Here is a 102,995-nt window from a genome sequence, read left to right on the forward strand (position 1 = left end):
CGCTTGGGGGGCGCGCAGCGCCGGCCGTGGGTCCCTCCTATGGACTACCGGGACAACCGCCTGGCAACCCGAAAAGGGGGTCCCTATTGCACGCCGATATGGGGTCCCGGTTCGACGCCTATTTACAACGGCGGCGGCGCTGCTCGCGTAGCAATCGGTCAGCTTGGGAACCGCACCGTTCGTGTCCGACCGCATATAGGATGCGACAGTGTAATTTTCGACATCGGGGCTGAGGTCCGCAACCATGCTGAAGCGCGCGGCAACATAATCGGTGTCGGCGAAATCGCGCGGACCGACATCGGTGATGTTGCGCAGATACCCCTCACGGGTCTGGCGATCGACGCCGACGCGTATGCGCAGGCTATCCAGCACGGGCACGTTGAGTACGGCCTGGATACGCCGCATGTCATGATTGCCGGCCGACGCCTCGACATAGCCTTCCAGCTTGCCGGTGGGGCGCTTGGGCACCAGCACGACTGCGCCACCCGTGGTGTTGCGACCGAACAGCGTGCCCTGCGGCCCCTTGAGAACCTGAACATTCTGAAGGTCGAACAGATTGCCCGGCCCTGCGCCATCGCCGGACGCGGCAAGCGGGGAGGAGCGGGGCACGACGGCATCCGCGAAATAGACGCCGACCGACGTGGTGGTACGCGCTTCCTGCGTAAAGCCACGGATCGCGAAAGAGGCGAAGTCTGCGCCGTTGCGGGTGTTGGCGGTCAGCGAGGGTGTGTAGGTCGCCAGATCCTTCGCGGAAAAGACGTTCTGCCGGTCCAGCGTCTCCTGATTGAAGACCGTGATGGAGACGGGAACGTCCTGCAACCGCTCCTCGATGCGGCGCGCGGTCACAACGATATCGCTGCTGTTGGTTCCGTCCTGTTGCGCATCCTGTGCGAGGGCGGGCATGGCCATGCCGGTTGCCAGAATACTGGTTGTCAAAAGACGAAAAACGGACGCTCTCATTCAAATCCTCCCCATTGGCCTTTGAGGCCTAAACAGGAGTCTCTTTTGAGGTATTATAGTTTTCTGGTCAAATATATTATCGCATTAAAGTCCCTATATTAAATGCTGTCGCTTGACTGGATAGGGTGTGGTTGGGGCAACGAAAAGGGCGGGGAATGGCCATCGCCAATCCCCGTTTCCTCTCGTTCCCAGCCGGAAGGCGAAGGCTCGCCCCGCGTACAGCCCGTTAGGCGAGGCCGAATTTCGCCTTGTCGATCTGCGGTTTGCCGAGGTCGCCGACGTCGAACGCTGCGGCGCGGGCGCGAATGAAATCGTCCGGTGCAGCGGCCATTTCCTTGTAGGAATCAAAGCCTTCTGGGTGAGTGAGCACCAGAATGCGCCCCTCATTCATCCCGTCGGCCAGCGCGCCCGCCGCTTCGTCCTGCGACTTGAGCCACAAATGGCTGCCTGGGCCACGCATCGGCATCTCGCCAGAAAAGCTCTTCATGCTGCCGATGGAGGTGGTCATCACCGGGCCGGGGACGAGGCAACTCACTTTCACCCCCTTGGGCTGGAGATAGATGGCCAGATTTTCCGACAGGTTCAGGATCGCGGCTTTCGATGCAGCATAGGGGAGCCTGTTTGCGGCAAAGGGATAGAGGCCCGCAAAGGAGGCGGTGTTGACGATATGGCCATGACCGCGCGCGATCATCCGGGGCAGGAACACCTCCATCGCGCGCACGATGCCGAACAGGTTGCAGTCGAACATGCGCTGCCATTCGGCGAGGGGGAAATCCTCAGGGTTGCCATTGTGCAGCAGGCCGGCATTGTTCATAACGATGTCCATTTCGCCCAGTGCTGCCTCGGCCTCTGCCGATGCCGCTGCGAGGGATGCGGAATCCATCACGTCGACGCGCACGCCCACGGCCTTGCCACCGCGATCCACGATGGCCTGCGCCGTTTCCTTTGCACCATCCGCATTGATGTCCGCGACCGCAATGGCCGCGCCGCGCCGCGCAAATTCAAAGGCGATGGCCCGACCGATATTTTGGCCGCCACCAAAGATGATCGCATTCTTGCCGTCGAAAGGGGCCTGCGGGTTGCTGCCCGGTGCGCCCTGATCCATCTCTGCCATAGTGCCTCTCCCTTTTTCGTCTTCAAATGCCCATGTCGGTGAGCAGGGCCGATGCAGCCTCTATCCCGCGCCGCAGTTCGTCTTCGTCGCAATCGGCGGAGAAGTCGGCGGCGACCACTTCCAGATCGAACACGCCCGTATAGCCTGCGTCCAGCACATCCTGCATCATGCGTCGGAGGGGCAGTTCGCCCTGGCCGATATGCGCGCGTCCGCCGGGTGCGGGGCGACCCTGCCCACCGATGACCACATCGTCGATCTGCATAAGGGAGACATGGCGCATGGCCCGCGCGATCGTTTCCCGAAAATCCCGTTCCATCCACACATTGGCGAAATCGACGACCAGCTTGATTCCGGTCCGCTCCGCCACGTCGATGGCATCGCGCAGCGTGTTGATGAAGGATGCACTGGTCCGCAGTGAAGGCTCGATGGAGGCGAGGACGCCTTTCTGCCGGCCATAGGCGACAGTGGGTGCAATGGCCTTGGCCAGTCGGTTGAAGTCCTCCTGCCAGCTTATGGTCGTGGTGCGGCCCGGCGTGAAATAGATGCTGTGTCCGCCGCACGATGCGACCAGATCGATGGCCTCGCGGTGGGCGACGTGCGTCCTTTCCCAACTGGCCGGGGCGTTGAGGTCGAAACTTTCCGTGATGAGGGTGCTGACGGCGATGCCCGCGTCGCCCAGTCGCGCGATGCATCGGGCTGGCTCATGAGCGATCTTGGTAATGAGCAGGCCCGCATGGCGCACGCCCATATCCGTCCACAGCGCCAGATCGCGGTCGAACGACCAGCGGAAACTGCACATGGCATCGACGGAGAGGCGGGGGTGGGTCACGCTGCATCCCCCAGAACCGCGCGGAGCCGACGGATTTCGCTCTCGATCCAGCGCACTTCACTGAAATTCTCGCGACCGGAGGCTACCAGTATCGCCTGTTGCGCGCCAAGTTGCACTCGCAAAGCATCGGTCGCATTTTTATCCACGCTCAACGCGGCTTCGGTGAGGTGCAGCGCCTGCAAGGGACGCCCGGCGTCCAGATGGGCCTGTGCGCGTGCGATCACCGGCGCGGTTCCACCCGCCAGTTCGACCAGATCGGGGGATACGGCCTGCGGTGGCACATTGTAGAGTTCGGTCGTGGATTCATATCGGAACCAGCCGAGATGCTCTTCCCAGATGGCGCGGACCAGCCAGGGCAGTTTGCCATGTCCCTGCGGAATGTCGAGTTCGGGGGGCAGGGTGATGCTGCCCATCAAGGTCCACAGGTCCAGCCCGGCGTTCATGCCCTCGAACGTCCTGTCCTTGATATATTGGGCGGCGTCGCGAATCTGGGTCAGGCGGCGCGCGATTTCCGCTTCGCCCCGAATGGCGTCGCCATGACCGGTCACGAGCATTTCCGGCTTCAGGTCGATGACGCGCTGCACACCCTCGATAAAGGAGCGGGCGGAGCGGATCTTGTCGCCGCGGACCGTGTAGAGATTGGGCACATGGCCGAACAGCGGTCCGGTCAGGTTGCCGGTGAAGACGACATGTTCGTCCGGCATCCACACCACCAGCGCGTCCAGCGTCTCACCACCCGGCACCGCATAAAGTTCGAAGCGGCGACCGCCGACCTCGAAGCGGTGGCTGTCATGGAAGCTGGTGGTGACGACGGGTTCGGGGCGTTTGGTCAACTCCCGTTTCTGGTCCCCGCTCCACAGGCGGCGTGAGCGGCGCGTCATGGTCGGGCCGAGGCCCCCGTCATCGCGGAAATAGCCACGCACATGGGCGAAGTTCGCCTGCGCTATGGTCTCGACGTCGGGCGCATTAAAGTCGGTCCAGCCGCCGATATGATCCTCATGACTTTGCGTGAAGACGATCTTGGCCACGCGATTGCCGCTGACCGCCGCGAACCGGCGAAGATTTTCCTCGGCGTTGAAGATCATGCCGGTGTTGATCTGCACATCGCCATCGGCTGTCACCACCCGATAGAGGTTGGAGATGTCCTTCGACATCCAGATGCCATGGCCGAGGTCGACGGCGTCCTGCCGCCCTTCACCCGCGCCGATGATAAGCGCGTTTTCGGGCTGTTTCACATCGCTCATGCCGCAACCTCCAGTTTCACCGGGAATATATCCGTATAGAAGCGGAAGCGTTCGCGAAGAGCGGCACGGTCGAGGTTGAAGTCGCCCGCCAGATCATAGACCACCCGGCCATCCTTGCCGCGCGGATGGGTGTCCATATAATGCTGCATGTCGGCGATGCTCTGCGGCGAGGAGGGCAGGCCCGCCGCCTCCAGCACGCGCTGTGCCGATCCAATGTCGTCGGCCATGATGTCCTGGAACATCAGGTCGATGCGACGATCCGCCGGGATCACGTCCATATCGCGCATATAGGCGCGCAGCATCCGTTCGATCCGGTCCACCCAATAGGTGACATGCGCCTGGATGTCCGGCGTCTTCTGGTTGGCGAGGACGGACAGGCCGCGCATCGTCAGGATCGACTGGAGCAGAGCCAGCGGGTCGCGGTGCGTCTGGATGAAGATCGCGTCCGGGTACACGGTGTTCAGCGCGGGCAATTGCTCGCTATGCTGGTTGCCCTTCATGATCCAGCGGCGATCGCTGGGGAACTGATGGGCGACGGCCTTCAGCATCGTCTTGCCATAGCGATAATGCGGGGTCTGGTCGTGGCTCAGATAATAGTCGCGCCAGCCGGGCACCTCCGCCATCCACTCCCATTGATAGGTGGCGAAGTCGGGCATTTGCAGTTCATTCTCGCCGCAAGCATGGTCTGGCGAATGTTCGTGCATCGCGGCCATCAGCGGATTGGCCTTCATCCGGTCCCAATGGGCGGAGGAGCGGAGCCAGCGCGGGTCTTTGCCGTCCGGTCCCGCTCGCTCGCCCGGTGTTGGCACGGCTTCGGACCCCAGATAGACGGGCAGGTAGCGCAGGCGCCGGTCGGCCGCGATGAGGTTTTCCAGATGGGTGGTGCCCGAACGGGGCAGGCCGACGATGATAATCGGCCGGTCGATGACAATATCCTCGACCGCCGGGTTGGCCGCCAGATAGTCCCGGTTGCGCAGTCGGTTTGACGCCGCCTTCACGCAGAATCCGACGAAGGTCTTCTTGGCCGCCTTCCACAGATTGCCGTCGCGCTCGACCTCGCCCAGCAGCAACCCAAGCCGTTCCATAAAGTCCATCGGGCCAAAATCGGACAGGCCCGTTGCCGCGCGCGCTGCGGTGAGGACGCCCTCGACGGACATGTCCAGCACGTCCGCTTCGCCCGCTTCCAGAGCCAGACGGCGCTCTTCGGGAAGGGTGGGATCCTTGAAGCCATCGACTTTATAGACCTTGGACTGCGCGGCCTGGGTTGTCTGCGTTGCCATATCCTGCGCTCCCTTAACCGCGACGCGCCGTCGCGATGTTGACCTTGCCCGCGTTGGCCATCCAGCCACCGTCGATCTTCACGAGGTCGCCGGTGTGGTAGGAGGACATGTCGCTCATGAAATAGATGCCGATGCCTTCGAAATCCTCGGCTGTACCGAACCGCTGCATCGGGTCTCGCTCACGCACCTGCTTGCCCAGCACGGAGTCCGGGCCGCCATCGACCACGGTATCGCTGATCGTATAGCCGGGGCAGACAGTGTTGGCGCGAATCCCGTAGCGGCCCATGTCGACCGCGATGCCGCGCGCCAGCGACGCCATGGCGCCTTTTGCGCTGTTGTAATGCTGCATACCGATGGAGCCGGTGACGGCCGACAGGCTGGCGCAGAACAGGATCGAGCCGCCCGGATCGCCCGCATCATGACGATCCTTCATATGGCGCGCACCCTCGCGCGCAGCATAGAAGGCACCATGCTGATTGATGGCGAGCAGGCCATGATAATCCTCGCTCGTCATGTTAATAAAGGAGCCTGAATGGCGCATCACGCCTGCGTTGCAGATAACGCCATCGACGCGGCCCATCTTCTCCACCGCTTCCTTCATGCCGGCGATGACGGCCTGTTCGTCGGAAACATCGACGGCCTGCGCCAGGACCTTGACCCCGAAAGCACGGATTTCTTCCGCGGCGGCTTCGTTCTTCTCGGCCCGACGGCCCCAGATCACGATGTCCCCGCCCGCTTTCGCGATGCCGCGTGCAAAGCCGAGGCCAATTCCGGAATTGCCGCCGGTGATGACGACGACCTTGCCCTTCATATCCCATGGCATATGTGCCATCCGAATCCTCTCCTTCTAAATATGACCCTCTATATGTATTAAATGGAAAAATTATCAATATTTTTCTAATTAAAGGTCTCTCTGTTGGTGCGGCCATATCAGGTGGTGCGGGGCATGTCGGCCTGGATGGCGCGGCGCGGGAGCAAGGCACTGGACGATGGCGTTCGCCTGTGCTTTCAGCGGTGCATGACAAAAGAACCCAGTGAGCCAGCGGTTAATCTCGCGGTTGCCGAACTGCGTAACCTTGTGCTGGATGCGGACCCCGGCGCGTTCATGGGGAGCGAGGATAGCCTGCGCGCGCAACTGGGCTGTTCGCGCAACACCTTGCGCCAGGCGGCGCGGCTGCTCGAACGGGATGGATTCATTCTGGTCCGCCGGGGCATCAACGGTGGCTATTTCGGTGCGCGCCCCACGGTGGCGACGGTGGAAAATTTCGTCAGCGCCTATCTCGAAACGCTGCAAATGGACCCGGAGGATGTGACGGTGGTGGCGTCCGTCCTGTGGGTGGAGGTTCTCCGCAAGGCGACGACACGGCATAGCGAGTCCTCGCGCGATTTCGCCGCGAAATATCTCGCCAAACTCAAGAAGATCAAGCCGACGGCGACATTCGCCGAAGTGCGGAATTTCGAGCAGGAAACGCGCGCCGCCATCTTCCAGCTTGCGCAATGCGCCTATGTCGAATTCATCTTCAACATCAACACGGCCTTCTCGACACGCGGCTTTCCGCGGCGGGAGAATGTGGACGACACGCCCGAACATCTCGCCTTCGTGCGGGCATGGCGCGATGCAAAGATCATGGAACTGACCGCCATTGCGGAAGGCGACGTCGGGCTGGGCGTTATGGCAGCTCGGCACATCCGCAACATCTGGCACAAGCGGCTCTGGCATTTCCGGGAGGGCAACGAGGGATAGCCCTCTTTGCCTGTGGATCATCCCGGCAGGATTCTACCGACTTTCGCATTGGCCAATGGCAAAGTCCCCCAGATCGCACGGTATCACGCAGTTTTGCCGAAAGGCCACCACCGGCGCCGGCGCGCCTACGCGGTTGTGGCGAGGGACCGGGACGCCAGCGCGCGCAAGTCCGCCGTCTTTATCTTGGCGCTACCGGTCATGGATAGGTCATCCTGTGTGAAGAACAGCACTCGGCGGGGCACCTTGTAGCTGGCGAGCCATTGCTTTGCGAAGCCCTGCACTGCCGCTTCGTCCAGTTTCGCATCGTCCTGCGGCACGATGCAGGACACCACCAGTTCGCCCAGCAGGTCGTCGGGCACGCCAACTGTCTGCGCAATTTTGACGCCGGGACAGGTGCGCAGGACATCGTCGATCTCGATGGGGGAGACATTGGCGCCACCGGTCTTGATGATGTCGTTGAGTCGCCCTTCCCAGAACAGCCGCCCGTTCGCGTCGAGATAACCGCCGTCGCCGGTCCGGAAATAGCCGTCCTCATCCAGCGATTCGTCCAGCGGTATGCCGATATAGCCCAACATCAGCGTCGGCCCCTTGATCGCCAGTTCGCCGCGTTCGCCCAGCGGCATCGCCGTACCGGTCAGAGGATCGACGATCTTGAGGATATTGCCGGGCAGGGGCACGCCATGGCTCGCCCCGCCGACCTCGCGCGATGTGTTGGCCGGATAGGCCGTGCTGAGCGTGAACGTCTCGGTATTGCCATAGCAATGGCGCGGTTCGATCCATTGGGTATGGATCGTCGGCTGCGCGGTGAGCGGGGATTCCGTATCGACATGGCGCATGGCGGAGAGGTCAGCGGCCTGCCAGTTGGGCGCCTCCTGCAACTGTGCCCATTGGTGGGGCCAGGCGAAGAGGAAACTGGCCTTCTCCCGTTCCATCAGGTCGATGGCCTCCGCAGGCTGGAATATGCGCTGGAGGATCAACGAACCGCCGCTGGCCAGCGTTGCACCGACAGCCATCGCGAAGTTCCCCGACCAGAAAAAGCCGTTCGCGGTCCATGTCCGCACGCCATCGTCCAGACCCTGCTGCGGCCCCATGCGCCACATCTGGAGGGTGACACCGCGATGCGCGGAGAGGATGCCCTTGGGCTTGCCGGTGGACCCGGACGAGAAGAACAGCACGCCCGGATCGGCGGGCGTGACCGTCGCAGCGTGGGCGGTGACGCGCTCGATGGGAATCTCCGCACCGGAGGCAAGAAAATCGGCCCAGCCCCGGACCGCGCCGATCGCTTCCCCCTCTATCGCGGCGATATGGCGCAGGAAGGGAAAACGGTCCGATACCAATGCGCCCGGCGATGCGGTGTAGATCGCCGGTTCGATGCCGATCAGCATCCGGGCGAAATCCTTCCTGAGCACATGGCGCTCGATCAGAAGGATGGAGCAGGCCGAACTGGCGACCAGATGCTCCAGCTCGGCGGGCGTCGAGAAGGTGCTGAGCGTCGCCGCCACGCCGCCCGCCAGCGCCGTGCCGAACGTCGCGGACAGGAATTCCGCCCGGTTGGTCATCAATATGCCGACCCGCTCACCCTTGCCCAGCCCATGGGCGATAAGCGCCTTTGCGACGTCGGCCGACCGCTCCCACAGCTCGGCGTAGGACCAGCGTACCGCATGGCCTCCGCTGTCATATTCGACCAGCGCCTCGCGATCCGCGTAACGCTCCGTGACCTGCCGAAGGAACCCGGAGAGGGTGAGCTCGCCCAGCCCCGTCTCCTCCGACAGGGGAAGGCCGCGCGAAATGGAGACCGACGGGTCCGCAATGAAGTGATGCGCTGTCATCAATAGGGCAGTTCGACTTCGTTGACGGAGGTGACAATGGTCTTGCCATCCTGGTTGGTCATGCGGACGTTGATGCGGACCAGCGGCACGCCCCATTCCGATTTCTCGATCTTCTCGATCACCTCACCCTCGATGTAGGTCACGTCGCCCTCGAACGCGGGGCCGCGAAATTCCGATTTGGCATGACGGACAAGACCGTCATGACCCGCCCAGAAAGCCAGATAGTCGGTGTTCCACGCCGCCATGGTCGCGCCATAGCCATAGGCGCGGTGCATGCCGATCTCGCTCGCTTTCGTATCGTCGATATGGCCGCGCGATGGACCGACATAGAGACCGTCCCGCAGCCGGGGGTCGATCATCGCGCCTTCCTCGTCAAAGCTGAATCCTTCGATCCAGCCCATGTCCTGATTGACCCAGCAGTCTTTCACCCCCTCGACCGTCTTCCAGTAGAAGCTGCCCCAGATGTTGAAGATGAAGGCGCGATATTCGGTCGTGAAGCTGGCGATGCTGTGCGGGCCGACGACGCGGCGGGGCAGCTTGTCGCCAACCTGCACTTCCTCGAAATGGGGTGATTTGCCCTCGCGGTTGGACAGGAACCAGTCGCGGCGGACCTGCTCTATCTCTATCAGTTCTGCGTTGGTCCAATGTTTCAGCGCACCGGCTGTCGTCTGGTACATGCCGCGCTTCTCCGCCTCCTTGGCGAGGTAGCGGATGCAGGTGGGCGTGGAGCGAGCGATCAGGTCGCCACGCTGGTTGCGATGGATGGTGTCGCCGCGCTGGAACAGGGTCGGCCCGGCAAAACGGGTGTCGGCGACCTTATATCCGGTAAAGATGCGTTCCTGGAACAACTGGTCGCCGGGGCGGACATGGGTGCCGTACCACCACCATTCCTCGCCGCCGAAGATCATGTGCTGCCCGTCGATCCGCCCCACGCAGGCCTGATTATTGCCATGGCCGTAATCGAGTGCGACTGCGAAGGACTGGGGTGCGATGATGTCGCCGAACTTGGTGTTCTGCGCGAACCTCTGGTCCCAGTGCAGCGGGTTCACATAGTCGAGCGCCATGACCCAGCGCCGAATGTCCGTCTTGTTGCAAGGCTCCCACAACTGGCCGCCGCCGACCTGCTGGCCCACGCGCCATTCAATGTCGCTGAGATCGAGTGTGAGGCTTTCGTTGGTGGGATGGTCTGCCATGGTCATCGCTCTCCGGCCTGTTGTCGCGGCGCGTACGCTGCGTTGCTGCCCTTATCTGGGCATGGGGCTGGCCGGAGGGCTTGATGATTCCAGACAAAACGCTGGACAGGGGGAGTGATTATCGGCCGCGCCGATCCAGCGCGCGCTCATAGGCGGTCAGTAGGCGGCCGAAATGGGCATCCTCGCTGAAGCGGGTGGTGACGTCGGCATGGGCGGCGGCACCCAGCTTGCGACACAGTGCAGGATCATCCCACAGCCGTCGCATCTGCTGCGCCAGATCGGTTGGATTGCCGGGTTCGAAATGCAGGCCGGTCACGCCTTCTCGCACAGTGTCGCGCAGCGCGCCGATGCGGGAGGCGATGACGGGAACGCCATGCGCCATCGCTTCCGCTGCGACGATAGCGAAGGTTTCGAACCAGAGGCTCGGCACGACCAGTGCGAGGGCGCCGAGATAGACTTCCGCCAGCGCATCGGGGCCGCTGGTGATGGTGGTGGGCACGCCGCGCGCCAGCAGGGGCGCGGGATCGCTGCCCGCCGGTCCCGCAACATGGATGGGAAGGTTGGCGATGCGCGCCGCCTCCAGCAGGATATCGAGGCCTTTCTCAGGCACGAACCGCCCGGCAAAGGCGATGTAGCGTCCCTGCGCCGGGTCTACCGGCAGCGACGATGCGTGAATGGCACATTCATTGACGTTGATCCGGTCGGGAGCGATCCCCGCGCGCTCTTGCAACCATGTCGCGCTGAAATCGGTCAGCACGATGAACTGGTCGACATGGCGGCGGTAGAAGTCGCGCCATCCCGCGACGGCATGACGCAGGGCGAAGGCGGCGCTTTCCGCATAGCTGTTGCGGCAATCGTTGAGGATCGCCTGATGCGCGCCATGATCGGGGCATCGGGTGCAGACGCCTGTACCGTCATGATGGGTCGCGATGGGGCAGGTGATGCGAAAATCATAGCAGCTGTGGACGACCGGGACGCCTGCCTGCGCGCAGACCTCGAACAACCAGGGGCTGATGAGCGGATAAAGTTCGTGGGTGTGGACGATGTCGGGTCTGTCCGCCGCCATGCGCGCGGCAAAGTCGCGCAACGCGCCTGGCGCATAGAGTCCGTTGGCCAGCGCTGACAGCTTGCCGCCGATGCCGGTTCCCAGCGTTCGGCTGTCCCGTTCGAAACAATCTATAGTGAGGCCCCGTCGTCGCGACAGCGCGATGGTGGCGTCCCACGCATTGTCCGCTCCGCCGCCGCCCCGATGCCGGTTGTAGACATGGAGAATCTTCATGCCGCCGATATGGTCCGGTCGGAGGTAGTCTCTGCGAACCGTTCGGGATGATAAGTTTCGCCGATCAGGTGCGCGTCGGGTGGTTTTCCCGCTGCCTTCAGATCTATGAGGCGCCGGAATAACTGCGCATAACCATCGACCACGGCATCCCAGCGAAAGGTAGCGGCGGCATGAGCGTGCGCCCTTTTGCCCAGCGCGATTCGCCGGGCGGCGTCCGCGTCGAGATCGCGCAGGATAGCGGCGAGGTGGCCGGGCGCCTTGTGGAAATAGGGATTATCCTCACCCACATTTTCCCGGTGGAACACCATGTTGATCGGCACTACCGGGGCACCCCAGTGCATGGCGCGCAGCAGGCTGGGGTTGGTGCCGCCCACTTCATGCCCATGCAGATAGGCTGCGCAATGGCGATAGAGGGCGTTGAGTTCCGCGGATGCGAACACACCGCCGACGCAGCGCACCTTCCCGTCATTTTCCGCTGCGATGGCGCGGGCATAGTCGCTCTGATAGGGGACGGACCCGACGACGATCAGCGGCTTCTCCACGCCGGACGCCCGATATTCGCGGATGATATGGTCGACGTTATTCTCCGGCTCCAACCGGGCGACGACGAGATAATAATTGCCGGGGGTGACGCCATGTCTGGCGAGCGCAGCGACGTCCGGTTCGTCCCCGACTTCGCCCGAATAGGGAATATAGGTGGAGTCCGCCTGATATTCGTCACGGTAATAGCGTTGCATGGCGCGCGAGTCCGTCACCAGCCATGTCGCCAGCCGGGCGCTCACCCATTCCGACCATTTATAATAGCGTTGCTGGAGCGGCGACCATTTACGCCGCTGCCATCCCAGTCCGTCCGTGTGGATGACGACGGGGATACCGCGAAGCCGAAAGGGCAGGACGAAGGGGCCGTTTCCCGGATCGACAACAAAGGCAAGGTCGAAATCGCGCAGGGTCGCATCGACTACGGCTAGGTTGCTGTGCACGATGCTCTCGAAACTCTTGCCGCCGGGCGCAGGCAGGTAGCGACAGGTCACGCCCTTATATTGCGGCGGATGCTCCGCATAATATTGGTTCCGGCAATAGACGGTGACGTCCATACCATGGTCGCACACCAGCCCGACGGCCAGTTCCTCGACCAATGTGCTGAACCCGCTGTAGCGCGCAGGGATACCTCGATCACCGATCAGGGCGATGCGGAGCGGGCGTTGCGGGAGGGAGGGTGCGCGATCAGCCATGGGGCTTGAACCCCAGCCAGACGTCCTGCGTCATGCCTGCATTAGCTCCGGCACGGACCTGCTCCACCCGTTCGAAACCGGCGAGCAAGGTGCCGCGTACATAGTCGGCGTGGTGGATGGCGAAATACCATTTCTTGCCCTCTTCGAACCGCTTTTGCGTCACCAGGTCACCCCGCTCATAGGAGAGCAGCTCGCTCTTCTGGGTGAGGAGATAGCGGCAATGCTCGCCATGGGTGGTGGCGATCATCAGGCCGCCGGGTTTCAGCACGCGGTGGAGTTCCTGCGTCCAGGCGGCGTGCATATCCTCCGACAAGTGTGTGAAGACGGAGAAATTATAGGTCGCGTCGAAGCTGTTGTCCGGGAACGGCAGCGGCGGGGCGAGTCCGTTGAGGGCGAAGTCGATACCGGGCAGATGCTCCCGGCACCAGTCGATGGTCGCCGGATTATAGTCGGTGCCCACGACATGGGCTGAGCGGTCGGCGAGCAGGCCGGGCATGTGCCGGATCAGGCGACCGGGGCCGCAACCCCATTCCAGCACGCGAAAATTGGATGCAACTGGCCGATGCTGCCGGATCAGTTCTGCGAACAGCCGGGCATGGCGGATGCCAAGGTCATGATAATCGACCCAGTCGACCTTGTTATAGGCATCAAAGGCGAGGTTGGCGGGTGGCACCGCGAAATCGGGATGGCGCGCGCGAAAGGCTCGGTTGCCGCGCGCTGTTCGCGCCGTCTTGCGCAGGAAGGTCATACGGTCGAGCACCGGCAACAGGCCGAGCGACCGGGTGGCGCTGATGATGTGATATTTCATGTCTGCCGCCTTCTGTGGAGGGTGGAATGGTGTCAGCGTTGGAACAAGCGCAAGGCAAAGGCCCGGTCCTGCTCCACGATGGCGATGAGGGGGAATGGGGCATCCGGCTGGGTCAGGCGGAAGCGGTTGGCACGGTCCCGCACCAGATCGAGGGTCACCGCTGCCATGACGCCCGCGCCCAGCCCGACGATGATCGCCGCGATGAGCAACAGCTTCGTCTGCGGTGCGATGGGCTTGTCGGGGAGGGATGCCCCCTCCACCACCTGAATGGCGGACGGGGCTGATTGGGCGGTGGCGGCGGTCACCGCCGCCGTCATCAGCTTGTCCTGAAGCGCCAGATAGGTTTTCTCCAGCGCGTCGTGCGCCCGGCCCAGATCGTGGCTTTCCTTCATCTTCTGCGGGATGCGGTCGATTTCCTGCCGCTTGGCGCTGACGTCGGCGGAGAGGGTGGCGAGGCCAGCCCTGTCGCCCGCCAGCTTGGCCTCCAGCGTCGCCTTTGCCGCGCGCAGGGCATCATAGCCGCTGTTGCGGGCAATGCTGGTCTGCTGCACGCCCTGCGGCGCCTGCCCGGCCAGTTGTTTACCGATGGCCGCGATCTGATCGTCCATGTCGCGTATATCGGGCGAGTCAGGGCGGTAGCGGACCAGCATGGCGTCACGCGCAGCGACCAGTTTCGCCTGATCCTGCTTCAGCCTGGCGACGACCGGATTGTCCTGCACCAGCCGGGATGCGACGATATCGCGCGCCTCATGGGCCAGTTGGCCGGTGACGGTGGCAAGCTGGCGCTGCGTTTCCGCGATGGCGGTGCGCTTGGCGTCCAGTTCCCCCTGTTGGCCCAGGAACTGGCCGATCTCGACCTTGTCCTTCTCGAACATCAGCAGCATGTCATTTTGCGTATAATAACGCTGCATGCGCTGTTCGAGGGCGCGCAGGTCGTCTCGCGCCCGGTTGGCCTCCGCCCCGACATAACCCGGGCGCAGGCCGATCTGGGCTGGGAACCGACGATCCGGCTGCGGGAGGGACTTGCACGGACCATCCTCTATTTCGAGGGATTGCTGAAGGAGAAGGAAAGCCACCGCCTGCGGGGCAGGGCCGGAATCCCGTCGGCAGTGCTCGGCAATATCATCCTGCCCGCGTCGCAGCAGGGGGCATCGCCGGGGGCATGGACGCCCTGACCGCCCTTGGGCCCCTGTCTGGTGGAGATGGCTGGACAGGGGCAATGGCGTCGGGCTAACCGGCCGCCATGAGTGTCATCGCAACCATTATGAACACGGCCACCGGCCAGCCCATCCAGAAAATGACTTTTGGCCGCATGCCAAAACCCTGGGCGTCCTTCAACCTGGAAACCGGCGAACTGGTCACGGCGGACCGTGTGCAGGTGGGCAAGCCTGCGCCCGGCAAGTTCGTCGCCCCGGTCGAAGTCTGGGTCACGCCCAAGGGGAAATAAGGGAGGGGCTGCACGCCAGCGCCGGATTATCTCACCGGCATGGCGTCGGGACAGGATCAGCCCCGCCGCATGTCGCCTTGCGCCTCCAGCATGGCGACGCGGGCCTCCAGCCGGCTGAGGACGGACGCGCGCACTGGCATACCCGCGATCAGCTTGCGCCAGGTATTATAGCTGATCCCGAACCGTTCGGTCAGGGCGGCGTCGGTGCGGTGCGTCACCATCGCGCGCAACCGGTCGACCAGATCGGGATCGACGTCGGTGCAGCCCTTGGGATGGGGGCTGAGCGAGGCTGGCCGGGACAGCGCGTGGGCCTGAACGGAAGCTGGGGTCATGGAACTGCTATGGTCGTGCATGTCGCGGCCCTTCTAATCATGGTGGCGAAGCGCCCGGTCCGTCAGACGGACCGGCCTTCACCGGCTTTCTCCCCCTCCTGTCCGACATGGTCGGGCTTGTACCGGCGGACGCCGGATGCCCGCTTCATGCCTGAATTGTCTGTACCCCGTTCGTATCCGTTGCCGTTGCCAGGGCGCTGGCGGCGGTGCGTCCCGCGATCTTGCCAAAGGTGGTGGCGGTCAGCAGGCCGTTGCCCGCCATATAGCCTGACGCTCCCCGGCCGGAGATACCGCGCGCCGCGCCGCCCCCCGCATAGAGATTGGGAAAAGACGTGCCGTCCTTTTTCATCACCCGCGCATCCCCGTCGATGACGAGGCCGCCCTGCGTATGGAATAGCGCGCCCGTCACCTTGGCGGCATGATAGGGCGGCTCCAGCAGGTGGGCGGGAGCGAAGGTCCGCCCGAACGGATCGACCCGTTCGCCTCGTGCGCTTGCCGCCGCCATCGCGCATGTCTCGACCAGCGCATCGACGGGCAGGCGAATTTTTTCCGCCAGTTCTTCGATACTGTCGGCGCTGACGACCGCGCCCGCGCTCAACGCATCGCGATAATCGTCGAAGTCGCTCATCAGCCGGTGCAGCCGTTCGTCGAATATCGACCAGGCGATATGCTCCGGTTGGGCGTTGACCCTGGCCGCCTGTTCCGAATAGCCCGCCGTCTCGTCGGAAAAGCGTTGCCCGGCCAGATTGACCTGGAAACCGCCCTCCATGATGAGCGGCCACAGGATCGGTATGGCGTGACCGACCGCAAGGCCGCCATGCCCCTGATAGGCGCCCATGTCGGCTACGGCCGCGCCCATGTCCTCGCCCCAGCGGATTGCGTCGCCCTTGTTGCCGGGATGGCCGTGAAAGGTCGCAGCCGCCATTTCCGGGATGAAGCGCGCGACCATCGCCGCGTCGCCCGCAAAGCCGGAACAGGCAAGGATCAGCGCGTCGCAGCCGATTTCCTCCTCCGCGCCATCGGGGCGGCGATAGCGCAGACCCGTCACCCGGTCGCCGTCGTGCAGAACGCTATCCACCGTCGCGTTGGTCAGCACCATGACCCCGGCGTTAGCGCAGGCGCTTTCCAGTGCGGCCATCAGTTCGCCGCCGGTGCGGTTGGGCGTCCCATACATGCGCCGGACGCTGTGGCCGGGGTAGAGGAAGCCGTCGATGAGTTCGAGTGGCACGCCATGGCTGTCGCGCAGCCAGGCGATGGTGTCCGCCGATTCCTGCGCGACGCGAAAGGCGATGAAGGGATCGACCTCACCCTTGGTCTTGGCCGCAATGTCGGCGGCGAACAGTTCAGGCGTGTCGACGATGCCCGCAGCCGCCTGTTCCGGCGTACCGCTGGCGGGGATCAGCCCGGTGGACATGGCGGTCGAGCCGAGCGGCGTCGCGTCCCGCTCGATCACCAGCACATCGACGCCCGCATCGCTGGCGGCCAGCGCGGCGGTCAGGCCCGTGCCGCCCGCGCCGACGATGACGATGGGGAAATGCAGGTTGTCGGTCATTGGGAGTTTCCAGTCACATCCAGATAGTGCCACGGGTGCATGCCCCGGTCCTTGTCGCGAAACGCCCGAATCCTTGCGCGCAGTTCCAGCGTCAGGTCGATGGGGTCGAGGCCCTCCAGCAGCATGCGCTTGGGTTCCGCCTCCATGGCAAAACGGGTGGTGACGCCGTCAGGGGTGGTGATGGTCTGGCTGGTCAGGTCCACCGCCAGCGGACCGTCCACCGCCGCCAGCGGCTGCGGGTCGGCCTCGATCGGCAGGATGCCGTTGCGGATGCAGTTGCCACGAAAGATAGGGTTGAAGCTGGGCGCGACGATCGCGCGAAAGCCATATTCGGCGAGCGCCCAGACGGCATGCTCCCGGCTCGACCCGCAGCCGAAATTGGGGCCGCCCAACAGGATGGTCGCGCCCTGATAGAGTGGATCGTTCAGTACGAAGTCGGGGTTTGGTTCCCGTCCGCCGATAGCGGTATAGCGCCATCCCGCGAACAAACCATCCGACAGGCCAGCCTTGGCCACCGATTTCATTTCCCGTGAGGGAATGATCGCATCCGTGTCGATATTGTCCCGAATGAGCGGCACCGCACGAGAGAGGAGAGAGGTGAAGGGAGTCATATCCCGGCCTCCAGATCGGCTGGCGCTGTTATGCGGCCCGTGACGGCAGATGCTGCCACTGTTTCGGGCGATGCCAGATGAGATCGCGTGCGCGGCCCTTGGCGGCTTTCGAAATTGCGGTTGGTGGAGGTGACGACCCGTTCCTCCGGCCCAAAGCTTTCTCCGCCCGCAAAGAAGCACATGGAGCAGCCCGCCTCCCGCCATTCGAACCCCGCGTCGAGGAAGATGCGGTCCAGCCCCTCGGCCTCCGCCGCGGCTTTGACGGCGGTGGAGCCGGGGACGCAGATGGCGCGGACCCCCTGCGCCACATGCCGTCCGCGCAAGATTGCGGCGGCGCGGCGCAGGTCGGACAGGCGGCTGTTCGTGCAACTGCCGATGAAGGCCGCGTCGATGGGTAGGTCGCCGAGCCTCTGGCCGGGGGGCAGGCCCATATAGGCCAGCGCCCGCTGGTGGGCGTCTTCGGTCGAAAGCCGCTGGTCCGGGTCGAACGCCGGGACGACCTCGCCCAGCGGCACCGCCTGCTGCGGGCTGGTGCCCCAGCTCACCATCGGGCGGACCTGCGTGGCGTCCACCACCTCCTCCCGGTCGAAGGTCGCGTCCGTGTCGGTGGCCAGCGTCCGCCAATAGGCGAGGGCGTGCGCGCGATCCTCGCCCTTGGGCGCGAGGCGGCGACCGGCCAGATAGGCCGCTGTCTTGTCGTCCGGCGCAATGATCGCGGAAAAGGCCGACAATTCCGTCGCCATGTTGCACAGGGTCAGCCGCGCCTCGATCTCCAGCGCGGCGATGGCGGGACCGGCATATTCCACCATATGCCCATGCGCGCCCGACGATCCGATCCGGCGCAGGATATGGAGGGCCAGGTCCTTGGCCGTGGTGCCGGGCGGCAATATGCCCGTGACCATGATCCGCATCTGCCGGGGTTTTTGCATCCGCAGGGTGGAGGTCGCCAGCGCATGCTCCGCCTCCGACGATCCGATCCCCCACGCCAGCCCGCCCAGCGCCCCCTGCGAGCAGGTGTGGCTGTCCGGGCAGACGAGGGTCAGGCCGGGCAGGATGATGCCCTGTTCCGGCGAGATGACATGGACGATCCCCTGACCCGGATCGCCGAGGTCGAAGAGGGTGAGGCCGGCCCGCCGGGCGGCGTCGCGGGTCGCCGTGATGAACTGCGTGCCGGTCGGCATGATCGTGGCGTCGGTGCGGCCGGGCAGGGTATCGACGACATGGTCCATGGTCACGAACACCTGCGCCGGGTCGTTCACCCGGCGCCCCTGTTCCTCCAGACTCTTGAGCGCGATGCCGCCGGTGCGTTCGTGCAGCAGGATGCGGTCGATCAGGATCAGGTCGCTGTCCTCGCCCAGCGTGGCGATGCGGTGGGCGTCCCACAGCTTGTCGAAGAGGGTGCGGGGCGCCGTCATTTCAGGGTCGCCCGGATGGCGTCCCCGTCCGCGTCTGGTTCCGGAAGGGGGCGGCGCAGGGTGGCGCGCCAGCCGTCGATCTCCAGCGGCAGGTTGGGCAGCTTGTGCGTGCCCTTGCCGGGGATCGGGATGTCGAGCAGACCGCCGTCGGCCAGCAAATGCGGGTCATCCGACAGTTCGTCGGGGCGCAGGATGGGGGCGAACGGGAGGCCGATCGTCTCCAGCCGTGCGACGAGGTTGGCGCGCGTCATGGTGCCGAACAATTCGCGCACGACGGGAAGGATGCGATCGCGCGCCTCGACCCGCTGGTTGTTGAGCGCGAACTCCGGATTATTGCCGAGGTCTTCGAGGCCGAACGCCTTGCAGAAGCTGCTCCACTGGCCATCGCTGACGACCCCGACGAAAAGCTGTTCATCCGGCATAGCCGTCTCGAACACGTCATAGATGGCCCAGGCGGAGATGCGGACCGGCATGGGCTGCGCGGCCTTTCCGGTCACCGCCTTCTGCGCCATATGCTGCCCGACCAGATAGGCGGTCGTCTCGTACAACGAGCAGGTGACATGCCCGCCGGTGCCGGTGCGGTGCCGCCGTTCCAGCGCCGCGAGGATGCCGATCACGCCGAACATGGCCCCGGTGATGTCGATGACGGAGGAGCCCGCGCGCAGCGGCCGTCCGGGCGGGCCGGTCATATAGGCCAGGCCGCCCATCATCTGCGTCACCTCGTCCAGCGCGGTGCGCTTTTCATAGGGACCGGACAGGAAGCCCTTAGCCGAGCAATAAAGCAGGCCGGGATTGACCGCCTTCAGCGCCTCATAGCCCAGCCCCAGCCGATCCAGCGTGCCGGGCCGGAAATTCTCGATCACGATGTCCGCATCCGCGCACAGCGCCTGCGCTGTAGCGAGGCCGTCCGCGCTCTTGAGGTCGAGGCAGATGCTCTGCTTGTTGCGGTTGAACATGGGGAAATAGCCCGCGCCGGAGCCGAGGAGGTTGCGCGTCTGGTCGCCGCCGATCGGTTCGACCTTGATGACCTCCGCCCCCAGATCGGCCAGGATAACGCCGACCGCCGGACCCATGACCATATGGGAAAATTCCACCACGCGCAGGTTGGCGAGGGGAAGCTGGTCGGTGGCGGCGGCGTCTGACATGGGGCACTCGTCGGTTAAGGGGGCGGGCGGTTGGCAGCGATTGCCGACCCACCCATCTGTCCCCGCCAGACATACAAATCATGGGGGGCGTTTCCTCCGGTACCGGTCCTCTTGTTCACCAGGCGGATAAAGCGGCCCTGCTCAATCGACCGGCGGCGGCGGCGGGGCCAGTCTGGGACCATGAGTGAAGCGACCCGAACAACCGATATATTGGTGAGCGAAGTGGGACCGCGCGACGGCCTGCAAAGCGTCGCCAGCATCATGCCGCTGGACGCCAAGAAAGCGTGGATCGCCGCCGAGGCCGCGGCGGGCGTGACGGAGATAGAGGTGGGCAGTTTCGTGCCGGCCCGCGTCCTGCCGCAACTGGCGGACACGGCGGAGGTGGTCGCCTTTGCCCGCACCATCCCCGGCCTGACGGTCGCGGTGCTGGTGCCGAACCTCAAGGGCGCGCAGGCGGCCATCGCGGCGGGCGCGCACAAGATCACCCTGCCGCTGTCCGTCTCCGAAACACACAGCCTGGCCAACTTGCGCCGCACCCATGCGCAGGTGCTGGAGGAAGCGGCGCAGATCGCGGCGGCCATTGCGGCCCTGCCCGTCGCGGACCGCCCGCATTTCGAGGGTAGCCTGTCGACCGTGTTCGGCTGCACGCTGGAAGGGGCGATCCCCGACGCGCAGGTCGCGCGGCTGGCCGAAGGGCTGATGGCGGCGGGATGCGACGAGATCGGCCTGTCCGACACGACCGGCTATGCCGATCCGCGCGCTGTGCGGCACATCATCCGGCTGGTGCGCGGCGTGGTGGGGGCGGGCGCCGTGACCGGCATCCACCTGCACAACACGCGCGGGCTGGGCCTCGCCAATGTGCTGGCCGGGCTGGAGGAGGGGCTGACGACGTTCGACGCCTCGCTGGGCGGGCTGGGCGGCTGTCCCTTCGCGCCCGGGGCCAGCGGCAATATCGTGACGGAGGATCTGGTGTTCATGCTGGAGGCGATGGGGCTGAGCACCGGCATCGACCTCGACCGGCTCAACGCGGTGCGGGACATTGTGATGGCAGCGATCCCGGATGAGGACATGTATGGCTTTGTGCCGGCGGCGGGGCTGCCGCTCGGCTTCATCCCCGCGACCCGCAAGGACAGGACCGTATGACCATCATCGGCACGCGCATGGTGCGCGAGGACAGGACCGCCCGTCAGATATTCGAGGAGGTGATGGCCAATCCGGCCCGTGCAAAGTTCGGCTTTGGCGAGAAGCTGGCCATCGTGAACATTGATTTCCAGAACGCCTATACGCGGATCGACCGATATAAGACCGCCTATGAGACGGACCCGCGCCAGATCGAATATGTGAACACCCTCTCCGCGCTGGCCCGTGCGAAGGGGATGCCGGTGGTGTGGACCCATGTCGCCTATGCCGAGGATGGCAGCGACGCGGGCGTGTGGGGCACGCGGACGGACACGCCGGACAGTTTGCAGAACATTAAATATGACAGCGACCGCCACGCCTTTGACGAGCGGTGCGAGATCGGTCGCCGCGACACCGTCTATACCAAGCGCATGCCTTCCCCCTTCTTCGAGACGCCGTTGCAAAGCCTGCTGGTGTGGCATGGCGTGGATACGGTGGTCATCACCGGCGGCTCCACGTCCGGCTGCGTGCGCGCGGCGGCGGTGGACAGCCTGTCGCGCGGATACCGCACCATCGTCCCCATCGAAACCTGCGCGGACAAGCATGAAAGCTATCATTTCGCCAATCTGACCGACCTCCAGCTCAAATATGCCGATGTGGAGCCGGTGCAGACGGTGATCGACTGGCTGGAGGCGCGGTGATGGCAGAGGTTATGGCGGGGGGGATGCGCGAGGGCGAGAAAGACCCCGGCCTCTATGACTTCCGGCCCTATCGCGACCGTCCGCCCATCGCGTGGCCAGAGGGCAAGAGGGTCGCCGTGTGGGTGTCCCCCAACCTGGAATATTATGAGCTGGACCCGCCCGCCAGCCCGCACCGCAAGAGCTGGCCGATGCCGCATCCCGATGTGGTGGGGTACAGCCACCGCGACTATGCCAATCGCGTCGGCCACTGGCGCATGGCGGAGGTGATGACGAAGCATGGTTTCCCCGGCTCCGTGTCGCTGTCCGTCGCTTTGTGCCAGCATGTGCCGGAGGTGGTGGCCGATGCGAACGCGCGGGGGTGGGAGTTCTTCTCCCACGGCATCTACAACACCCGATACAGTTACGGCATGGACGAGGCGCAGGAGCGGCGCATCATCGAGGACAGCATCCGCACGGTGCGGGAGGCGACCGGGCAGACGATCCGGGGCTGGCTCGCCCCCGCGCTGACCCATACGCCGCGCACGCTGGACCTGATCGCGGACTATGGCCTCAGCTACACCTGCGACCTCTATCATGACGACCAGCCCGCGCCGGTGCATACGAAGAGCGGCAAGCTGATCTCCATGCCCTACAGCCTGGAGGTGAACGACCATTATGGCTTCTTCATCTACAACATGTCGCCGCGGGACTATGCCGACACGCTGATCCGCCAATATGAGCGGCTGGCAGAGGAGGGGGGGACGGTGATGTGCATCCCGCTCCACAGCTATCTGATCGGCCAGCCCCACCGCATCGGCGCGTTCGAGGCGGTGCTGCGCCATATCGCCGCTGATGGGCGGGCGTGGATCACGCGCAGCGGCGACATTGCCGACCATTTCCTGAACGGCGGCGGCTATGACGCGGTGGCGGCCGATGCGGCGCGCCATCGGGGGGAGGGCGTATGACCCTCGACCCCGCCTATCTGGACTATCCGCGCCGCCAGCGGGGCATGGACCATGGCCTCTACACATGGTCCAGCATCTTCGACCGGCCGCAGGTCGCATGGCCGGGAGGGCGGAAACTGGCGGTGGCGCTGGTCGTGTCGCTGGAGTGGTTCCCGATCATCGCGGAGGGCGTGTTCAAGGCGCCCGGCCATATGCAGACCGCCTATCCCGACTATCGCCATTATACGGCGCGCGAATATGGCACACGGGTCGGCTTCTACCGCTTCCTCGACGCCTTTGCGAAGGCGGGGGTGGTGGCGAGCGTGGCGGTCAATGCGGCGATCGCGGACCGCTACCCCGGTATCATCCGCGACATCATGGCGGCGGGGCATGAGATCGTCGCCCACTCGACCGACATGAACGGCACCATCGCGTCCGGCCTGCCGGAAGAGGCGGAGCGGGCGCTGATCGTGACGGCGCTCGACACGCTGGAGCGGGTGAGCGGGACGCGGCCACGGGGGTGGATGTCCATCGCCCGGTCGCAGAGCTTCGCGACCCCGCGCCTGCTGGTGGAGGCGGGGATCGGCTATGCCTGCGACTGGGTGAACGACGACCTGCCCTATGTCATGACCACGCCCGCCGGGCCTCTGGTCAATGTGCCGGTCAACCATGAACTGTCCGACCGGCAGATCATCACCGTGCAGCAGCAGTCGGCGGACAGTTACCGGCAACAGATGAACGACGCGGCCGACTGGCTGGCGGGGGAGGCGGGCGGGCGGATGCTCGCGCTGCACCTCACCCCCTATATCATGGGCCTGCCCTATCGCATTGCCGTTCTGGAGGGGTTGCTGGCCGATCTGGCCGCGCGACCGGATACGGCGTTTCTGCGCGTTGGTGATGTCGCACAGCCCTGGCTCGGGTCGCACCAGCCATAAGGCGCTCCGCCTCTCCCCGCGCATCATGGTGCGGGGAGAGGCGGATAGAGCGACCAACAAAAAAGCCGCCGCGGATGGTCCCGCGACGGCCTTTTCACCCTGCGTCGAGGGGCTTATTTCAGCGCGTCGAACACGATCTGGGCGTGCTCCTTCCGGCAGATCAGCAGGTCGGGCATATAGACGTCCGCCTGATTGTAGATCAGCGGCGACCCGTCCACCCGGCTGGCGTGCAGACCATGGGCCAGCGCGACGGCGGCGGGGGCGCAGCTATCCCACTCATATTGCCCGCCGGTGTGCAGGTAGATGTCGGCATCGCCCAGCACGATGGCCATCGCCTTCGCACCCGCCGACCCCATGGGCACCAGTTCCGCGCCCAGCTTCTCCGCTACATCGACCGCTTCCTTGGCGGGGCGGGTGCGGCTGACCACCATGCGCAGCTTTTCGGGTGCGGGCGGCACCACCACGGGCGCATCCGTCCGCAGCACCAGGTCGAGGCCCGGCAACGCCACCGCGCCAATGGTCGGCACGCCGTCGATGGCCAGCGCGACATGCACCGCCCAGTCGGCCCGCGCCTCGCCATATTCGCGGGTGCCGTCGACCGGGTCGACGATCCACACACGCTTCTGGCTCAGCCGGTCGGCATTGTCCTTTTCCTCCTCCGACAACAGGCCGTCGTCGGGCCGCTGCTCGCGCAGGGCGTGGACGAGGAACTGGTTGGCGGTCTGGTCGCCCGCCTTGCCCAGCGACTTGCCGCTGAACAGGCCGGAGTCGCGGACCTGGAGCAGGATCTTGCCTGCCTGATCCGCGAGGTGGGCGGCGAGGTCGGCGTCGCTCAGGACGCCGACCGTGGTGGTTGTCGCACCTTCGCTCATGGAATGAGCTTCCGCACGATTTCCTCGGCCGCTTCTTCGGCGGACAGGGCCGTCGTGTCGATGCGGATTTCGGGGTCTTCGGGCGGCTCATAGGGGCTGTCGATACCGGTAAAGTTCTTCAGGTCGCCGGCCCGCGCCTTCTTGTACAGGCCCTTGACGTCGCGCTTCTCCGCATCGGCCAATGGCGTGTCGATGTGGATTTCGAAGAACTCGCCCGGATTGACCATGTGCCGCACCATGTCCCGCTCCGCCCGGAAGGGGGAGATGAACGCAGTGATCACGATCAGGCCCGCGTCGGTCATCAGCTTGGCGACCTCGCCCACGCGGCGGATATTCTCCACCCGGTCGGCATCGGTGAAGCCCAGATCCTTGTTCAGGCCATGCCGCACATTGTCGCCGTCCAGCAGGAAGGTGTGGCGATTCATGCGCGCCAGCTTCTGCTCGACGAGGTTGGCGATGGTCGACTTGCCCGCACCCGACAGGCCGGTCAGCCACAGCACGGCCGGCTTCTGGTTCTTGGCCGACGCATGATGCTCGCGCGTCACGTCGGTCGCCTGCCAGTGGACATTGTCCGCACGGCGCAGCGAGAAGTTGATCATGCCCGCCGCGACGGTGGCGTTGGTCATCTTGTCGATCAGGATGAACCCGCCGAGGTCGCGATTCTGCACATAGGGTTCGAACGGGATCGGACGGTCGGTCGAGATATTGGCGACGCCGATGGCATTGAGGTCCAGCGTCTTCGCCGCCAGATGCTCCATGGTGTTGACGTTGACCTGATATTTCGGTGCGGCCACGCTGACTGTCACCAGTTGCGTGCCGATCTTCATCCAGTAGGGGCGTCCGGGCAACAGTTCCTGCTCGTCCATCCACACGATGGTCGTCTCGAACTGGTCCGCCGCCAGCACCGGATTTTCGGCGATGGAGATGACGTCGCCGCGCGAACAGTCGATCTCATCCTCGAAGCACAGGGTCACGGACTGACCGGCCACCGCCTTGTCGAGGTCGCCGTCGAAGGTGACGATGCGGCTGATCGTGCTGTTCTTGCCCGATGGCAGCACGCGGATCTTGTCGCCGGGGCGAACGGTGCCGGTCGCGATCTGGCCGGAGAAGCCGCGGAAGTCGAGGTTGGGGCGGTTGACCCACTGCACCGGCAGGCGGAACGGCTTGGCGGCGTCCGTCGTGCTGTCGACCTCGACAGACTCCAGATGCTCCATCAGCGCCGGACCCTTGTACCAGGGCGTATTCTCCGACGGGCCGGTGATATTGTCGCCCTTGAAGCCCGAAATCGGGATGGCGGTGAACACCTTGATGCCGATGGAGTTGGCGAACTCCGTATAGTCCTTCACGATGGCGTCGAACACGGCCTGGTCATAGCCGACCAGATCCATCTTGTTCACTGTCAGCACGATGTTCTTGATGCCGATGAGATGCGCCAGATAGCTGTGGCGGCGCGTCTGGACCAGCACGCCCTTGCGCGCGTCGATCAGGATGCAGGCGAGGTCGGCGGTGGAGGCGCCCGTCACCATGTTGCGGGTGTACTGCTCGTGACCGGGCGTGTCCGCGACGATGAACTTGCGCTTTTCGGTGGCGAAGAAGCGATAGGCGACGTCGATGGTGATGCCCTGCTCCCGCTCGGCGGCGAGGCCGTCGACCAGAAGGGCGAAGTCGATCTCCTGACCCTGCGTGCCGACCCGCTTGGAGTCCGCCTCCAGCGCGGCCAGCTGATCCTCGAAGATCATCTTGGAGTCATACAGAAGACGGCCGATCAGCGTCGACTTGCCGTCGTCCACCGACCCGCAGGTGATGAAGCGCAGCATGGTCTTGTGCTGATGGACTTCGAGATATTTGTCGATGTCCTCGGCAATGAGGGCGTCGGTTTTGTAGATGGGATCTGCGGTCTGAGTCATGTCATGATCTCTCGTCCGTTCGGGCTGAGCTTGTCGAAGCCCCGCCCTTAATTCTCAAGAAGTACAGCCCTTCGACAAGCTCAGGGCGAACGGTGGAAAAGGCGCGAAGGGGGTTAGAAATACCCCTCCTGCTTCTTCTTCTCCATGCTGGCGTCGCCGCCATCCTTGTCGATCACGCGGCCCTGGCGCTCGCTGGTGGTGGTCAGCAGCATTTCCTGGATGACCTCCGGCAGCGTCGCGGCCTCGGACTCGACGGCGCCGGTCAGCGGCCAGCAGCCAAGGGTGCGGAAACGGACCGAACGTGTCGTGATTTCCGGCATCTTGTCCTTGCCGACGACCTTCTCCAGACGCTCGATGTCATCGACCATGAACAGTTGGCCGTCCTGAACATAGGTCGGGCGCGGCGCGCTGAAATACAGCGGCACGATGTCGATGTTTTCGAGGTGCAGATACTGCCAGATGTCCAGCTCGGTCCAGTTGGAGATCGGGAACACGCGCATCGACTCGCCCTTCGCCTTGCGGGCGTTGTAGAGGTGCCAGAGTTCCGGGCGCTGCGCCTTGGGATCCCAGCGGTGCGAGGCGGTGCGGAAGGAGAAGATGCGCTCCTTGGCGCGGCTCTTTTCCTCGTCGCGGCGCGCGCCACCAAAGGCAGCATCGAAACCATAATGATCGAGCGCCTGCTTCAACCCTTCCGTCTTCCACATGTCGGTGTGGAGCGGGCCATGGGTGAAGGGGTTGATGCCCTTCTCCTCCGCTTCGGGGTTGTGATAGACGAGCAGGTCCATGCCCGCATCCTTCGCGGCCTTGTCGCGCAGGTCGTACATCGCCTTGAACTTCCAGGTCGTGTCGACGTGGAGCAGGGGGAAGGGCGGCGGCGAGGGGTAGAAGGCCTTCTTGGCGAGATGCAGCATCACCGCCGAGTCCTTGCCGACCGAATAGAGCATCACCGGCTTTTCAGCCTCGGCGACGACTTCGCGCATGATATGGATGCTCTCGGCCTCCAGCCTTTGCAGGTGGGTCAGGCGCTCTTCTGTCAGAGGGGCCGCATCCAGTTGTCCGGTAGCTGTCATAAGCTGACTTCTCTCCCTTCGCTTACTCATTGCTTGGTGTGCATCCTCATTTAGGCGCTTGGCGAACGGGCGAACCTCCCATATGGGAGGTGTCCTATGGTTCTGACCCGAACGGATGAAAATGAGCTGCTGACCGCGCTCTATGCCGGGCAGTTTCAGGAGTTGCCGTGGCGGCTGTTCCTGACCCGCCTGCGCGCCCGGACGGAATCGGACATGTGCCGCCTGTTGGTGCGCCCGACCGGGGAGGGGGCGTGGCGACCCGCCGACAGCGTGGAGGGGCGGGCGGCGGCGGCCGAGTCGTTTCCGTTCGATCCGGCCGCCTTCGACGACCTGCGCAGTGGCCGCGTCTATGCGGAGGATGAACTGGGCGCAAAGACGGCGGGCTATGGCCGGCATATTCGCGTGGCATGGCCGGACGGCGGCGACCTGCTGCTTTCCATCCTGCGCGCGAAGGGGAGTTTCCGGGCGCGCGACTCCTCGCTGGTGGCCAGCCTTGCGCCGCACCTGACCATCGCGCTGCGGGCGCGGATGGAGCTGGAGGGGGAGCGCCGCCGCGCCGCCATCGCGGGGCAGGCGCTCTCCAGTTTCTCGGAAGGATGGATGCTGCTCGACGCGCGCGGGCGGGTGCTGGACGCGGACAGAGGAGCGGCGCGGCTGCTCGACGGCGTCATCGTGCGGCGCGGGGCGGAGGGGCGGGTGCGCTTCCTCTATGCGGAGGCAGAGACGCTGCTGGAGGAGGTGCTGGCCTGCCGCACCATGCCTGACGAACCGCGCAGCGCCTGGCTGGCCATCGACCCGCCGATCCAGATGCTGGCGATGCGCCCGCCGCCCGGTGGGGATGGCACGTTGCCCGCGGCGCATTGCCTGATCCTGATGCGGCGGATGACGGTGAACCGGCCCGCCGACGGCCGCTTCCTCCCGCAACTCTTCCGCCTGACCCGCAGCGAGGCCGCGCTGGCCGAACGGATCGCGGGCGGCGAGAGCCTGACGGAAGCGGCGGAGGCGCTGGGCCTTACCATCGAGACGGCGCGCAATTATTCCAAGCGCATCTTTGTGAAGACCGGCGCGCGGGGGCAGGTCGATCTGGTGCGGATCGTGCTGGAGGGCGTGCGGGTGTTGCGGGAGGGGTAGGGGCTGGGTGCCGTCCGCCGTCCACAAACACGAAAACGGGCAGCTTTCGCCACCCGCTCAGCAACCGCCAATGTTGGGGAATTTCTTTGGTCGGGACGAGAGGATTCGAACCTCCGACCCCCACACCCCCAGTATGGGACACATGAATACTTAGCTGCACGTCGTAGCACGCAGACACCTGCAAAAGCCTTTTAGTTCAATGGCTTGAAGTCCTTGCAAGGTCGCAGCAACTCGTCGTAACCCGTTCTTCCGTGCTAGATATGTGCTAGAGGAATTGGGAATGGCGAAGATCACGAAAGCATTCATTGACCGGGTCAAAGCACCGGAGACTGAATATGACAATCAATGGGATGAATCGGTTAGGGGCTATGGGGTCCGCGTTACTTCGGGCGGCAAGAAGGTGTTCTTCGTGCAGGGGCGTGTGAGGGGTAAAGCTGTCCAGTTCACGCTCGGTCCCTACGGCGTGCTGACCGAGGATGCCGCGCGCAAGAAGGCGCAGAGCGTGCTCCAGCAAATGCGCGAGGGGATCGACCCGCGTGACGCGCAAAAGGAAGATGCCGCTGCCAAGGTGACGCTCCGCGAGGTTGCCAACGCCTATCTGTATGAGCGCCCGGGCATGTTGCGGGAAGCAACGGTCGTTGAGAAGAACCGCCATATTGAGACGGTGTTCGGCGCGTGGAAGGACAAGCCCATCGCGTCCATCACCGAGGCGGACGTGCGCAAGCGTTATACCGAGATGGCGACGAAGGGGCTGCGCGGCACCCCAGCGCCAGGGCAAGCCCAGATCGCTATGACCACGCTGTCCGTTCTCATCAATTTCGCCATGCGGCGCTACAAGCGGGCAGACGGAACGCCCCTCATCGCGCACAACCCGGTCGCCGCCATGAAAGGTGACTGGCCCGGTTTCAAACCCCGCACCCGCGACATTGACGAGAAGCATGTCGGCGCGACGTGGAACCTGCTCACGGAAATGCGCGCCCATCCGAAGAATCAGGATGCACTTGCCGGTATCGACCTTGTGCGCTTCCTCATGCTCACGGGTTGTCGCCGGTCGGAAGCGGCGAGCCTTGAGTGGCGCACCGTCAATCTGGACGAGGCATGGTTCCACCTCGCCAACACCAAGAACGGCAATCCGGTTTGGCTCCCGTTGTCGTCGCTTGCGGTAGCGCTGCTCAAGGCGCGCAAGCCCAAGGACGATGACAAGGACGCCAGCCTTTATTGCTTCCCGTCGCGTGCCAAGGGTGGCTTCGTTACCGACACGCGCGCCCCGCTGGAGCGCATCGCCAAGCTGATCGACCAGCCCATTTCGGCGCATGACCTGCGGCGCACGTTCGTATCAACGGGCGTGGCAACGCTTGGCATCGACCTCTACAAAATGGAGTTGCTGACCAATCACGTGCCACAGGGGGTCACGGCGAAGCACTACCTGCGCACCCAGCGCCTCCAATATCTCCTACCCGAAGCCCAGCTCATTTCGGACTGGATTGAACAGCAGGCAGCGAAGGCGAGCGGTGCCAATGTGGTGGCTCTCCGCGCTTGACGCACGGCGGGGAGCGCACAGCCTCGCGAACAGCGGCGAGCGGGTAGCGCTGCCGGGGTAGGGGCGACAGCGCGGCGATCGTGCCCCACGCCGCCTTACAGCGAAGGTCCAAAAGGGACAGGTGCTTAGCCTGTCCCTTTTCGTGACAGGCCGGGCAACAATCGCCGCATTAAGGGGCTTGCACGACTTACTGCGAGCCGTTTAAGGTAACTGCCGTTGCCTACGGGTGACCGCGGCCCGGCTCGCGCCCACGAGGGAAGACCCGGAAACGACCCCGGACATGCGGGAGGGTGAAAGTCCCTCTTAGTCCCCCGGGCACTCTGCCGGAGGGGGTTCCTTTGGCGCTGGTGACCACAGCTCATCTCATTCGAGTTGAAGGTCACGCCATGAATCCCGATCACATGAGCTTCGAGCAGCTTTGCGAGCTGTTCAACTACGCGCCCAAGGGGCGTCCCCTCGATCCCAAAGAAGCTGCCGAACTGCTCGGTCTCTCCGTCGATACGTTGGAGGGCTACCGCACGCGCGGCGTGCTGGGATGGCTGGCGGTCGGTGCCCGCTACAGCACCAGCGAGCAGGTCGCCGCCTGACCCATTCCCTCACGAATGGAGGCAGGGCGCGACCCCTGCCTCCGAAAGGTATCAACGTGAACACCGCTACATTAACCGATCTCGCGGAGAGGTCGCAAACATCGACATGCCCCGAACATTTTACGAAATATGTTGCGCCGCGTAAAAATTCGCCGAGTGCGGATGGCGATGCGCGCAGATTGACTACCGGCCCGACAGGCTCGGAGGTTCATCATGGCTGATCTGAATGAACTGGTCCCGGTTCCGGGCAGCGACCTCCCTATGTCATCAGACGAGTGGGCTAACGTCATATCTGGCATGGAGCGTATGCGTGGCGTAGATGATCTGCCTAAGCCAAGCCGCAAGCGTAAAGGTCAGCAACAGGACGAAGGGGAGTTCAGCGACTATGTTCTAAGCCGCCCAGAACTCCACAATGTTGCGCTATATGGCGTTCTCCGCGACATGGTGGATGCGGCGTGTGCCAATTCCGAAGCCGTGCGACCCACTGTCGCGATCCATATCCTCGCGCGCTTCGCTGCCACTATTGGCCGCAGCGCCTATATCCAGATTGGCGATCAGCGACGGCATCTTCGGATGAATGCGCTTATCGTCGGCCCGACTGCGAAGGGTCGGAAGGGCACCAGCGCCGAAATGCCCAACGAGTTGTTTCGTCAGGCAGAGAACCTGCTGATCGGATGTTGGCCGCTTCGGAAGCTGACTGCATTGGCCACAGGTGAGGGGCTGATCTACATGGTCCGAGACCCTGTATATGCAGATGACGGGAAGGAAGTGGACGCTGGCGTGCCCGACAAGCGCTTGCTGTTTGACGTCAGTGAATTTGCCGGGGTGCTGGCACAAGCGCGGCGCGAGGCGGCCACCATCAGCACCGTGCTGCGGGACGCCTTCGATGGCGTTAAGCTGGTCACGCCGACCAAGACCTCCTTCTGTGAAGCGTCCGATACCCATATCGTCGTTATCGGATCGGTCCCTGAGACGGAGATTGTGAAGACGCTCACCAGCACGGATATAACGAACGGCCTCGCGAACCGCTTTCCTATGTTCTACTCTGTACGGACCAAGATCGTGCCGATGCCCAAGGCGACCGACGCCAAGCTCATGCAGGGCTTCGCTGAGCACATTTGTTGGGCGATCTATGAGGCGACCAAGCGGTTAGAGGTTTCTCTTGATGCTGATGCATTGGACTACTGGTATGACGTCTATCACCGGCTGGAGGAAAAGACGCATCCGCCAGCAGTGGCCGCTCTCCTTGCCCGCCAAAGCACCTATACGTTGATCTTCGCTGCCCTGCTGGCTCTACTGAACCGGCAGACGGCCATTACCAGCGACCACCTCGACGCCGCGCTGGCATGGGTTCAGTATTGGGAAGACACGACGCTCTTCGTGTTTTCCAACGGAGAGCAGAATGAACAGGCCATTCGTATGAAGGGTCTAAAGGATGAGATTGTAGTGGCGATCACCACGCTGGGCGGTGTGAAGGTGAAGCACAGCGACGTGGCGGACAAGGTGACGAACAAATACCAAAAAGCATGGCCGCTCGCGAAGGATGTGAAGCTCGCAATGGAACTTCTGGAGCGAGAGTCCCCGCCGCGCATCTATTCTGAAATGTTAGCCACAGGTGGGCGACCCAAAAACCTGTATAGCTTGACACCGCAGGGCGACGAGTAACGCGCAGGGGGATAAGTGAATCGACGTGAAGCCCTGCGCCGTCGCTTATTCCCCCTTGCCCCCGAACTTGGCTCCCTCGGAGCGGGGCAAGGAAGCTATTGTAAAATAGCTTTTCCCCCTTTTTCCCCTTTCCTTTTCTCTATTACCATTTCTCCGCCTCTTTCACCCCTGTCCCGCACATATAGAGGGTGGCCGGGGGTAAAAAGGGAAATGGGGGTTAAGCGGCTCGTCAGCCTGCTCCTGCATGGTCTTGAGGATTGCGACGAGCCAGCGCCAGTTGCCACTTCACATAATTCTTATGGCGACAGGTGTGGCAAGAGAATGTTCCATGCTCGTCATACTTCATTTCCCAGAAGAACCTCCAAGGAATGCAGTTTGTCGCGCCGCAGTTATCGCAATCGATATCGGCGGTCACAGATTCGAATACAGTTTCTTCCCCCTCCTTCGTGACCTTCCAAGTCGCCTTACAGTCCGGGCTGATACAATGGATATGCTGCCCCTCGCGCAGAAGCTTTTCCCGCCGCTTGTTCTTGGTTCCACATGAACAATCGAATGAAACCTCCATGCCGATACCGGAAAAGGTCATTGTGCCTTTCGCAAGTCTTTCCAGTTCAGCAACGACCTCTAGTACCTTTGCACGGGTTTCCGCCTTGTCTCCGTAGTCGGGTATGTGGTCGTTCTTATCCTTCGGTAGGCGGACATGCAGCGCCAAACGAGCTACCGCATTCCACATCTTGACGATTTTCTTTGCGTCGAAGCCAACCTCGGTTCCGATCTCGACGTAATCCTCGTCTTCCGGTTTTACGTCATCGCTGGCGGGGGTCTTGCTCATGCTGAGCGTCATCGTCTCGGTTAGGTGAGCATCAACGTCGCTGATCAGGGTATTAATGACCCCGCCGGGCTGCCACTTCCGAAGCTGGTCATGAGAAATGTAATCATGTCGCTGTCGAAGCCTGTCGTAACAAACCTTCTCCAACGCCAATCGTGCTTCCAGCGCGGCATAAGTTATGCTGGCCTCGGTATCTTCTTCCAGCAAGGCCTTGATGCGGTCGATGGTTGGCTGAAGCTTTATCATTGGGCGATTGTGGCACAGGTTGCTGTCGTGGTCACCACATGCAGCCAGCAGCGCCGGGCACAGGGGCACGAAAGCTGCACCGTCGCTAGCAGGGGTAGGGCAACCCCCTGCCACCGCTACAGCGCCAGCACAGCTTTCGTGCCCCTGTGGTCATCAGGCCCAAAGCCTCGGCCCACAAATATGCTATGTGACAGCCGCTCGCGCCTGAACTGACCTAAGTAACTGTTATTACAATTAAATCGCTTGCACGACTTTCACCGGTCTCCCTAGCTTGTAGCCAATGTCTAGCCGTATCCAGCTTGGGAGTTCGATAAATGTCCGATGATACCGACACCCGTATTTCGCCCACGCTCCACCCCGGCATCGCAGGCGAGATTGCAGATTACGACGACGAGACGCGCCCGCTACTTGGCCAGACCGAGACGGCGGTGAGCGAAGCCTTCAAGGCGTTGCAGTCCATCCATAACGCCAAAGAGGGCGCGAAGCTCAACCCCACGCTCAACGACTTTGAACAGCTTGTCGCAGTGGACGATCACGCCATCAAGGTCATGAAGCGGGTGGAGGGCATTTGGGACCGAGCGATCGACACGCTGAACAACAACGTCTTCGCCATGGAGAAGGACCTTTACGCGCCGGTCGAGCAGCGCGCGACCGCTACCATGGCTTCGGAAATTCGGCGGCACTTCGCCAGCCTCGAACAGGGGCCGCGCATGAATGCGCTGCGGAAGGCGATTGAAGCGGGTGATGCGGTGACGGCGACCGCCGTGTTGGGCGCGCCCAGCTACCTGTCGGGGTTCGAGCCAGACCTTCACGCTGAATATCTCATCGACTGGCACAACGCCCAGCGCCCGCTCGAAGCAAAGAAGATCAGGGCCATGAAGGCCGCCGCCGACATGCTCAACAACCGTTTCAAGCTCCTGACCAGTGCGGTCGAGAAGGCGGTCGGCGTTCATGAGGAATATCATGAGGACCGGCAGGGTCGCCGCACCCTCGCTCGGACGTGGACGGCCGGGGAGATACGCAATCGCGTAAAAGCGTCAAATGAACGCTTCGCCGTGCCGGTCTGATCGGCTCCTGTTCTTTACAGTTCGAGGCATCTCATGACCGAACAGATTGCACCGCCTTGGGGGACAGACTGGAAGCCTGCATCCCCGCCAGTGCCGGTTGAAGCGGACGGCGGCAAGGCATGGCAGTTCCAGCCCGGCCAGAGTGGCAACCCCCGTGGGCGTCCGCCGGGGCGACCGGATCGGCGGTTATTGGCCACACAGCAGATGCTCGACGAGATGCGGAACATCATCGCCGTGCTGGTCGGTAAGGCGCTGGAGGGCGACACGAACGCGGCAAGCATCGTCTTGGCGAAAATCCTGCCCTCGGTGAAGGCGCAGGCGGAGAAGGTCAGCTTCGAGTTCGATGCTGCCGCGCCGATCAGCGAGCAGGTTGCCCAGGTGCTGGACGCCGTTGCCGCTGGCGCGGTTGCCCCTGATGTGGGGCGGCTCATCATCGACAGCATCAAATCGCTCTCGGACGTGCGGGCGACCGAGGAGCTGGCCGCTCGGATCGAGGCGCTTGAGGAGGCTTCCGATGCCCGGCGCTGAAATGGAATTATTTGCACATCGGTTGCGAAAGTCGGCGATGCGACCGGCCTTCGCCCAGATTGACACATAGGGGCACCGGCTCATGACGACGATAACCACACAGCGGAACAGGGTCGTAACCGACCAGCCCGAACCAGACGACGTAATGGTCTATATCGGCTGGACAGGTCCCACCGATGAACCGGGCGTGCGCCGCACCCTCTCAACCCGCTACATGCCCATCGCTTCCTATCAGGAGTGCTTGGATTGGGCGGTGGGCATCGCGGATCAGATGACGCACCCGCTCTACGTCGTCCCGCTCAACCATAACGACATTCTCCGCACCGACCGCTGGACGCCGTTTGCCGGCCTGCTCGCCACCCTGACGGATCAGGAGCGCGGGGCGCTGCGCCGAGATGTGGTCAACAGCATGTGCGAGATCATGCGCGACTGCGACGACTGGCACGTCCGTGCCGATGCCCACGACATTCTTACTCAACTGAAAGTGATACATCATGACTGACAAAACCGAAGAACTGAAAGCTGACATTTCCCTTGAGGAGCGCCAGCGCATTGACCGCGAGAAGCAGAAGGAAATCCGCGAGGGCCTTCGCAACCGGCACTTGAACTTGCCCACCGAGGCATGTGCTGTGGATCGTCGCGGCTGACCACATGAGCCTCCGTGCCCTCCAACGTCGCGTGAAGCGGATTGAGGAGGGCCGGAAGCCGCGACCGTCGCCCATCGTCATATGGTTCGGCTCATGGGATGCCTTCGTTGACGGGGCGTATGCGGCGGTGAGTGCGGGCGCGCTGGACGCGGAATTCCTCGACGTGGTGGACGCTCTCCGCGCTTGGGAGGCCAGCGGGGTTTGGCAGTAAAGCCCTTAAACTGCATTGCGTTTCTGCATCAGCTATTGCTAGCTGTCGCTCCAGGGGGCGATTAAATGCAGTCGATATTGGTTTTTTTATCCGAACCGTTGGTCGGAACCGTGCTTGGATTCATCGGTGTAGCACTGGCGGTATATTTCTACTTCAAATCAAAGCAGGTTGCGCGTCTTGCTTTGCAGTCAGAGGAAATTGCAGTTGTTGGAAGCGCGACGTCCGCATTCGACCAGCATCTGGAAATTCGCTTTGGAGGCGAAATTGTCCAGCGCGTAACTAAGACGCGGGCGATTATATGGAACTCAGGTAACACGACGATAGAGGGCAGCCGAATAGCTGATGCGGACCCCTTGCGTGCGGTTGTTGGTGAGGGAAGCCAAATCCTAAAGGTCGAATTGGTTCGGCAGTCTCGGCCTGTGAATGATGTAAAGTTCACCATTGATAGGCGCCAGGTCTTTTTCAATTTTGACTTTCTAGATCAGAATGATGGATTCGTTGTCGAGTTCATACACTCTGGCATGAGGCGAGAGCTCGAATGGTTTGGTACACTTCGGGGCATTCCAGAGGGCCTGAGCACGTTCAATTCACGGAACCCTATTGAGCGTTTGGCTCTCCACCTGCCGAAGAAGGTGCTTCGGACCGTTGGCGTTGCAGCCCCTCTCATCGCTGCGCTGGCGGGAGCCCTAATGGCTGCGGGAGGGCTTTTCAGCGATCATCTCGGGAAATTAGCACCAGCGTTTTACTGGCCATTAGAGGCAAAACCTGGACCGCAATGGTCTATGGTTTTAGGTGGCCTGCTTTATGCGTCGCTTCCGCTGGCGATGTTGTGGATGAGGCGTCGTCGCTTTCCAGCTGCTTTAGAAGTGCGAGCGAAGCCGCAGAGCGAACAAGAGGAAGCCTCTAACGGCACAAAGGAGTTAACCAGCTAGAAATACGCTAGATGAGAGCGGGCAAACAGAAACGGGCAGCTTTCGCTGCCCGTTAAGTGCTTGTTAAAGCTGGTAAATTTGGTCGGGACGAGAGGATTCGAACCTCCGACCCCCACACCCCCAGTGTGATGCGCTACCAGGCTGCGCTACGTCCCGACCGGAGCGGCGCATTTAGGCGGAAGTTTTCGAATTGGCAAGCGCCCATTGGCAGCTTTTCGTCGACAGGGGGTATGGGCGGTCCGGACAGCGCCCCGCGCGCCGACGCCGTTGCCCGGCGGAGAGGGGGCGCCGCCGTCCGCAGGGCGAACGCGGTTGCGTGGGCGCGGCCCATGTGATAGCCGCCCGCCTTCGGCAGGCACGGGCCTTTTGGCCCCTCCGACAGCCTGCCCCCAAGAGAAGAAAAGCCGCAACCCATGCTCATCACGCCTGCTTTCGCTCAGACCTCGACTGCTGCCGCTGGCGGCACCGGCGCCCTGATCGCCCAGATCGCGCCGCTGGTCCTGATTTTCGCCGTCTTCTATTTCCTGCTGATCCGTCCGCAGCAAAAGCGGATGAAGGAGCATAAGGCCAAGCTGGAAGCCGTGAAGAAGGGCGATCAGGTCATCACCGGCGGCGGACTGGTCGGCAAGGTGGTGCGCGTCGACGAAGTCTATGTCGATGTCGAACTGGGCCAGGGCCTGAAGGTCAAGGCCGTCAAGTCGACACTGAGCGACGTGCTGACGCCGGGCGCTCTGCCCGCCGCGAACGACTGATCGGACCCCATGCTCGATTTCCCACGATGGAAGGTCTCGCTCATCTGGGCGGCGCTGATCCTCGGCATGCTCTGTGCCGTCCCCAGCTTCCTGCCTGAGCGCCTGCTTGCCCCGCTGCCCGGTTTCCTGAAGCCGCGCGTCAACCTGGGTCTCGACCTGTCCGGCGGCAGCCACCTGCTGCTGGAGGCCGATCCGGCCGAGGTCGCGAAGCTGAAGCTGACCACGATGGAAGAGCAGATCCGCACGGAGCTGCGCCGGGGCGACCCGAAGATCGCGATTGGCGACATCAGCGCAACGGGCGGGCAACTCTCCTTCATGGTTCGCGATCCGCAGCAGGTCGATGCCGCCGTGGAGCGCATCCGTCCCATGACGCAGGGCGCGGGCATGACCGGCCAGCGCGATTTCGACGTGACCGTGAAGGATGGCAACACCATCACCGTCGCCCCGACGCAGGCCGGCCTCGACGCCGCGGTTAAGAGCGCGATGGAAGTCGCGACCGAGATCATTCGCAAGCGCATCGACGAAATGGGCACGCGCGAGCCGACCATCCAGCAGCAGGGCAGCACCCGCATCCTGGTGCAGGTGCCCGGCGTGCAAGACCCGACGGCGCTGAAAGCGTTGCTGGGCCAGACCGCCAAGCTGGAATTCAAGCTGGTCGACGCGACCGCCAATCCCGCCGAAGTGGCGCAGGGCCGCGCGCCCATCGGCAGCGAAGTTCTGCCCTATCCCGAAAATCCCAGCGGCATCCCTTTCATCGCGGTGAAGCGGCAGGTGATGGTGTCGGGCGACGAACTGTCCGACGCTTCGCAGGGCTATGACCAGCAGTCGAGCGCCCCGGTCGTCAATATCAAGTTCAACGGATCGGGCGGCCGCAAGTTCGGCCGCGTGACGCAGGAGAATGTGAACAAGCCGTTCGCGATCATCCTGGACGGCAAAGTCCTGTCTGCGCCCAACATCAATGAGCCGATCCTGGGCGGTTCCGCGCAGATCAGCGGCAATTTCTCCGTCGACAGCGCGAACCAGCTCGCCATCTCGCTGCGCTCCGGCAAGCTGCCGGTGAAGCTGAACGTGGTGGACGAGCGGACGGTCGGGCCGCAACTGGGCGCCGATTCGATCCGCGCGGGCATCATCGCTTCCATCGTCGCGGTGGCGGCGGTCATCATCTTCATGTTCGTCAGCTATGGCCGGTTCGGCATGTATGCGAACTTTGCCGTGGTCATCAACGTGCTGGTCATCGTGGGGGTCATGGGCATCCTCAACGCCACGCTGACCCTGCCGGGCATCGCCGGTTTCGTGCTGACCATCGGCACGGCGGTCGACGCCAACGTGCTGGTCTATGAGCGTATCCGCGAGGAACGCCGCCGGGGCCGGGGCGTGGTGCAGTCGGTCGAGTTCGGCTATAAGGAAGCCAGTCGCACCATTTTCGAGGCGAACGTGACGCACGCCATCGCGGGCGGCATCATGCTGGCGCTGGGCAGTGGCCCGGTGAAGGGCTTCGCCATCGTCCTGCTGATCGGCATCGCGACATCGGTGTTCACCGCCGTGGTGTTCACGCGCATGCTGGCGGCCCGGTGGCTGCGCCATGCGCGGCCCACGGACATTGTGATCTGAGGGGCGGAGACACCACATGAAACTGCTCAAATTCGTCCCCGACAATACGAACATCAAGTTCGTCGCCGTCCGTCACTGGGCCTTTGCGATCACGGCGTTGCTGACGGTCTTGGCGGTCGCGGTCACGGTCCATCGCGGCCTCAACCTCGGCGTCGATTTCGTCGGCGGCCTGATGATCGAGGAAAGCTTCCCGACGCCGCCGGACCTGGACAAGGTGCGATCGACCGTCGACGCGCTGGGCGTGGGGGAAAGCGCGCTGCAACAGTTCGGCGATCCCAAGACCGTCTCCATCCGCTTGCCCGCGCCGCAGACGGACGACGAAGGCGCGACCAACGCCATCGTGACCAAGGTGCAGACCGCTCTGCGCACCGAATTCCCCGGCGCGAAGTTCAGCCGCTATGATGCGGTGTCGGGCAAGGTGTCGGGCGAGCTGGTGCAGAATGGCGTGCTGGCGGTCGTGCTGGCCATCGTCGGCATCGCGATCTTCAGCTGGTTCCGCTACGAATGGCAGTTCGGCGTCTCCACCTTTGTCGCCATCGTCCATGACGTGCTGCTGACGCTGGGCTTCTTTGCGATCACCCGGATGGAGTTCGACCTCAACATCGTCGCCGCCATCCTGACCATCGTCGGCTATTCGATCAACGACAAGATGGTGATCGACGACCGTATCCGCGAAAATATGCGCAAATATCGCAAGATGGAGATGAAAGACCTCATCGACCTGTCCGTCAACGAGACGTTGCCGCGCACGGTCATGACCTCGCTCACCATCCTGCTGGCGCTGACCGCGCTGTTGCTGCTGGGCGGTCATGTGCTGCGCGGCTTCACGGCGGCGATGATGCTGGGCATCATCATCGGCACCTATTCGTCGGTCTATGTGTCCTCCTCGCTGCTCATCACGCTGGGCCTGACCCCGCAGGCGGTCGACCGCAAGCCCCAGTCCGGGCCGGTGGGCGATGCGGAGCGCGTCAGCAAGCGCCAGCCCTGAACCGGACAGGCCCCGACTGATGGAATTCCGCAGGGAAGGGCCGGTCGCCGGGCCGGTCGTCCGGGGCTTTTCGGGCCATGGCTTTCGCGTTGGCGAGACCCTGTTCGCACAGGGCGTGATGCTCGATCCGGAACGCGCGGTCGAATGGGCCGCGCCGGATGGCGTCGCGCGACTGGTGCCGGCGATGATCGAAGGGCTGCTGGCGCTCGACCCGCTTCCCGAATTCCTGCTGCTGGGCACCGGCGCTTCGCTGGAACAGCCGCCCCGCGCTTTCGTCGCCGCCGTCGAAGCGCGCGGGATCGGCGTGGAGGCAATGGACAGCCGCGCGGCGGCCCGCGCCTGGGGCGTGCTGCGGCAGGAAGAACGGTGGATCGTCGCGGCGCTGATGCCGCTGGGCTGAACGGGGCTGGGGCATGGCCGCCGCTATCCGTTTCCTGGGGCCTGATCCGGGGTTCATAGCTGTTAGAAAAGCGGGATCGCGGAAGAGGTCCGGGATGACGACACGGATTTTCTGAGACTGTCGAACGCGGTCTGGGGCTTGCTCCAATCCCCGCAGGGCTGCGTTACCCCGGTCGAGTCGCGCAGGCGCGCAGATGCGCCTCCAGCGCCTCCCCATTCGCATCCCATGTAAAGCGCAGTGCGGGTGCACGGACGGCTTGCGCCGCAGGAGGATTGGCGCGCAGCTCGGACAGGGCGGCGGCGATGGCTTGCGGCGTCCGCTCCACGATGCGGCCCGCCGCCGGGCTGTCCAGCAATTCGCGCGCGCCGCCGACATCGCTGATGACGATGGGCGTGCCGCTGGCCAGCGCCTCCACCCACGCATTGGCGAGACCTTCGGAGGCGGAGGGCAGACACATCGCATCCGACGCGGCCAGCCAGCCGGGCAGCTCGCCATGGGGCACGGAGCCGAGAAAGCGGACCCGCCCGGCAAGGCCGTGGCGCTGGACCTGCGCCATCAGGGCCGCCTTGTCCGGTCCCTCACCGATCAGCAGCAGGGTGGCGTCGGGCAGGGCGTGCAGGGCGTCGATCACCAGCGCCTGGCCCTTGCGCGGGATCAGCGCGCCGACGCAGGCGATGGTAAAGCCTGCAAGGCCGCGCGCCGCCTTTGCCGCGGTCCGGTCGCCGGGTGTGAAGCGGTCGAGGTCGACACCGGTATAATGGACGCGGATGCGCTCCCCCGGCATATCCAGCGCGATCATCGACTCGCGCATCGCGCCCGACACGGCCAGCATCCCCGCCGCCCGCTGCCCGGCCTCCCGCACGGCGGTGCGGGTCGCGGGGGCCGTGCCCCAATGATGGATGTCCGCCCCGCGCGCTTTCACCGAATAGGGAACGCCGAGCAGTGCGGACAGGCGCATCGCGACGGGACCGTCGGGGAAGAAGAAGCTGGCGTCGATCACATCGAAGGGTCGCTCGGCGTGCAGCCTGCGGACCAGCGGCGCGATGGCGCGGGCCATCAGCGCGGCGGTCCAGCGGCCGCCAGTGCCGGGAATGACCGGAAAGCGGGGGCGGTGGACGGTCAGGCCGTTGCGCTCCTCCCGCACCGGCAATGCGCGCCTGCGGGCATAATGGGGGGCGAGGCGAAGCGGGAAGGGCGGCAGGCCGATCGGCGCGATCACGGTCACTTCCACGCCCGCGCGGGCGGCGAGGGCGCGCGTCTGCCGCTCAACGAAAATGCCGAAATTGGGCTGCGGTCCGCTAGGGAACAGCGTGGAGAGCGTCAGGACGTGGAGGGGCGCGGAAGCTGGCATGGCGCAGGGCATAGCGCAACGGAGGCTAAGGGATCGCTAAATCGACGCGCGGAACGGTGCGGATCGTTCGGCGGGAGAGGGCTTGACCGGCCCACGGCCCGCTGATAGCCAGATGAGAACATTGTTCTCAAAATAAGGGGGCGGGTATGGAGAGGGTTGACGCGGGGATGGGGCAGGCGGTCGGACCGGGGATGAATGCGCCTGTGATGCGTCCTGCCACGCGGCGTGACCGGGGCGGGATGACCGCCTCGCTTTGCGCGGCCTTTGCCGATGATCCGGGCCTGCGCTGGATATGGCCCGACCGGGACGACCGGCTGGCGCGACTGCCATATTTCTTCCAGGCGATCCTGGCCGGCACGATGGCGCAGGGCGTCGCGCTCTGTTCCGGGGAGCGGGCGGCGGTGTCGCTCTGGCGGCAGCCGGGGCGCATCCATCCGGGCCGTTGGGAGACACTGCGCGGCCTGCGCGACATGGCGCGGGCCTTTCGCAGCGGGCGCGAGCGGTCGCAACTGTTGAGCCAGACGCTGAAGGCGCACCAGCCGCGCGATGGCGACTGGTGGTATCTCCAGTTCATCGGCGTTCGACCGGACGCGCAGGGGCGCGGGCTGGGCGGCGCGGCGATCCGCGCGGGGCTGACGCGCGCGGGTGCGGCGGGCCGGCCCGTCTATGTCGAGGTCATGAACCCCGACAATCTCGGCTATTACCGGCATGTCGGATTCAGGACGGTGGCCGAGTTCGACATCCCGGACGACGGGCCGCATGTGTGGGGGATGCTCTGGCATGGCTGAGGCGGGGCAGGATCATCGCGAGGAGAGCATCATGACGGACCATGCCACCATCGTTGCCGCCATCCACCGCTATTGCCGGGTCCAGTGCGAAAAGGACCGGGAGGGCTGGGCGTCGCTCTTTGCGGAGGATGTGGTGCAGGAAGACCCGGTGGGCTTGAGCCGGACGCAGGGCCGGGCGCAGGTCACTGGCCCATTTTGGGACAATATCGTGCGGAACGATGTGCAAATCTGGCTGACCGACGAGATCATCGTGTGCGGGCGGGAGGCGGTGGCGATCATGGCCTGCGACATTGGCCCTGCGGACCGGCGGCGACGGCTGGCGCCAGTGGTGGACCAGTTCGTCTTCGACGCGGAAGGCCGCATCGCCGTCGTCCGGGGATTTTATAACCTCGGCTGAGGGCGCGTTCAGAGGCCCCGGATCAGCCGTACCGGAACCGCGATCCATGGCGCGCGGGTGATGACCACCTGCCGCTGGCCCGCGCCGGGGGGCAGGATGCGCAGCGTATCGCCGTCCTGCTCGATCAGGCGGCCGAACATGAAGCGCCCGCCGGGTCGCGGGGCCACGATGTCGCGGTTGAGCGCGCGGGCGAAGCGGTCGGGGCCGACCTGCTCGCACCAGAGTTCGTCACCCGCGCGATAATCGCCCAGCGTCGCCTGCACCCGGATGCCAAGCGCCCCGGCGGGCACCGGCGGCGGGACCAGTGTCATGGGTCGGGTCGGCGCGGCGGCCCCGTCCAGCGTCAGCAGCGCGACGACCGGCACGCTGGCGCTGTCGGGCAGGTCGACGAGGTCCGCCGCCGCCACGTCCAGCGCGGCGGCAAGGCGATTGAGCCATTTGACCGACACGGTGCGGGTGCCGGTTTCCAGCCGCCCGATGGTCTGCGCCGTCGTCGGTGGGACGCACCGCGCCGCCACCTCCTCAAGGGTCAGTCCTTTGGCCTTCCGCACATCGCGAATTCGCGTAATCATTTCGGGTCCAGTACAATCGCGCGGTTAGTGCTGTCCTACAGCCGCGACCGTCAGGCAAGGGAAAAAATCCAGCAACATGGAGGAGATAACATGGCACGGGCGGTCAGGGCGGCGGCGCGCATGGTGGAACGGCTGGTGGAGGATGCGGATGGCGTCGCGCGGCGGGTGCAGGTCAATCTGGCGGAATCGCCGCTGAGCTGGTTGCAGGCGCGTGGCCTCGTCACCCGGCGGCAGTATGAGGCGGGGGAGGTTCTGCGCCGCGACTGGGAAATGGCAGGCATGGGCGCGCGGGTGACGATGTGCTGGGACGTGGGCGCATTGGCGAGCGGCGGCGCCAGAGGCGGGCGGCGCGGCGCACCGGGTCCGGTGGAGCCGGGACTGGCGGGCATGGCCGCGCGCGACCGGCTGCGCGGCGCCCTGGACGCGGCGGGTCCGGGGTTGAAGGATGTGCTGTGGCGCGTGGTCTGCGCGTGCGAGGGACTGGCGGCGGCGGAGAGCGCGCTGGGCTGGCCCGCGCGGGCGGGGAAGCTGGTGCTGGGCTTCGGGCTGGACAGGGTGGCGGATTACTATCGTATCGGCTGATGTCGCTGCGGGTGCCCCGACGGCCATTTTCGTCATGCTCAGGCTCGACAAAATGCCGGGCGAGGGAACGCCTCAATCCGGCGATGTTCCGGCCTGCCGGTATGACCCGATCCACTCAATCCGACATTCGCAGGCGTTACCGTCATCCCGGACCGGATCCGGCTTCCCGCTTTTCTTCAAACCATGGTCAAAGGAAGCGAGAACCCGGATCCGGTCCGGGGTGACGGAAGCTATGCGCTGAATAGGGAACGCGGAACCCTAGTTCTGGAGCGCGCGCAACTGATCGGCCCATGCGGCGATCTCGTTGGGGTTCAGCAGCCAGGTGCGCGTCTTCTGCCCTTCGCGATGCACGGGATAGGTCAGCAGGATGCGGGCCTCTTCCCGATGCACGGCCTTCAGCGCGCTGAAATGGCGGACACATTCCTGGATCGTGGAAATCAGCGGTGCCTTGCCCGCCAGGTCGATCAGGGTGGCGGGCTGATCCCATTCTATCGGCTTCGTCATGGCAGTCCTCCTGTGCGCGGGGTGGGGCGCTATGTAGGGTGGGGATGGGGAAAAGGCGAGGGGGCGACCGCTTACCCCTCCGGCGGCCCGTATGTCTCGACCAGTTCGACGATATCGACATCATAACGTGTCCAGCCGCGCATGGCGGCCGCCTCGACCGTCGCGGTCCGCTTCTTGCGGGCCTCGACGGCGGACTTGGTATGGCCCCAGAACACCTCCGTCTTGCCATTGGCCAGCACCGCGACGATCCGCCAATAATGGGTGAAGCCGGACGCCGTGGGACCGATGGTCTTCACATAGCCGTCGGGCAGGGTCGCGGTGAGATAGACTTTCTTGCGGGCCATGGCGGCTCCTCCGGCGCGGGGACGGGTGGGGGCGTTTCAGCCCAGCCCCTCGACCCGCTCCGCCAGTTCCAGCCAGCGTTCTTCCGCCGCATCCTTTTCCGCCCGTGCCGCGTCAACGGCCTTGGTCAGCGCATCGAACTTCGCACGGTTCTTCGTATAGAGATCGCCGTCGGACAGCAGCGCCTCGTCGCGCGCGATGGCCGCCTCTATCTCCGTGATGCGCGTCGGCAGCAGGTCATAGTCACGCTGGTCCTTATAGGTCAGCTTGGTGGTGCTCTTGGGCGGTGGCGGGGGCGTGGGCGCGCTCTTCACGGCCTTGGGCGCGGTCTTCGCCTTGCGCTTGGCCTCCCAGTCGGCATAGCCGCCCGCGATCACATCCACCAGACCGGACCCGTCGAGGCCCAAAGTGACCGTTACCGTGCGGTCGAGGAAGTCACGGTCATGGCTGACGATCAGCACCGTGCCCTCATAGTCGGAGATCACCTCCTGAAGGAGGTCGAGCGTTTCGAGGTCGAGGTCGTTGGTCGGCTCGTCCAGCACCAGCAGGTTGGATTCGCGCGCAAATTCCCGCGCGAACAGCAGGCGGGACCGCTCGCCGCCCGACAGCGTGCCGATCTTCGCCTCGGCAAGGCTGGGGTCGAAGAGAAATTCCTTCAGATAGCCATGCACATGCTTGCGCACCCCGCGCACGTCGATCCAGTCGCCCCCCTCGGCCAGCACGTCGCGCACGGTTTTTTCCGGCGCCATCAGGCTGCGCTGCTGGTCGATGAAGATCATGTCCAGCGTCTTGGCCTGCCGCACCTGCCCCTCGTCGGGCTGCAATTCTCCGGTCAGCAGTTTCAGCAGCGTCGTCTTGCCCGCGCCATTGCCGCCAACCAGGCCGATACGGTCGCCGCGCTGCACGCGCAGGGAAAAATCCTTGATGATCGTGCGCTTATTCTCGCCGGTCCCGAACGCCTTTGTCGCATGTTCGGCGTGGATCACGCTCTTGGTCTTGCTGTCGTCGGATGCGACCGCCAGCTTTGCCGTGCCCTGCGGCCCGATCATCGCCGCGCGCTGCGCCCGCATTTCGTGCAGCTTTTCGAGGCGGCCCATGTTGCGCTTGCGCCGCGCGGTGACGCCGCGATGCAGCCAATGCTCCTCGATCTTCAACTTGGCGTCCAGCCGCTCGGCATTGCGCGCCTCGTCGGCATAGGCTTTTTCCATCCACGCCTCGAACCCGCCGAAACCGATCTCCTGCCGGCGCAGCGTGCCCCGGTCGAGCCAGATGGTCGATTTGGTCAGCCGCGTCAGGAAGGTCCGGTCATGGCTGATGGTGATGAACGCGCCATTATAGCGGCTGAGCCAGCTTTCCAGAAAGTCGATGGCGCTGATGTCGAGATGGTTGGTCGGCTCGTCCAGCAGCAGCAGGTCCGGCTCGGACGCCAGCGCGCGGCAGATGGCGGCGCGGCGACGCTCGCCACCCGACGCGGATTTCGCCTCGCGCGACAGGTCGATGCCGATCTGGTCCGCGATGGCCTCTATCTCGTAACTCGGCGGTGCATTGTCGCCCGCGCAGGCGAAATCATGCAGCGTGGCATAGGCGGACACGTCCGGATCCTGCTCCAGCATCACGACATTGATGCCGGGGCGGACGGAGCGGATGCCCTCGTCCGGTTCGATGACGCCGCCGATCAGTTTCAGCAACGTCGTCTTGCCCGCGCCGTTGCGCCCGATCAGCGCCAGCCGGTCGCGTTCCTGCACATGCAGGTCGAGGCCGCGAAAGAGCCATTGCACGCCCTGGTTGAGGCCGAGATTTTCATAGGAGAGGATAGGGGCTGCCATGCTGGGTCCGCTACCGGGTTGCAGGCCGGGGGGCAAGGGCGGAGGACGGGGTTGCCACCATGGCGGACGATATGCGGTTGCGGAATATTCCCCCTGCCGTCACCCCGGACTTGATCCGGAGTTCCGCTCTCTTCTGTTGCTTGCCGCCCCCGCTATGCTCGCTCCAAAGCAGCCTCACTCCCGATCACGTTCGGGGTGACGACTGTTGGACGGCGGTCATTAGCGGGCAAGCGACCCGTGCGATCACCTTTGGCGACTTCCGCCATCCTCACCTGAACGTCAGCCAACATCCAACTCACAACCCGTTCATGTCCCGGTCGATACATGGGCGGAACAGTATGCAGGCCTGCCGCGTTGGCGGGCCACGCAGAAACGACGGTTACAGGAAGGACCATCTATGAAGGCCGCTCTCCCCCTCATGCTCATGACCGCCGCCGCCTTGCCCGCCGCGGCGATGGCGCAGTCGGCGCCCTCCGTCGTGCCCGTCACCGGGCCGGTCGTGAACCTGTCCGTCACCGAAAGCGTGGACAGCGCGCCCGACCTCGCCACTGTCGGCACGGGGGTGCAGACCCGCGCGCTGACCGCGAAGGAGGCGATGAGCGCCAACGCCGCCGCCGTGGACAAGCTGATCGCCGCCATCCTGAAGGCGGGGATCGACCGCAAGGATGTGCAGACCAGCGGCATCAACCTGAACCCGCAATATGACTATAACAACCGGACGGATGGGCAGGGGCCGAAGTTCATCGGCTATGAGGCGTCCAACCAGTTGACCGTGAAGATCCGCAAGATCGCAGCGGCGGGCGATGTGATCGACCGGATGGTGGGCGCGGGCGCGACCAACATCAACGGTCCCACCTTCGGCATCGCGGACGATACGGCTGTGCTGGAAAAGGCGCGGACCAAGGCGATCGCGGCGTCGAAGGCGCGGGCGGAATATTATGCGCGCCAGAGCGGATACCGTTCCGTGCGGCTGCTCTCCATCTCCGAAGGGGGCGAGACGGGCCGGGTCTTTCCCGCGCCCATGATGGTTCGCGCGGACTCGGCGGCGAAGGGCACATCGGTCGAACCGGGGCAGTTGTCCACGTCGGTCACGCTGTCCGTGCAATATGTGCTGGAGAAATAAGGGGCTTTACGGATGGGGCGTGCATCGTTAAAGGCGCGCCCCATGTCCAAGGCTATTTTCACGCCGATTACCATTAAACCGTTCCCCGGTGGGGCGCGGTCGGGTAGTCACGCGGGATAATCCGCGAGGATACTGGACCAAGCCCCGCCGAGCGCGGGGCGACTTGTTTTTGAACAGGTCACTATCCCCCGCGCCTCCGCAGATTGAAGGAGACGTAGGATATGAAGTCTAATCCCAATGTTGGTGTCGTCGGCGCAACCGGCCTGGTCGGTGAGATGATGCGCGGCCTGCTGGCGGAGCGCAATTTCCCGGTCGGCGACCTGCGCCTCTTCGCGTCCGCGCGCTCGGCGGGCAAGACGATCCGCTGGCAGGACCGCGACATCGTCATCGAGGACGCCTCCACCGCTGATTTCGCCGGTCTGGACATCGTCTTCTTTTCCGCTGGTGGCAGCACGTCGAAGGAACTGGCGCCCAAGGCGGCGGCGGCGGGCGCCGTCGTGATCGACAACAGCAGCGCCTGGCGCAGTGACGATCAGGTGCCGCTGGTCGTGGCGGAGGTGAACCCCCACGCGCTCGACAATCTGCCGCGCGGCATCGTGGCCAACCCCAATTGCACCACCATGGCCGCCATGCCGGTGCTGAAACCCCTGCATGACGCGGCGGGCCTCAAGAAGCTGGTCGTTTCCACCTATCAGGCGGTGTCGGGCGGCGGCATCGCGGGCATCGAGGAACTGGACGGCCAGATTCAGGCGGGCGCTGGCAAGGATACCGCCGGTCTCGCGTCGAACGGCCATGCCGTGGACCTGCCCGCGCCGGTCAAGTGGGCGGTCCCCATCGCCTTCAACGTCGTGCCGCTCAATTATGTGCTGGGTGAGGACGACTATACCGAGGAAGAGCTGAAGCTGCGCGACGAGAGCCGCAAGATCCTCGAAATCCCCGGCTTGCCCGTGTCGGGCACCTGCGTCCGTGTGCCGGTGTACAGCGGCCATTCCCTGTCGATCAACGCGGAGTTCGAGCGTCCCCTCTCGCCGGCGCAGGCGCTGGAACTGCTGGGCAAGGCAGAGGGCGTGGTGGTGCAGGCGGTGCCCAATCCGCTGGAAGCGACCGGCAAGGATCCGGTCTTCGTCGGCCGTGTCCGCGTCGATCCCACCGTGGAGAGCGGCCTTGCGCTGTTCGTGGTCGGCGACAATCTGCGCAAGGGTGCGGCGCTGAACGCGGTGCAGATCGCGGAAGTGCTGCTCAAGCGCCGTGTGGGCGCCGAGGCGGTTTCGGCGGCCTGATTATGGACGGGGGCGGTGGGCAATGGCCGACCGCCCCGGTTCCATCGGTCCATAAATCTCCGTCACCCCGGACTTGATCCGGTGTGACACTATTTTTCAGAGTGTAGCATCACCGGGAAAGCGGGATCCCGGATCAGGTCCGGGGTGACGGACGCAAAACCCTCACCCCTCGCTCTGCACCGCCTGCGCTATAGGCTTCTTCACGGGCCGAACGTTCTTCCCCCAGCCTTCGCCATTGTCCAGCGTCCCGAACATCCAGTCGTACAGCAGCGAGATGGTCGCATAATTGCCGCCGGTGAAGCGGGCATGATGATGGTGGTGCATCCGCGACGCATAGGCGAGGTAGCGGAACGGAAAGCCCTCCGCCTCCCACAGCGCATGATTGTGCAGGTTGATCTGGGAAAAGGCGACGAAGGTGATGACGATCGTCACCACATGGAAATCCCCCATGAAGCGCGACAGCACAAAGATGCTGGCGGCATAGAGGCCCAGCCCGATCGCCACCTCCAGCGGATGGATATAGCTGGAATCGCGCAGGCACGGGTTATGCTGGCGGTGATGGACCGCATGCATCCACTTCAACGGCCCGCCCAGCGCGCCATTGTCATGGAACAGGAAGCGGTGGGTGAGATAATAGAAGAAGTCGTAGAACATCAGGATGACGACGATATCCAGCGGCACACGCCACCACGGCATGGGCGCCGCCGTCAGGCAAAAGGGCAGGATCAGGCCAAAGATCGCCACGAAATACAGGCCCGACCACTTGTTGTTCCACGCATGGTTGGCGGCATAGCTGGGCCGTTCCATCTTGTGTCGGAACGTCTCCTGATTGCGCTGCCGCGCGGCCCGGAAGGTGGGGACCAGCCCGGCCACCTGCCGCCCCAGCAGGCTGAGCGCCGCGATGCCCACCACGGCATAGATCGACAATTGCCACTGATAGTCGGCCAGGAGGGAGGCGGGGAGGGATATGGTCATGGCAGGCGCGCGAACCCTTCATAATGGCCCATGATCGGGTGCCTTATTATTTCCCTCCTCCCGCCGCGCCGCAAGAGCGCAGATGAGAGGCTTGTCCCGCAGGCGCCCGCGCGCCTGTTCTTGCTCCCCGCCCGGCGCGCGCAAAGCCTCTTGCCCATGGCGCGCGCGGCCATGCTATGAGGATGCGCCGCCGCCCGATCCGGCGTGGCGGGCAGGGGAGGAGAGGCGCATGGGATCGCTCGCCAACAAGGTTGCGCTCGTCACGGGGGCATCGCGGGGCATCGGCCGCGCCATCGCCCTGAAACTGGGGGCGGAGGGCGCTTTCGTCATCGTCCATTATGCCGCCGCGCGGGACAGGGCGGAGGCGGTCGTCGCGGACATCGTGGCGGCGGGCGGTGCGGGCTGCATCGCGGGCGCTGACCTGACGGCGACGGACGGCGTCGAGACGCTGTTCGCGGCCATCGCGGCGCAGCTTGAGCCGCGCGGCGATCCGCCCATCGACATCCTCGTCAACAATGCCGGCATCGGCATGGGCCGCGACCTCCTGTCCATCTCCCCGGCGGAGTATGACGCGGTGTTCGCGCTCAACGTCCGCGCACCGCTGTTCGTGGCGCAGGCGGCGGCGCAGCGGATGCCGGAAGGCGGGCGGATCATCAACATCTCGTCGGTGGTCGGCCATATGGCCTTCGGCGGCGGTTTCGTGGCCTATGGCGCGACCAAGGCGGCGCTGGACTATATGAGCCGGTCGATGGCGGCGACGCTGGGGCCGCGCGGCATCACCGTGAACAGCGTCGCCCCCGGCGCGACCGCCACCGATTTCCTGGGCGACGCGATGCAGAGCGAGGCGTTCGTCGCCAGCATGGCGGCCACCACCGCGCTGCGGGCGGTGGGTCAGCCGGGCGACATTGCCGACGTGGTCGCCTTCCTCGCCTCGCCCGCCGCGCGCTGGGTCACGGGCACGCGGGTCGTTGCGAGTGGCGGGACATTATTATAGCGTGGTTCTACATTATAAGGCGGTTCTACCGTGTGGCGAATGGCCGCGGGTGGTGGGGGCAGGGGCAAGCCGGTCCCGTCAGATCTCGACCGCCTTTCCCGCCACCCATTTGCTCTCGAACACGGCTGCATATTTCTTCATGATTCCGTGGCTGTCGTTGAATATCTCGAAGGCGGGCATGGTCTGGGAGTTGAAGCCGCCGATATAGGGGATCATGAACCCAGAAATGCCCTTGCTGCTCTGGTCGAAGATATAGACGCGCAGGTTCGGGATCTCGTCCACGAACACCAGTTCGATCTTGCGAGAGGCGTCCGCCTTGGCCGCGCATCGGTTGACGGATCGGATGCGTGCGATCGTGCTTTCCACCAGCGTCCGGGAGTTTTCCACATCGTCCCCGGCGGATGTGACGGCCTGTTCGAAAGTGGCGCCTTGGGGATCGGGCATGATGATGCGGAATCTGACGCCCCGTTTCAGCGCGTCGCACACTTCCCCGCCGAACGTGTCCAGCGTGATGTGAAAGGACAGGCCATACATGGCCACGTCTTCATGGACCTGCTTGATATGGGCGCCGATGCTGTCGGCCTTGCTGTCCGCCAATATGTCGTTGGCGGACCCGATGACGTTGAGGCCGCTGGTCATGGCTGTCGTCGCCGGGATGTTCGCCTTGCTCTTGCCGACGGGGCGCATCACCGCAAAGACGGTGAGTGACGCCAGCACCAGCACGATAATATGGTGCGAGCGGATGACCCGGTTTATCCATTCCCGGCACACCAGCACCAGGGTCGTTATCAATATGATGGCGCTGATCTTGGCGATGGTTACATCGTCAAAGCTCAGCGCCTTCAGCCCGATGCCGACCAATGTCGCCGGACCGCCCAATATCCCAACTATCTCCAGTGCTTTCCACATCGGCGTCCCCCTTCGCGTCAGTCGGCAAAGCAGTATTCCATGGAATATGCTGAAAGGAAAGGGAGGGATATTATAGCCGGTAGGGCGGGGTATTTGGGCTGCGCCGCGCAGCGGGACGGCTCCACGATTGTCCGTCGCCCGGCACGGCAAAGTCCTTGCGGGGGTCAGGCACCATGCGCGGATAGGGCATGTACCGTCCTGCGCCGCCAGTCCCGCGCGTTGGCGCCCCGCTCAGGCGTCCCGCAGCCGCTCATGATGCCGGATCACCTCGTCGATGATGAAGCGCAGGAATTTCTCCGTGAAATCCGGGTCGAGTTGCGCATCCTCCGCCAGTTGGCGCAGCCGCGAGACCTGCGCGACCTCGCGGCCGGGGTCGGCAGGGGGCAGGGCGTTCTTCGCCTTATGCTCACCCACGGCCTGGGTTATCTTGAACCGCTCGGCCAGCATGAAGACCAGCGCGGCGTCGATATTGTCTATGCTCTGGCGGTAGCGTTGCAGGATGTCGTCCAAGGCCTGTTCTCCGGTCGGTGGGCGTGCGAAGGGGATTTCCGGCGACGCTTACCCATTTTTGGGCAGGTCCGAACGCCAAATCGCTTGCCAATCCGCGCCGCCATTGCCATCGCGCGGGGATGAGCGCAACGATTCACCGTCTCGACCGGAAAAGCGCGCCGTCGCTCGATCCCATGATCGCGCTGGTCGCGGACGACATGAACGCCGTGAACGCGGTGATCCTCAACCGGATGCAGTCGCGCATCCCCCTGATCCCGGAACTGGCGGGCCATCTGATCGCCAGCGGCGGCAAGCGGCTGCGCCCGATGCTGACCCTCGCCTGCGCCCGGCTGCTCGACTATTCGGGGACGCGGCATCACAAGCTGTCCGCCGCCGTGGAGTTCATCCACACCGCCACCCTGCTGCATGACGATGTGGTGGACGGCAGCGGTTTGCGCCGGGGCAAGACGACCGCCAACATGATCTGGGGCAACAGCGCCTCCGTGCTGGTCGGTGATTTCCTGTTCAGCCGCTCGTTCGAGCTGATGGTCGAGGACGGCTCGCTCAAGGTGCTGAAGATCCTCTCCAACGCCTCCGCCGTGATCGCGGAGGGTGAGGTGAACCAGCTCACCGCGCAGCGCCGCATCGACACGGACGAGGCCAATTACCTCGACATCATCGCGTCCAAGACGGCGGCGCTTTTCGCCGCCGCCTGCCGCATCGCCGCCGTGGTGGCGGAGCGGGACACGGACTGCGAGATGGCGCTGGACGCCTATGGCCGCAATCTGGGCATCGCGTTCCAGCTGGTGGACGACGCCATCGACTATGTGTCGGACGGCGCGACCATGGGCAAGGATGCGGGAGACGACTTCCGCGATGGCAAGGTGACGCTGCCGGTCATCCTGGCCCATGCGCGCGGCAATGCTGTGCAGCGGCAATTCTGGAAGGACGCGATGAGCGGCCTGCGCGCCAGCGACGACGATCTGGCGGAGGCGCAGACCTATCTGGCGGAGACGAACGCCATTGCGGACACCTTTGTCCGCGCCCGCCTTTATGGCCAGCGCGCCATCGACGCGATCGGCGGCTTTCCCAAGGGCGTGGCGCATGACGCGCTGGTCGAGGGCGTCGAGTTCGCCATCGCACGGGCGTATTAGAGGATAGGGCGAGGCGGGCCGGAGGGGGCTGCGCCTAGGGAACCGGGCGAGATGGCCTCGCAGGGCCTTTGCCGGTGACGCATGGAAGCGGCCGAGCCCTCCGCCTGATCTACCGCTTTTTCTTCTCGTGCTGGTCGATCAGCACCGCCTGTTGCCATTTGCCGGGCGCCTTGTCAGTGCGATGGATGCACCCCGCCTAGCAGCAGGGGCGTTTCTTTCCCTCCAGCAGTTCCTCGCGGGTTCGCTCGATGCGGCGCTGGCGCGTTTGGGGCTGTTTCGCGTCATCCACCCAGCAGATGAACTCGTTCCGGCCCAGCGGCGTCAGCTTTTCCCACAGCGCCAGAATGGCGGGGTCCGCCTGCAAGGCTGTCCGCAGGTCGTCGCCAGCCTCATGCACTGTGCCTTGTGGAAAAGCGTTCGCCACGAAATCTCCTTGCCCCCTGACAGGGTGCCGGTCGGTCATCGCCCTCTGGAATGACAGGTGGGCGAGCCTGATCGTTCGGTGACAAAATGTCCATGGCGGGACGATCCTGCCTCTCCGCCACACCCCCTCACACTGACTATGTTTAGCATCCGCCTCTTGACTGGACAGCCCTGTTGGATACGAGGCGAGAGGAGAGCAGCTTTGCCGCTCCATCGTCGGGACGATAATCGCGCTGTCGCCAGGATAGTGAGGATTTCCGGTTGTCCTGTGGCGGGGGAACGGTAGGCAGGCGGCTCGCCGCGAAGTTCTGGAGAGAGCGACCCATGACGATCCCCAATGGCCCCGACGGCCCCACGCAAGTCGAGATTTTCCGCCGCATGGCCCTGCTGAAGGCCAATGACGACTATACGCGCAAGATGGTGACGGGCGGCAAGCTCTTCATCCCTTATTACAGCTATCGCGGGCAGGAGGTCATTCCGGCCGCCGCCTTCGTGAACCTGACCGATCAGGATTATCTGTGCACCATCTATCGCGGCATCCATGACCTTCTGTCGAAGGGCCTGCCGCTGAAGGATCTGTGGGCGGAAATCGCGGGTCGCAAGACCGGCAGCTGCGGCGGCAAGGGCGGCCCGATGCATCTCACCTACCCTGAAAAGGGCGTGATGGTGACGACGGGCATCGTGGGTTCGTCCATGCCCATCGCCAACGGTCTGGCCTGGGGCGCGCAGCTTTCGGGCGATGGCCGCGTCGCGGTCGCGACCTTCGGTGACGCCGCGTCCAACATCGGCGCCTTCCACGAATCGCTGAACATGGCGTCGGTGTGGAAGCTGCCCGTGATCTTCCTGTGCCAGAACAACACTTTTGGCGAGCATACGCCTTATGCAAAGGCGACGTCGGTCGAGAAGATCGCGGACCGCGCCATCGCCTATGGCATGCCCGGCATCCATGTCGACGGCAACGACCCCATCGCCATGTATAATGCGATGGCCGAAGCGGTCGCCCGCGCCCGTGCCGGCGAAGGCCCGACCCTGATCGAGGCGATGACCTATCGCTTCCACGGCCATGTCTTTGGCGACAAGGACGAATATATGGACAAGGACGTCAAGAAGCAGGCGATCGCGGACGATCCGTACCCGCGCTTCCGGGCCAAGCTGATCGCGGACGGCACCGCCACCGAGGACGCGCTGGCCAAGATCGAGGCCGACATCCAGGCCGAGATCGAAGAGGCCGCCAACGCCGCCTGGGAAGCCGAATTCCCGGATGTCGCCGAACTGACCACCGATGTTTATGGAGAAGTCGCATGAGCGATACCGACACTGCCGTGAAGCCGGTGATGGTCGTTGCGGCCATCAATCAGGCGCTGGCCGACGCGATGGCCGATGACGAGAAAGTGCTGATTCTGGGCGAGGACGTGGCCGACCCGGAAGGCGGCGGCGTGTCCGGCGTGACCAAGGGCCTGTCGAGCCGTTTCGGCGACAATCGCGTGAAGTCCACCCCGATCTCCGAACAGGCGATCATCGGTGCGGCCATCGGTGCGTCGCTGGTCGGCTACAAGCCGGTCGCCGAGATCATGATGATGAACTTCACCACGGTCGCGATGGACATGATCGTCAACCATGCGGCGAAGCTTCGCTACATGTCGGGCGGCCACACCAATGTCCCCATCGTGATCCGCTGCATGACCGGCGCGGGTTTCGGCACCGGCGGCCAGCATTCGGACTTCTGGGAGGCATGGTTCAGCCATGTCGCGGGCATGAAGGTGGTTCTGCCATCCTGTTCGGAAGACGCCTATGGCTTGATGCGTTCGGCCATCGACGATCCCGATCCCGTGCTGTTCATCGAGGCGATGCCCAATTACTGGACGCCGTTCCCGCCCGCCGAGACCGGCCATCGCGTGCCGCTGGGCAAGGCGCGGGTCCGTCAGGAAGGCACTGACGTCACCATCGTGACCTATTCCCGCATGGTGAACGAGGCGCTGACCGCCGCCAAGACGCTGGCCGAGGCTGGCATCAGCGCGGAGGTCGTCGACCTGCGCACCGTGCAGCCGTGGGATGAGGAAACCGTCCTGGCCTCCGTCGCCAAGACCGGCCGCCTGATCGTCACGCATGAGGCGGTGACGCCGTTCGGCGTCGGCGCGGAAATCGCGGCGGTGGTTCAGGAGAAGCTGTTCGGCAAGCTGAAAGGCCCCGTCGTGCGCGTCGGCGCGGCTTTCACGCCCGTCCCCTTTTCCAAGCCGCTGGAATCGGCTTATCTGCCCGACGCGGCCAAGATCGCGGATGCGGCCACGAAACTCGTCAAAGGATAATCAGCAATGGCAACCGAAATCATTCTGCCGAAGATCGGCTTTTCGATGAACGAGGGCACGCTGGCCGAGTGGCTGGTGGCCGACGGCGCGACCGTGACCGAGGGGCAGGCGCTGTTCCTGCTGGAGGCGGACAAGTCCTCCAACGAGGTCGAGTCGCCTGCTGCGGGCACGCTGCGTATCAGCGCGGAAGCCGGCGGCACCTACGAAGTCGGCACCGTCCTCGGTACGATCGAGTAATCTGCATCGCAGCATCGGCATGATGACAGGCGGGCGGGGGATCATCCTCCGCCCGTTGGTTTATGCGGCCTATCCGGTGGCGGGGGATTTGTCCCGTCATCCCGGATCATGTTCGGGGCGGCGAACTATGGGCAGCCGCACTCCCAGGAAAACAGCCGCGCCCGCACAGCATAGCTACGCATTTTCGCACCACGGGAAGAGGAAGCCATGACGCTCAAGGTCGGTATCATCAGCGCCAACTGGGGCGCCTTTGCCCATCTCCCCGCCTGGCGTTCGCTGCCGGGGGTCGAGGTGACGGGCATCTGCACGTCCCGGCAGGAAACGGCGGAGGCGGCGGCGGAGAAGTTCGGCATCGCGCGCCCTTTCTGGAGCGCGGAGGCGATGGCCGCCGACCCGGACATCCATATCGTCGATTGCGGCACGCGCCCCTCGCTGCGCCACAAGATGGTGCAGGACTGTTTTGCGGGCGGCAAGCATGTCTATAACGGCATCCCCTTCGCCGCGAATATCGACGACGCCCGCGACCTGCACCGGGCCTGGCAGGCCAGCGGCAAGGTGGGCGTGGTCGACGCCCTGTCGCAATGGGTGCCCGCCATCCGCCTGATGAAGGAGATGGTGGACGCGGGCGATCTGGGCCAGCCGTTCGGCGGCACGCTCCATTTCAACATGGCGCTGTTCAACCCGCTGATCCTGCAATTCCCGTACAACTGGTTCGCGCAAGGGGGGCTGGGCGTCTCGGCCGTGCGCAATCTCGGCAGCCATGCGCTGCACGTCCTCCTCCACATCTTCGGCCCCGTCGCGGAACTGGTGGCGGACGATCGGCAATTGCTGGACGTCTGGACCGCGCCGACGGGGGAGACGATCGTGCCGGAGACGAACGATTTCGCCAACGCCCTGATCCGCTTCGAAAGCGGGCTGACCCTCCAGTTCCAGATCAGCTGGAACGCGACGCTGGGCGAGGGCTGGCTGCTTGACGTGTTCGGGTCGAAGGGCCGGGTCGTGACGACCGCGCCCAGTTTCCCCACGCCGCGCGACACGCGGATCAGCGCGGGTCGGGTCGGCGGCGCGCTGGAAGAGGTGGCCATCCCGGACCGGCTGAAGAGCGCCGAGGGCATCGGGCTGGACTGGACCGCGCCGGTTCCGCCTTCCTATCCCATGGCGCTGGCGATGCGCTCCATGGTCGACGCGATAGAGGGCAAGGGCCGGGCCGCCCCGGACTTTCAGCAGGCATGGGATGTCGAGCGCGTGCAGGAGGCGATCCGCCTGTCCAGCGCGGATCGGCGCTGGGTCGCGCTGGCGGACATCGCCTGACCGCGCATCGCGACGAACAGGATAGGAAAGGCACGGATATGCTGGTCGAACGGTCGGATTTCACCATCAGGGCGGGATCGGAAGAGGGGTTTCAGGACGCTATGGCGACGCGCGGCGTGCCGCTGTTGCAGGGCGTGCCGGGCGTGCTCTCCGTCCAGTGCGGTCGCGGCGTGGAGCGTCCCGACGCCTTCATGCTGCTCGTCGCATGGGAGTCGATGGACGCGCACAAGGCCTATAATCTGATGCCCGAATGTCAGGAACTGCGCGCGCTGATCGGCGGCTTCGCGACCGGCGGGTCGATGGAGCATTTTGAGATGCCCGGCTGACCCGACCGCCGGCCGCGCAGGGCGTCAGGCCGCCTATGGACGCAGCGCGATCAGCCCGTGGCGCAGCGCCAGCGGATAGAGGCAGTCATTCTCCATCCGCATATAGTCGCGCAGGCGGCCCATGATCCACCGGGTCGCCTTCGCAAAGCTCCCCCAGTCCTCGCGGATATTCTTCTCGCTCCATTCGGAGAGATAGAGGCCCCATTCCTGCACCAAGTCGGTGAAGCGGCCGTCCTGTTCGGCGGCGACGCGGGCGAACGCCCGGCGGCCCGTCACATCTTCCCCGTCGAGGAACAGTTTTTTCGGCGGCGAGATGGGCGTTGAGCGCGTGGCGAAAGCTGTTGAGCGCGTCATAGGCCGCGTCGGGCCGGGGCGCTGCCGCCACCAGATCGCACAGGGCGTGCGCGCCGCTGTCGAGATGATTATGCTCGTCGATCAATCCGAAAATATGCTGCATCCCGCGACCCTCGCCTGTTTCTGGCCGCCATCCGCTTCCGGGGCAGGGCGACAGGGTTCAGAAGAGTTGATCGCGATTTTCAGGTTCGTCGCCAGAACTGCCGATTTTAGTCCAAGGTTCGCGCTATGGTGGAGGCGGCAATGGCGGCGGCCGATTCTCAGCCTCCGTTCGTCCTTCGACACGCTCAGGACGAACGGGCTGGGCAGGAACGGCAGAGAACAGTCGCTTTCGCCGTCAGCCCCTCCAATCCCCGTTGAAGCATATTGTCCCTTGGATCGTCATGGCTTCGCTCCACGCGCAAGGACGAGGTGGGTCAATCTGACGTCAGCAGGCTCTAATGCGCCGTGCGGAACCGCTGCGGCGTCACCCCGGTCCAGCGTTTGAACGCGCGCCCGAAACTGGTCTGCTCGCCATAGCCCAGCCGCTCGGCAATCTCCTCAAGGCTCATGGACGGGGTCTGGAGATAGATGCGCGCCAGCCGCTCCCGCTCGCCCTCGACCAGGTCGGAGAATTTCACGTCATGCGCGGCCAGCCGCCCTTGCAGGGTGCGGACGGAAAAGCCCAGCTTCTGCGCGCAGCGTTCGATGGAGCAGCTTCCGGTGGGCAGGGCGCCACGGATATAGCTGCCCACGCGCGCGGCGATGGTCGCGCTGTTCGCCTGCTTCAACCGGGCCAGATAGCCGCCCAGCAGGCGGAACAGCAGCCGGTTGGCGCTGGCGATGGGCCGGTCGAGCGCCTGCACGGGAAAGCCGATGGCGTTGATCCCCGCGCGGGCGTGCACGCGGCAGGCGGCGATCTGCTCGATCTCCTCCATGTCACGGGCGCGCGTCTCCACGGTCAGCTTCGCATAGCTGGGGTCGAACCCCGGCCCGCCGACCATGCGGAGCAGTTTCAGGTTGAGGACCAGCGCCTGCAAATGCGCCTGATCGTTGAGGCCGAGGTCGATGTTCGCGCCCCAGCGCAGTTCCGCGACCTGTGGCCCCTCGATCAGTTCCACCGACGCTTCGGGCGAGTGGACCACGGGCAGATAATCGACGACGCAGGCCATGGCGTCGCGCATCGTCGGTGCGGACCGGCACAGCGCGGCGACGCAGCCAAACACGTCGGCATCCTGCGCCTGCCCCAGATGCAGGCCGAACAGCGGATCGTCGAACAGGGTGCTGCAATATTCGAACGTGTCGGCGATGGACTGGCAGGGGACATGGCTTTCCGGGTCGCCGATCACGCGCGGTTCGATGCCATGCCGTTCGAGGATGCGACGGGCGTCGCGCCCCTGCGCACTGGCATAATCCTGCAACCCGGTGAAGTTGGCGGCGCGGCACTGGCCATGGCCCGGAACCGCGTCCAGCGGACCGTTCAGCCCGAAGAAGAGTTCACCCTCCTGCATCCCGGTTCCCTGCATCCCCGCCTCCTGCATCTGCGGCCTTCCCCTGTCGCCCCGGCGTGGTGCCCGGTCCGTTGGAAGTGTCCGTACAGCATGAGAGGCTATCAGCGAATGGCCGCCGCGTCCAATGTCGAAACCCATGCATGAAATGCCAATACGGGGCGGCGACCCCTATGGCAGCGTCCCCGCATCAGACCAGACAGACGGGACAGGATCGCATGACGACGGCAGCAGAACATCGGGCGGCGGCGCGCCAGTTCATCCGGTACGAGAAGGACAAGGCGACCAAGATCGCGACCCTGACCTTCGACCGGCCGGGCAAGGCGAACACGGCGACCATCGGCATGCGGATGCTGTTCGCGGATTATGTCCACATGGCCAACATCGACAATGATGTGAAGGTGCTGGTGATCCGGGGCGAGGGGGAGGATCTGGGCACGGGCGGCGACCTGCCGGAGCATGGCGACCTCTATCTCAACCCCAATGAGGACAGCAATTTCCTGCCCGATCTGGAGATTGACGACCCGGACGTCCAATATCCGCCGCACACCTCCTTTCGCTACCTCCACGGCTTGACCGACTATTATGCGAAGGCGCGGTCGGGCAATCGCCCGCTTCAGGAATTCAAGAAGATCAGCATCATAGAGGCCAAGGGCTATTGCTATGGCTGGCATTTCTATCAATGCGCGGATGCGGACATGATTATCTCATCGGACGATGCGCTCTTCGGCCATCCGGCGTTCCGCTATGCGGGCTGGGGACCGCGCTTGTGGCAATGGGCGGAGATGATGGGCATCCGCAAGTTCAGCGAAATGCTGTTCACCGGGCGGCCCTTCACCGCAAAGGAAATGGCCGACTGCAATTTCGTGAACAGCGTGGTGCCGCGCGACCATCTGGAGGCGGAAACGGCCAAATATGCGAAGGCTTGCTCACTGACCCGCCCGCTCGACGTGGTGGTGGTGCAGAAGACGTTCCTGGAACTCTACAAGCAGCACAAGGGCGAATATATGGGCAGCTTGCTGACCGGCTTTGTCGAGGGCGTGCTGCCGTCGATGACGGACGATGTGGCGGAGGATCTGAACCTGGGCAATGGCGTGTTCGATCAGGGCATCAACAATGTCGTGAAGGCGCGCGATCAGGCCTATCCGCCCGAATGGCGCCTCAGCCGCAAGGGCCGCGCCCAGCCCTGATGCGGCCGGCCGGTCGGGGCCTTGGGGAGCACGTCAAACCCCAAGGCTCGTCAGGCCGACGACGATCCGCACCCCTTCACCCCCTGCCAGAGGGCATGGTGCGGGTGTCACCGCAAAGCGCCAAGGCTCCCGCTTTATCCCCCGACCGTCCATCCCGTCCGTCCCTGTATCAGCACGATGCGGGACCAGCGGTGGGCGATGCCGCCCTGCTCATAGGACAGGGTCAGCCTGCATCCGCGCTGCACCGCGCTCACGAACCGGCTGCGCGGCAGGGCGGGGCGGGTGAGGGCGTCCGTCGCCTGAAACGGCTCTCCCTTTTCCGCCATGGTCATGCCCATCGCCGCCACCGCGCCCGGCGGCACTTGCTTGAGGCGGAGGAAACGCCGCTCCGGCCCATGGGTGCAGGCGGGCAGGGGAACGGGCGCCGCCGCCGCCAGCGCGATCAGAGTGAGGACGGGCATTGCGGGTTCCTTTCGCCGTTCCGCCACAGGATATCGCGCGCGCCGCCATCCTGTCCAAGCGCAAATACACCCCCGCTTTTGACGCTGGCAGCAAATGCCGATGGCCCTGCGCCTGCTGCACATCCCTCCGCCCGGAAGCGCGTAAATTGACTGTACGGGAAACGCCACCGGACGCGTGGCCGCAAGCATCCTTGTTTGCCCGGCTGGAGAGACAGACATGGCTGAAACATTGTTTTGCCTGGACACGAAAAACTACCGGGACGGACAGGCGCTCTTTCGCGGGGAGCGCAACCAGGAATATTATTGCGGCGACTTCTGGATCGAGGATGGCTCGGCCATCGACGTGCGGGCGGAGCGCCGGGCGGTGGGACCATGCTCCATCATCCTGCTCAAATCCTCCGCGCGGCAATTCTTTCGCCGCACCCGCCGCCATATCCGCGACGACGCGACCGACCTGTCGGTGCTGTGGTTCGTCAAGCGCGGTCGCCTCGTCTTTTCGGATCAGGCGGGCAGCCGCACGGCGGCGCCGGGCGATTTCATCGTCACCCGCTCCATGTCGCCCTTCCTGATCGAGTGCCAGCCGGATGCGGAGGCGATGCATGAGGTGCTGCATGTCACCGTGCCCACCCATATCCTGCGCGGTTTCCTGGCCACCGACATCGCCAGCGCCCTGTTCCTGCCCGGCGACCGGCGCGAGGTGGCGATCGCGCAGAAGATCCTCACCAGCGTCTTTCGCGACGAGGAGCTGCTGAGCGATGCCTCGGCCCGCACGCTGGTCGATGCGGCGCTGACCATCGTCGGCCATGCGATCCGCGCGGAGGAGGCGGGCGCGCCTGCGCGCCAGACGGTCGCCGACCGGCGGCTGGTCGACGTGCTGCGCTTTATCGAGGTGCATCTGTCCGACCCCAATCTCTCCACCAGCATGGTGGCGAAGGGATGCGGCATTTCGCCCCGTTACCTGTCCTTCCTGCTGCGGCTCAGGGGCACCAGCTTCTCCGAACTGGTTTGGGAGCAGAGGCTGGAGAAGGCCCGGCTGTGGCTGTCATCCTCCCAACCGCGCGACATTTCGATCAGCGAGATCGCCTATGGCGTCGGTTTCAAAAGTCCCGCTCATTTCAGCCGCATGTTCAAGCGCGTCTTCGCCGTGAACCCGCGCGAATTCCGCACCTGCGCGCCGGAGGATGCGGTGCAGCAGGATTATGCCCGCTACACCAGCGAGGGGCAGTTGCTGCAATAAGGGGGGGGGGGGGCGGGCGGCGGGCCATCACCACAACGCCGCCCTTGCCGAAGTGCGCCCCTCAAACACCGATAGGTCATCCCGGCGAAGGCTGGGATCGTTTGCGGTCGAGTGCACCCTGCCGACGGACATCCCGGCCTGCGCCGGAATGACGCGCAGCGCCTAGCCCAGTTGCGCGATCACCTGCGGCAGGTCCACCGTCGTGCGGATGCCGGCAGGAGCCTCGCACACATAGCGGATCATGTTCACCGGCCGATGCGCGGTCAGGCCGGGGGTCATGGCGGCATAATCGTCCGGCGCGACGGGGAAGACGATGTCGATCTTCATCGGGCAATCGCCCTCCACCACCACGCGCCAGCCGGATTCGCGAAACTCCCACTCTTCCCCGTCGGTCGTGTCCACGTCGGAGGAGACGGACCAGTTGGCGACCATACGCAGCAACGGCTTGCCGTCCCGCATCCCCTCGATGGTCGTCTTGGTCGCCGCCACCGTCCCCTGGGGCACCGTGCCCGCGATGATATGCACATCGTTGCGGGCGATGCCCAGCGCCCCCGTCGCGCGTATCTCGTCCAGCGGCAGGCCGATGGCGTCCGCGATCAGGCTCAGCGTGCCCGAAAAAGTCTCCCGCTTGAAATCGAGGATCGCCCGGTTCGGCCCGTCCGGCTTCGATCCGAAGCCCATATAGCCGAACAGCATCTCCGGCGAATTGCGCGACTCGGACGGCGCGAACTCATAGATGGTCAGGCAGTCGAGCCTCCGCTGGAGCGAGGTCAGCACGATCGGCATCGCCTCGGTGATGAAGCCGGGGCTGGACCCGGTGCCATGGATGCTGCTGTTGCCCTTGGCGCAGGCGGCCTCGACCCGCGCCCGGATCGCGGGGTCCATCGTCGCCGGGTTCTGGAACTCCGTGCGGGTGGTGATGATGTTCGCGCCGGATTCCAGGATGCGGACCACCTCGTCATAATTCATGACATGGGGGAAATAGAGTACGCAGTCGGCCCGCAGGGCGAGAATGTCCTCCATGCGGCCCGTCGCCCGGATGCCGGTGGGGGCCGTGCCCGCCAGTTCGCCCGCATCCTTGCCCACCTTGGCCGCGCCATGCACCCATACGCCGACCAGTTCGAGGTCGGGATGCTCGATCACCCGGCGCAGCGCGCGCGATCCGACATTGCCCGTCGCCCATTGCACCACGCGCCAGCGTGCGCCGTGCCGTCCGCGAACGACCGTTTCCTCTGCCATGCCGATCCTCTCCTTTGGGCGGGAGGGTAGGGCGGGGTTCCTCGGCCGGTCAAGTGCTGGGCAGGTCAAGTGGATGGGCGTGGCGGTCTAATGGAATTTGCGCGCGCGCCTCTATGCTCCTGGGTTCATGGCCAAGAGGATGTTTCGTGACCAGGTCGGTCGTAACGCTGGACGATAAATATAGTCAGGAGACGGGGCAGGTGCTGCTGTCCTCCCTTCAGGGCGTGGTGCGCCTGCTCCTCGACCAGTCCCGGCGGGACCGGGCGGCGGGGTTGACGACGGCGGGCTATGTCACCGGCTATCGCGGGTCGCCGATCACCACGCTGGACGCGCAACTGTGGGCGAAGGAGACGCTGCTCACCGGGCACGACATACAATTCGAGCCGGGCCTGAACGAGGAACTGGCCGCGACCAGCCTGCGCGGCACCCAGCAACTGGACTGGTATGGCAAGGCGCGCGTCGATGGCGTCTTTGCGCTCTGGTATGCCAAGGGGGTGGGCGTGGAGCGCGCGGGCGAGGCGATCAAGGCCGCGAATTTCGAGGGCACGCATCGCAACGGCGGCGCGCTGTTGCTGTGCGGTGACGATCATGCCGCCAAATCCTCGCTGACCGCGCACCAGTCCGAACATGTGCTGATGACCGCGATGGTCCCGGTGCTCTATCCCGCCACCACGGACGAAATCCTGCGTTATGGTCAGATCGGCTGGGCCTTGTCGCGGGCCAGCGGCCTTTATGTGGCGATCAAGGCGATCACCGACACGCTGGACCTGACCACCACCGTCACCCTGCCGGGCCATGGTTTCCCGATCCACCGTCCCGACGTCGCGCCCGGCGCCTCGCCGAACCTGCGCCTCGCCCTGTCCGCGCTCCAGCAGGAAGCGGCGGTGGTCGAGCAGCGCCTGCCGCTCGTCGCCCCCTTCGCCGCGCTCAACGGCATCGACCGGATCAGCCATGACGCGCCCGACCGGCGGCTGACCATCGTCACGGCGGGCAAGAGCTGGCTCGACGTCTGCCAGGCGCTGGTCGATCTGGGACTGGACGACCGGGGGCTGAACGGGGACCGGCGCCGGGCCATGGGCCTGTCCGTGGTGAAGCTCGGCCTCGTCTGGCCCATCGACACCGCCTTCCTCCGCGACGCCTGCCGGGGCAGTGCGGAGATATTGGTGGTGGAGGAGAAGCGCCCGGTCATCGAGGATCAGATCGCCCGCGCCCTCTATGGACAGGCGAACGCGCCGCGCCTTTCCGGCAAGACCGCGCCGGACGGCACGCCGCTGCTGTCGGAAGTCGGCGTGCTGGACCCCGGCGCGATCCGCCGGGCGCTGGTCCGCCGGCTGGAGGCTGCGGGTCTGCTGGGGGACGAGGCGCGGGCGCGCGACGCGCATCTGCGCGCGCAGGAGGGGGCGGCGAAGCAACTGTCCCTCACCGCGATCCGCCCCGCCTATTTCTGCTCCGGTTGCCCGCACAACACATCGACCGTCGTGCCGGACGGCAGCCATGCGATGGGCGCGACCGGCTGCCATGGCCTTGCCCATTATATGCCCGAACGGCGCACGATGCAGACCGTCTCCATGGGGCAGGAGGGGATGCCGTGGGTCGCGGCGCAGGGGTTCGTCGACACGCCCCATATGTTCCAGAATCTGGGCGACGGCACCTATACGCACAGCGGCCTGCTCGCGATCCGCGCGTCCGTCGCGGCAAAGAGCAACGTCACCTACAAGATCCTCTACAATGACGCCGTCGCCATGACCGGCGGCCAGCCTGCCGAGGGGGCGCTGACCCCGGAGCAGATCGTGCGCGAACTGGTGGTGGAGGGCGTCTCCCCGGTGGTGCTGGTCAGCGAAGACCCCACGCGCTTCCGTCCGGGCGATCTGCCCGCGGGCGTCCGCATCCTCCACCGCGACGCGCTGGACGCGGTGCAGCGCGACCTGCGGACGGGGCAGGGCACCTCCGCCATCGTGTATGAACAGACCTGCGCCAACGAGAAGCGGCGGCGGCGCAAGAAGGGCGAGCATCCCGACCCCGACCGCCGCCTGTTCATCAACACGGCGGTTTGTGAGGGCTGCGGCGATTGTTCGGTGCAGTCCAACTGCCTGTCGATCCAGCCGGTGGAGACGGCGTTCGGCCGCAAGCGCGCCATCGACCAGTCGACCTGCAACAAGGATTACAGCTGTGTGAAGGGCTTCTGCCCCTCCTTCGTCACGGTCAGCGGGGGGCGGCTGGCGAAGCGCGCCTTCGACATGGGCCGCCTCGCCGAAACCCTGGCCGCGCTGCCGGACCCGGTGGTGGTGGATGTGGCGGGGCGCAGTCACGCGATGCTGGTGACGGGCATCGGCGGCACCGGCGTGCTGACCGTCGGCGCGGTGCTGGCCATGGCCGCGCATATGGAGGGGAAGGCGGCCAAGGTGCTGGACATGACCGGCATGGCGCAAAAGGGCGGGGCGGTGACCAGCCACCTGCGCATCGGCGCGCATGTGGACGCCATCCCCAGCGCGCGGCTGGGCATCGGCCAGACCGACCTCATCATCGCCTGCGATCTGATCGTCGCGTCCGCGCCCGACGTGCTGGCCACCGCGCATGACGATACGATCATGGTCGCGAACGAGGATGTCGCCCCGACCGGCGAGTTCCAGACCAACCAGTCGCTGGACCTTGCCGCCACCCGGTTCCTGACGGCCGTGGCGCGCCGGATCGCGGTCGATCGCACCGATACGGTCCGCGCCACCACGCTGGCAACGCGCCTGCTGGGCGACTCCATTTTCACCAACCTGATGATGGTCGGCTTCGCGGCGCAAAAGGGCCTGCTGCCCGTCTCGCTGGCGTCCATCGAGGCGGCGGTGCGGCTGAACGGCGTGGCGGTGAAGGCCAATCTCGACGCCGTCGCGCTGGGGCGGTTGGCGGCGCATGACGCCGACGCGCTGTTCGCCATGGCGGGGACGGAGCGGCACGATGCCACCCCGCCGCCGACCCTCGCCGCGATGCTGGACAGCCGCACCGCGCATCTGGCCGCGTGGCAGGATGATCGCTGGGCGGCGGAGTACCGCGCCTTCATCGGGCAGGTGCAGGCGCGGCTGGACGCACGGGGCCTGACCGGCACCGAACCCTTGCTGATCGAGGTCGCCCGGCAACTCGCCCGGCTGATGTCCTACAAGGATGAATATGAGGTCGCGCGCCTCTACACCGACCCGGCGTTCAAGGCGTCACTGGCGGAGACGTTCGAGGGCGATTTCCGCCTCACCCTCAACCTCGCCCCGCCGCTGTGGTTCTGGCCGCTCGGCACCGATGCGAAGACGGGCCGCCCGCGCAAGATACAGGTGGGGGCATGGATGCTCCGCGTCTTCGGCCTGTTGCGGCGGTTGAAGGGGCTGCGCGGCACGGCGCTCGACCCGTTCGGCTATTGTGCGGAACGGCGCATGGAACGCGCGCTGATCGGCGAGTATCGCGCCCTGATCCTGTCCGTGGCGGAGTCGGTGACACCGGCGTCGCTGCCGGTGGCGCAGGAGATCGCCGCCGCGCCCGCCCTCATCGCGGGCTATGGCGCGGTGAAGGAGGACGGCGTCGCCAAATATCGCGACCATCTTGCACAACGGCTCGACCGCTCTCACAAGGCGGCATCCCCGGTCGGTCAGCCGGTGGGCGAACCCGCCGCTGCCTGACGCCCCGTGAAGGAGAGATGCATGTCGAAGTTCAAGATGATCGCCCTGACCAACCCCGTCGATGGCCGGGACGAGGAATTCAACGACTGGTATCAGAATGTCCACCTGCCCGAAGTCGTCTCGCGCGAGGGCGTGGTCGGCGCGCAGCGGTACAAGGCGGCGGTCCCGCTCCTCGCGCCCGTCTCCTACGGCTATCTCGCCGTCTACGATATCGAGACGGACAATATCGGCACGTTCCTGCAAGCGTTCGGCGCGGCCTCCGCGACCAACACGCCATGCGACGCCGCCGACACCGCCAACAGCTACACCGTCATCTTCAACGAATTTGGCGACCGCGTGACCCATGAGGAAGCCGTGGCGAAGATCGCCGCGCGCTGACACGCTGATGCAGGGTGGGGAGGGGCCATGCGGCCCCCTCCACCCTTACCCGCCGAATTTGGGCGCCCGCTTTTCGCGCAGGGCCGCGATGCCCTCCTGATGGTCGGCGGTGCGGACGCTGAGCGACTCATAGGCGATGCCCGCGTCCATCAACGCATGGGCGGTGCGCTTCAATTCCATGTTGGTCAGGATCTTGGTCCAGCGGATCGCGTCCGTCGCCCCGTTCAGCAGCCGGTCGCAGAAGGCGTCCACGGCCTCGTCCAGTGCGTCCAGCGGCACGGCATGGTTAATCAGGCCGATCTCGGCCGCCTTCGTGGCGGGGATCAGGTCGCCGGTCAGCAGATATTCCTTGGCGCGGGTCAGGCCGATCCGCTGCGCCCAGATGACCGCGCCGCCATCGCCCGCGACCAGGCCCAGATGGATATGCGGATCGCCGATCTTCGCCTTGTCGCTGGCGAAGATGATGTCGCACATCAATGCGATGGTCGCGCCCAGCCCGACGGCATGGCCGTTCATCCGGCACACGACCGGCTTTTCGATGTCCAGCAGCGCGGAGATGACCCGCTTGGCCTGCCGTGCCTCATGGTCGAACAGGCGGGGATTGTCCGCGTTGCGCTGGATATGGTCGAGGTCGCCGCCCGCGGAGAAGGCGCGGCCCGCACCGGTCAGCAGCACGACGTCCGAATGGGGATCGCCCTGCGCGAAGAAGAAGACATCGGGCAGTTCGTCATGCAGTTCCAGATTGACCGCATTCATCTGGTCCGGCCGGTTGAAGGTGATGACGAGCAGCCGCCCGCGCCGTTCCAGCAGGATCGTCTTGAAGGTGGGCAGGGCGGTGTCGGACATGATGGCTCGCTTTGTTGTCACCGGGCAGGCTGTAACCGGGCAGGCGCTGTACTAGCCACGCACCCGCGATTTGCAACTCCATGGGTGTAGACGCTTGCAAAGACAGCAAGGTTAGGAAATGAAGGCCCATCATTATGGCGGCGGGAACGCCGGCCGGGACTGGCCCAGGGAGCGGATAGATGAGCGGTTTCGACGAGAGTTTCGATTGGGTGGTCGTGGGCAGCGGCGCAGGCTCGATGAGCGGCGCGCTGGTCATGCGGCAGGCGGGCAAATCGGTGCTGATCCTCGAAAAGACGAAGTTCGTCGGCGGCACCACCGCCAAGTCCGGCGGCGTGATGTGGATTCCCAACAACCGCTTCATGAACCCCGGTGAGGACAGCGCGGAGAAGGCGATCACCTATCTCGACGCCGTGGTGGGCGACGACAGCGACTTTCCCGGCACCAGCCATGAAAAGCGCCTCGCCTATGTCAATGAAGCGCCCAAGATGCTCGATTTCATCGTGTCGCAGGGGGTGGAGCTGGAGCGCGCGTCCGAATTCTGGCCGGACTATTATGACGAACTGCCCGGCGGCTGCAAAACCAGCCGTTGCGTCACCGCCAAATATTTCAACCTCAAGGAACTGGGCGCGTGGGAGAAGAAGGTGCGCCCCGGCTTTGCGCCCTTCCCGGTCAAGCTCGACGACGGCATGAAGTCCAATTTCCGGCGCAAGAGCAAGGCGATGGCCAAGCTGTACCGGGACATCGTCATCCGCACGATCATCGGCAAGCTGACCTTCAAAAACTATACCTCGGCGGGCGCGGCGCTTCAGGGCCGTATGCTCAAGGCCTCGCTGAAGGCCGGGGTGGACATCCGGGTCGAAACGCCGGTGACGGAACTGATCGTGGAGGACGGCAAGGTCGTCGGCGTGATCGCACAGCAGGATGGCAAGACGGTGCGGATCGGCGCGCGGCTGGGCGTCCTCGTCAACGCGGGCGGCTTTGCGCAGAATCAGGCGATGCGCGACAAATATATGCCCGGTACGCAGGCGGCATGGTCCAACACGCCGGAGGGTGACACCGGCGACCTGCATGTCGAGGTGGAGCGGATCGGCGGCGTGCTGGCCCAGATGGACCAGATGGTCGGCTACCAGACCACCCGCGCGCCCGGCTTCGACAAGGCGTATGTGAAGCCCCCGGCGCAGGGCATCACCGGCAAGCCGGGCGCGATCCTGGTGGACCAGTCGGGCGTGCGCTACCTGAACGAGGGCGGCTCCTACGAACTCTATTGCCAGACCATGCTGGAACGCAACCGCACCGTCCCCGCCGTGCCGAGCTGGGGCATCTTCGACCGGCGTTTCGCGGAGGATTATGAAGTCGCCGGCAGTGTGATCGGCAAGGGCGTGCCAACGGCGTGGACGGACGCGGGCTACCTCAAGCAGGCGGACACGGTCGAGGAACTGGCCGCGCTGATCGGCGTCGATCCGGCGACGCTGCGCGGCACCATCGACCGCTGGAACGGCTTTGTCGACAAGGGCGTGGACGAGGATTTCGGGCGCGGTGCGCGCGCCTATGACACATGGCTGGGCGACCCCTATCTGGGCGGCGCGAATCCCGCGCTGGGCCGGATCGAGCGCGGCCCCTTCTACGCCATCGAAGTGGTGCCGGGGGACGTGTCCACCTATGGCGGCATCGTGACGGACAGCCGTTCGCGCGTCCTGCGCGGGGACGGATCGGTGATCGGCGGCCTCTATGCCACCGGCGTGTCCACCGCATCGCCGATGGGCGGCGTCTATCCGGGCGCGGGGGCCAGCGTCGGCCCGTCGATGACCTTCGGCTATGTCGCGGCGAAACATGCCGCCAATCTGGACAATCAGGCGGCCTGACCCGCCCGGACCGGGCCGCTCTTGTCTCCTGTAGCGGTCCGACTGGTCCTGAACTGACAATGCCCCGGCGCGGCGTTTACCAGCCGCCGCGCCACGCGCCATAGAGCGGCAGACAAGCCGCCAGCGCGCCGATGGGGAAGCGCGGCCGAGGAGAAGGACAAGGGTCCATGACCGCGATGACACAGACCGGCCGCGCGCCCGCCACCGACCGCCCGCTGGCGGAACGGCCGGTGGTGATCGGCAACGAGGCCTATACCTCCGCCGCCTATGCGCGGGAGGAGGGCGACCGGCTCTGGCCCAAAGTGTGGCAGGCCGCCTGCCGCGTGGAGGAGATCGAGAAGGTCGGCGACTATGTCACCTATGACATCATCGACGAATCGATCATCGTCACCCGCGTCGCGCCGGATCGCATCGCCGCCTATTACAACGCCTGCCAGCATCGCGGACGCCGCCTGACCGAGGGCTGCGGTCATGCCAAGCGGTTCGCCTGCAAATTCCACGGCTGGAAATGGGATCTGGACGGCCAGAGCGTCGAGATCGTCCGGCAGGACGCGTGGGAGGGCAGGCTCAACCGGGACGACATCCCCCTCAAGACGGTGCAGGTCGATACATGGGGCGGCTGGGTGTTCATCAACATGGACCCGGACTGCGCCCCCTTGCGCGACTATCTGGAACCGGCGGCGACCATGCTGGACCCGTTCCAGCTCGACCGGATGCGCTATCGCTGGCGCCAGTGGCTCTATTTCCCCTGCAACTGGAAGGTGGCGATAGAGGCGTTCAACGAGGGCTATCATGTCGTCGGCACCCACCCGCAGCTCACCAAATACAGCGCCAAGGCGACATGGAGCGAGGCGCGCGGCATCCATGGCAACTTCGGGTCCGCCGCGCGGGAGGGCGTGGGCGGGGCCAGCAGCGGCGCATCGGGCGCAGCGGACATGCGCGAGGGCCTGAAGCACTCGATCAACCAGATCTGGGAGGAGGTGAACGCCACCACGACCCAGACGATGGTGGACGTCGCCAACCGGCTGGAGGTGGAACTGCCGGAGGGCACGCCCGCGCAGCAGGTCCAGATGCACCTCATGAAACGCACCATCGAGGAGGATGCAAAGCGCGGCGTGGTCTGGCCGCAGATCGACCCCGCCCATATCGCGGCGGCGGGCAACGACTGGCACATCTTCCCCAATACGGTGATCCTGCAAGGGCCGACCTTCGCCCTGTGCTACCGTGCGCGGCCCCATGGCCTCGACCCCGATAGCTGTATTTTCGAGGTCTATACGCTGGAACTCTACCCGCAGGGGCAGGAGCCAAGGCCGGACAATCTCTTCAAGCCCGACATCGACGAGGCAAGCTGGCGCAAGGTGCTGTGCCAGGATTTCTCCAACATGGGCGCGGTGCAGCAGGGGATGAAGTCGCGCGGCTTCACCGGTATGCGCCCCAGCCCGGAGGAGGAGCGGGCGATCACCAATTTCCACCGCGTCCTGTCCGAATACATGGGCCGCGGCGCGCCGGTCCCGATGTAACCCTTGTCCCCCTCCCGCTTGCGGGAGGGGTTAGGGGTGGGCAAGCGGCCGCAAGGTCGCTGTTGCTCTCGAATGATGCGCTGGCCCCCCCCCCCCGCCCCGCCAGCAAGCCGGCGGGGAGCGCAATTCCCAGAGAGGCCACCATGACAACCCACCCCAACACCCCGACCCCCACGCCGGACATCCTCCTCGACATCTACCGCCGGATGATCCGCATCGAGCGCAACGACGACGCCACCCGACGCCAGATCAAGCTGGGCCGCTTACGGATGCCCTATTATTCGGCGCGCGGGCAGGAGGTGATCCCCTCGGCCATCTCCGCGCAGTTGACCAGGGACGACACCATCTGCACCATCTATCGTGGCATCCACGACATGGTGGCCAAGGACATGCCGCTGCGCCCGCTATGGGCGGAGATTGCGGGCCGCGTGGACGGCACGTGCAAGGGGAAGGGCGGGCCGATGCACCTGACCTATCCTGAACTCGGCATCATGGTGACGACGGGCGTGGTCGGTTCTTCCATGCCCATCGCCAATGGCCTTGCCTGGGCGGCGCGGCTGGACGGGTCGAAGCGGGTCTCCATCGCCTATTTCGGTGACGGGGCCTCCAACATCGGCGCGTTTCACGAGGCGCTGAACCTCGCCGCCGTGTGGAAACTGCCGGTGATTTTCGTGTGCCAGAACAATGGCTTTGCCGAACATACCCGGTATGAAAATGGCACGGGCTGTGAATTCATCTCCACCCGCGCGGCGGGTTACGGCATCGCGGGGGAGACGGTGGACGGCAACGACCCCTATGCCATGTACGCCGCCGCGCACGAGGCGATCCGCCGCGCGCGGGAGGGGGAGGGGCCGACCCTGCTGGAGTGCAAGACCTTCCGCTTCATGGGCCATGTCTTCGGCGATCAGGACAAATATATGACCGATCAGGAGAAGGCGGAGGCGCTGGCGAAAGACCCGCTGCCCGCCTTCCGTGCCCACCTGATCGAACAGGGCATTGCGAGCGAGGAGCAGCTCGCGGCCCTGCAAACCGGGATTGAGGCGGAGGTGGCCGATGCCATCGAATTCGGCCTCGCATCCCCCTTTCCATCCGTCGAGGAACTGCGCCGCGACGTTTTCGCTACGGAGATTCCGGCATGAGCAGCGGTGTTATTGAGACCATCACGATGACGGGCCAGCAGGCCGTCTCCGCCGCCTTGTTCGAGGCGATGGAGAAGGATTCGAAGGTGCTGGTGTTCGGCGAGGATGTGGCTGACCGGGAGGGCGGCGGTGTCATGGGCACCACGCGCGGCCTGTCGACCAAATTCGGGGACGAGCGGGTGAAGTCCACCCCGATCGCGGAGCAGGCGATCATCGGTGCGGCCATCGGCGCGGCGCTGGGCGGGTACAAGCCCGTGGCGGAGATCATGCTGATGAACTTCACCACCGTCGCGATGGACATGATCGTGAACCATGCGGCCAAATTGCGCTTCATGTCGGGCGGGCAGAGCGCGGTGCCGATCACCATCCGCACCCTGACCGGCGCGGGTTTCCAGACGGCGGGCCAACATGCCGATCATCTGGAGGCATGGTTCTGCCACACGGCGGGGATCAAGGTGGTCTGTCCCTCCAATCCGGCGGATTACAAGGGGCTGCTGCTGTCCTGCATCGCGGATCCCGATCCGTGCATCATCATCGAAACCGGCAAGACCCTGTTCGCACCGGGAGAGGTGCCGGTGGATCAGGGACCGATCCCGCTGGGCAAGGCGCGCATCGACCGGGCGGGGACGGACGTGACCCTCATCTCCTACAGTTCGATGGTGCTGGTCTGCCAGGCGGCGGCCGCGACGTTGGAAGGTCTGGGAATATCCTCTGAGATCATAGACTTGCGGACCGTGTCTCCCTGGGACAGGGGGGCGGTTCTGGCCTCCGTCCGCAAGACCGGACGGGCCGTGGTGGTGCATGAAGCCGTCCGCAGCTTCGGCCCCGGCGCGGAGATCGCCGCGACCATCCAGGAGGAACTGTTCGGGGCACTCAAAGCCCCCGTGCGCCGCCTCGGCGCCCCCTATTCGGCGGTCCCCTTCACCAAGCCGCTGGAGGACGCCTGGCTCGTCCAGCCGGCGGATGTGGTCGCCGCCGTCCAGTCGATCATGAAATAGGCTTTTGGTTGGTCATGTTGAAAATCGCCTATCTCCTGCCGGGCGGCGAAGTTCTGGAAATCGTCTCCCCCTCCGACCGTGACAGCGTCATGGAACTGGGCCGCCGTGCAGGGGTGCCGGGCATCGTCGGCGATTGCGGCGGCTTCATGGCCTGTGCCACCTGCCATGTGCATGTCGCGCCGGAATGGCGCGACGCGGTCGGCTCAGCGTCGGAGGAAGAGCAGGCGATGATTGCCCTCACCGCCGACCCGCGCCCGGACAGTCGGCTGGGCTGCCAGATCTGGCTGCACCCCGGACTGGACGGCCTGCGCGTCGCCGTCGCCCCGCACTGACGCCCCGCATTGCGCCTCCTTCGCGGACGGCATGTCACCGAACGGGGATAGGCGGCTCCCGCCGGGCACCGCAATCTCCCGCGCAAAGGAGAGAGCATGATGCGGCGGCTTGAGGGCAAGGTGATTTTGGTGGCGGGCGCGGGCGGGATCGGCAGCGCGCTGGCCCGGCGATATGCCACCGAAGGGGCGGCGGTCGTGCTGGGCGATCTGGACGGTGCGGCGGCGCAGGCCGTGGCGGCGGAGATAGCCGGGGAGGGGGGGCAGGCCGTCGGCACCAGCCTCGATGGATCGCAGGAGGCTTCCATCGCGGCTGCGGTCGCATTGGCGGTCGCCAGCTATGGCGGGCTGGACGGCCTGCACGCCAATTTCGCCAGCTTCCGCGATGGGGAGAGCGGCGCGGACGTGCTGGGCCTGCCGCTCGACATTTATGACGAGGTGATGCGGGTCAACGCGCGGGGTTTCCTGCTCTGCACCCGCCATACGGTGCCGGAGATGCTGAAGCGGGGCAGCGGCTCCATCGTCTATACCAGCAGCGGCGCGGCCCATATGCCGGACGTGGTGCGCGTCGCCTATGCGATGAGTAAGGCGGCGGGTCATGCGCTGATGCGCCATGTCGCCAAACGGTTTGGGCCGGAGGGCATCCGCGCGAATGTGATCGCCCCCGGCGTCATCCGCCATGCCAAGTTTGACGCGGTGATGGACCCGGCCGTGGTGACGGCGATGGCGGAACGCATCCCGGTCGGTCGACTGGGCGAGGGGGTGGACATTGCCGCGCTGGGCGCATTGTTGATGTCGGATGAGGGCAGCTTCATTTCGGGGCAGGTGTTGAGCGTCGACGGCGGCGGTTCTATGCGGCTCTGACCGGACAGGAGACCGCCATGCCCTCACGCCGCGAGATGATTGCCATGACGCCGGAGGAGATTCGCGCCTATCTGTTGTCGCAGGCGCGCATGATCGTGGTGTCCAACGGGCCGGGCGGCTTTCCGCACCCGATGCCGATGAACTATACGCTGGATGACGATGACCGCATCCTGATCACGACCTTTGCCAAGAGCCAGAAGACCCGAAATCTGGAGCGCGATCCGCGTGCGTCGCTGCTGGTAGAAAGTGGAGTGGTCTATGAGGAGTTGCGGTCCGTCATCCTCTACGAGCAGGCGGAAATATTGTCCGATCCGGCGGAGATCGCGCAAGGCCATGCTTGATGGCGCACAAGGTGCAGACCGCACCGATCTCCGCTGAGGTCAAGGAGGGACAGATACACCTATCCATGACCAAGCGGGTCATTGTCCGCTTCACCCCGGAGCACAGCATCAGCGGGGATCATGCTAAGCTGGGAGGCTTCTACTAGAACGTTCTTGTTCCCGGCCCGGCCTCAGCTCAGCCGTTCGATGGCTTCCCGGTCGAGGGAGCCGGGAATGACCATCACCGGACAGGGAAGCGTACCCGAATCGACGCCGGTGAAATGGGTGACAAGCTCGCCGGGGCTGCCCTTGGCCGCCGCGCCCAGCACCAGGGCGGCGGTGTTCGGTTCTTCCTCCAGCGTCTGGCGCACGGCGGGGACGGGATCGCCCAGCCGCACCGTGATCTTGGGCCGGATGCCGGATTCGCCCATGATGCGCCCTGCGGCGGCGGTCACCAGTGCCTCCGCCCGATCGCGCGCCTCCGCTTCCATGGTGGCCTGCACGCCGCTCCATTGCACGAATTCCGGTTTGGGCGCGAAGGCCAATATATGGACAGCGCCCCCCGTCTTCGCGGCGCGGCGCGAGGCGAAGAGCAGCGCCGTCTCGGATTCACGCGTTTCGTCGATCACGACCAGATATGTCCGCATCGCCCGATCCCCCGACATGGCTCCTGAAAGCAGGGCAAAATGCGCCAATATATAGCCTGTGGCAAGTCGAACCGATCAGCGGGCGGGACAGGGGCAAGGTCATCGGAATGATTGGCCATTCGCGCCTCAGCCCTTGACCCGCAAGAGCAAAGCGGCAAGGTGCGGGCCGACCACCTGCCCAGAAAGAAGGCCACGCAAGCCATGGCGATTGAGATCAAGATGCCGGCCCTGTCCCCGACGATGGAGGAGGGGACGCTCGCAAAATGGTTGGTGAAGGAAGGTGACTCTGTCGCGTCGGGCGATCTCCTGGCGGAGATTGAGACGGACAAGGCCACCATGGAATTCGAAGCCGTCGATGAAGGCGTGATCGGACAGATACTCGTCGCCGAAGGTACGGAAAAGGTAAAGGTCGGCACCGTGATCGCGACCATCATCGCCGAAGGTGAGGAGGCAGGATCTAGCCCCGCTACACCGGAAAAGGCCGCAGCGGAACCGACCGCGAAGGCCGAGGAACAGAATAAGGAAGAGGCGAAGGACGCCCCGGCAGAGGCACAGGTGGCACCGGCCGCCAAGGCCCAAGCCGCTGCCCCGACCCCGTCCGTTACGCATGGAGATGCCCGCTTGAAAGTCAGCCCGCTCGCTCGCCGCCTTGCCGCCAATGACGGCATCGACCTTTCCGCCGTGCAGGGCAGTGGTCCGGGCGGTCGCATCGTGAAGGCCGACCTTACCGGTGCGCCCAAGGGTGGCGCTCCCGCTTCCGTTGCTGCTGCGCCCAAGGCGGCTGCGCCAGTTGCCGTGCCCGCTCCGGCAGCTAAAGCGGCGAGCGCATCGCCCACCGATTATCCCACACCGCATGAGCAGGTGAAGCTGTCGGGGATGCGCAAGACCATCGCGCGCCGCCTGACCGAGAGCAAGCAGACTGTCCCACATATCTACCTGACGGTGGATGTCCGCCTCGACGCGCTCCTGAAGCTGCGCGGCGAGTTGAACGACGCGCTATCGAGCCGGGGCATCAAGGTTTCGGTCAACGACTTGCTTATCAAGGCGCTGGGCATCGCGCTGGTGCAAGTGCCGGAATGCAATGTGCAATATCAGGGCGATACGATGCTGAAGTTCAGCCGCGCCGATATCAGCGTCGCCGTGTCGATCCCCGGAGGCCTCATCACCCCCATCGTGACGGAGGCGGACACGAAGAGCGTCGCGGCCATCTCTGCCGAGATGAAGGATCTGGCCGAGCGTGCGAAGGCGGGCAAGCTCCAGCCATCCGAATATCAGGGCGGCACCGCGTCCCTGTCGAACATGGGCATGATGGGCATCACCCAGTTCGACGCGGTCATTAATCCGCCGCAGGCGATGATCCTGGCCGTGTCGGCAGGCGAAAAGCGTCCGTGGGTCTTCCCCGGCGATACGCTGGGCGTGGCGACGGCCATGTATGTCACCGGCAGTTTCGACCATCGCGCCATCGACGGTGCGGACGGTGCGCGCCTGATGTCGGTGTTCAAGGGGCTGGTCGAGAAGCCACTGGGCTTGATCGCCTGATCGTCATTTTCGAATATCATCTGAAATTGGGGGAAAACCCGCATGTCATCCTATGATCTCATCGTCCTTGGTTCTGGTCCCGGCGGCTATGTCGCGGCGATCCGCGGCGCGCAACTCGGCCTCAAGGTCGCTATCGTGGAGCGCGAGAATCTCGGCGGTATCTGCCTCAACTGGGGCTGCATCCCGACCAAGGCACTGCTGCGCTCGTCGGAGATTTTCCATTATATGAACCACGCCAGCGACTATGGCCTGAAGGCGGAGGCGATCAGCGCCGACATTGCGGCGATCGTGAAGCGGTCGCGCGGTGTCGCGTCCAAGCTCAATCAGGGCGTCACGCATCTGATGAAGAAGAACAAGATCACCGTGCACACCGGGCAAGGCAAGCTGCTGGGCGGCGGGAAGCTGTCCGTCGTCAACGATGGCAAGACGGAAGAGCTCTCCGCCAAGCATATCATCATCGCGACGGGTGCGCGCGCGCGCGACCTGCCCAAGGCGAAGGCGGACGGTAAGCGCATCTGGACCTATCGCCATGCCATGACGCCGACCGAGCTGCCGACCAAGCTGCTGGTCATCGGGTCGGGGGCCATCGGCATCGAGTTCGCCAGCTTCTACAACGACCTGGGCGTCAAGGTGACGGTCGTCGAGATGATGGACCGCATCCTGCCGGTCGAGGACGCCGACGTTTCCACCTTCATGGCGAAGGCGCTGACCAAGCAGGGCTTTGACCTGCGTATCTCCGCCAATATCCAGAAGATCGAGGCGACGGACGCGGCCGTCACCGCAGAGATCAAGGCGAAGGACGGCACGGTCACGACGGAGGAATTCAGCCACGTCATCGTCGCCATTGGCATCGTGCCTAATGTCGAGAATATCGGGCTGGAGGATACGGGCGTCGAGCCGGACAAGCGGTATCATATCAAGGTCGATGAATATTGCCGCACCAATGTCGACGGCATCTGGGCCATCGGCGATGTGACCGCGCCACCATGGCTGGCGCACAAGGCGAGCCATGAGGGCGTGCTGGCGGCCGAGGCGATCGCGCAGGCGCTGGGCAATACGGAGGTGCATCCGCATCCCATCGACGCGAAGAACATCCCCGGCTGCACCTATTGCCATCCGCAGGTCGCGTCGGTCGGCCTGACCGAGGCGAAGGCCAAGGAAGCCGGACATGAGGTGAAGGTAGGCAATTTCCCCTTCGTCGGCAATGGCAAGGCGATCGCGCTGGGCGAGGCGGAAGGCTTCATCAAGACGGTGTTCGACGCCAAGACCGGCGAGTTGCTGGGCGCGCATATGGTGGGCGCGGAAGTGACCGAGCTGATCCAGGGCTATACCATCGGCAAGCAGGCCGAACTGGTCGAGACGGATTATATCCAGACCGTCTTCCCGCATCCGACGCTGAGCGAGATGATGCATGAGAGCGTGCTGAGCGCCTATAGCCGGGCGGTGCATTTCTGATTTGAACAGGGCCGGGCGGATCATCCGCCCGGTGGCATGAAAAAGGCCCGCCCTTCCGGTTGGAGGGGCGGGCCTTTTCCGGTTTGGGCGGAGCCGGATTAGCGTGAGGCGATGGCGATGCCGACCAGTTTGGCAGAGGGTTTCGGTGTTGGGAGTTTGACAGGATTACCAACCAAAACGCTGTTTGCCGAAACCGGGGTCCGGGGCTGGGCCGAGGCGAGCCGGTCTGGCTTTGCCGCTGGGCTGTTGGATGCGGCCCTGTTGGACTGGGTGATGCTGGACCGGGTGATGCTGGACTGGGCGATGCTGGCTTTGCCGGTGTTGGACTTGCCAATGTTGGACGGGCCGGTGTTGAATTTGGCCGCGTTGGACGCCGACTTGACGGACACTGGCTTGGCGGACGCCGACTTGTTCGATGCCGCCACGCTTGTGGATTTCGGGGCGAGGTTCGGCGCGGCCTGCGCCACCTTGGCCGGTTTGCCCGCGCGAGCCATGCGGATAGCGTTGGCGACGCCCGTGTCGTGGCGGACGAAGCAGGTCTGCCCCTGCGCGCGCAGGCCGGAGCAGAGCTGATCTGCGGCGCCGCGGGTCGCAAAGCCGCTCATCGCGAGGCGGTGATAGGTGCGGCCATTGAGCGTCACCTGACCCAATATCTTGCGGAAACCGCGCTGTTCCAGGGACTTGCCGTTGGCGCGCGCCCATGCGGAGGCCGCGCCTGCGCCATTGCTGTACGCGCCGATCTGCACCACCCAGTCGCTGCCACCATGCACGGAGCCGGTTGCGGCGACGGATTGCGGCGCCAGCGCGAGGTTGCGCGGGCTGGCGAAGGCGGTGCGGGCCTGCGCTCGGCCAGCGCCCTTGTTGTTGGGCGTGACGACCGGCTCCGCAAGACGCTGCATCACCGCCTGCCGCATCGGGTCGGCGGAGGCGCGGATGACCGGGACAGGCGCATCGGCGGGGAAGGCGCGTTCTGGAGAAAGGTTGGCAGCCGAGAGGCGGTCGGCGGAAAGGCTGGCCAGTACCGTCCGGTCCGCATCGGCGGGCGGGGCGGGGGGCACGGGTTCCGGTTGCGCGGCGGCCAGCGCCTGATCGTCGGGCGAGGGGCCATCGTTCAGGGTGTTGGTGTTGAAGTTGTTGGCGCTGCGGGCGTCGGCCACCGCTTCGGCGGCCAGTTCGCTGGGCTGGAGCGGCTGGGCAACGGCGAGCGAGGTCGGCTCGCTGGCGGAGAGGGCCAGCCGTTCGGGCAGGCCGCTGTCGTCGCCGCGCGGCTGCACGCCGAGGAAGGCGGCGACCCGCTGCGGATAGGCTTCGCCTTGCGCGGTCTGCGCCCATTGGGCCAGACGCTGCTGCAACTGGCTGCCGGACAGATCCTGACCGGCGACGAGGCGGGCCTGACCCCACTGGCCGCTGAGCGCGAGCGCATAGGCGAGATTCTGGCGCGTCTGTGCGTCCGCTTCGGGCACGCGGACGGCCTCCAGCAGGGCGCGCAGCCCCTCCTGCACATCGCCGGACATCGCCATGGCGAGGCCATAGTCGGAGGCCGGCAGATCCCCGATATGGGCGCTGAGCAGCGCGCGGGCGCTGTCCGGGTTGCCCATGGCGGTGCGGACGAGGGAGAGGGAGATGATCGTGCGCGGATCGTTCGCGCCCAGCGTCACGGCATCCTCCAGCGCGGTGCGGGCGGAGGCGTAGCGGCCATTGGCGAGATAGGCGCGGCCGAGCAGGGTGCGGCTGGCGGCATCGCGCGGCTGCACCTCCACCAGTCGTTCCGCGTCGAGCAGCGCGCGGGCGAAATCGCGGCCCGCCAGCGCCTTTTCAATGCCGGTCGCGATGGTGGCGGCGTTGTTGGTGGTCAGGGCGGGGCGCTGGTTCATCTGCGCGCCGCTGCACCCGACCATGGATGTGGTGACGATGAGCGATGCGCCCGCGAGGCGCGTGATGGTCCTGCTGGTCATGGTTAGTCCCTCATTCCATGCCTGTATCGTCGCTGGCCCGCCGCAGGTTGGGATTGGCGGCGAGGGCGTCGATATGGGGGTGCCGGGCGATCAGCGCGTCGAGGGCGCCGATCAGCAATTGTTGTGCGGAACGGTTCGTCACCGCGCTGAGAAGGCGCAGGCGCAGATGCCGGTCCGCGTCGATGCGCAGGGTGAAGGCGCTCTTGGCCTTGGGCTGGCGAGCCGCCTTTGCGCTGGCCTTAGCGCGCAGGGCGCGCGGGGCGGGAGCCTGTTGAACCATGGGTTCCTGCGGAGTCAGGGGTTCCTGCGGAGCCACGGGGGGCTGCGCCGCGAGAGGGGCGGGGGCCGCCGGTTCGGACGCGCGCCGTTCCGCACGGCGGCGGTCCAGCGTTTCCTGAATGGCGGCGATGTGCAGGGCCACGGGCGAAGGGGCCGGGGTGTACGGCTCCGCATCCGCCGAGGCGGGCGTGATCGGCGTGGGGGCGACGGGTGCCGGGTTGATGGGGGCGATAGCTTCGCCCCGGTCTTCGCCCATATCGTTCCAGCCGAGATCGTCGAGCGGCGTGACGGCGCGCGGGCCGAGGCCGGTGACGGTCTGGCGGCGCATGGCAGGCTGGGCCATGCCCTTGCGCGCCAGCAATCCGGCGGTGAGGGAGGCTGCGGGCTTGGCTATGGTCATCGCCGGTCCCTCCCTTACGAGCCGAACACGCGGCGGCCGAAGCCGGCGGGCTGGCGGGGCGCGGGGGCGGCATGGCCGGTCGTGAAGACGGTGCGGCGGAAATTCCGTTCCAGCCGGTCGGCGATATAGGTCCACAATGTCTCGATCTCCCGCGCGGACTTGCCCTTGGGGTCGAGGTCCATGACGGTGCGGCCGTCGATCATCGACGTGGCGAAATCGGTGCGGTGATGCACGGTGATGGGCGCGACGGTGCCATGCTGCGACAGGGCGACGGCGGCATCCCCGGTGATGCGCGCCTTGGGCGTGCCCGCGTTGACGACGAAGATCAGCGGCTTTTGCGCGCGCTCGCACAGCTCGACGGTCGCGCCCACGGCGCGCAGGTCGTGCGGGGAGGGGCGGGTCGGCACCACGATCAGCTCCGCCACGCTAATGACGCTCTGGATCGCCATGGTGATGGCGGGGGGCGTGTCGATCACCGCCAGCTTGAAACCCTGCGTGCGCAGCGTCTCCAGGTCGGCGGCGAGGCGTGCGACGGTGGTCTGGGCAAAGGCGGGAAACTCGTCGTGGCGGTCGTTCCACCAGTCGGACAGGGAACCTTGCGGGTCGATGTCGATCAGCACGACAGGTCCCATCCCGGCGCGTTGCGCCTGCACGGCAAGATGGCCGGACAAGGTTGTCTTGCCCGAACCACCCTTTTGGGACGCAAGCGCCAATATCCTCACGCGATAACCCCTGCTTCATGAAATACAGGGGCAAAATCTCATGCGGGATGCTAAAATCCGGTTAAGATGGGGCGGAAGGAAAATAAGGCGATAAAGAAGATGGTACAGGAACAGGGATAACGGCTTGTTAACCATCGTTGGGGTAGGCCACGATCCACGTATCAGTGGAAGGACCAAGTCATCATGAGAGCAGCGTTGGTGGGGACCATCGTCGCGACATGCGCGGCCAGCATGGCAACCCCGGCGTCGGCAGACGTCAAGGCGGGTGTCGATGCGTGGCAGCAGGGCGATTATGCAAAGGCGATTGCGGAGTGGCGCCCCATGGCGGCCGCGGGCGACGCCGACGCGCAGTTCAATCTGGGCCAGGCCTATAAGCTGGGTCGCGGCGTGCCGGTGGATATGCCGGTCGCGCTGGAATGGTTCCGCAAGGCTTCGGCGCAGGGCCACCCCCGCGCGGCCGATAACCTGGGCCTCCTGATGTTCCAGCAGGGCAAGCGGGAAGAGGCGATGCCCTTCATCCGCAAGTCGGCGGAACGGGGCGATGCACGGGCGCAATATATTCTCGGCACGGCCATGTTCAACGGCGATCTGGTCGCCAAGGATTGGGTGCGGGCCTATGCGTTGATGACGCGGGCGGCCTCCTCCGGTCTGGAGCAGGCGACGGCCAGCCTCGCCACGATGGACAAATATATCGGTACGGCCGACCGGCAGAAGGGCCTTGCCCTGGCCGCCGACATGGGCCGCGCCGCCAGGGATGTGGACTATGCCGCGGCCCCGGCGCAGGCTCCGGCCTCGACCGGTGCCGTGCGGCCCGCGCCGTCGGTGCAGGCTGCGCCGCCCCGGCAGGTCGCCAGCGCGCCGGTGGTGCGCGGGACGGCCAGTGCGCCGCCGCCGAAAGAGACGGGCAGTTCACCGCCTCCGCGGGATTCACGAGGTTTGCCGCCTCCGCGGGACTCAGAAGGTTTGCCGCCTCCGCGGCGGGTCGCGAGTGCACAGCCGGTGCAGCAGGCTCCGCCGGGACTGGCCGATCGCTTTGGAGATGCTCCGCCCGAACGGGGTGGACGGCCGGGCGCGCGTTATGACGAGCGACCGGACAGCCGGGACGACGCATCGCCGCCGGGCAGGGCATCCAGCGCTCCACCCTATCGCGTGCCGGTCAAGCCGCCCACGGCCCGACCGCCCCAACCGATCAAGCCACTTCAGTCGGCCAAGCCACCTCAGTCGGTCAAACCACCGCCATCCGTGGCGCAGGCTCCGCCCGTCGCCGCGAAACCCGCACGACCACCAGGAGGCGCTCCGCCGCCGACTGCGGTCGCCAAGCCGCCGTCCTCCGGCAGCTGGCGTGTCCAGATGGGCGCGTTCCGGGAGGAAAGCCGTGCCAAGGCGCTGTGGAAGGCCGCGACGGAGCGTGTTCCGGGCCTGTCGGGCTATCGGCTCTATATGGTCAGGGGCGGCGATGTGACGCGCGTCCAGGTCGGCCCCGTGCAGGGCGAGGCGGATGCCGCGCGCCTGTGTGGAACGCTGCGTGCGGCGGGCTACGCCTGTATTCCGCGCCCGAACTAGGGCGTTCCATCATGCAGGCCCGCATGGTGTGAAGCGGGGTACGGCTTCACGCTGAAAGGCAGAAAAAGCGCCATTTTCGGTACGGCATCGTCTGGATGTCGAGCAGTTGAACGGCGTCATGAGCCTGTGACCTGAACTGCAAGACACAGGCCGGGTTTGCCGGATTGCGCTGACTATTCGCCGGGCGAGGCTCTTTTTTTCGGCGTCTATCGCGGCCCTGCGTCCGCCCCACGGAACGTCATTTGGATGTGGGACGCCATGTCCGCCGTTCCTCGGCCGTGCGCAGGACTTCGTAGGCGGCCTGAACCGCGTGGAAGCGGGTCGCCGCGTCGGCATCGTCGGGGCGGACGTCCGGGTGGTTTTCCTTGGCGAGCTGGCGCCAGCTCCGCTTGATCGTCTCGAAATCCGCGTCTGGCTCGACACCCAAAATGTCGAGCGCGCGCATCTCCTCGCGCGAGCGGGAGCCGTCGCCCGACGTGGTCCAGCCATAATAGGCGCTGGCGGTATAGCCCGCGCTGGTCCGTGCCTCGTCATGGGTGCGGCGGTCGCGTTCTTCCGCGTCCAGCCCCTGAAAATAGTCCCAGCCCTTGTTATATTCGGCGGCATGATCCTGGCAGAAATACCAGCGGTCCGGGTTGTTGGGCGATTTGGGCGCGGGGCAGTTGCCCGGATTGGTGCAGCCATGCCGGTCGCACAGGCGCACGGACTGGGCCTCACGCGACGATCCATATTCACGCCAGCGCGGAAAACCCCAGTCATTCGAGCGATTATTGCGAGCCATCCCTCCAATGTAGCGTGCCGGGTGCGGTAAGGAAAGGCGCGGGGCGGGGAATTGTATGGGGTGGGTTTGGGGTGGATTCCGCCCAGTCCGGTTTTGGCAGCATAAAACCGAATAGCCGACGATCCGCTCCGGCCGCGCTCAGCGGAAAAGTGGCTACGCGTTAGAAGATAGAGGATGTAGAAGCAGCCCGTCTTCCTGTTCAATGTAACATTCGATGTTGCTGCGGATCTTTTCGAAAACCTGCGGGAGGTACTCGAAAAGATCATTCATCTTCAAATCATGCCCTGAGAAGCCATGGTATCTACTGAGGTAGGAGACAATTTCCGACTGGTCATCGGCGGGCATCGTTACCAGCGGATCAGACACCCCGTAATCCCAAAAATTCGTTAGGTGGATGAACTTTGAACTGTATTGGTATGCTAAGGATACCCACGAGTGATTGTCTTTGGCGTAGGTGTGAAATTCGACATCGCGGATGTCCATAAATTTCCCCTTGGTGGTGCGTCGCTGCCAGCGTGCACCCGAAATGACATCCCGACACAGTTCCTCACGATCAGTAAGCGGGACAGAAAAAGCCAAGTAATCGACCCGCATGAGGTTGTCGATTTCCTGACGGATGATCGCGGCGCAGGCACCGTAGAGTCCTTGGGCATAGAGAATTCCGAAGGCCTGATTGTGCTCGCGCGAGCGCTTCTCAACGAGGCGCATATACGATCTAAGGTTCTCGTGCATTGCATCCCACTCTACTTCGATTCAAATTAGCAAGGCTAGCCTTTTGAGCTTTCGGTTATATCATTGGCTCAGGCTACTTTGATGCGAAATGGCAGTTAAGGCGCAGGCCGCGCCGATCGAGAAAGCGTGGGCGGTTGGTTGGGAAGGTCAGCTTTCGCGATCGCTATAGCGCACGTTTTATGGCGAGGTCTGCTCGCCCCCCCTCCCACATCTGCACAGAAAAATACCAGAGGGTCTGTAAGCCGGGTTCTGTCCACCGCCGCCGTATCCCGCAAGGGACGCGAGGCGGATGGGCGATCATTCCTCTTGGACGCCCGTTACCGGACGCCTCTAGCAACCAACCCGGACGGTCGGGCCGAAACACGCCCTGTGGAGTCGCCCCCACGCGCCATCCCTATTCGGTCTTGCTCCCGGTGGGGTTTACCGTGCCATGCGCCGTTACCGGGCATGCGGTGGGCTCTTACCCCACCCTTTCACTGTTCACGCGGCCGAAGCCCTAGGCCCGAAGGCGATACGTGACCTGCTCTCTGTTGCACTGTCCCTGACCCCTTGCGGGGCCGCCGGACGTTATCCGGCACCGTTGTTTCGTGGAGCCCGGACTTTCCTCGCCGGTTTTGACACCGCCGCGATCGCCCGACCCTCTGGTGGGGCGGGCCGTAGCGGATAATAGTGGGGGTGTCATCCCCTGGCATGACTCCGCTGTGGTGCCGGGACGACGTACAGCCCTTCGAGCGAAGTATGTCCCCTCAGTCGTCGCCGCGCGGCCGTGGGAGAAGCAGGGCGAGGAGGAGGGCGCGACATTCGCCGTCGACCACCCCGTCGATCAGTTCGGGCCGGAAACGCCGCTGGAACGCCTGTATGGCCGCCTGCTGGTCCGCAATGTCATAGCCGAAGCGTTGCAGGGCGAGCAGGAAGCCGCCATCCGACCAGTGCGGGTCCACGAGGTTCTTCGTCGGGCGGGGCAGGGCGAGGCGCAAGCGGGCGAGCCGGTGCCAGGGAAACAGCTCGCCGGGGTCGGTCTTGCGCGCCGGTGCGATGTCCGAATGGCCCACCACATTGCCGCGCGTGATATGGTGGCGTTTGACGATGTCGTTGACCAGCGGGATCACCGCCTCGATCTGTGCATCGGGGAAGGGGCGATAGCCCCATTCATGGCCGGGATTGACGATCTCTATGCCGATGCTGGCGGAGTTGATGTCGTCCACCCCGCGCCAGTGCGAGCGGCCCGCGTGCCAGGCCCGTTTCCCCTCGTCCACCATGCGGACGATGCGGCCATCCTCCGTCACCACATAATGGGCCGAAACCTTGGAATCAGGGTTGGCGAGCCACTGAATCGCGGAGTGCGCGTCGGGCATGCCGGTATAGTGCAGGACCAGCATGGAGACGGGAAGCGTGCGGTCGTCGAAATTGGGGGACGGCGTTTCGATCGTCTCGATCATTGCTGGCTTCCGGCGGTTATCCTTCCGCCATTAGTCGAGCAAAGGGCCGCTGACCATAGGGTAGAGCAGGTTCCGGTGCGACGCTATCGGCTGGATGGCCCTAGCCTTTTGATTTCCCGTGCTTTCCGGGTCGGCAGAGGATTCCGCCTGCCTTGCAAATGCCCTGCAATGGCGGTCAACCCGCCAGTCGGTCCAGCATGTGCGGAGCCGGACCGGCGCCGCCGATGTCATAGGCGCCGCGAAAGGCGCCGGAGGGGACGAACTGCGTGCCGGTGCCGATCGTCGTCTCGCCAGCGCCCAGGATCAGCAGCGTGTCCGGGCGGGACAGGCGGGCGATCCGCGACAGGGCATGGGCGCGCAGCTCCGGCGAGAAATAGAGCAGGACGTTGCGGCACAGGATCAGGTCGAACTTGCCGGTGATGGCGTGGTGGTCGAGGATATTGTCGACCTTGAAGCTGGTCAGGGCGCGCAGATCCTGCGCGATGCGCCACTGGTCGCCATTGGGTTCGAACCAGCGCAGCAGGTCCGCGATGGGCAGGCCCCGCTGCACATCCATCTGCTGAAAGACGCCGGCCTGCGCCTTCTCGATGGAGAAGGGCGAGATGTCGGTGCCCAGAATCGACACGCGCCAATCCTTCCACAGATGCTCCTGCCGTTTCAGCACGATGGCGAGCGAATAGGCCTCCTGCCCCGTCGAGCAGCCCGCGCACCAAATGCGCAGCAGCTTTTCCGGCAGGGTGCGGTTGAGGTGAGGAAGAATCTGCTTTTCGATCGATTCGAAGACGTTGAGGTCGCGGAAGAAGCTGCTCTCATGGTTCATGATGCAGTGAATGGTGCCGGCGGCCAGTTCGCCATAGGGATCGCGTTGCAGGCGGGCGTGCAGGGCGTGGAGATCGCCCAGGCCATGTTTGCGCATCACGTCGCGCAGCACCGTCTCGATCCGCCACATCCGGCTCTCGCCCAGATGCTGGCCGGTCCTCTGTTCGAAGAAATCGGCAATGGCGCGGACGCTGCTGTCGCCGGAAAGAGCCGTCATGCTGTCATCCGCCATGCTTCCTGAAGAGAACGGGCCGCCATTTCGGGCGACGCGACGAGGCAGGCGAGGCCCGCATCCACGACCGCGCCGGGCATCCCCCACACGACGCTGGTCGCGCTGTCCTGCGCGATGACCGATCCGCCGGCGCACACGATGGATTCGGTACCCGCCAGACCGTCCCGGCCCATGCCGGAGAAGATGATGCCGCAGGCCCGTTCGCCATAGACCTGCGCCAGCGACGCCATCATGGGATCGACGGCGGGAAAGGCGCCATGGCGCGAACTGGCGCGCGACAGGCGAACCTCCACCCTATGGCTGGGCTTGCGCTGCACGGTCAGATGGGCCTGTCCGGGCGCGACATAGATGTTGCCGGGAAGGACCGGCATACCGTCCTCCGCGATGTGCACGGGCAGCCGCTCCAGACGGCGCAACTGTTCGGCAAAGAAGGGCAGGAAGTCGGCGGGCAGGTGCTGCGTCACAAACAGCGGCGCGGGGACGGGTGTCTCCAGCGCGCCGAGGAAGGCGGTGAGGGAATGGATGCCGCCGGTCGAGGCGCCGATACCGATGGCGCGGGGCGCATGGCTGATGCCGGGCAGGGCGGACACGCGGCGATGGCTGTCGCCGGTCCAGGCGACGCGGTCCTGCCCCGTATAGATGGCGTGAAGCCGGTCGGAGAGGGCGACGGCGAAGGCGGGACCGAAATGACCGGCGACCGGCTTCGTCATCACGTCGCGCGCACCGGCGGCGAGGGCGGCGATGGCCACACTGCCATCCTCCGCATGATGGCCGGACAGGATCACGACCTTGGCGTTATGGCCCACGCGCAGCATGTCGGGCAGGCTGTCCACGCCGCTGCGGCCGGGCATTTCGAGGTCGAGGAGGATGAGGTCGCACGGCGCGGCGGACAGGGCGGCGATGGCGTCATCGGCGCTGCTGTGGCAGCCGACGACGCAGAAGCGGCCGTCCTCCTCCAGGATGCGTTGCAGGACGCGGCGCGCGACGAGCGAATCGTCGACGATCACCACGCGGATGACGGGTTCGGGGGAAGTCATGCCCCCCGTCCGTATTATGGCTGTATTGGCTGTCACCGACCGGTCCCCACCTGATGTCGATTTTACAGGATGCCGACGAGTTGCAGCTTGCTTTCGAGGGTTTCGCGGTCGAACGGCTTCATCACATATTCGTCCGCGCCCGCTTCCACCGCCGCGCGGATATGGCCCAGACCATTTTCCGTCGTGCAGAAGATGATCTTGGGATGCTGGGGCAGTTTGCGCCGGGTCAGTTCGTTGAGAAACTCCAGCCCGGTCATGTGCGGCATGTTCCAGTCGAGCAGGACCACGTCGGGCATGGTGGCTTCGCAATGGGTCAGCGCCTCACGGCCATCCACGGCCTCGTCAACCACAAGGTCGAGCGATTCGAGGATATGGCGGGCGACCTTCCGGATAACCTTCGAGTCGTCGACGACCAGGCAATTTTTCATCTTTGCGTACCCCTGTGTGGCGATCCTTCGATGCGCAGGTGCGACCCTAGCAAGAAGATGTAAGCGAAGTGTAAACCCTGCCGCCGGGCTGCGACGGATGGAGGCCGGAGCCGTCAGGCGGCGGCGGACAGCGCCTGTTGCCGGATGAAGTCGGGAATGGAGACGGCGAGATGCAGCCGGTTTTCAAACAGGATCATCCCCTTGGCATAGGATTCCCATGCCGCGCCGACCCGCCCGCGCACGGGCAACATGCCGCCCTCCACCGGGCAGATGTCGCTGACCCGGTCGATCAGCAGGCCATAGGTATGACCCTCCACCTCCGCCACGATGGCGAGGGGGGCACGGCCCATTTCGGTCAGGTCGCCCGTCACCAGCGTGCGGACGTCGATGACGGTCAGCACCCGGCTGCGCAGGGCGGCGAGGCCGCGAACCTGCGGCGCGGTGCGCGCGATGGGCATGATCTCGCCCAGATGGACGACGGCTTCCAGTTCGTCCGTGGGCATGGCGATGTCCGTGCCCGCGACGGTGGCGAAGAGGAAAAGGGGCGCGCTCATGCTGCCTGCCTCCGCAAGGCGCCATCGACCGCGGCGAGCAGGCTGGCCCGGTCGTAGCGATAGATGGACTGGTGGGGGTCGCGCATGTCCGCGTCGGCCTGCGCGCGCAGGCGGATGATCGGCATGGCGGGGCCATGGCCTTCGCCCACGCCGTCATCCTGGCCCGCGCCATTGTCGCACAGCAGGACGGCGGGACCATGGCTGGCCTCGATCTCCGGCGTGCCGGCGTCGCGCACGTCATAGCCCGCCTGCACCAGCAGGGGGGCGAGGATGGTGCGCATCCACGGGTCGTCCGCAAGGCCCGCAATCAGGCAGGTGCCGGGCGCGGTCGCCCCGCTGTCATTGTCGGCCGCCTGCCCCGCGAACAGGGCATGGGCGTCGATGACCTCCAGATGCTGTCCCTCATGGCTGACGACACCGGCGATGCCGTGGGTGCGGACGCGCAGATGCGGGCGGATGGGCATGTCGATGATGTCGGCGACATCCTCCACGACATAGCAGATTTCCTGTCCGCCGACCTTGAGGTGCAATGTCTTGACCAGTTCGTCGTTGATCGTGCCGGGATTGGCGACGCGGACCAGACGGTCCTGAAGCCGTACGAACTGCTGCCCCTCCGTCACGCCGAACAGGGCGGCGGGCAGATCCTCGATCCGTTCCACCGTGTCGAGCGGGATGAGGCGATGCTGACCGCCCTTCTCCACGAACTGGAGCGCGGGGATGGTCTGGGCCTGCTTTTCCTCCAGCCGTTGCTGAAGTTCGGCCTGCACGGCCTCGCTCTTGTCCAGCTCCATCGGCAGGTCGGCGACCTGCGCGATGCCGGCGGGATCGAGCAGCAGCATGGGGCGGCCATTGTCGGGCAGGGTCATGCCCGCAAAGATACCCGCCGCCATCACCACCGGCGATGCCGGGCGGATGACCAGTTCCTCGTGATTCTCCACGGCGTCCACGCCCAGCGCATAGGGGACGCCGGTGGGCGAGCCGACCAGCATCAGCGTGCGGGCGCCGCCCTCCACATGCTCGCGCTCACGCCCCAGCAGATGTTCGAGGTCGACCACGGAATAGCGCAGGCCCCGAATGGTGGCGACGCGGGCGCCCGCGACATTCTCCACCGTCACCATCGCGCTGTTTTCATGCAGCAGTTCGATGACATTGCCGCGCGGAATGGCGAACAATTCCGTGCCGCAGCGCAGGATGAGGCCGGGAATGATGGTGAGCGTCATGGGGACGCGCAACTGGATGATCGTGCCGCGCCCGACGGTGCTGTCCAGCGTGACGACGCCGCCGATCCGCTCCACATTGGTGCGCACCACGTCCATGCCGACGCCGCGGCCGGAGATGGCGGACACCTGCTCCGCCGTGGACAGACCCGCGTGGAAGATGAGGGCGAGCTTTTCGGCATGGGTCATGCCCGCCGCCTCATTCTCGCCGATCAGTTTCAGGCGCAATGCCTTGGCGACGAGATTTTCGGTGGCGATGCCCCGGCCATTGTCCACGACCTCGATCACGATCTGGTTGCCGGACTGGCGGGCGGCGATGCGGACATGGCCGGTTTCGGTCTTACCGGCGGCCATGCGCTCGATGGGGGTTTCCAGCCCATGGTCGAGCGCGTTGCGGACGATATGGGTGAGGGGGTCGAGGACCATCTCGATCATCTCGCGGTCCATCTCGACATCGCCACCCTCCAGCACCAGCTCGACCTTCTTGCCGAGATCCTGGCTGAGGTCGCGCACCATGCGGGGCAGGGCGGTGAAGAGGCGGTCGACGCGCTGCATCCGGGTCTTGCTGACCATGTCGCGCATGTCGGCGACACAGGCGGACAGCCGTTCGAAGCTGCCCTCCACATCCGGGTCGGCATTGGTGTCGCGCAGTTTGCGGGACAGCTCATTGCGGGCCAGCACCATGTCGGAGACGGCGTTCATCAACTGGTCGATGAGCGAGAGGGAAATGCGGATCGTGCGCGGCGCGCGTTCGCGCGGCGTGGAGGGAAGGGTGCGGGCGGAGCCATCGTCCAGCTCCACCTCCCCCACCAGCTCCTCGACCGGGGCGGGCGCGACCGGCGCGGCGGTGAGGGCGTCGAGCAGCGCCTCGTCCCCGTCCTCGGCCGGCACGGGCAGGTTGTCGCCATAGGCGCGGGCGATGTCGCCGATGCGGTCCATGACGGCGAGCACCGCGGAAATGGTGTGGGGATCGGGCGTGCGGTCGCCGGTGCGGATCGCGGCGAGGACATCCTCGGCCCGATGCGCCAGCTTCTCCACGCGCGGCAGGTTCAGGAAACCGCAGCTTCCCTTGACCGTGTGGAAGAACCGGAAAAAAGCGTCCAGCCTGTCACGGTCAGACGGGTCCGTTTCCCAGGCGATGACCTCGCCAGAGAGGGTTTCCAGATTCTCAAGTGTTTCAGCGACGAAATCGCCCAGTAAGTCGTCCACGGAGCAAAGATCCCCTATCCGTAGTTGACGGGGGTTGTGGACCAAAGGTGGTTAAAGGGTGATGAAGATTGTTCCGGCCCGGAAAATCGGGCGCGGGGATTGTTTGAAGTGGCGTTCGGGGCGGGCGGTCAGGCCGGGATATGGGCGCCGAAGAGGATGAGCGGCTGCTCCGGGTCTGACAGCATGATCTCGCCGCCGCGATCCGCGACAAGCTGGCGGCTCATGGCGGCGGAGACGGTGCGGGAGGAGATTTCCGACGCGGGGAGCGTGCCCGCCAGCGCGCGGCGAATGTCCTTGTCCAGCGTCAGGCGCGGACCCTCGCCGCGAACCGCGATCTCGACCGCGCCGCCGACCAGTTCCAGCCCGACCATCAGCACGCCGCCGCGCGGCAGCGATTCGCCCGCGATGAGGGCGAGGTTGAGCAGAACCTTCGCCGCCAGTTTCGGCAGGCTGTCCTCCGCCACGATCCATTCGATCTTGACCCGGCCGGTGTTGGCGAACACGCCCTCGATCGCGTCCTTCACCTCATGCGCGGGCAGGGTGTCGCCATATCCGCCCGCAGACCCGAAGGCGAGGCGGTAATATTTCAGCTTGGCGGCGGAGACGCGGGCGCTGTCGCCCAGCAGGCCGATGCACTGTTCGCGCATCGCGGGGTCCGTCTCGTCCGCCAGCAATTCGATGCCGTTGTTGAGCGCACCCACGGGGTTGAGCAGGTCGTGGCAGAGGCGCGAGCAGAGCAGGCTCGCATAGTCGATGCTGTTGCCGTCCGCCATCTATAGTCCTCGCCTGTCATGCTGGGTTCCCTTTGGCTAATGCCGGGACGGGCGCGGGGATGCAAGGATTATGCGGGGGTTATGCGGCGCGCCTGTCAGGGGGCGGAAGGGCCGGGGTCGACGATCATCGGGACAGGATCGAAGCGGCCGTGCACCGCACCATTCGTCACGGCTTTCCAGAGCGATGCGGTCCAGGGCGGCCCGGCGCAGATCAGCCAGAGCGCGCCGTTCGCCTCCGCCTGCGCCGCATCCTCAGCGGAGGGGGTGGGATCGCCGCCGGGGTGGCTGTGGAAGCAGCCGAGGATGGCCGGGCCGCCGTCCCGTTCGGCGCGGTGCGCGCGGATGAGGGTGGCGGGGTCGATTTCGAAGTGGCGGGCGCGGTCGGGCGCGACATTGGTCGCGGGGAGGAATGATTCGATGGTCCCGGCAGCGGTGGCTGGGGCGGCAGCAGCGAGGGGTGGCAGGCCGAGCAGCAGGCCGCACACCTCCTCTCCCGGCGTTTTGGACGCCAGCGCAACGATCCCGTCCAGCAGGCCCCTTGATATGCGCAACTTCACGCCCACATGCGTAGCCGATGGGCCAGGGGGATACCAACATTGATGCGCGGATGACCGATGCCCAGTCGGGCATGCGGCTGGACCGTGCGCTGGCGGACCTGCTGCCCGACATTTCGCGCGAGCGGATCAAGGCGCTGATCCTAGGCGGGCATGTGCTGGTCAAAGGCGGCCGCGCGGCCACCAACCCGTCGATGAAGGTCGCCGCCGACAGCCATTTCGCGGTGGACATACCCGCCCCACGCCCCGCCGACGCGCAGCCGGAGGACATCCCCCTCGTCATCGTGCATGAGGACGATCATCTGATCGTGGTGGACAAGGCGGCAGGGATGGTGGTGCATCCGGCGGCGGGCAATCTGGACGGAACGCTGGTCAATGCGTTGTTGGGCCATTGCCGGGGCAAGCTGTCCGGTATCGGCGGCGTCGCGCGCCCCGGCATCGTCCATCGCATCGACAAGGACACATCCGGCCTGATGGTGGTCGCCAAGACCGACCACGCGCATGAGGGGCTGGCCCGCCAGTTCAAGGATCATAGTATTCGCCGTGTTTACAAGGCGTTGGTCAACGGACTTCCCGCTACTGCGAAGGGCACGGTGGACACATGGATCGGCCGGTCCGACGCGGATCGCAAGAAAATGGCGGTGCAGCGCGAAGGGCGTGGCAAACATGCCGTCACCCATTATAAGGTGGTGCAGAAGCTGCACGGTTCCGCATTGGTCGAATGTCGGCTGGAAACGGGGCGGACGCATCAGGTGCGCGTCCATATGGCGCATCTGGGCCATCCGCTGCTGGGCGATCCGGTCTATGCGCGGTCGCAATCGCGCCACCGCGAGCTGTTGCAGCAACTGGGCTTCGAACGGCAGGCCCTGCATGCCGCACGGTTGGGCTTCATTCACCCGGTCGATGGCTCTGACCTGATTTTTGACAGTCCGATGCCCCGTGACATGCAGGAACTGTTCAGTCATCTTAACGTATAGCAAGGGCGACCTTAGACCAAAGGCCGCATTTTTTTAAGGGAAGGCAGGCGAATCATGGCCCGCAGCAATGTTCCATCCACGATACCGGCGCTCGGCACCGATGCCAGCTTGAACCGTTATCTGTCGGAGATCAGGAAGTTTCCGCTCCTGACCCCGGAGCAGGAATATATGCTCGCCAAACGCTATCAGGAGCATCAGGATTCGGAGGCGGCGGCGCAGCTCGTCACGTCCCACCTGCGGCTGGTGGCTAAGATCGCCATGGGCTATCGCGGTTATGGCCTGCCGGTCAGCGAGCTGATTTCCGAGGGCAATATCGGCCTGATGCAGGGCGTGAAGAAGTTCGAGCCGGATCGTGGTTTCCGCCTCGCCACCTATGCGATGTGGTGGATTCGCGCGTCTATTCAGGAGTTTATCCTGCGGAGCTGGAGCCTTGTGAAAATGGGCACCACGGCGGCGCAGAAGAAGCTGTTCTTCAACCTGCGGCGGATGAAGAACAATATCGAGGCGTTCGAGGACGGCGACCTGCACCCCGACGACGTGACCAAGATCGCGACCCATCTGGGCGTGTCCGAGGATGATGTCGTGTCCATGAACCGCCGCATGGCGATGGGCGGCGATACCTCGCTGAACGTCTCCATGAACGAGGATGGCGAGGGGCAGTGGCAGGACTGGCTTGCCGACGAGGGTCCGTTGCAGGACACGGTCGTCGCGGAGGCGCAGGAGGCGGACGTGCGCCACGACATGCTGTCGAGCGCGCTGGACGACCTGAACGACCGGGAACGCCATATTCTGACTGAGCGCCGCCTGGCCGAAGACCCCAAGACGCTGGAGGAACTCAGCCAGGTCTATGGCGTATCGCGCGAGAGGGTGCGCCAGATCGAGGTGCGGGCGTTCGAGAAGCTGCAACGGGCAATGATGCGGATCGCGGGCGAGCGCCGATTGCTGCCGACAGGCTGACGGGTGGATCGGGGGGGCATCGTCAGGGGACCGGATGGAACGTTGGCGGCCGATGGAGATCGGGCGCGCGGCATCATCTATGTCGAGGGCAAGGGCCTATGGACCATGGACATGGTCGGCCGGCACTTCGACAATCTGGCTGTTTTGGCGGAGCAATTTCGCGCGCAGTTTGGGCGGGCACGGGTCTTTGTGGACACGCGCGAGGCGGTGGCGCAGCCAGCGGATGTCGAGGCGTTGTTGCGGGCGCGGATCGCCGCCCTGTATGACGAGAGCGACAGGGTCGCGACGCTGGTGGCCGTCGACCTGCGGCGGATCAGTGTTTCGCCGAGGGTTTCGGCGGGGAACCGCCGCCTGTTCGACGATCCGATGGCGGCGATCCGCTGGCTGGCGAAGGGCTGACGGGGTGCTGGCGTAGGAACGAGAGGTGTCTGCGGCGCAGCGATCCGGGTCGCGGGCGTGCGATCCCCGTCGCGGGGTGACGACCCGTCCCAAATATCCTGATGACGCGCGCCGACGTGCGCGGTAACAGCGGGCATGGCCCGGACCAAGCGCACTTCCCCTGTCAAGCCGCCGTTGCGCGGGCGCATTGCGCGTATCGCGCTGCGCACCGTTATCGGCTTCGTCGCCCTCTCGCTGTTCTTCGTGATCCTGTATCGGTTCGTGCCGGTGCCGGTGACGTTGACCATGCTTTTCGACGGCAATGGTATCACCAAGGACTGGACATCGCTGTCCGACATTGACCCCAACATGCCGCGTGCGGCCATCGCGGCGGAGGACAGCAAATTCTGCCAGCATCATGGTTTCGACGCGGATGCGATCAGCAAGGCGATCCGCTTTAACGAGAAGGGTGGGCGCATCCGGGGCGGCTCCACGATCAGCCAGCAGACCGCCAAGAACGTCTTCTTGTGGCAGGGTGGCGGCTATGTGCGCAAGGCGTTCGAGGCGTGGTTCACCCTGTTGATCGAGGCGCTGTGGGGTAAGGAGCGCATCATGGAGGTCTATCTGAACGTCGCGGAGACGGGGATCGGCACCTATGGCGTGGAGGCGGGGGCGATCCGATACTTCAACCATGGTGCGGACCGGCTGACCCCGGCGGAGGCCGGGCGGCTGGCGGCGATCCTGCCCCTGCCCAAGAAGCGCGCGGCGATTGCGCCCAAGGGCTTTACGCGGCGGTACGGCAATATCATCGCCCGGCGCATCGGCGTGGTGCGGCGCGAGGGGCTGGATAGCTGCCTCAAGTGATGGTGCCGGAGTGATGTTGGCCTGCGCTCGCCACGACGCGGTGGGGCGCTCTTCTTTTTTGGCTCCGGCCGGGCGAATGTCTGTGCAATGACCCCTATGTCCCTCCCCATAGACGCTGTTCTGCCCGATCTGCTGGCGGTGCTGCGCGCCGCGCCCAATGCGGTGCTGGTCGCGCCGCCGGGGGCGGGCAAGACCACGCGGGTGGCGACGGCCCTGCTGGACCAGCCATGGTGCACCGGTCAGGTGTGGCTGCTGTCGCCACGCAGGCTGGCGGCGCGCGCTGCCGCCGAGCGCATGGCGGAGATGGCGGGGGAGAAGGCCGGGGAAACGGTCGGCTATATCACACGACTGGACAGCAAGGTGTCGGCAAAGACGCGGGTGCTGGTGGTGACGCAGGGCGTGTTCCTGCGCCGAATACAGGATGACCCGGCGCTGGACGGCGTGTCGGCGGTGCTGTTCGACGAGGTGCATGAGCGCAGCCTGGACGGGGATTTCGGCCTTGCGCTGGCGCTGGACGCGCAGGGGGGATTGCGCGACGATTTGCGGCTGGTCGCCATGTCCGCGACGCTGGACGGGACGCGCTTTTCCACGCTCATGGGCAATGCCTCGGTCGTGGAGAGCGAGGGGCGCAGCCATCCCGTCGCCTATCGCCATATCGGGCGCGTGGCGACGCAGCGGATCGAGGATAGCGTGGCGGCGGCGGTCGTTCGCGCGCTGGCGGAGGAACCGGCGGGCGACATCCTCGCTTTCCTGCCCGGCGTGGGGGAGATCGAGCGGACGGCCGAGCGGCTGGCGGGGCGGGCGGAGGCGTTCGCGCTCCACCGGCTGCACGGATCGCTGGAACCGGCGCAGCAGCGGGTGGCGTTGCGGCCATCGGCGGACGGGCGGCGCAAGGTCATCCTTGCCACCAGCATTGCGGAGACGTCGCTGACCATCGACGGGGTGCGGATCGTGATCGACAGCGGGCTGTCGCGCCGCCCGACGCATGACGTGGCGGCGGGCGTGACCCGACTGGTGACGCAGCGGGTGAGCAACGCCGCCGCGATCCAGCGGGCGGGCCGTGCGGGGCGGCAGGCGCCCGGCATCGCCTATCGCCTGTGGGAGGCGGCGGCGACCGGCGGCCTGCCCCCCTATGACACGCCGGAGATTTTGAGCAGCGACCTGTCATCCCTGTTGCTGGATTGCGCGATCTGGGGCGTGACCGATCCCGCCGGGCTGCCCTGGCTGGATGCGCCGCCGGTCGCGGCCCTGACCGAGGCGGGACGGCGTTTACAGGGAATCGGCGCTCTCGATGGGGAGGGGCGGGCGACGGCGCATGGGCGCACGGTCGCCGCGCTGCCCCTCGATCCGCGTCTGGCGCATATGCTGGTGGTGGCGGGCGAGCGGGGCATGGCGGGTGTGGCGGCGGAGGTGGCGGCGTTGCTGACCGAGCGGGGGCTGGGCGGCAGCGACATCGACGTGGCGACCCGGCGCGAGCGGTGGCGGCGGGAGAAGGGCGCGCGAGCGGACGCGGCGCGAAGCCTCGCGCGGCGTTGGGCGAAACTGGCGGGCGGGCGTGATGGCGAGGAGGGGGACGATGCGGTGGCGCTGTGCCTGTCGCTGGCCTTTCCCGACCGGGTGGCGAAACGGCGCGGTGCGGATGGCGCGGACTGGATCAGCGCGGGCGGGCGGGCGTTCCGCCTCGACCCGCTGTCGCCGCTGGCGCGGGCCGAGTGGCTGGCGATCGGCGAGGTGCAGGGGACGGCGGCGGGCGCGCGCATCCTGTCCGCCGCGCCCATCGACGCGCGGCGTATAGAGACGCTGTTCGCCGACCGGATCGCGGATCATCGCACGGTGCGGTTCAAGCCGGAGATCGGCGGGGTGGAGGCGTTGCGGGAGCGCCGGCTGGGCGCGATCCGCCTGTCGTCGGGCAATGACGATGCGCCGGACCGGGACGCGGTGGTCGCGGCGCTGGCGGCGGGGATCGCGGCGCAGGGGCTGGAGGACTTGCCCTGGCCGGACGGCGCGCGGTCACTGCGGATGCGGGCGTCCTATGCAGGGGAGGAGAGCATCGGCGAGGCGGCGCTGCGGGAGAGCGTGGCGGCGTGGTTGCCGGAGGTGCTGCCCGCGGGCGCGCGGCGGCTGTCCGCGATCAATCCGGGCGCCTTGTCGCAGATGCTGGACAATCGGTTGGGCTGGGACGGGCAGAAGCGGGTGGAGCGCATCGCGCCGCGCCAGTTCGTCAGCCCGGCGGGGAGCCACCATGACATAGACTATGGCGCGGAGGGCGGCCCGCGCGTGGAACTGCGCGTGCAGGCGCTGTTCGGCGTGGCGGAGCATCCGCTGGTGGGGGAAGCGCGGGTGCCGCTGGTGCTCAGCCTGACCTCCCCGGCCGGGCGTCCCATCCAGACGACGCGCGATCTGCCCGCTTTCTGGCGCGGAAGCTGGGCGGATGTGGCGAAGGAGATGCGGGGCCGCTACCCGCGCCACCCCTGGCCGGATGATCCCATGGCCGCCTCCGCGACGCTGCGGACGAAGAATGCGGATGCGCGGCGCAAGGGGTGAGGGGTTTGGGCTGGAGCCGGTTTCGATCCGGGCATCGGTTGGGCTGGTTTAGGGCAGGATGACTTTTCCTTGCATCGTCATGGCGAGCAATCCACTGCGTCGCCCCATGGATTGCTTCGCTGCGCTCGCAATGACGAAACTATTGGCGGTAGTTCGGCCCTAAAGAAGCGCCTTCGCCCACCGCTTCAACTCGTCGCCCATCGCCGCGTCGCGGCAGGAGAGTGCGAAATTGGCCTGTGCGAAGCCCAGCTTCGATCCGCAGTCATAGCGTTCCCCGTCGAAGGTCACGCCATGGAAAGGCTGCTTGCCGATCAGCTTGGCCATGGAGTCGGTCAGCTGCACTTCGCCGCCCGCGCCCGCTTCCTGCGTGGCGAGCAGGTCCATCACCTCCGGCTGGAGGATGTAGCGGCCCGCGACGATCAGGTTGGACGGTGCGGTGCCCTTCGCCGGTTTTTCGACCAGCCCCTTCACCTCGGTCAGCGTGCCGTCACGCGTGCCGGGGTCGAGCACGCCATAGCTGGGCGTGTCCTCGATCGGCACTTCCAGCGCGCAGATCAGGTTGCCGCCAGTGCGGTCATAAGCGTCGACCATCTGCTTCATGCAGCCCGCGCCCGGCTGGCCCACCATGAATTCGTCGGGCAGGATGATCGCGAACGGCTCGTCGCCGATGACGTCGCGCGCGCACCAGATGGCATGGCCCAGACCGCGCGGCTCCTGCTGGCGGATGAAGATGGCGTTGCCGGGCGTGAGGCGCGTGCCCTCCAGCGCCGCGACCGACTTGCCGCGATCCGCCTGGGTGCGCTCCAGTTCATAGGCCAGGTCGAAATGATCCTCGATCGCCATCTTGCCCCGGCCGGTGACGAAGATCATCGTCTCGATCCCGGCCTCCAGCGCCTCGTCCACCGCATATTGGATCAGCGGGCGATCGACGATGGGCAGCATTTCCTTGGGCACCGCCTTGGTTGCGGGCAGGAACCGGGTGCCGAGGCCTGCCACGGGGAACACGGCTTTGCGTATCGTCACAAAAACCCTCCTGGAAACTCTTGTCGAAAACTGCCGGTGTGGCAGGTGTTAGTCAGTTATCGTAAAAATTCCGGTACCATGCCGCAAACCGTTGCAGGCCATCCTCCAGCATCACCTTGGGATGATAGCCGCACAGGGCGTTGAGGCGGGATATGTCGGCATAGGTCGCGGTTACGTCGCCGGGTTGCATGGGGCGCATGATCTTTTCCGCCGTGCGGCCGATGGCCCGCTCCAGCGCTTCGATCATGGCCATCAGCCCGACCGGGCGACTGTCGCCGATGTTCAGGATGCGATGGTTATGGGTGGCTGGGGGATGGTCCAGCGCGCCGATGATGCCGTCCACGATATCGTCGATATAGGTGAAGTCGCGCGCCATGCGGCCCTCGCCATAGACTTCGATCGGCTCGCCGCGCAGGATTTTCTGCGTAAAGCCGAAATAGGCCATGTCGGGCCGGCCCCACGGACCATAGACGGTGAAAAAGCGCAGGCCGGTCAGCGGAAAGCCATAGAGGCTGGCATAGCTCTGGCTCATCAGTTCGCACGCCGCCTTCGTCGCGGCATAGAGAGAGACGGGCTTGTCGATCCGCTCATCCTCCGAAAAACCGGCGCCGCCCATCGGTCTGTCACCATAGACAGAGGATGAAGAAGCATAGACAAGATGTTGAAAATGCTCGGCATGACGGCTGGCCTCCAGCAGGGAGAGATGCCCCGCCAGATTGGACCGTTCATAAGCGAAGGGGTTTTGCAGGCTGTAGCGCACGCCCGCCTGTGCGGCGAGATGGACGATGCGCCGCACCCCGTTATCGCGCACGATGCGGGCGACTCCATCGGTGTCCGCAATGTCGATGCGGTGAAAGCGGAAGCCCTCCCGCCCGGTCAGCGTGGCGAGCCGCGCCTCCTTCAGGGCAGGATCATAATAGTCGTTGACGATGTCGATGCCGACCACCGTTTCGCCACGGTCGAGCAGGCGATGGGCGGTGGCATGGCCGATGAAGCCTGCCGCGCCCGTCACCAGCACCGTGCCCTTCTTAGTCACCGTCCGACGGCCGTATAGGTAAATCCGGCCTTTTCGACGAAGTCTCTGGGGTAGACGTTGCGCAGGTCGACCAGGATGGGCTGGCTGAGCAGTGCCTTGGCCCGGTCGAGGTCGAGCGCGCGGAACGCGTCCCATTCGGTCACGATGACCAGGCCGTCCGCGCCCTCCATCGCCTCATAGGCGTTGGTGCAATAGTGGACGTCGCTCAGCACCAGCTTGGCCTGCTCCGTGCCTTCGGGGTCATAGGCGCGCACCGTGGCGCCTGCGTCCTGCAACGTCTGCACCACCGCGATCGCCGGGCTGTCGCGCATGTCGTCCGTGTTCGGCTTGAACGTCAGGCCCAGCACCGCCACCGTCTTGCCGCGCACATCGCCGCCCATCGCCGCGATCACCTTGCGGCCCATCGCCCGCTTGCGATTGTCGTTGACGGCCACCACCGC

At 65.2% G+C, this 102,995-nt stretch carries 104 protein-coding genes, 1 tRNA gene and 1 other RNA gene; 52 read left to right on the forward strand and 54 right to left on the reverse strand.

Features of this window, described 5'->3' with window-relative positions; translation table 11 throughout:
• From LWE61_RS17825 to LWE61_RS17850, 6 genes are all read right to left on the reverse strand, one after another.
• Window positions 1-909, reverse strand: a 909-nt coding sequence (locus tag LWE61_RS17825) for a TonB-dependent receptor plug domain-containing protein (RefSeq protein ID WP_234152006.1), incomplete at its 3' end; no start/stop codon positions are given.
• Between the two features lie 277 nt (window positions 910-1,186).
• Window positions 1,187-2,074: an SDR family NAD(P)-dependent oxidoreductase gene (locus tag LWE61_RS17830; RefSeq protein WP_234152007.1), complete on the reverse strand. Its 888-nt coding sequence runs from the start codon at window positions 2,072-2,074 to the stop codon at window positions 1,187-1,189.
• A gap of 22 nt (window positions 2,075-2,096) precedes the next feature.
• Window positions 2,097-2,903 (reverse strand): sugar phosphate isomerase/epimerase family protein, encoded by an 807-nt coding sequence (locus tag LWE61_RS17835; RefSeq protein WP_234152008.1) that lies wholly within the window; start codon window positions 2,901-2,903, stop codon window positions 2,097-2,099.
• Window positions 2,900-4,147 (reverse strand): alkyl sulfatase dimerization domain-containing protein, encoded by a 1,248-nt coding sequence (locus tag LWE61_RS17840; protein ID WP_234152009.1) that lies wholly within the window; start codon window positions 4,145-4,147, stop codon window positions 2,900-2,902. The genes LWE61_RS17835 and LWE61_RS17840 overlap by 4 nt, the downstream gene beginning before the upstream one ends.
• On the reverse strand, window positions 4,144-5,427 hold the full coding sequence (locus tag LWE61_RS17845) for a sulfotransferase family protein (RefSeq protein WP_234152010.1): 1,284 nt from the start codon (window positions 5,425-5,427) through the stop codon (window positions 4,144-4,146). Before LWE61_RS17845 ends, LWE61_RS17840 begins: the two co-directional genes overlap by 4 nt.
• A gap of 13 nt (window positions 5,428-5,440) precedes the next feature.
• Window positions 5,441-6,259 (reverse strand): SDR family NAD(P)-dependent oxidoreductase, encoded by an 819-nt coding sequence (locus tag LWE61_RS17850; RefSeq protein ID WP_234152011.1) that lies wholly within the window; start codon window positions 6,257-6,259, stop codon window positions 5,441-5,443.
• Between the two features lie 186 nt (window positions 6,260-6,445).
• On the opposite strand from LWE61_RS17850, the gene LWE61_RS17855 reads away from it, so the two are divergent.
• Window positions 6,446-7,171 (forward strand): GntR family transcriptional regulator, encoded by a 726-nt coding sequence (locus LWE61_RS17855; protein ID WP_234152012.1) that lies wholly within the window; start codon window positions 6,446-6,448, stop codon window positions 7,169-7,171.
• Window positions 7,172-7,296: 125 nt separating this feature from the next.
• Here the strand turns inward: LWE61_RS17855 and LWE61_RS17860 are convergent, their stop codons facing one another.
• From LWE61_RS17860 to LWE61_RS17885, 6 genes are all read right to left on the reverse strand, one after another.
• Complete coding sequence (locus LWE61_RS17860) at window positions 7,297-9,000, reverse strand: class I adenylate-forming enzyme family protein (RefSeq protein WP_234152013.1); 1,704 nt, start codon at window positions 8,998-9,000, stop codon at window positions 7,297-7,299.
• The gene (locus LWE61_RS17865) at window positions 9,000-10,193 is read right to left on the reverse strand and encodes a MaoC family dehydratase (RefSeq protein ID WP_234152014.1); all 1,194 of its coding nucleotides are present in this window, start codon (window positions 10,191-10,193) and stop codon (window positions 9,000-9,002) included. Before LWE61_RS17865 ends, LWE61_RS17860 begins: the two co-directional genes overlap by 1 nt.
• A 118-nt stretch (window positions 10,194-10,311) precedes the next feature.
• Window positions 10,312-11,472, reverse strand: a complete 1,161-nt coding sequence (locus LWE61_RS17870) for a glycosyltransferase family 4 protein (RefSeq protein WP_234152015.1) — start codon at window positions 11,470-11,472, stop codon at window positions 10,312-10,314.
• Window positions 11,469-12,704 (reverse strand): DUF1972 domain-containing protein, encoded by a 1,236-nt coding sequence (locus tag LWE61_RS17875; RefSeq protein WP_234152016.1) that lies wholly within the window; start codon window positions 12,702-12,704, stop codon window positions 11,469-11,471. Before LWE61_RS17875 ends, LWE61_RS17870 begins: the two co-directional genes overlap by 4 nt.
• Window positions 12,697-13,512: a class I SAM-dependent methyltransferase gene (locus LWE61_RS17880; RefSeq protein ID WP_234152017.1), complete on the reverse strand. Its 816-nt coding sequence runs from the start codon at window positions 13,510-13,512 to the stop codon at window positions 12,697-12,699. Before LWE61_RS17880 ends, LWE61_RS17875 begins: the two co-directional genes overlap by 8 nt.
• 32 nt (window positions 13,513-13,544) lie before the next feature.
• Window positions 13,545-14,423, reverse strand: a complete 879-nt coding sequence (locus tag LWE61_RS17885) for a GumC domain-containing protein (RefSeq protein ID WP_234152018.1) — start codon at window positions 14,421-14,423, stop codon at window positions 13,545-13,547.
• Here LWE61_RS17885 and LWE61_RS17890 point away from each other — a divergent pair.
• Window positions 14,403-14,687 (forward strand): hypothetical protein, encoded by a 285-nt coding sequence (locus LWE61_RS17890; RefSeq protein ID WP_234152019.1) that lies wholly within the window; start codon window positions 14,403-14,405, stop codon window positions 14,685-14,687. The genes LWE61_RS17885 and LWE61_RS17890 overlap by 21 nt on opposite strands.
• A gap of 68 nt (window positions 14,688-14,755) precedes the next feature.
• Entirely contained in the window at window positions 14,756-14,959 is a 204-nt protein-coding gene (locus LWE61_RS17895) for a hypothetical protein (protein ID WP_234152020.1), read from the forward strand.
• 56 nt (window positions 14,960-15,015) lie between these two features.
• Here the strand turns inward: LWE61_RS17895 and LWE61_RS17900 are convergent, their stop codons facing one another.
• The 5 genes from LWE61_RS17900 to LWE61_RS17920 all read right to left on the reverse strand — a co-directional run bounded on the left by LWE61_RS17900 (window position 15,016) and on the right by LWE61_RS17920 (window position 20,014).
• Window positions 15,016-15,291 carry a hypothetical protein gene (locus tag LWE61_RS17900; RefSeq protein WP_234152021.1) on the reverse strand — a complete coding sequence of 92 codons (276 nt, stop codon included), beginning with the start codon at window positions 15,289-15,291 and terminating at the stop codon, window positions 15,016-15,018.
• Between the two features lie 145 nt (window positions 15,292-15,436).
• The gene (locus LWE61_RS17905) at window positions 15,437-16,843 is read right to left on the reverse strand and encodes an FAD-dependent oxidoreductase (RefSeq protein ID WP_234152022.1); all 1,407 of its coding nucleotides are present in this window, start codon (window positions 16,841-16,843) and stop codon (window positions 15,437-15,439) included.
• Window positions 16,840-17,454, reverse strand: a complete 615-nt coding sequence (gene leuD / locus LWE61_RS17910) for a 3-isopropylmalate dehydratase small subunit (protein ID WP_234152023.1) — start codon at window positions 17,452-17,454, stop codon at window positions 16,840-16,842. Before leuD ends, LWE61_RS17905 begins: the two co-directional genes overlap by 4 nt.
• A complete protein-coding gene (locus LWE61_RS17915) occupies window positions 17,451-18,869 on the reverse strand; it encodes a 3-isopropylmalate dehydratase large subunit (RefSeq protein WP_234152024.1) in 1,419 nt (472 codons plus the stop codon). Before LWE61_RS17915 ends, leuD begins: the two co-directional genes overlap by 4 nt.
• Window positions 18,866-20,014: a CaiB/BaiF CoA transferase family protein gene (locus LWE61_RS17920; protein WP_234152025.1), complete on the reverse strand. Its 1,149-nt coding sequence runs from the start codon at window positions 20,012-20,014 to the stop codon at window positions 18,866-18,868. The genes LWE61_RS17915 and LWE61_RS17920 overlap by 4 nt, the downstream gene beginning before the upstream one ends.
• A 180-nt stretch (window positions 20,015-20,194) precedes the next feature.
• Between LWE61_RS17920 and LWE61_RS17925 the strand changes: the two genes are divergently transcribed.
• From LWE61_RS17925 to LWE61_RS17940, 4 genes are read left to right on the forward strand one after another with little or no spacing between them, the layout of a single operon-like run.
• Window positions 20,195-21,157 carry a hydroxymethylglutaryl-CoA lyase gene (locus tag LWE61_RS17925; protein WP_234152026.1) on the forward strand — a complete coding sequence of 321 codons (963 nt, stop codon included), beginning with the start codon at window positions 20,195-20,197 and terminating at the stop codon, window positions 21,155-21,157.
• The gene (locus LWE61_RS17930; RefSeq protein WP_234152027.1) at window positions 21,154-21,834 is read left to right on the forward strand and encodes an isochorismatase family protein; all 681 of its coding nucleotides are present in this window, start codon (window positions 21,154-21,156) and stop codon (window positions 21,832-21,834) included. The genes LWE61_RS17925 and LWE61_RS17930 overlap by 4 nt, the downstream gene beginning before the upstream one ends.
• Window positions 21,834-22,778: a polysaccharide deacetylase family protein gene (locus LWE61_RS17935; protein WP_234152028.1), complete on the forward strand. Its 945-nt coding sequence runs from the start codon at window positions 21,834-21,836 to the stop codon at window positions 22,776-22,778. The genes LWE61_RS17930 and LWE61_RS17935 overlap by 1 nt, the downstream gene beginning before the upstream one ends.
• A complete protein-coding gene (locus LWE61_RS17940; RefSeq protein ID WP_234152029.1) occupies window positions 22,775-23,692 on the forward strand; it encodes a polysaccharide deacetylase family protein in 918 nt (305 codons plus the stop codon). Before LWE61_RS17935 ends, LWE61_RS17940 begins: the two co-directional genes overlap by 4 nt.
• A gap of 113 nt (window positions 23,693-23,805) precedes the next feature.
• Here the strand turns inward: LWE61_RS17940 and LWE61_RS17945 are convergent, their stop codons facing one another.
• From LWE61_RS17945 to cysD, 3 genes are all read right to left on the reverse strand, one after another.
• Window positions 23,806-24,564, reverse strand: a complete 759-nt coding sequence (locus LWE61_RS17945) for a 3'(2'),5'-bisphosphate nucleotidase CysQ (protein WP_234152030.1) — start codon at window positions 24,562-24,564, stop codon at window positions 23,806-23,808.
• Window positions 24,561-26,471 carry a sulfate adenylyltransferase subunit CysN gene (gene cysN / locus LWE61_RS17950; protein WP_234152031.1) on the reverse strand — a complete coding sequence of 637 codons (1,911 nt, stop codon included), beginning with the start codon at window positions 26,469-26,471 and terminating at the stop codon, window positions 24,561-24,563. Before cysN ends, LWE61_RS17945 begins: the two co-directional genes overlap by 4 nt.
• A gap of 113 nt (window positions 26,472-26,584) precedes the next feature.
• A complete protein-coding gene (cysD, locus tag LWE61_RS17955; RefSeq protein WP_234152032.1) occupies window positions 26,585-27,541 on the reverse strand; it encodes a sulfate adenylyltransferase subunit CysD in 957 nt (318 codons plus the stop codon).
• Between the two features lie 96 nt (window positions 27,542-27,637).
• On the opposite strand from cysD, the gene LWE61_RS17960 reads away from it, so the two are divergent.
• The 4 genes from LWE61_RS17960 (at window position 27,638) to LWE61_RS17975 (ending at window position 32,464) form a co-directional block, all read left to right on the forward strand.
• Window positions 27,638-28,672 carry a helix-turn-helix transcriptional regulator gene (locus LWE61_RS17960; protein ID WP_234152108.1) on the forward strand — a complete coding sequence of 345 codons (1,035 nt, stop codon included), beginning with the start codon at window positions 27,638-27,640 and terminating at the stop codon, window positions 28,670-28,672.
• Window positions 28,673-28,952: 280 nt separating this feature from the next.
• The gene (locus LWE61_RS17965; RefSeq protein WP_234152033.1) at window positions 28,953-30,212 is read left to right on the forward strand and encodes a tyrosine-type recombinase/integrase; all 1,260 of its coding nucleotides are present in this window, start codon (window positions 28,953-28,955) and stop codon (window positions 30,210-30,212) included.
• 386 nt (window positions 30,213-30,598) lie between these two features.
• Window positions 30,599-30,799, forward strand: coding sequence for a helix-turn-helix domain-containing protein (locus tag LWE61_RS17970; RefSeq protein ID WP_234152034.1), 201 nt, complete (start codon window positions 30,599-30,601; stop codon window positions 30,797-30,799).
• 213 nt (window positions 30,800-31,012) lie between these two features.
• Window positions 31,013-32,464, forward strand: coding sequence for a DUF3987 domain-containing protein (locus tag LWE61_RS17975; RefSeq protein ID WP_234152035.1), 1,452 nt, complete (start codon window positions 31,013-31,015; stop codon window positions 32,462-32,464).
• Window positions 32,465-32,693: 229 nt separating this feature from the next.
• Here LWE61_RS17975 and LWE61_RS17980 read toward each other — a convergent pair whose 3' ends face one another.
• Window positions 32,694-33,608, reverse strand: coding sequence for a hypothetical protein (locus tag LWE61_RS17980; protein ID WP_234152036.1), 915 nt, complete (start codon window positions 33,606-33,608; stop codon window positions 32,694-32,696).
• Window positions 33,609-33,853: 245 nt separating this feature from the next.
• Between LWE61_RS17980 and LWE61_RS17985 the strand changes: the two genes are divergently transcribed.
• The 6 genes from LWE61_RS17985 to LWE61_RS18010 all read left to right on the forward strand — a co-directional run bounded on the left by LWE61_RS17985 (window position 33,854) and on the right by LWE61_RS18010 (window position 36,924).
• Complete coding sequence (locus tag LWE61_RS17985; RefSeq protein ID WP_234152037.1) at window positions 33,854-34,606, forward strand: hypothetical protein; 753 nt, start codon at window positions 33,854-33,856, stop codon at window positions 34,604-34,606.
• Window positions 34,607-34,639: 33 nt separating this feature from the next.
• Complete coding sequence (locus tag LWE61_RS17990) at window positions 34,640-35,134, forward strand: DUF5681 domain-containing protein (RefSeq protein ID WP_234152038.1); 495 nt, start codon at window positions 34,640-34,642, stop codon at window positions 35,132-35,134.
• Window positions 35,135-35,216: 82 nt separating this feature from the next.
• A complete protein-coding gene (locus LWE61_RS17995; protein WP_234152039.1) occupies window positions 35,217-35,636 on the forward strand; it encodes a hypothetical protein in 420 nt (139 codons plus the stop codon).
• On the forward strand, window positions 35,629-35,781 hold the full coding sequence (locus LWE61_RS18000; protein WP_234152040.1) for a hypothetical protein: 153 nt from the start codon (window positions 35,629-35,631) through the stop codon (window positions 35,779-35,781). The genes LWE61_RS17995 and LWE61_RS18000 overlap by 8 nt, the downstream gene beginning before the upstream one ends.
• Before the next feature lie 4 nt (window positions 35,782-35,785).
• On the forward strand, window positions 35,786-35,992 hold the full coding sequence (locus tag LWE61_RS18005; protein ID WP_234152041.1) for a hypothetical protein: 207 nt from the start codon (window positions 35,786-35,788) through the stop codon (window positions 35,990-35,992).
• 65 nt (window positions 35,993-36,057) lie between these two features.
• Window positions 36,058-36,924 (forward strand): hypothetical protein, encoded by an 867-nt coding sequence (locus tag LWE61_RS18010; protein ID WP_234152042.1) that lies wholly within the window; start codon window positions 36,058-36,060, stop codon window positions 36,922-36,924.
• 79 nt (window positions 36,925-37,003) lie between these two features.
• On the opposite strand, the gene LWE61_RS18015 is transcribed toward LWE61_RS18010, so the two are convergent.
• Window positions 37,004-37,080, reverse strand: a tRNA-Pro gene (locus tag LWE61_RS18015).
• 257 nt (window positions 37,081-37,337) lie between these two features.
• Between LWE61_RS18015 and yajC the strand changes: the two genes are divergently transcribed.
• Genes yajC through LWE61_RS18035 form a run of 4 tightly spaced genes read left to right on the forward strand, consistent with a single transcriptional unit; the run spans window position 37,338 to window position 40,675 of the window.
• Complete coding sequence (gene yajC / locus LWE61_RS18020; RefSeq protein WP_234152043.1) at window positions 37,338-37,676, forward strand: preprotein translocase subunit YajC; 339 nt, start codon at window positions 37,338-37,340, stop codon at window positions 37,674-37,676.
• Between the two features lie 9 nt (window positions 37,677-37,685).
• Window positions 37,686-39,287, forward strand: a complete 1,602-nt coding sequence (gene secD, locus LWE61_RS18025) for a protein translocase subunit SecD (protein WP_234152044.1) — start codon at window positions 37,686-37,688, stop codon at window positions 39,285-39,287.
• Between the two features lie 16 nt (window positions 39,288-39,303).
• Window positions 39,304-40,275 carry a protein translocase subunit SecF gene (secF, locus tag LWE61_RS18030; protein WP_234152045.1) on the forward strand — a complete coding sequence of 324 codons (972 nt, stop codon included), beginning with the start codon at window positions 39,304-39,306 and terminating at the stop codon, window positions 40,273-40,275.
• A gap of 19 nt (window positions 40,276-40,294) precedes the next feature.
• Window positions 40,295-40,675 carry an MTH938/NDUFAF3 family protein gene (locus LWE61_RS18035; protein WP_234152046.1) on the forward strand — a complete coding sequence of 127 codons (381 nt, stop codon included), beginning with the start codon at window positions 40,295-40,297 and terminating at the stop codon, window positions 40,673-40,675.
• A 163-nt stretch (window positions 40,676-40,838) separates the two neighbouring features.
• Here LWE61_RS18035 and LWE61_RS18040 read toward each other — a convergent pair whose 3' ends face one another.
• Entirely contained in the window at window positions 40,839-42,026 is a 1,188-nt protein-coding gene (locus LWE61_RS18040; RefSeq protein WP_234152047.1) for a glycosyltransferase, read from the reverse strand.
• Window positions 42,027-42,172: 146 nt separating this feature from the next.
• Between LWE61_RS18040 and LWE61_RS18045 the strand changes: the two genes are divergently transcribed.
• Window positions 42,173-42,814 (forward strand): GNAT family N-acetyltransferase, encoded by a 642-nt coding sequence (locus LWE61_RS18045; protein ID WP_234152048.1) that lies wholly within the window; start codon window positions 42,173-42,175, stop codon window positions 42,812-42,814.
• Entirely contained in the window at window positions 42,807-43,211 is a 405-nt protein-coding gene (locus tag LWE61_RS18050) for a nuclear transport factor 2 family protein (RefSeq protein WP_234152049.1), read from the forward strand. Before LWE61_RS18045 ends, LWE61_RS18050 begins: the two co-directional genes overlap by 8 nt.
• An 8-nt stretch (window positions 43,212-43,219) precedes the next feature.
• Here the strand turns inward: LWE61_RS18050 and LWE61_RS18055 are convergent, their stop codons facing one another.
• Entirely contained in the window at window positions 43,220-43,783 is a 564-nt protein-coding gene (locus LWE61_RS18055) for a helix-turn-helix domain-containing protein (RefSeq protein ID WP_234152050.1), read from the reverse strand.
• Between the two features lie 90 nt (window positions 43,784-43,873).
• Between LWE61_RS18055 and LWE61_RS18060 the strand changes: the two genes are divergently transcribed.
• Window positions 43,874-44,365: a DUF6456 domain-containing protein gene (locus LWE61_RS18060; protein WP_234152051.1), complete on the forward strand. Its 492-nt coding sequence runs from the start codon at window positions 43,874-43,876 to the stop codon at window positions 44,363-44,365.
• A gap of 258 nt (window positions 44,366-44,623) precedes the next feature.
• Here the strand turns inward: LWE61_RS18060 and LWE61_RS18065 are convergent, their stop codons facing one another.
• The 3 genes from LWE61_RS18065 to LWE61_RS18075 form a co-directional block, all read right to left on the reverse strand.
• Window positions 44,624-44,869, reverse strand: a complete 246-nt coding sequence (locus tag LWE61_RS18065; RefSeq protein WP_234152052.1) for a hypothetical protein — start codon at window positions 44,867-44,869, stop codon at window positions 44,624-44,626.
• 71 nt (window positions 44,870-44,940) lie between these two features.
• A complete protein-coding gene (locus LWE61_RS18070; RefSeq protein WP_234152053.1) occupies window positions 44,941-45,213 on the reverse strand; it encodes a hypothetical protein in 273 nt (90 codons plus the stop codon).
• A 36-nt stretch (window positions 45,214-45,249) separates the two neighbouring features.
• On the reverse strand, window positions 45,250-47,037 hold the full coding sequence (locus LWE61_RS18075; RefSeq protein ID WP_234152054.1) for an ABC-F family ATP-binding cassette domain-containing protein: 1,788 nt from the start codon (window positions 47,035-47,037) through the stop codon (window positions 45,250-45,252).
• A 397-nt stretch (window positions 47,038-47,434) separates the two neighbouring features.
• Here LWE61_RS18075 and LWE61_RS18080 point away from each other — a divergent pair, with 397 nt between their 5' ends.
• Window positions 47,435-48,160 carry an SIMPL domain-containing protein gene (locus LWE61_RS18080; RefSeq protein WP_234152055.1) on the forward strand — a complete coding sequence of 242 codons (726 nt, stop codon included), beginning with the start codon at window positions 47,435-47,437 and terminating at the stop codon, window positions 48,158-48,160.
• A gap of 221 nt (window positions 48,161-48,381) precedes the next feature.
• Window positions 48,382-49,440: an aspartate-semialdehyde dehydrogenase gene (locus LWE61_RS18085; RefSeq protein WP_234152056.1), complete on the forward strand. Its 1,059-nt coding sequence runs from the start codon at window positions 48,382-48,384 to the stop codon at window positions 49,438-49,440.
• A gap of 162 nt (window positions 49,441-49,602) precedes the next feature.
• Here LWE61_RS18085 and LWE61_RS18090 read toward each other — a convergent pair whose 3' ends face one another.
• Window positions 49,603-50,415: a sterol desaturase family protein gene (locus tag LWE61_RS18090; protein WP_234152057.1), complete on the reverse strand. Its 813-nt coding sequence runs from the start codon at window positions 50,413-50,415 to the stop codon at window positions 49,603-49,605.
• 229 nt (window positions 50,416-50,644) lie between these two features.
• On the opposite strand from LWE61_RS18090, the gene LWE61_RS18095 reads away from it, so the two are divergent.
• A complete protein-coding gene (locus tag LWE61_RS18095; protein ID WP_234152058.1) occupies window positions 50,645-51,409 on the forward strand; it encodes an SDR family NAD(P)-dependent oxidoreductase in 765 nt (254 codons plus the stop codon).
• Window positions 51,410-51,487: 78 nt separating this feature from the next.
• On the opposite strand, the gene LWE61_RS18100 is transcribed toward LWE61_RS18095, so the two are convergent.
• On the reverse strand, window positions 51,488-52,318 hold the full coding sequence (locus tag LWE61_RS18100; protein WP_234152059.1) for a hypothetical protein: 831 nt from the start codon (window positions 52,316-52,318) through the stop codon (window positions 51,488-51,490).
• Window positions 52,319-52,549: 231 nt separating this feature from the next.
• Complete coding sequence (locus LWE61_RS18105; protein WP_234152060.1) at window positions 52,550-52,828, reverse strand: chorismate mutase; 279 nt, start codon at window positions 52,826-52,828, stop codon at window positions 52,550-52,552.
• A 119-nt stretch (window positions 52,829-52,947) separates the two neighbouring features.
• Here LWE61_RS18105 and LWE61_RS18110 point away from each other — a divergent pair, with 119 nt between their 5' ends.
• Window positions 52,948-53,961, forward strand: coding sequence for a polyprenyl synthetase family protein (locus LWE61_RS18110; protein ID WP_234152061.1), 1,014 nt, complete (start codon window positions 52,948-52,950; stop codon window positions 53,959-53,961).
• Window positions 53,962-54,157: 196 nt separating this feature from the next.
• Here LWE61_RS18110 and LWE61_RS18115 read toward each other — a convergent pair whose 3' ends face one another.
• Window positions 54,158-54,385, reverse strand: a complete 228-nt coding sequence (locus tag LWE61_RS18115) for a YdeI/OmpD-associated family protein (protein WP_234152062.1) — start codon at window positions 54,383-54,385, stop codon at window positions 54,158-54,160.
• A 323-nt stretch (window positions 54,386-54,708) separates the two neighbouring features.
• On the opposite strand from LWE61_RS18115, the gene LWE61_RS18120 reads away from it, so the two are divergent.
• The 5 genes from LWE61_RS18120 (at window position 54,709) to LWE61_RS18140 (ending at window position 58,564) form a co-directional block, all read left to right on the forward strand.
• Window positions 54,709-55,689, forward strand: a complete 981-nt coding sequence (locus LWE61_RS18120; protein ID WP_234152063.1) for a thiamine pyrophosphate-dependent dehydrogenase E1 component subunit alpha — start codon at window positions 54,709-54,711, stop codon at window positions 55,687-55,689.
• Window positions 55,686-56,690: an alpha-ketoacid dehydrogenase subunit beta gene (locus LWE61_RS18125; RefSeq protein ID WP_234152064.1), complete on the forward strand. Its 1,005-nt coding sequence runs from the start codon at window positions 55,686-55,688 to the stop codon at window positions 56,688-56,690. The genes LWE61_RS18120 and LWE61_RS18125 overlap by 4 nt, the downstream gene beginning before the upstream one ends.
• 6 nt (window positions 56,691-56,696) lie before the next feature.
• Entirely contained in the window at window positions 56,697-56,927 is a 231-nt protein-coding gene (locus tag LWE61_RS18130; protein ID WP_234152065.1) for a lipoyl domain-containing protein, read from the forward strand.
• 207 nt (window positions 56,928-57,134) lie between these two features.
• Window positions 57,135-58,238 (forward strand): Gfo/Idh/MocA family protein, encoded by a 1,104-nt coding sequence (locus LWE61_RS18135; RefSeq protein WP_234152066.1) that lies wholly within the window; start codon window positions 57,135-57,137, stop codon window positions 58,236-58,238.
• 38 nt (window positions 58,239-58,276) lie between these two features.
• On the forward strand, window positions 58,277-58,564 hold the full coding sequence (locus LWE61_RS18140) for an antibiotic biosynthesis monooxygenase family protein (RefSeq protein ID WP_234152067.1): 288 nt from the start codon (window positions 58,277-58,279) through the stop codon (window positions 58,562-58,564).
• Between the two features lie 33 nt (window positions 58,565-58,597).
• Here the strand turns inward: LWE61_RS18140 and LWE61_RS18145 are convergent, their stop codons facing one another.
• Together LWE61_RS18145 and LWE61_RS18150 are read right to left on the reverse strand one after the other, a co-directional pair.
• Window positions 58,598-58,918 carry a hypothetical protein gene (locus LWE61_RS18145; RefSeq protein ID WP_234152068.1) on the reverse strand — a complete coding sequence of 107 codons (321 nt, stop codon included), beginning with the start codon at window positions 58,916-58,918 and terminating at the stop codon, window positions 58,598-58,600.
• A 437-nt stretch (window positions 58,919-59,355) separates the two neighbouring features.
• Complete coding sequence (locus LWE61_RS18150; RefSeq protein ID WP_234152069.1) at window positions 59,356-60,423, reverse strand: helix-turn-helix transcriptional regulator; 1,068 nt, start codon at window positions 60,421-60,423, stop codon at window positions 59,356-59,358.
• A 200-nt stretch (window positions 60,424-60,623) separates the two neighbouring features.
• Here LWE61_RS18150 and LWE61_RS18155 point away from each other — a divergent pair, with 200 nt between their 5' ends.
• Window positions 60,624-61,595: an enoyl-CoA hydratase/isomerase family protein gene (locus LWE61_RS18155; RefSeq protein ID WP_234152070.1), complete on the forward strand. Its 972-nt coding sequence runs from the start codon at window positions 60,624-60,626 to the stop codon at window positions 61,593-61,595.
• A gap of 134 nt (window positions 61,596-61,729) precedes the next feature.
• Here LWE61_RS18155 and LWE61_RS18160 read toward each other — a convergent pair whose 3' ends face one another.
• Entirely contained in the window at window positions 61,730-62,056 is a 327-nt protein-coding gene (locus LWE61_RS18160; RefSeq protein WP_234152071.1) for a hypothetical protein, read from the reverse strand.
• A 217-nt stretch (window positions 62,057-62,273) separates the two neighbouring features.
• On the opposite strand from LWE61_RS18160, the gene LWE61_RS18165 reads away from it, so the two are divergent.
• Complete coding sequence (locus LWE61_RS18165; RefSeq protein ID WP_234152072.1) at window positions 62,274-63,293, forward strand: helix-turn-helix transcriptional regulator; 1,020 nt, start codon at window positions 62,274-62,276, stop codon at window positions 63,291-63,293.
• Window positions 63,294-63,455: 162 nt separating this feature from the next.
• On the opposite strand, the gene LWE61_RS18170 is transcribed toward LWE61_RS18165, so the two are convergent.
• Window positions 63,456-64,532, reverse strand: a complete 1,077-nt coding sequence (locus LWE61_RS18170) for an NAD(P)H-dependent amine dehydrogenase family protein (RefSeq protein WP_234152073.1) — start codon at window positions 64,530-64,532, stop codon at window positions 63,456-63,458.
• Window positions 64,533-64,678: 146 nt separating this feature from the next.
• Here LWE61_RS18170 and LWE61_RS18175 point away from each other — a divergent pair, with 146 nt between their 5' ends.
• Both LWE61_RS18175 and LWE61_RS18180 read left to right on the forward strand, forming a co-directional pair.
• On the forward strand, window positions 64,679-68,185 hold the full coding sequence (locus tag LWE61_RS18175; RefSeq protein ID WP_234152074.1) for an indolepyruvate ferredoxin oxidoreductase family protein: 3,507 nt from the start codon (window positions 64,679-64,681) through the stop codon (window positions 68,183-68,185).
• A 21-nt stretch (window positions 68,186-68,206) separates the two neighbouring features.
• Entirely contained in the window at window positions 68,207-68,563 is a 357-nt protein-coding gene (locus LWE61_RS18180) for a DUF4286 family protein (RefSeq protein ID WP_234152075.1), read from the forward strand.
• A 45-nt stretch (window positions 68,564-68,608) separates the two neighbouring features.
• Here LWE61_RS18180 and LWE61_RS18185 read toward each other — a convergent pair whose 3' ends face one another.
• On the reverse strand, window positions 68,609-69,409 hold the full coding sequence (locus tag LWE61_RS18185; protein WP_234152076.1) for an enoyl-CoA hydratase/isomerase family protein: 801 nt from the start codon (window positions 69,407-69,409) through the stop codon (window positions 68,609-68,611).
• A gap of 179 nt (window positions 69,410-69,588) precedes the next feature.
• Between LWE61_RS18185 and LWE61_RS18190 the strand changes: the two genes are divergently transcribed.
• The 7 genes from LWE61_RS18190 to LWE61_RS18220 all read left to right on the forward strand — a co-directional run bounded on the left by LWE61_RS18190 (window position 69,589) and on the right by LWE61_RS18220 (window position 76,462).
• Window positions 69,589-71,271 carry an FAD-dependent oxidoreductase gene (locus LWE61_RS18190; RefSeq protein WP_234152077.1) on the forward strand — a complete coding sequence of 561 codons (1,683 nt, stop codon included), beginning with the start codon at window positions 69,589-69,591 and terminating at the stop codon, window positions 71,269-71,271.
• Between the two features lie 167 nt (window positions 71,272-71,438).
• Window positions 71,439-72,791 carry an aromatic ring-hydroxylating oxygenase subunit alpha gene (locus LWE61_RS18195; RefSeq protein WP_234152078.1) on the forward strand — a complete coding sequence of 451 codons (1,353 nt, stop codon included), beginning with the start codon at window positions 71,439-71,441 and terminating at the stop codon, window positions 72,789-72,791.
• Between the two features lie 143 nt (window positions 72,792-72,934).
• Entirely contained in the window at window positions 72,935-73,930 is a 996-nt protein-coding gene (locus LWE61_RS18200) for a thiamine pyrophosphate-dependent dehydrogenase E1 component subunit alpha (RefSeq protein ID WP_234152079.1), read from the forward strand.
• Complete coding sequence (locus LWE61_RS18205) at window positions 73,927-74,928, forward strand: alpha-ketoacid dehydrogenase subunit beta (RefSeq protein ID WP_234152080.1); 1,002 nt, start codon at window positions 73,927-73,929, stop codon at window positions 74,926-74,928. Before LWE61_RS18200 ends, LWE61_RS18205 begins: the two co-directional genes overlap by 4 nt.
• A gap of 14 nt (window positions 74,929-74,942) precedes the next feature.
• Window positions 74,943-75,260 carry a 2Fe-2S iron-sulfur cluster-binding protein gene (locus LWE61_RS18210; RefSeq protein ID WP_234152081.1) on the forward strand — a complete coding sequence of 106 codons (318 nt, stop codon included), beginning with the start codon at window positions 74,943-74,945 and terminating at the stop codon, window positions 75,258-75,260.
• 96 nt (window positions 75,261-75,356) lie between these two features.
• Window positions 75,357-76,121, forward strand: coding sequence for an SDR family NAD(P)-dependent oxidoreductase (locus LWE61_RS18215; protein ID WP_234152082.1), 765 nt, complete (start codon window positions 75,357-75,359; stop codon window positions 76,119-76,121).
• A gap of 17 nt (window positions 76,122-76,138) precedes the next feature.
• On the forward strand, window positions 76,139-76,462 hold the full coding sequence (locus tag LWE61_RS18220; RefSeq protein ID WP_234152083.1) for a pyridoxamine 5'-phosphate oxidase family protein: 324 nt from the start codon (window positions 76,139-76,141) through the stop codon (window positions 76,460-76,462).
• A gap of 170 nt (window positions 76,463-76,632) precedes the next feature.
• Here LWE61_RS18220 and LWE61_RS18225 read toward each other — a convergent pair whose 3' ends face one another.
• On the reverse strand, window positions 76,633-77,088 hold the full coding sequence (locus tag LWE61_RS18225; protein ID WP_234152084.1) for a universal stress protein: 456 nt from the start codon (window positions 77,086-77,088) through the stop codon (window positions 76,633-76,635).
• A gap of 201 nt (window positions 77,089-77,289) precedes the next feature.
• On the opposite strand from LWE61_RS18225, the gene LWE61_RS18230 reads away from it, so the two are divergent.
• Entirely contained in the window at window positions 77,290-78,627 is a 1,338-nt protein-coding gene (locus LWE61_RS18230; protein WP_234152085.1) for a pyruvate dehydrogenase complex dihydrolipoamide acetyltransferase, read from the forward strand.
• Window positions 78,628-78,669: 42 nt separating this feature from the next.
• Window positions 78,670-80,082 carry a dihydrolipoyl dehydrogenase gene (gene lpdA / locus LWE61_RS18235; RefSeq protein WP_234152086.1) on the forward strand — a complete coding sequence of 471 codons (1,413 nt, stop codon included), beginning with the start codon at window positions 78,670-78,672 and terminating at the stop codon, window positions 80,080-80,082.
• Window positions 80,083-80,180: 98 nt separating this feature from the next.
• Here the strand turns inward: lpdA and LWE61_RS18240 are convergent, their stop codons facing one another.
• The 3 genes from LWE61_RS18240 to LWE61_RS18250 are packed head-to-tail and all read right to left on the reverse strand — an operon-like array spanning window position 80,181 to window position 83,438.
• The gene (locus LWE61_RS18240) at window positions 80,181-82,037 is read right to left on the reverse strand and encodes an SPOR domain-containing protein (RefSeq protein WP_234152087.1); all 1,857 of its coding nucleotides are present in this window, start codon (window positions 82,035-82,037) and stop codon (window positions 80,181-80,183) included.
• A gap of 10 nt (window positions 82,038-82,047) precedes the next feature.
• A complete protein-coding gene (locus tag LWE61_RS18245; RefSeq protein ID WP_234152088.1) occupies window positions 82,048-82,716 on the reverse strand; it encodes a hypothetical protein in 669 nt (222 codons plus the stop codon).
• A 14-nt stretch (window positions 82,717-82,730) separates the two neighbouring features.
• Window positions 82,731-83,438, reverse strand: coding sequence for an AAA family ATPase (locus LWE61_RS18250; RefSeq protein WP_234152089.1), 708 nt, complete (start codon window positions 83,436-83,438; stop codon window positions 82,731-82,733).
• 183 nt (window positions 83,439-83,621) lie between these two features.
• Between LWE61_RS18250 and LWE61_RS20980 the strand changes: the two genes are divergently transcribed.
• Window positions 83,622-85,001, forward strand: coding sequence for an SPOR domain-containing protein (locus tag LWE61_RS20980; RefSeq protein ID WP_407696262.1), 1,380 nt, complete (start codon window positions 83,622-83,624; stop codon window positions 84,999-85,001).
• 238 nt (window positions 85,002-85,239) lie between these two features.
• Here LWE61_RS20980 and LWE61_RS18265 read toward each other — a convergent pair whose 3' ends face one another.
• The 11 genes from LWE61_RS18265 to LWE61_RS18315 all read right to left on the reverse strand — a co-directional run bounded on the left by LWE61_RS18265 (window position 85,240) and on the right by LWE61_RS18315 (window position 94,779).
• Complete coding sequence (locus LWE61_RS18265) at window positions 85,240-85,782, reverse strand: J domain-containing protein (RefSeq protein WP_234152090.1); 543 nt, start codon at window positions 85,780-85,782, stop codon at window positions 85,240-85,242.
• A 153-nt stretch (window positions 85,783-85,935) separates the two neighbouring features.
• Complete coding sequence (locus LWE61_RS18270; protein ID WP_234152091.1) at window positions 85,936-86,490, reverse strand: hypothetical protein; 555 nt, start codon at window positions 86,488-86,490, stop codon at window positions 85,936-85,938.
• A 246-nt stretch (window positions 86,491-86,736) separates the two neighbouring features.
• Window positions 86,737-87,159: RNase P RNA component class A (gene rnpB / locus LWE61_RS18275), an RNA gene on the reverse strand.
• Between the two features lie 101 nt (window positions 87,160-87,260).
• A complete protein-coding gene (locus LWE61_RS18280) occupies window positions 87,261-87,953 on the reverse strand; it encodes an N-acetylmuramoyl-L-alanine amidase (protein WP_234152092.1) in 693 nt (230 codons plus the stop codon).
• A gap of 175 nt (window positions 87,954-88,128) precedes the next feature.
• A complete protein-coding gene (locus LWE61_RS18285; protein ID WP_234152093.1) occupies window positions 88,129-88,989 on the reverse strand; it encodes a CheR family methyltransferase in 861 nt (286 codons plus the stop codon).
• Window positions 88,986-90,041 (reverse strand): chemotaxis protein CheB, encoded by a 1,056-nt coding sequence (locus tag LWE61_RS18290; protein ID WP_234152094.1) that lies wholly within the window; start codon window positions 90,039-90,041, stop codon window positions 88,986-88,988. Before LWE61_RS18290 ends, LWE61_RS18285 begins: the two co-directional genes overlap by 4 nt.
• 62 nt (window positions 90,042-90,103) lie before the next feature.
• Entirely contained in the window at window positions 90,104-90,469 is a 366-nt protein-coding gene (locus tag LWE61_RS18295) for a response regulator (protein WP_234152095.1), read from the reverse strand.
• Between the two features lie 113 nt (window positions 90,470-90,582).
• Window positions 90,583-91,023: a chemotaxis protein CheW gene (locus LWE61_RS18300; protein ID WP_234152096.1), complete on the reverse strand. Its 441-nt coding sequence runs from the start codon at window positions 91,021-91,023 to the stop codon at window positions 90,583-90,585.
• A complete protein-coding gene (locus LWE61_RS18305) occupies window positions 91,020-93,449 on the reverse strand; it encodes a chemotaxis protein CheA (protein ID WP_234152097.1) in 2,430 nt (809 codons plus the stop codon). Before LWE61_RS18305 ends, LWE61_RS18300 begins: the two co-directional genes overlap by 4 nt.
• Window positions 93,450-93,577: 128 nt before the next feature.
• Window positions 93,578-94,222, reverse strand: a complete 645-nt coding sequence (locus tag LWE61_RS18310; protein ID WP_234152098.1) for a histidine phosphotransferase family protein — start codon at window positions 94,220-94,222, stop codon at window positions 93,578-93,580.
• Window positions 94,223-94,317: 95 nt separating this feature from the next.
• A complete protein-coding gene (locus tag LWE61_RS18315; RefSeq protein WP_234152099.1) occupies window positions 94,318-94,779 on the reverse strand; it encodes a Mov34/MPN/PAD-1 family protein in 462 nt (153 codons plus the stop codon).
• A gap of 17 nt (window positions 94,780-94,796) precedes the next feature.
• On the opposite strand from LWE61_RS18315, the gene LWE61_RS18320 reads away from it, so the two are divergent.
• From LWE61_RS18320 to hrpB, 5 genes are all read left to right on the forward strand, one after another.
• Complete coding sequence (locus LWE61_RS18320) at window positions 94,797-95,753, forward strand: RluA family pseudouridine synthase (RefSeq protein ID WP_234152100.1); 957 nt, start codon at window positions 94,797-94,799, stop codon at window positions 95,751-95,753.
• Between the two features lie 54 nt (window positions 95,754-95,807).
• Complete coding sequence (rpoH, locus tag LWE61_RS18325; protein WP_267961890.1) at window positions 95,808-96,710, forward strand: RNA polymerase sigma factor RpoH; 903 nt, start codon at window positions 95,808-95,810, stop codon at window positions 96,708-96,710.
• Window positions 96,711-96,752: 42 nt separating this feature from the next.
• The gene (locus LWE61_RS18330; protein WP_234152101.1) at window positions 96,753-97,109 is read left to right on the forward strand and encodes a hypothetical protein; all 357 of its coding nucleotides are present in this window, start codon (window positions 96,753-96,755) and stop codon (window positions 97,107-97,109) included.
• Between the two features lie 135 nt (window positions 97,110-97,244).
• Window positions 97,245-97,952 (forward strand): monofunctional biosynthetic peptidoglycan transglycosylase, encoded by a 708-nt coding sequence (gene mtgA, locus LWE61_RS18335; protein ID WP_234152102.1) that lies wholly within the window; start codon window positions 97,245-97,247, stop codon window positions 97,950-97,952.
• Window positions 97,953-98,039: 87 nt separating this feature from the next.
• Complete coding sequence (gene hrpB / locus LWE61_RS18340) at window positions 98,040-100,496, forward strand: ATP-dependent helicase HrpB (RefSeq protein WP_234152103.1); 2,457 nt, start codon at window positions 98,040-98,042, stop codon at window positions 100,494-100,496.
• 159 nt (window positions 100,497-100,655) lie between these two features.
• On the opposite strand, the gene LWE61_RS18345 is transcribed toward hrpB, so the two are convergent.
• From LWE61_RS18345 to LWE61_RS18355, 3 genes are all read right to left on the reverse strand, one after another.
• Window positions 100,656-101,519 (reverse strand): UTP--glucose-1-phosphate uridylyltransferase, encoded by an 864-nt coding sequence (locus LWE61_RS18345; protein ID WP_234152104.1) that lies wholly within the window; start codon window positions 101,517-101,519, stop codon window positions 100,656-100,658.
• Window positions 101,520-101,571: 52 nt separating this feature from the next.
• Window positions 101,572-102,555 (reverse strand): NAD-dependent epimerase/dehydratase family protein, encoded by a 984-nt coding sequence (locus tag LWE61_RS18350; RefSeq protein WP_234152105.1) that lies wholly within the window; start codon window positions 102,553-102,555, stop codon window positions 101,572-101,574.
• Window positions 102,552-102,995, reverse strand: a 444-nt coding sequence (locus LWE61_RS18355) for a UDP binding domain-containing protein (RefSeq protein WP_326490667.1), incomplete at its 5' end; no start/stop codon positions are given. The genes LWE61_RS18350 and LWE61_RS18355, both read right to left, overlap by 4 nt.

It is taken from the genome of Sphingobium sufflavum, assembly GCF_021403115.1.
Classification (GTDB): domain Bacteria; phylum Pseudomonadota; class Alphaproteobacteria; order Sphingomonadales; family Sphingomonadaceae; genus Sphingobium; species Sphingobium sufflavum.

Bases quoted from the DNA above. Each gene is read 5' to 3' on its own strand.
- yajC (WP_234152043.1), top strand. From the start codon at position 37,338: ATGCTCATCACGCCTGCTTTCGCTCAGACCTCGACTGCTGCCGCTGGC.
- LWE61_RS18185 (WP_234152076.1), bottom strand. From the start codon at position 69,409: ATGTCCGACACCGCCCTGCCCACCTTCAAGACGATCCTGCTGGAACGG.
- LWE61_RS18195 (WP_234152078.1), top strand. From the start codon at position 71,439: ATGACCGCGATGACACAGACCGGCCGCGCGCCCGCCACCGACCGCCCG.
- LWE61_RS18080 (WP_234152055.1), top strand. From the start codon at position 47,435: ATGAAGGCCGCTCTCCCCCTCATGCTCATGACCGCCGCCGCCTTGCCC.
- lpdA (WP_234152086.1), top strand. From the start codon at position 78,670: ATGTCATCCTATGATCTCATCGTCCTTGGTTCTGGTCCCGGCGGCTAT.
- LWE61_RS18095 (WP_234152058.1), top strand. From the start codon at position 50,645: ATGGGATCGCTCGCCAACAAGGTTGCGCTCGTCACGGGGGCATCGCGG.
- LWE61_RS18230 (WP_234152085.1), top strand. From the start codon at position 77,290: ATGGCGATTGAGATCAAGATGCCGGCCCTGTCCCCGACGATGGAGGAG.
- LWE61_RS18130 (WP_234152065.1), top strand. From the start codon at position 56,697: ATGGCAACCGAAATCATTCTGCCGAAGATCGGCTTTTCGATGAACGAG.
- LWE61_RS18285 (WP_234152093.1), bottom strand. From the start codon at position 88,989: ATGACGGCTCTTTCCGGCGACAGCAGCGTCCGCGCCATTGCCGATTTC.
- LWE61_RS18070 (WP_234152053.1), bottom strand. From the start codon at position 45,213: ATGGCCCGCAAGAAAGTCTATCTCACCGCGACCCTGCCCGACGGCTAT.
- cysN (WP_234152031.1), bottom strand. From the start codon at position 26,471: ATGACTCAGACCGCAGATCCCATCTACAAAACCGACGCCCTCATTGCC.
- LWE61_RS18100 (WP_234152059.1), bottom strand. From the start codon at position 52,318: ATGTGGAAAGCACTGGAGATAGTTGGGATATTGGGCGGTCCGGCGACA.
- cysD (WP_234152032.1), bottom strand. From the start codon at position 27,541: ATGACAGCTACCGGACAACTGGATGCGGCCCCTCTGACAGAAGAGCGC.
- LWE61_RS18010 (WP_234152042.1), top strand. From the start codon at position 36,058: ATGCAGTCGATATTGGTTTTTTTATCCGAACCGTTGGTCGGAACCGTG.
- LWE61_RS18320 (WP_234152100.1), top strand. From the start codon at position 94,797: ATGGGCCAGGGGGATACCAACATTGATGCGCGGATGACCGATGCCCAG.
- secF (WP_234152045.1), top strand. From the start codon at position 39,304: ATGAAACTGCTCAAATTCGTCCCCGACAATACGAACATCAAGTTCGTC.
- LWE61_RS18265 (WP_234152090.1), bottom strand. From the start codon at position 85,782: ATGGCTCGCAATAATCGCTCGAATGACTGGGGTTTTCCGCGCTGGCGT.
- LWE61_RS17945 (WP_234152030.1), bottom strand. From the start codon at position 24,564: ATGAGCGAAGGTGCGACAACCACCACGGTCGGCGTCCTGAGCGACGCC.
- LWE61_RS18300 (WP_234152096.1), bottom strand. From the start codon at position 91,023: ATGAGCGCGCCCCTTTTCCTCTTCGCCACCGTCGCGGGCACGGACATC.
- secD (WP_234152044.1), top strand. From the start codon at position 37,686: ATGCTCGATTTCCCACGATGGAAGGTCTCGCTCATCTGGGCGGCGCTG.
- LWE61_RS17990 (WP_234152038.1), top strand. From the start codon at position 34,640: ATGACCGAACAGATTGCACCGCCTTGGGGGACAGACTGGAAGCCTGCA.
- LWE61_RS18050 (WP_234152049.1), top strand. From the start codon at position 42,807: ATGGCTGAGGCGGGGCAGGATCATCGCGAGGAGAGCATCATGACGGAC.
- LWE61_RS17915 (WP_234152024.1), bottom strand. From the start codon at position 18,869: ATGACGGCGCCCCGCACCCTCTTCGACAAGCTGTGGGACGCCCACCGC.
- LWE61_RS17870 (WP_234152015.1), bottom strand. From the start codon at position 11,472: ATGAAGATTCTCCATGTCTACAACCGGCATCGGGGCGGCGGCGGAGCG.
- LWE61_RS17900 (WP_234152021.1), bottom strand. From the start codon at position 15,291: ATGACCCCAGCTTCCGTTCAGGCCCACGCGCTGTCCCGGCCAGCCTCG.
- LWE61_RS18225 (WP_234152084.1), bottom strand. From the start codon at position 77,088: ATGCGGACATATCTGGTCGTGATCGACGAAACGCGTGAATCCGAGACG.
- LWE61_RS18215 (WP_234152082.1), top strand. From the start codon at position 75,357: ATGATGCGGCGGCTTGAGGGCAAGGTGATTTTGGTGGCGGGCGCGGGC.
- LWE61_RS17925 (WP_234152026.1), top strand. From the start codon at position 20,195: ATGAGTGAAGCGACCCGAACAACCGATATATTGGTGAGCGAAGTGGGA.
- LWE61_RS18005 (WP_234152041.1), top strand. From the start codon at position 35,786: ATGAGCCTCCGTGCCCTCCAACGTCGCGTGAAGCGGATTGAGGAGGGC.
- hrpB (WP_234152103.1), top strand. From the start codon at position 98,040: ATGACCCCTATGTCCCTCCCCATAGACGCTGTTCTGCCCGATCTGCTG.
- LWE61_RS17865 (WP_234152014.1), bottom strand. From the start codon at position 10,193: ATGGCAGACCATCCCACCAACGAAAGCCTCACACTCGATCTCAGCGAC.
- LWE61_RS17845 (WP_234152010.1), bottom strand. From the start codon at position 5,427: ATGGCAACGCAGACAACCCAGGCCGCGCAGTCCAAGGTCTATAAAGTC.
- LWE61_RS18045 (WP_234152048.1), top strand. From the start codon at position 42,173: ATGGAGAGGGTTGACGCGGGGATGGGGCAGGCGGTCGGACCGGGGATG.
- LWE61_RS18135 (WP_234152066.1), top strand. From the start codon at position 57,135: ATGACGCTCAAGGTCGGTATCATCAGCGCCAACTGGGGCGCCTTTGCC.
- LWE61_RS18120 (WP_234152063.1), top strand. From the start codon at position 54,709: ATGACGATCCCCAATGGCCCCGACGGCCCCACGCAAGTCGAGATTTTC.
- LWE61_RS17940 (WP_234152029.1), top strand. From the start codon at position 22,775: ATGACCCTCGACCCCGCCTATCTGGACTATCCGCGCCGCCAGCGGGGC.
- LWE61_RS18310 (WP_234152098.1), bottom strand. From the start codon at position 94,222: ATGGCGGACGGCAACAGCATCGACTATGCGAGCCTGCTCTGCTCGCGC.
- LWE61_RS18220 (WP_234152083.1), top strand. From the start codon at position 76,139: ATGCCCTCACGCCGCGAGATGATTGCCATGACGCCGGAGGAGATTCGC.
- LWE61_RS18170 (WP_234152073.1), bottom strand. From the start codon at position 64,532: ATGGCAGAGGAAACGGTCGTTCGCGGACGGCACGGCGCACGCTGGCGC.
- LWE61_RS18145 (WP_234152068.1), bottom strand. From the start codon at position 58,918: ATGACGCGCTCAACAGCTTTCGCCACGCGCTCAACGCCCATCTCGCCG.
- LWE61_RS18000 (WP_234152040.1), top strand. From the start codon at position 35,629: ATGACTGACAAAACCGAAGAACTGAAAGCTGACATTTCCCTTGAGGAG.
- LWE61_RS18190 (WP_234152077.1), top strand. From the start codon at position 69,589: ATGAGCGGTTTCGACGAGAGTTTCGATTGGGTGGTCGTGGGCAGCGGC.
- LWE61_RS18040 (WP_234152047.1), bottom strand. From the start codon at position 42,026: ATGCCAGCTTCCGCGCCCCTCCACGTCCTGACGCTCTCCACGCTGTTC.
- LWE61_RS18150 (WP_234152069.1), bottom strand. From the start codon at position 60,423: ATGCAGGGAACCGGGATGCAGGAGGGTGAACTCTTCTTCGGGCTGAAC.
- mtgA (WP_234152102.1), top strand. From the start codon at position 97,245: ATGGCCCGGACCAAGCGCACTTCCCCTGTCAAGCCGCCGTTGCGCGGG.
- LWE61_RS18055 (WP_234152050.1), bottom strand. From the start codon at position 43,783: ATGATTACGCGAATTCGCGATGTGCGGAAGGCCAAAGGACTGACCCTT.
- LWE61_RS17875 (WP_234152016.1), bottom strand. From the start codon at position 12,704: ATGGCTGATCGCGCACCCTCCCTCCCGCAACGCCCGCTCCGCATCGCC.
- LWE61_RS18165 (WP_234152072.1), top strand. From the start codon at position 62,274: ATGGCTGAAACATTGTTTTGCCTGGACACGAAAAACTACCGGGACGGA.
- LWE61_RS17985 (WP_234152037.1), top strand. From the start codon at position 33,854: ATGTCCGATGATACCGACACCCGTATTTCGCCCACGCTCCACCCCGGC.
- LWE61_RS18110 (WP_234152061.1), top strand. From the start codon at position 52,948: ATGAGCGCAACGATTCACCGTCTCGACCGGAAAAGCGCGCCGTCGCTC.
- LWE61_RS17850 (WP_234152011.1), bottom strand. From the start codon at position 6,259: ATGGCACATATGCCATGGGATATGAAGGGCAAGGTCGTCGTCATCACC.
- LWE61_RS17885 (WP_234152018.1), bottom strand. From the start codon at position 14,423: ATGCAGCGTTATTATACGCAAAATGACATGCTGCTGATGTTCGAGAAG.
- LWE61_RS17855 (WP_234152012.1), top strand. From the start codon at position 6,446: ATGACAAAAGAACCCAGTGAGCCAGCGGTTAATCTCGCGGTTGCCGAA.
- LWE61_RS18065 (WP_234152052.1), bottom strand. From the start codon at position 44,869: ATGACGAAGCCGATAGAATGGGATCAGCCCGCCACCCTGATCGACCTG.
- LWE61_RS18125 (WP_234152064.1), top strand. From the start codon at position 55,686: ATGAGCGATACCGACACTGCCGTGAAGCCGGTGATGGTCGTTGCGGCC.
- LWE61_RS17905 (WP_234152022.1), bottom strand. From the start codon at position 16,843: ATGACCGACAACCTGCATTTCCCCATCGTCATCGTCGGCGCGGGCGGC.
- LWE61_RS18210 (WP_234152081.1), top strand. From the start codon at position 74,943: ATGTTGAAAATCGCCTATCTCCTGCCGGGCGGCGAAGTTCTGGAAATC.
- LWE61_RS17975 (WP_234152035.1), top strand. From the start codon at position 31,013: ATGGCTGATCTGAATGAACTGGTCCCGGTTCCGGGCAGCGACCTCCCT.
- leuD (WP_234152023.1), bottom strand. From the start codon at position 17,454: ATGACTCCCTTCACCTCTCTCCTCTCTCGTGCGGTGCCGCTCATTCGG.
- LWE61_RS18140 (WP_234152067.1), top strand. From the start codon at position 58,277: ATGCTGGTCGAACGGTCGGATTTCACCATCAGGGCGGGATCGGAAGAG.
- LWE61_RS18295 (WP_234152095.1), bottom strand. From the start codon at position 90,469: ATGAAAAATTGCCTGGTCGTCGACGACTCGAAGGTTATCCGGAAGGTC.
- LWE61_RS17970 (WP_234152034.1), top strand. From the start codon at position 30,599: ATGAATCCCGATCACATGAGCTTCGAGCAGCTTTGCGAGCTGTTCAAC.
- LWE61_RS17995 (WP_234152039.1), top strand. From the start codon at position 35,217: ATGACGACGATAACCACACAGCGGAACAGGGTCGTAACCGACCAGCCC.
- LWE61_RS18035 (WP_234152046.1), top strand. From the start codon at position 40,295: ATGGAATTCCGCAGGGAAGGGCCGGTCGCCGGGCCGGTCGTCCGGGGC.
- LWE61_RS18090 (WP_234152057.1), bottom strand. From the start codon at position 50,415: ATGACCATATCCCTCCCCGCCTCCCTCCTGGCCGACTATCAGTGGCAA.
- LWE61_RS17860 (WP_234152013.1), bottom strand. From the start codon at position 9,000: ATGACAGCGCATCACTTCATTGCGGACCCGTCGGTCTCCATTTCGCGC.
- LWE61_RS17895 (WP_234152020.1), top strand. From the start codon at position 14,756: ATGAGTGTCATCGCAACCATTATGAACACGGCCACCGGCCAGCCCATC.
- LWE61_RS18075 (WP_234152054.1), bottom strand. From the start codon at position 47,037: ATGGCAGCCCCTATCCTCTCCTATGAAAATCTCGGCCTCAACCAGGGC.
- LWE61_RS18180 (WP_234152075.1), top strand. From the start codon at position 68,207: ATGTCGAAGTTCAAGATGATCGCCCTGACCAACCCCGTCGATGGCCGG.
- LWE61_RS18085 (WP_234152056.1), top strand. From the start codon at position 48,382: ATGAAGTCTAATCCCAATGTTGGTGTCGTCGGCGCAACCGGCCTGGTC.
- LWE61_RS17830 (WP_234152007.1), bottom strand. From the start codon at position 2,074: ATGGCAGAGATGGATCAGGGCGCACCGGGCAGCAACCCGCAGGCCCCT.
- LWE61_RS18205 (WP_234152080.1), top strand. From the start codon at position 73,927: ATGAGCAGCGGTGTTATTGAGACCATCACGATGACGGGCCAGCAGGCC.
- LWE61_RS17930 (WP_234152027.1), top strand. From the start codon at position 21,154: ATGACCATCATCGGCACGCGCATGGTGCGCGAGGACAGGACCGCCCGT.
- LWE61_RS18280 (WP_234152092.1), bottom strand. From the start codon at position 87,953: ATGATCGAGACGATCGAAACGCCGTCCCCCAATTTCGACGACCGCACG.
- LWE61_RS18060 (WP_234152051.1), top strand. From the start codon at position 43,874: ATGGCACGGGCGGTCAGGGCGGCGGCGCGCATGGTGGAACGGCTGGTG.
- LWE61_RS18155 (WP_234152070.1), top strand. From the start codon at position 60,624: ATGACGACGGCAGCAGAACATCGGGCGGCGGCGCGCCAGTTCATCCGG.
- LWE61_RS18200 (WP_234152079.1), top strand. From the start codon at position 72,935: ATGACAACCCACCCCAACACCCCGACCCCCACGCCGGACATCCTCCTC.
- rpoH (WP_267961890.1), top strand. From the start codon at position 95,808: ATGGCCCGCAGCAATGTTCCATCCACGATACCGGCGCTCGGCACCGAT.
- LWE61_RS18240 (WP_234152087.1), bottom strand. From the start codon at position 82,037: ATGACCAGCAGGACCATCACGCGCCTCGCGGGCGCATCGCTCATCGTC.
- LWE61_RS18270 (WP_234152091.1), bottom strand. From the start codon at position 86,490: ATGCGCCTCGTTGAGAAGCGCTCGCGCGAGCACAATCAGGCCTTCGGA.
- LWE61_RS20980 (WP_407696262.1), top strand. From the start codon at position 83,622: ATGAGAGCAGCGTTGGTGGGGACCATCGTCGCGACATGCGCGGCCAGC.
- LWE61_RS17960 (WP_234152108.1), top strand. From the start codon at position 27,638: ATGGTTCTGACCCGAACGGATGAAAATGAGCTGCTGACCGCGCTCTAT.
- LWE61_RS17920 (WP_234152025.1), bottom strand. From the start codon at position 20,014: ATGTCAGACGCCGCCGCCACCGACCAGCTTCCCCTCGCCAACCTGCGC.
- LWE61_RS17880 (WP_234152017.1), bottom strand. From the start codon at position 13,512: ATGAAATATCACATCATCAGCGCCACCCGGTCGCTCGGCCTGTTGCCG.
- LWE61_RS17965 (WP_234152033.1), top strand. From the start codon at position 28,953: ATGGCGAAGATCACGAAAGCATTCATTGACCGGGTCAAAGCACCGGAG.
- LWE61_RS18290 (WP_234152094.1), bottom strand. From the start codon at position 90,041: ATGACTTCCCCCGAACCCGTCATCCGCGTGGTGATCGTCGACGATTCG.
- LWE61_RS18160 (WP_234152071.1), bottom strand. From the start codon at position 62,056: ATGCCCGTCCTCACTCTGATCGCGCTGGCGGCGGCGGCGCCCGTTCCC.
- LWE61_RS17840 (WP_234152009.1), bottom strand. From the start codon at position 4,147: ATGAGCGATGTGAAACAGCCCGAAAACGCGCTTATCATCGGCGCGGGT.
- LWE61_RS18245 (WP_234152088.1), bottom strand. From the start codon at position 82,716: ATGACCATAGCCAAGCCCGCAGCCTCCCTCACCGCCGGATTGCTGGCG.
- LWE61_RS17935 (WP_234152028.1), top strand. From the start codon at position 21,834: ATGGCAGAGGTTATGGCGGGGGGGATGCGCGAGGGCGAGAAAGACCCC.